Origin of the sequence: Bacillus sp. REN16 (assembly GCF_020731355.1) — a bacterium.
Classification (GTDB): domain Bacteria; phylum Bacillota; class Bacilli; order Bacillales; family Bacillaceae_L; genus Ferdinandcohnia.
Genome location: NZ_JAJFZK010000003.1, coordinates 57,672 through 173,014, shown reverse-complemented (window position 1 = coordinate 173,014; position 115,343 = coordinate 57,672). Strand labels below are relative to the sequence as shown.

General features: G+C 41.7%; 112 protein-coding genes (1 of these 112 only partly in view). 92 read left to right on the top strand and 20 right to left on the bottom strand.

The window, feature by feature from the left end; genetic code table 11:
* The 18 genes from atpD to spoIID all read left to right on the top strand — a co-directional run.
* A protein-coding gene (atpD, locus tag LKW28_RS04725) for a F0F1 ATP synthase subunit beta (RefSeq protein WP_229139200.1) crosses the window boundary here: on the top strand, nucleotides 1-574 show its end. The gene continues 848 nt to the left of window position 1, outside the view; 574 of the gene's 1,422 nt are visible here — the last part of the coding sequence; the start codon falls outside the window, past its left edge; its stop codon occupies nucleotides 572-574.
* A gap of 25 nt (nucleotides 575-599) precedes the next feature.
* Nucleotides 600-1,004, top strand: a complete 405-nt coding sequence (locus LKW28_RS04720; protein WP_229139199.1) for a F0F1 ATP synthase subunit epsilon — start codon at nucleotides 600-602, stop codon at nucleotides 1,002-1,004.
* Nucleotides 1,005-1,397: 393 nt separating this feature from the next.
* Nucleotides 1,398-1,937, top strand: coding sequence for an RNA polymerase sigma factor (locus LKW28_RS04715; protein WP_229139198.1), 540 nt, complete (start codon nucleotides 1,398-1,400; stop codon nucleotides 1,935-1,937).
* Nucleotides 1,913-3,217: a DUF4179 domain-containing protein gene (locus LKW28_RS04710; protein ID WP_229139197.1), complete on the top strand. Its 1,305-nt coding sequence runs from the start codon at nucleotides 1,913-1,915 to the stop codon at nucleotides 3,215-3,217. The genes LKW28_RS04715 and LKW28_RS04710 overlap by 25 nt, the downstream gene beginning before the upstream one ends.
* 396 nt (nucleotides 3,218-3,613) lie before the next feature.
* Nucleotides 3,614-3,991 carry an NADH-quinone oxidoreductase subunit A gene (locus tag LKW28_RS04705; protein ID WP_229139196.1) on the top strand — a complete coding sequence of 126 codons (378 nt, stop codon included), beginning with the start codon at nucleotides 3,614-3,616 and terminating at the stop codon, nucleotides 3,989-3,991.
* Nucleotides 3,982-4,494 carry a NuoB/complex I 20 kDa subunit family protein gene (locus tag LKW28_RS04700; RefSeq protein WP_229139195.1) on the top strand — a complete coding sequence of 171 codons (513 nt, stop codon included), beginning with the start codon at nucleotides 3,982-3,984 and terminating at the stop codon, nucleotides 4,492-4,494. The genes LKW28_RS04705 and LKW28_RS04700 overlap by 10 nt, the downstream gene beginning before the upstream one ends.
* A 1-nt stretch (nucleotide 4,495) precedes the next feature.
* A complete protein-coding gene (locus LKW28_RS04695; protein ID WP_229139194.1) occupies nucleotides 4,496-6,004 on the top strand; it encodes an NADH-quinone oxidoreductase subunit C in 1,509 nt (502 codons plus the stop codon).
* 3 nt (nucleotides 6,005-6,007) lie between these two features.
* The gene (locus LKW28_RS04690) at nucleotides 6,008-7,108 is read left to right on the top strand and encodes an NADH-quinone oxidoreductase subunit D (RefSeq protein ID WP_229139193.1); all 1,101 of its coding nucleotides are present in this window, start codon (nucleotides 6,008-6,010) and stop codon (nucleotides 7,106-7,108) included.
* Complete coding sequence (gene nuoH, locus LKW28_RS04685) at nucleotides 7,108-8,109, top strand: NADH-quinone oxidoreductase subunit NuoH (protein ID WP_229139192.1); 1,002 nt, start codon at nucleotides 7,108-7,110, stop codon at nucleotides 8,107-8,109. The genes LKW28_RS04690 and nuoH overlap by 1 nt, the downstream gene beginning before the upstream one ends.
* A gap of 30 nt (nucleotides 8,110-8,139) precedes the next feature.
* Nucleotides 8,140-8,559: an NADH-quinone oxidoreductase subunit NuoI gene (gene nuoI, locus LKW28_RS04680; protein WP_136380709.1), complete on the top strand. Its 420-nt coding sequence runs from the start codon at nucleotides 8,140-8,142 to the stop codon at nucleotides 8,557-8,559.
* Nucleotides 8,556-9,071 (top strand): NADH-quinone oxidoreductase subunit J, encoded by a 516-nt coding sequence (locus LKW28_RS04675; protein ID WP_229139191.1) that lies wholly within the window; start codon nucleotides 8,556-8,558, stop codon nucleotides 9,069-9,071. The genes nuoI and LKW28_RS04675 overlap by 4 nt, the downstream gene beginning before the upstream one ends.
* A complete protein-coding gene (gene nuoK, locus LKW28_RS04670; protein ID WP_229139190.1) occupies nucleotides 9,068-9,382 on the top strand; it encodes an NADH-quinone oxidoreductase subunit NuoK in 315 nt (104 codons plus the stop codon). Before LKW28_RS04675 ends, nuoK begins: the two co-directional genes overlap by 4 nt.
* A gap of 73 nt (nucleotides 9,383-9,455) precedes the next feature.
* On the top strand, nucleotides 9,456-11,324 hold the full coding sequence (gene nuoL / locus LKW28_RS04665; RefSeq protein WP_229139189.1) for an NADH-quinone oxidoreductase subunit L: 1,869 nt from the start codon (nucleotides 9,456-9,458) through the stop codon (nucleotides 11,322-11,324).
* Complete coding sequence (locus tag LKW28_RS04660; protein ID WP_229139188.1) at nucleotides 11,321-12,832, top strand: complex I subunit 4 family protein; 1,512 nt, start codon at nucleotides 11,321-11,323, stop codon at nucleotides 12,830-12,832. Before nuoL ends, LKW28_RS04660 begins: the two co-directional genes overlap by 4 nt.
* 4 nt (nucleotides 12,833-12,836) lie before the next feature.
* A complete protein-coding gene (gene nuoN / locus LKW28_RS04655; RefSeq protein ID WP_229139187.1) occupies nucleotides 12,837-14,348 on the top strand; it encodes an NADH-quinone oxidoreductase subunit NuoN in 1,512 nt (503 codons plus the stop codon).
* 170 nt (nucleotides 14,349-14,518) lie between these two features.
* Complete coding sequence (locus LKW28_RS04650) at nucleotides 14,519-14,755, top strand: DUF1146 family protein (protein ID WP_229139186.1); 237 nt, start codon at nucleotides 14,519-14,521, stop codon at nucleotides 14,753-14,755.
* Nucleotides 14,756-15,498: 743 nt separating this feature from the next.
* Nucleotides 15,499-16,797 (top strand): UDP-N-acetylglucosamine 1-carboxyvinyltransferase, encoded by a 1,299-nt coding sequence (gene murA, locus LKW28_RS04645; protein WP_229139185.1) that lies wholly within the window; start codon nucleotides 15,499-15,501, stop codon nucleotides 16,795-16,797.
* 169 nt (nucleotides 16,798-16,966) lie between these two features.
* Entirely contained in the window at nucleotides 16,967-17,986 is a 1,020-nt protein-coding gene (gene spoIID, locus LKW28_RS04640; RefSeq protein ID WP_229139184.1) for a stage II sporulation protein D, read from the top strand.
* An 11-nt stretch (nucleotides 17,987-17,997) separates the two neighbouring features.
* Here spoIID and LKW28_RS04635 read toward each other — a convergent pair whose 3' ends face one another.
* Nucleotides 17,998-18,444 (bottom strand): VanZ family protein, encoded by a 447-nt coding sequence (locus LKW28_RS04635; RefSeq protein ID WP_229139183.1) that lies wholly within the window; start codon nucleotides 18,442-18,444, stop codon nucleotides 17,998-18,000.
* Between the two features lie 1,091 nt (nucleotides 18,445-19,535).
* On the opposite strand from LKW28_RS04635, the gene LKW28_RS04630 reads away from it, so the two are divergent.
* The 5 genes from LKW28_RS04630 (at nucleotide 19,536) to LKW28_RS04610 (ending at nucleotide 23,041) form a co-directional block, all read left to right on the top strand.
* Complete coding sequence (locus LKW28_RS04630) at nucleotides 19,536-20,429, top strand: M23 family metallopeptidase (protein ID WP_229139182.1); 894 nt, start codon at nucleotides 19,536-19,538, stop codon at nucleotides 20,427-20,429.
* Between the two features lie 123 nt (nucleotides 20,430-20,552).
* A complete protein-coding gene (locus LKW28_RS04625) occupies nucleotides 20,553-20,984 on the top strand; it encodes a DMP19 family protein (RefSeq protein ID WP_229139181.1) in 432 nt (143 codons plus the stop codon).
* A gap of 170 nt (nucleotides 20,985-21,154) precedes the next feature.
* On the top strand, nucleotides 21,155-21,352 hold the full coding sequence (locus LKW28_RS04620; RefSeq protein WP_229139180.1) for a PLD nuclease N-terminal domain-containing protein: 198 nt from the start codon (nucleotides 21,155-21,157) through the stop codon (nucleotides 21,350-21,352).
* Nucleotide 21,353: 1 nt separating this feature from the next.
* Nucleotides 21,354-22,265 carry an ABC transporter ATP-binding protein gene (locus LKW28_RS04615; protein WP_229139179.1) on the top strand — a complete coding sequence of 304 codons (912 nt, stop codon included), beginning with the start codon at nucleotides 21,354-21,356 and terminating at the stop codon, nucleotides 22,263-22,265.
* The gene (locus tag LKW28_RS04610; protein ID WP_229139178.1) at nucleotides 22,262-23,041 is read left to right on the top strand and encodes an ABC transporter permease; all 780 of its coding nucleotides are present in this window, start codon (nucleotides 22,262-22,264) and stop codon (nucleotides 23,039-23,041) included. The genes LKW28_RS04615 and LKW28_RS04610 overlap by 4 nt, the downstream gene beginning before the upstream one ends.
* Before the next feature lie 33 nt (nucleotides 23,042-23,074).
* Here the strand turns inward: LKW28_RS04610 and LKW28_RS04605 are convergent, their stop codons facing one another.
* Nucleotides 23,075-23,440: a cupredoxin domain-containing protein gene (locus tag LKW28_RS04605; protein WP_229139177.1), complete on the bottom strand. Its 366-nt coding sequence runs from the start codon at nucleotides 23,438-23,440 to the stop codon at nucleotides 23,075-23,077.
* Nucleotides 23,441-23,530: 90 nt separating this feature from the next.
* Nucleotides 23,531-23,980 carry an Lrp/AsnC family transcriptional regulator gene (locus tag LKW28_RS04600; protein ID WP_229139176.1) on the bottom strand — a complete coding sequence of 150 codons (450 nt, stop codon included), beginning with the start codon at nucleotides 23,978-23,980 and terminating at the stop codon, nucleotides 23,531-23,533.
* Between the two features lie 255 nt (nucleotides 23,981-24,235).
* Here LKW28_RS04600 and ggt point away from each other — a divergent pair, with 255 nt between their 5' ends.
* The 4 genes from ggt to pcp are packed head-to-tail and all read left to right on the top strand — an operon-like array spanning nucleotide 24,236 to nucleotide 27,611.
* Entirely contained in the window at nucleotides 24,236-25,846 is a 1,611-nt protein-coding gene (ggt, locus tag LKW28_RS04595) for a gamma-glutamyltransferase (protein ID WP_229139175.1), read from the top strand.
* Between the two features lie 24 nt (nucleotides 25,847-25,870).
* Complete coding sequence (locus LKW28_RS04590) at nucleotides 25,871-26,446, top strand: chromate transporter (protein ID WP_229139174.1); 576 nt, start codon at nucleotides 25,871-25,873, stop codon at nucleotides 26,444-26,446.
* Nucleotides 26,443-26,973, top strand: coding sequence for a chromate transporter (locus LKW28_RS04585; RefSeq protein WP_229139173.1), 531 nt, complete (start codon nucleotides 26,443-26,445; stop codon nucleotides 26,971-26,973). Before LKW28_RS04590 ends, LKW28_RS04585 begins: the two co-directional genes overlap by 4 nt.
* Nucleotides 26,974-27,005: 32 nt before the next feature.
* Nucleotides 27,006-27,611 carry a pyroglutamyl-peptidase I gene (pcp, locus tag LKW28_RS04580; protein WP_229139172.1) on the top strand — a complete coding sequence of 202 codons (606 nt, stop codon included), beginning with the start codon at nucleotides 27,006-27,008 and terminating at the stop codon, nucleotides 27,609-27,611.
* 28 nt (nucleotides 27,612-27,639) lie between these two features.
* On the opposite strand, the gene LKW28_RS04575 is transcribed toward pcp, so the two are convergent.
* Entirely contained in the window at nucleotides 27,640-28,998 is a 1,359-nt protein-coding gene (locus LKW28_RS04575) for a uracil/xanthine transporter (RefSeq protein ID WP_229139171.1), read from the bottom strand.
* 178 nt (nucleotides 28,999-29,176) lie between these two features.
* On the opposite strand from LKW28_RS04575, the gene LKW28_RS04570 reads away from it, so the two are divergent.
* The 15 genes from LKW28_RS04570 to LKW28_RS04500 all read left to right on the top strand — a co-directional run bounded on the left by LKW28_RS04570 (nucleotide 29,177) and on the right by LKW28_RS04500 (nucleotide 41,034).
* Nucleotides 29,177-29,728 (top strand): chromate transporter, encoded by a 552-nt coding sequence (locus LKW28_RS04570; RefSeq protein ID WP_229139170.1) that lies wholly within the window; start codon nucleotides 29,177-29,179, stop codon nucleotides 29,726-29,728.
* On the top strand, nucleotides 29,725-30,252 hold the full coding sequence (locus LKW28_RS04565; RefSeq protein ID WP_229139169.1) for a chromate transporter: 528 nt from the start codon (nucleotides 29,725-29,727) through the stop codon (nucleotides 30,250-30,252). The genes LKW28_RS04570 and LKW28_RS04565 overlap by 4 nt, the downstream gene beginning before the upstream one ends.
* A 189-nt stretch (nucleotides 30,253-30,441) precedes the next feature.
* Complete coding sequence (locus tag LKW28_RS04560) at nucleotides 30,442-30,621, top strand: hypothetical protein (protein WP_229139168.1); 180 nt, start codon at nucleotides 30,442-30,444, stop codon at nucleotides 30,619-30,621.
* 102 nt (nucleotides 30,622-30,723) lie between these two features.
* Entirely contained in the window at nucleotides 30,724-31,026 is a 303-nt protein-coding gene (locus tag LKW28_RS04555) for a DUF4212 domain-containing protein (protein WP_229139167.1), read from the top strand.
* Between the two features lie 224 nt (nucleotides 31,027-31,250).
* Nucleotides 31,251-32,909, top strand: a complete 1,659-nt coding sequence (locus LKW28_RS04550) for a sodium:solute symporter family protein (protein WP_229139166.1) — start codon at nucleotides 31,251-31,253, stop codon at nucleotides 32,907-32,909.
* A gap of 81 nt (nucleotides 32,910-32,990) precedes the next feature.
* On the top strand, nucleotides 32,991-33,515 hold the full coding sequence (locus LKW28_RS04545) for a Crp/Fnr family transcriptional regulator (RefSeq protein WP_229139165.1): 525 nt from the start codon (nucleotides 32,991-32,993) through the stop codon (nucleotides 33,513-33,515).
* Nucleotides 33,516-33,549: 34 nt separating this feature from the next.
* Nucleotides 33,550-34,863, top strand: a complete 1,314-nt coding sequence (locus LKW28_RS04540) for a DUF294 nucleotidyltransferase-like domain-containing protein (protein WP_229139164.1) — start codon at nucleotides 33,550-33,552, stop codon at nucleotides 34,861-34,863.
* 14 nt (nucleotides 34,864-34,877) lie between these two features.
* Nucleotides 34,878-35,534: a PolC-type DNA polymerase III gene (locus LKW28_RS04535; protein ID WP_229139163.1), complete on the top strand. Its 657-nt coding sequence runs from the start codon at nucleotides 34,878-34,880 to the stop codon at nucleotides 35,532-35,534.
* 297 nt (nucleotides 35,535-35,831) lie between these two features.
* Nucleotides 35,832-36,107: a sporulation transcriptional regulator SpoIIID gene (gene spoIIID, locus LKW28_RS04530; protein WP_010677153.1), complete on the top strand. Its 276-nt coding sequence runs from the start codon at nucleotides 35,832-35,834 to the stop codon at nucleotides 36,105-36,107.
* 275 nt (nucleotides 36,108-36,382) lie between these two features.
* Complete coding sequence (locus tag LKW28_RS04525; RefSeq protein WP_229139162.1) at nucleotides 36,383-37,384, top strand: rod shape-determining protein; 1,002 nt, start codon at nucleotides 36,383-36,385, stop codon at nucleotides 37,382-37,384.
* A gap of 271 nt (nucleotides 37,385-37,655) precedes the next feature.
* On the top strand, nucleotides 37,656-38,492 hold the full coding sequence (locus LKW28_RS04520) for a flagellar hook-basal body protein (RefSeq protein WP_229139161.1): 837 nt from the start codon (nucleotides 37,656-37,658) through the stop codon (nucleotides 38,490-38,492).
* 100 nt (nucleotides 38,493-38,592) lie between these two features.
* On the top strand, nucleotides 38,593-39,426 hold the full coding sequence (locus LKW28_RS04515) for a flagellar hook-basal body protein (protein WP_229139375.1): 834 nt from the start codon (nucleotides 38,593-38,595) through the stop codon (nucleotides 39,424-39,426).
* 89 nt (nucleotides 39,427-39,515) lie between these two features.
* Entirely contained in the window at nucleotides 39,516-39,812 is a 297-nt protein-coding gene (locus LKW28_RS23115) for a DNA-directed RNA polymerase subunit beta (RefSeq protein ID WP_229139160.1), read from the top strand.
* Between the two features lie 319 nt (nucleotides 39,813-40,131).
* Complete coding sequence (gene fabZ / locus LKW28_RS04505; protein ID WP_229139159.1) at nucleotides 40,132-40,566, top strand: 3-hydroxyacyl-ACP dehydratase FabZ; 435 nt, start codon at nucleotides 40,132-40,134, stop codon at nucleotides 40,564-40,566.
* A gap of 162 nt (nucleotides 40,567-40,728) precedes the next feature.
* A complete protein-coding gene (locus LKW28_RS04500; protein WP_229139158.1) occupies nucleotides 40,729-41,034 on the top strand; it encodes a hypothetical protein in 306 nt (101 codons plus the stop codon).
* A gap of 147 nt (nucleotides 41,035-41,181) precedes the next feature.
* Here LKW28_RS04500 and LKW28_RS04495 read toward each other — a convergent pair whose 3' ends face one another.
* Nucleotides 41,182-41,619, bottom strand: a complete 438-nt coding sequence (locus LKW28_RS04495; protein ID WP_229139157.1) for a YwpF-like family protein — start codon at nucleotides 41,617-41,619, stop codon at nucleotides 41,182-41,184.
* Between the two features lie 299 nt (nucleotides 41,620-41,918).
* Between LKW28_RS04495 and ssb the strand changes: the two genes are divergently transcribed.
* The 8 genes from ssb to LKW28_RS04455 all read left to right on the top strand — a co-directional run bounded on the left by ssb (nucleotide 41,919) and on the right by LKW28_RS04455 (nucleotide 47,277).
* Complete coding sequence (gene ssb, locus LKW28_RS04490; protein ID WP_229139156.1) at nucleotides 41,919-42,260, top strand: single-stranded DNA-binding protein; 342 nt, start codon at nucleotides 41,919-41,921, stop codon at nucleotides 42,258-42,260.
* A gap of 32 nt (nucleotides 42,261-42,292) precedes the next feature.
* Nucleotides 42,293-42,469, top strand: coding sequence for a hypothetical protein (locus LKW28_RS04485; protein WP_229139155.1), 177 nt, complete (start codon nucleotides 42,293-42,295; stop codon nucleotides 42,467-42,469).
* 404 nt (nucleotides 42,470-42,873) lie between these two features.
* Nucleotides 42,874-43,239 carry a GntR family transcriptional regulator gene (locus tag LKW28_RS04480; protein ID WP_229139154.1) on the top strand — a complete coding sequence of 122 codons (366 nt, stop codon included), beginning with the start codon at nucleotides 42,874-42,876 and terminating at the stop codon, nucleotides 43,237-43,239.
* Between the two features lie 11 nt (nucleotides 43,240-43,250).
* Nucleotides 43,251-43,940, top strand: coding sequence for an ABC transporter ATP-binding protein (locus LKW28_RS04475; protein WP_229139153.1), 690 nt, complete (start codon nucleotides 43,251-43,253; stop codon nucleotides 43,938-43,940).
* On the top strand, nucleotides 43,937-44,767 hold the full coding sequence (locus tag LKW28_RS04470; protein ID WP_229139152.1) for a hypothetical protein: 831 nt from the start codon (nucleotides 43,937-43,939) through the stop codon (nucleotides 44,765-44,767). The genes LKW28_RS04475 and LKW28_RS04470 overlap by 4 nt, the downstream gene beginning before the upstream one ends.
* 15 nt (nucleotides 44,768-44,782) lie before the next feature.
* Complete coding sequence (locus LKW28_RS04465) at nucleotides 44,783-45,982, top strand: hypothetical protein (RefSeq protein WP_229139151.1); 1,200 nt, start codon at nucleotides 44,783-44,785, stop codon at nucleotides 45,980-45,982.
* Between the two features lie 36 nt (nucleotides 45,983-46,018).
* The gene (locus LKW28_RS04460; RefSeq protein ID WP_229139150.1) at nucleotides 46,019-46,555 is read left to right on the top strand and encodes an RNA polymerase sigma factor; all 537 of its coding nucleotides are present in this window, start codon (nucleotides 46,019-46,021) and stop codon (nucleotides 46,553-46,555) included.
* 98 nt (nucleotides 46,556-46,653) lie between these two features.
* The gene (locus LKW28_RS04455) at nucleotides 46,654-47,277 is read left to right on the top strand and encodes a hypothetical protein (protein WP_229139149.1); all 624 of its coding nucleotides are present in this window, start codon (nucleotides 46,654-46,656) and stop codon (nucleotides 47,275-47,277) included.
* A gap of 407 nt (nucleotides 47,278-47,684) precedes the next feature.
* Here LKW28_RS04455 and LKW28_RS22910 read toward each other — a convergent pair whose 3' ends face one another.
* From LKW28_RS22910 to LKW28_RS04445, 3 genes are all read right to left on the bottom strand, one after another.
* Nucleotides 47,685-47,810 (bottom strand): hypothetical protein, encoded by a 126-nt coding sequence (locus LKW28_RS22910; protein WP_267497874.1) that lies wholly within the window; start codon nucleotides 47,808-47,810, stop codon nucleotides 47,685-47,687.
* Nucleotides 47,811-48,120: 310 nt separating this feature from the next.
* Nucleotides 48,121-50,847 (bottom strand): DEAD/DEAH box helicase, encoded by a 2,727-nt coding sequence (locus LKW28_RS04450; protein ID WP_229139148.1) that lies wholly within the window; start codon nucleotides 50,845-50,847, stop codon nucleotides 48,121-48,123.
* A 12-nt stretch (nucleotides 50,848-50,859) separates the two neighbouring features.
* Nucleotides 50,860-52,458: an SWIM zinc finger family protein gene (locus tag LKW28_RS04445; RefSeq protein ID WP_229139147.1), complete on the bottom strand. Its 1,599-nt coding sequence runs from the start codon at nucleotides 52,456-52,458 to the stop codon at nucleotides 50,860-50,862.
* Between the two features lie 298 nt (nucleotides 52,459-52,756).
* Between LKW28_RS04445 and LKW28_RS04440 the strand changes: the two genes are divergently transcribed.
* The 3 genes from LKW28_RS04440 to LKW28_RS04430 all read left to right on the top strand — a co-directional run bounded on the left by LKW28_RS04440 (nucleotide 52,757) and on the right by LKW28_RS04430 (nucleotide 55,733).
* Nucleotides 52,757-52,918 (top strand): hypothetical protein, encoded by a 162-nt coding sequence (locus LKW28_RS04440; protein ID WP_229139146.1) that lies wholly within the window; start codon nucleotides 52,757-52,759, stop codon nucleotides 52,916-52,918.
* 347 nt (nucleotides 52,919-53,265) lie between these two features.
* Nucleotides 53,266-55,101, top strand: coding sequence for a GAF domain-containing sensor histidine kinase (locus tag LKW28_RS04435; RefSeq protein ID WP_229139145.1), 1,836 nt, complete (start codon nucleotides 53,266-53,268; stop codon nucleotides 55,099-55,101).
* Nucleotides 55,098-55,733, top strand: a complete 636-nt coding sequence (locus LKW28_RS04430; protein WP_229139144.1) for a response regulator — start codon at nucleotides 55,098-55,100, stop codon at nucleotides 55,731-55,733. Before LKW28_RS04435 ends, LKW28_RS04430 begins: the two co-directional genes overlap by 4 nt.
* Before the next feature lie 128 nt (nucleotides 55,734-55,861).
* Here LKW28_RS04430 and LKW28_RS04425 read toward each other — a convergent pair whose 3' ends face one another.
* The 3 genes from LKW28_RS04425 to LKW28_RS04415 all read right to left on the bottom strand — a co-directional run bounded on the left by LKW28_RS04425 (nucleotide 55,862) and on the right by LKW28_RS04415 (nucleotide 57,878).
* Nucleotides 55,862-56,578 (bottom strand): TIGR02206 family membrane protein, encoded by a 717-nt coding sequence (locus LKW28_RS04425; protein ID WP_229139143.1) that lies wholly within the window; start codon nucleotides 56,576-56,578, stop codon nucleotides 55,862-55,864.
* 386 nt (nucleotides 56,579-56,964) lie between these two features.
* Nucleotides 56,965-57,426: a hypothetical protein gene (locus LKW28_RS04420; protein WP_229139142.1), complete on the bottom strand. Its 462-nt coding sequence runs from the start codon at nucleotides 57,424-57,426 to the stop codon at nucleotides 56,965-56,967.
* A gap of 143 nt (nucleotides 57,427-57,569) precedes the next feature.
* The gene (locus LKW28_RS04415) at nucleotides 57,570-57,878 is read right to left on the bottom strand and encodes a hypothetical protein (protein WP_229139141.1); all 309 of its coding nucleotides are present in this window, start codon (nucleotides 57,876-57,878) and stop codon (nucleotides 57,570-57,572) included.
* 315 nt (nucleotides 57,879-58,193) lie between these two features.
* Here LKW28_RS04415 and LKW28_RS04410 point away from each other — a divergent pair, with 315 nt between their 5' ends.
* The gene (locus LKW28_RS04410) at nucleotides 58,194-58,730 is read left to right on the top strand and encodes a glycerol-3-phosphate responsive antiterminator (protein WP_420708811.1); all 537 of its coding nucleotides are present in this window, start codon (nucleotides 58,194-58,196) and stop codon (nucleotides 58,728-58,730) included.
* 395 nt (nucleotides 58,731-59,125) lie between these two features.
* Here the strand turns inward: LKW28_RS04410 and LKW28_RS04405 are convergent, their stop codons facing one another.
* Complete coding sequence (locus LKW28_RS04405) at nucleotides 59,126-60,946, bottom strand: putative bifunctional diguanylate cyclase/phosphodiesterase (RefSeq protein ID WP_229139139.1); 1,821 nt, start codon at nucleotides 60,944-60,946, stop codon at nucleotides 59,126-59,128.
* Between the two features lie 447 nt (nucleotides 60,947-61,393).
* On the opposite strand from LKW28_RS04405, the gene LKW28_RS04400 reads away from it, so the two are divergent.
* The 3 genes from LKW28_RS04400 (at nucleotide 61,394) to LKW28_RS04390 (ending at nucleotide 62,197) form a co-directional block, all read left to right on the top strand.
* A complete protein-coding gene (locus LKW28_RS04400) occupies nucleotides 61,394-61,624 on the top strand; it encodes a DUF1659 domain-containing protein (protein WP_229139138.1) in 231 nt (76 codons plus the stop codon).
* Between the two features lie 36 nt (nucleotides 61,625-61,660).
* A complete protein-coding gene (locus LKW28_RS04395) occupies nucleotides 61,661-61,876 on the top strand; it encodes a DUF2922 domain-containing protein (protein ID WP_229139137.1) in 216 nt (71 codons plus the stop codon).
* A gap of 150 nt (nucleotides 61,877-62,026) precedes the next feature.
* On the top strand, nucleotides 62,027-62,197 hold the full coding sequence (locus LKW28_RS04390; RefSeq protein ID WP_229139136.1) for a YvrJ family protein: 171 nt from the start codon (nucleotides 62,027-62,029) through the stop codon (nucleotides 62,195-62,197).
* A gap of 443 nt (nucleotides 62,198-62,640) precedes the next feature.
* Here LKW28_RS04390 and LKW28_RS04385 read toward each other — a convergent pair whose 3' ends face one another.
* Nucleotides 62,641-63,024: a VOC family protein gene (locus LKW28_RS04385; protein ID WP_229139135.1), complete on the bottom strand. Its 384-nt coding sequence runs from the start codon at nucleotides 63,022-63,024 to the stop codon at nucleotides 62,641-62,643.
* 96 nt (nucleotides 63,025-63,120) lie between these two features.
* Here LKW28_RS04385 and LKW28_RS04380 point away from each other — a divergent pair, with 96 nt between their 5' ends.
* From LKW28_RS04380 to yiaK, 3 genes are all read left to right on the top strand, one after another.
* The gene (locus tag LKW28_RS04380; RefSeq protein ID WP_229139134.1) at nucleotides 63,121-68,178 is read left to right on the top strand and encodes a LysM peptidoglycan-binding domain-containing protein; all 5,058 of its coding nucleotides are present in this window, start codon (nucleotides 63,121-63,123) and stop codon (nucleotides 68,176-68,178) included.
* A gap of 484 nt (nucleotides 68,179-68,662) precedes the next feature.
* The gene (locus LKW28_RS04375; protein WP_229139133.1) at nucleotides 68,663-69,757 is read left to right on the top strand and encodes a YecA family protein; all 1,095 of its coding nucleotides are present in this window, start codon (nucleotides 68,663-68,665) and stop codon (nucleotides 69,755-69,757) included.
* 262 nt (nucleotides 69,758-70,019) lie between these two features.
* On the top strand, nucleotides 70,020-71,024 hold the full coding sequence (gene yiaK / locus LKW28_RS04370; protein ID WP_229139132.1) for a 3-dehydro-L-gulonate 2-dehydrogenase: 1,005 nt from the start codon (nucleotides 70,020-70,022) through the stop codon (nucleotides 71,022-71,024).
* Nucleotides 71,025-71,071: 47 nt separating this feature from the next.
* Here the strand turns inward: yiaK and rpiA are convergent, their stop codons facing one another.
* Nucleotides 71,072-71,752, bottom strand: a complete 681-nt coding sequence (gene rpiA, locus LKW28_RS04365) for a ribose-5-phosphate isomerase RpiA (protein WP_229139131.1) — start codon at nucleotides 71,750-71,752, stop codon at nucleotides 71,072-71,074.
* Between the two features lie 165 nt (nucleotides 71,753-71,917).
* On the opposite strand from rpiA, the gene LKW28_RS04360 reads away from it, so the two are divergent.
* From LKW28_RS04360 to LKW28_RS04295, 15 genes are all read left to right on the top strand, one after another.
* The gene (locus tag LKW28_RS04360; protein ID WP_229139130.1) at nucleotides 71,918-72,892 is read left to right on the top strand and encodes a C-terminal binding protein; all 975 of its coding nucleotides are present in this window, start codon (nucleotides 71,918-71,920) and stop codon (nucleotides 72,890-72,892) included.
* A gap of 21 nt (nucleotides 72,893-72,913) precedes the next feature.
* Nucleotides 72,914-73,948 carry a TRAP transporter substrate-binding protein gene (dctP, locus tag LKW28_RS04355; protein ID WP_229139129.1) on the top strand — a complete coding sequence of 345 codons (1,035 nt, stop codon included), beginning with the start codon at nucleotides 72,914-72,916 and terminating at the stop codon, nucleotides 73,946-73,948.
* A gap of 75 nt (nucleotides 73,949-74,023) precedes the next feature.
* Entirely contained in the window at nucleotides 74,024-74,515 is a 492-nt protein-coding gene (locus LKW28_RS04350; RefSeq protein ID WP_229139128.1) for a TRAP transporter small permease, read from the top strand.
* 26 nt (nucleotides 74,516-74,541) lie between these two features.
* A complete protein-coding gene (locus LKW28_RS04345; protein WP_229139127.1) occupies nucleotides 74,542-75,846 on the top strand; it encodes a TRAP transporter large permease in 1,305 nt (434 codons plus the stop codon).
* A gap of 60 nt (nucleotides 75,847-75,906) precedes the next feature.
* Nucleotides 75,907-76,911: an alcohol dehydrogenase catalytic domain-containing protein gene (locus LKW28_RS04340; protein WP_267497872.1), complete on the top strand. Its 1,005-nt coding sequence runs from the start codon at nucleotides 75,907-75,909 to the stop codon at nucleotides 76,909-76,911.
* Between the two features lie 20 nt (nucleotides 76,912-76,931).
* On the top strand, nucleotides 76,932-77,687 hold the full coding sequence (locus LKW28_RS04335) for an SDR family oxidoreductase (RefSeq protein ID WP_229139125.1): 756 nt from the start codon (nucleotides 76,932-76,934) through the stop codon (nucleotides 77,685-77,687).
* Between the two features lie 103 nt (nucleotides 77,688-77,790).
* A complete protein-coding gene (locus LKW28_RS04330) occupies nucleotides 77,791-78,783 on the top strand; it encodes a Gfo/Idh/MocA family protein (protein ID WP_229139124.1) in 993 nt (330 codons plus the stop codon).
* Nucleotides 78,784-78,804: 21 nt separating this feature from the next.
* Nucleotides 78,805-79,260 carry a YhcH/YjgK/YiaL family protein gene (locus tag LKW28_RS04325; protein WP_229139123.1) on the top strand — a complete coding sequence of 152 codons (456 nt, stop codon included), beginning with the start codon at nucleotides 78,805-78,807 and terminating at the stop codon, nucleotides 79,258-79,260.
* A gap of 91 nt (nucleotides 79,261-79,351) precedes the next feature.
* Nucleotides 79,352-80,029, top strand: a complete 678-nt coding sequence (locus tag LKW28_RS04320; protein ID WP_229139122.1) for a GntR family transcriptional regulator — start codon at nucleotides 79,352-79,354, stop codon at nucleotides 80,027-80,029.
* Nucleotides 80,030-80,152: 123 nt separating this feature from the next.
* Nucleotides 80,153-81,172 (top strand): zinc-binding alcohol dehydrogenase family protein, encoded by a 1,020-nt coding sequence (locus LKW28_RS04315; RefSeq protein WP_229139121.1) that lies wholly within the window; start codon nucleotides 80,153-80,155, stop codon nucleotides 81,170-81,172.
* Nucleotides 81,173-81,298: 126 nt separating this feature from the next.
* Complete coding sequence (locus LKW28_RS04310) at nucleotides 81,299-81,664, top strand: hypothetical protein (RefSeq protein ID WP_229139120.1); 366 nt, start codon at nucleotides 81,299-81,301, stop codon at nucleotides 81,662-81,664.
* Nucleotides 81,665-81,794: 130 nt separating this feature from the next.
* Nucleotides 81,795-81,923, top strand: coding sequence for a hypothetical protein (locus LKW28_RS22905; RefSeq protein ID WP_267497871.1), 129 nt, complete (start codon nucleotides 81,795-81,797; stop codon nucleotides 81,921-81,923).
* A gap of 141 nt (nucleotides 81,924-82,064) precedes the next feature.
* Entirely contained in the window at nucleotides 82,065-83,036 is a 972-nt protein-coding gene (locus LKW28_RS04305; protein ID WP_229139119.1) for a Gfo/Idh/MocA family protein, read from the top strand.
* Between the two features lie 456 nt (nucleotides 83,037-83,492).
* On the top strand, nucleotides 83,493-85,172 hold the full coding sequence (locus LKW28_RS04300) for a methyl-accepting chemotaxis protein (RefSeq protein ID WP_229139118.1): 1,680 nt from the start codon (nucleotides 83,493-83,495) through the stop codon (nucleotides 85,170-85,172).
* A gap of 54 nt (nucleotides 85,173-85,226) precedes the next feature.
* Nucleotides 85,227-85,376 carry a hypothetical protein gene (locus LKW28_RS04295; RefSeq protein WP_229139117.1) on the top strand — a complete coding sequence of 50 codons (150 nt, stop codon included), beginning with the start codon at nucleotides 85,227-85,229 and terminating at the stop codon, nucleotides 85,374-85,376.
* A 33-nt stretch (nucleotides 85,377-85,409) separates the two neighbouring features.
* Here LKW28_RS04295 and LKW28_RS04290 read toward each other — a convergent pair whose 3' ends face one another.
* The 3 genes from LKW28_RS04290 to LKW28_RS04280 all read right to left on the bottom strand — a co-directional run bounded on the left by LKW28_RS04290 (nucleotide 85,410) and on the right by LKW28_RS04280 (nucleotide 87,477).
* Complete coding sequence (locus tag LKW28_RS04290; RefSeq protein ID WP_229139116.1) at nucleotides 85,410-85,793, bottom strand: hypothetical protein; 384 nt, start codon at nucleotides 85,791-85,793, stop codon at nucleotides 85,410-85,412.
* Between the two features lie 145 nt (nucleotides 85,794-85,938).
* A complete protein-coding gene (locus LKW28_RS04285) occupies nucleotides 85,939-86,388 on the bottom strand; it encodes a hypothetical protein (protein ID WP_229139115.1) in 450 nt (149 codons plus the stop codon).
* Between the two features lie 156 nt (nucleotides 86,389-86,544).
* A complete protein-coding gene (locus tag LKW28_RS04280) occupies nucleotides 86,545-87,477 on the bottom strand; it encodes a LytR family transcriptional regulator (protein WP_229139114.1) in 933 nt (310 codons plus the stop codon).
* Between the two features lie 746 nt (nucleotides 87,478-88,223).
* On the opposite strand from LKW28_RS04280, the gene LKW28_RS04275 reads away from it, so the two are divergent.
* The 13 genes from LKW28_RS04275 to manA all read left to right on the top strand — a co-directional run bounded on the left by LKW28_RS04275 (nucleotide 88,224) and on the right by manA (nucleotide 106,151).
* The gene (locus LKW28_RS04275) at nucleotides 88,224-89,201 is read left to right on the top strand and encodes a nuclease-related domain-containing protein (protein ID WP_229139113.1); all 978 of its coding nucleotides are present in this window, start codon (nucleotides 88,224-88,226) and stop codon (nucleotides 89,199-89,201) included.
* 525 nt (nucleotides 89,202-89,726) lie between these two features.
* A complete protein-coding gene (gene rbsK, locus LKW28_RS04270) occupies nucleotides 89,727-90,656 on the top strand; it encodes a ribokinase (RefSeq protein ID WP_229139112.1) in 930 nt (309 codons plus the stop codon).
* Nucleotides 90,657-90,689: 33 nt separating this feature from the next.
* Entirely contained in the window at nucleotides 90,690-91,607 is a 918-nt protein-coding gene (locus LKW28_RS04265) for a nucleoside hydrolase (protein ID WP_229139111.1), read from the top strand.
* A 197-nt stretch (nucleotides 91,608-91,804) separates the two neighbouring features.
* Entirely contained in the window at nucleotides 91,805-92,503 is a 699-nt protein-coding gene (locus tag LKW28_RS04260) for a hypothetical protein (RefSeq protein WP_229139110.1), read from the top strand.
* A gap of 94 nt (nucleotides 92,504-92,597) precedes the next feature.
* Nucleotides 92,598-94,016: a sodium:solute symporter family protein gene (locus LKW28_RS04255; protein ID WP_229139109.1), complete on the top strand. Its 1,419-nt coding sequence runs from the start codon at nucleotides 92,598-92,600 to the stop codon at nucleotides 94,014-94,016.
* A gap of 105 nt (nucleotides 94,017-94,121) precedes the next feature.
* Entirely contained in the window at nucleotides 94,122-95,267 is a 1,146-nt protein-coding gene (locus LKW28_RS04250) for a M20 family metallopeptidase (RefSeq protein WP_229139108.1), read from the top strand.
* 21 nt (nucleotides 95,268-95,288) lie between these two features.
* Nucleotides 95,289-97,028: a M28 family peptidase gene (locus tag LKW28_RS04245; protein ID WP_229139107.1), complete on the top strand. Its 1,740-nt coding sequence runs from the start codon at nucleotides 95,289-95,291 to the stop codon at nucleotides 97,026-97,028.
* A gap of 92 nt (nucleotides 97,029-97,120) precedes the next feature.
* On the top strand, nucleotides 97,121-98,779 hold the full coding sequence (locus tag LKW28_RS04240) for a sigma 54-interacting transcriptional regulator (protein ID WP_229139106.1): 1,659 nt from the start codon (nucleotides 97,121-97,123) through the stop codon (nucleotides 98,777-98,779).
* Nucleotides 98,780-98,911: 132 nt separating this feature from the next.
* Nucleotides 98,912-99,799, top strand: a complete 888-nt coding sequence (gene purU / locus LKW28_RS04235) for a formyltetrahydrofolate deformylase (RefSeq protein WP_229139105.1) — start codon at nucleotides 98,912-98,914, stop codon at nucleotides 99,797-99,799.
* A 140-nt stretch (nucleotides 99,800-99,939) separates the two neighbouring features.
* Nucleotides 99,940-100,890, top strand: coding sequence for a ribose-phosphate diphosphokinase (locus LKW28_RS04230; RefSeq protein WP_324255007.1), 951 nt, complete (start codon nucleotides 99,940-99,942; stop codon nucleotides 100,888-100,890).
* A 139-nt stretch (nucleotides 100,891-101,029) separates the two neighbouring features.
* Nucleotides 101,030-102,955 (top strand): BglG family transcription antiterminator, encoded by a 1,926-nt coding sequence (locus LKW28_RS04225; protein ID WP_229139104.1) that lies wholly within the window; start codon nucleotides 101,030-101,032, stop codon nucleotides 102,953-102,955.
* 182 nt (nucleotides 102,956-103,137) lie between these two features.
* Nucleotides 103,138-105,093: a PTS fructose transporter subunit IIABC gene (locus LKW28_RS04220; protein WP_229139103.1), complete on the top strand. Its 1,956-nt coding sequence runs from the start codon at nucleotides 103,138-103,140 to the stop codon at nucleotides 105,091-105,093.
* 98 nt (nucleotides 105,094-105,191) lie between these two features.
* The gene (manA, locus tag LKW28_RS04215; RefSeq protein WP_229139102.1) at nucleotides 105,192-106,151 is read left to right on the top strand and encodes a mannose-6-phosphate isomerase, class I; all 960 of its coding nucleotides are present in this window, start codon (nucleotides 105,192-105,194) and stop codon (nucleotides 106,149-106,151) included.
* A 223-nt stretch (nucleotides 106,152-106,374) separates the two neighbouring features.
* Here manA and LKW28_RS04210 read toward each other — a convergent pair whose 3' ends face one another.
* Nucleotides 106,375-107,892: a hypothetical protein gene (locus tag LKW28_RS04210; protein WP_229139101.1), complete on the bottom strand. Its 1,518-nt coding sequence runs from the start codon at nucleotides 107,890-107,892 to the stop codon at nucleotides 106,375-106,377.
* A 570-nt stretch (nucleotides 107,893-108,462) separates the two neighbouring features.
* Between LKW28_RS04210 and LKW28_RS04205 the strand changes: the two genes are divergently transcribed.
* The 4 genes from LKW28_RS04205 to LKW28_RS23110 all read left to right on the top strand — a co-directional run bounded on the left by LKW28_RS04205 (nucleotide 108,463) and on the right by LKW28_RS23110 (nucleotide 112,990).
* Complete coding sequence (locus LKW28_RS04205) at nucleotides 108,463-109,998, top strand: YifB family Mg chelatase-like AAA ATPase (protein ID WP_229139100.1); 1,536 nt, start codon at nucleotides 108,463-108,465, stop codon at nucleotides 109,996-109,998.
* A 61-nt stretch (nucleotides 109,999-110,059) separates the two neighbouring features.
* Nucleotides 110,060-110,938, top strand: a complete 879-nt coding sequence (locus tag LKW28_RS04200; RefSeq protein WP_229139099.1) for a HipA domain-containing protein — start codon at nucleotides 110,060-110,062, stop codon at nucleotides 110,936-110,938.
* A gap of 3 nt (nucleotides 110,939-110,941) precedes the next feature.
* On the top strand, nucleotides 110,942-111,703 hold the full coding sequence (locus LKW28_RS04195; RefSeq protein ID WP_229139098.1) for an HIRAN domain-containing protein: 762 nt from the start codon (nucleotides 110,942-110,944) through the stop codon (nucleotides 111,701-111,703).
* Nucleotides 111,704-111,829: 126 nt separating this feature from the next.
* Entirely contained in the window at nucleotides 111,830-112,990 is a 1,161-nt protein-coding gene (locus LKW28_RS23110) for an SEC-C metal-binding domain-containing protein (protein WP_324255006.1), read from the top strand.
* Nucleotides 112,991-113,217: 227 nt separating this feature from the next.
* Here the strand turns inward: LKW28_RS23110 and LKW28_RS04185 are convergent, their stop codons facing one another.
* Both LKW28_RS04185 and LKW28_RS04180 read right to left on the bottom strand, forming a co-directional pair.
* Nucleotides 113,218-114,528, bottom strand: coding sequence for a nucleobase:cation symporter-2 family protein (locus tag LKW28_RS04185; protein ID WP_229139097.1), 1,311 nt, complete (start codon nucleotides 114,526-114,528; stop codon nucleotides 113,218-113,220).
* On the bottom strand, nucleotides 114,528-115,118 hold the full coding sequence (locus LKW28_RS04180) for a xanthine phosphoribosyltransferase (RefSeq protein WP_229139096.1): 591 nt from the start codon (nucleotides 115,116-115,118) through the stop codon (nucleotides 114,528-114,530). The genes LKW28_RS04185 and LKW28_RS04180 overlap by 1 nt, the downstream gene beginning before the upstream one ends.
* Nucleotides 115,119-115,343: the final 225 nt, after the last annotated feature.

Here is a 115,343-nt window from a genome sequence, read left to right as displayed (position 1 = left end):
TGAGATGGGTAAATTACAAGAACGTATTACATCTACAAACGTTGGATCTGTTACGTCAATCCAAGCGATTTACGTTCCTGCCGATGACTATACTGACCCGGCTCCAGCTACAACGTTTGCTCACTTAGACGCAACAACTAACCTTGAGCGTAAGCTTTCTGAGATGGGTATTTACCCAGCGGTGGATCCATTGGCATCTACTTCTCGTGCATTATCTCCAGAGATTGTTGGAGATGAGCATTATGAAGTTGCGCGTCAAGTACAATCAACTTTACAACGTTACCGTGAACTACAAGATATCATTGCAATCTTAGGTATGGATGAGTTAGGTGATGAGGATAAGTTAGTCGTACACCGTGCGCGTCGTGTCCAATTCTTCTTATCTCAAAACTTCCACGTTGCTGAACAGTTCACTGGTCAACCTGGTTCTTATGTTCCAGTTAAAGAAACTGTTCGTGGATTCAAGGAAATCCTAGAAGGTAAATACGACTATCTTCCTGAAGATGCGTTCCGTCTAGTTGGTCGAATTGAAGAAGCAGTAGAAGCTGGAAAGCGCATGGGTATTGAAGCCTAATTAACGGGACCTAGGAGGGTGTAAAATGAAGACAGTAAAAGTCAATGTCGTGACTCCTGATGGCCCAGTTTATGAAGCTGATGTGGAAATGGTAAGTGCCAAAGCTCAGAGCGGTGAGCTTGGTATTTTACCCGGACACATTCCTATGGTTGCTCCTCTTCAAGTTGGGGCAGTTAGACTTAAGAAGGGAAGCAACACTGAACTTGTGGCTGTAAGTGGAGGCTTTCTCGAGGTTCGTCCAGACCAAGTAACAATCCTTGCTCAAGCTGCTGAAACACCTGAACATATCGATGTTCATCGTGCCGAAGAAGCAAAGCATCGTGCGGAACAACGTTTACAGGCGAAACAAGATCATGTTGATTTTAAACGAGCTGAGCTCGCTTTAAAACGTGCCATCAATCGATTAAATATAACACAAAAGAAATACTAATTTTAGTATTGGAAACCCCCAGGGCCTTTGGCTTTGGGGGCTTTTGTGTTTTCGGGTTTGGGATCAAGTAAATGCATTATACTTGATAAATAGAAGGAAAATTTCCTCTTAATCAGAATTTATTATCAAAAAGGGCTTAAATAGAGGAAGAATTTTCCGCTTATGGCCTTGAAAAGTATAAAAATGGGGGATTTTCTTTTGCATAACCGGAAAACCTACCCTTATTTATCCCGAAACGAGCTCTTTTCTGACTTTAACGGGAAAATCTCCGCTTAAATATGATATGAGTGCAGAAATTTAAATGAATGTTTTAAGTAGTTTTTTGTTTTGTTGAAACCTTTTGCCTTTTTCTTGTATCTAAGGATTAGGTCGACTCGGAAAGGAGAGCATACTTTGGATATCGCAAAAGAAGTGAAAAAGGCAAGGCGTGGGAGCAAATCTTCCTTTGAAAAATTGATTGTGGCCCATAAGCTTTTGATGTATCGTGTTGCGAAAACAATTTTAACCAATGACGAGGATTGCGCGGATGTGATGCAAGAGGCAATCATCAAAGCATACCAAAAGATTGATACGTTAAGAGAACCTGCCTATTTTAAAAGCTGGCTGTGCCGAATTGTTTTAAATGAGTGCTATCAGCTGTTAAGGCAGAAAAAGAATGTCATTCATATGGAGGAATGGCTAGAACCGCAAATAAATGAGCGCGGTTTTGAAGAGGTTGAAGTTAAAGAGATGTTAAACAAATTATCGGAGGAGGATTCTCAAATATTGAAGCTTTTTCATATTGAGGGGATTTCCATTATAGAACTATCCCAAATCTATGAGGCTCCGGAAAATACGATTAAAACTAGATTGCGTCGTGCCCGTGAAAAAATGCGTGAACTATGGGATGAAAAGGAGGAAGGATCATCATGGAAAAATGGGAAGAGCAAATAAAGCTGAAGGCGAACCTACAGGTTCCCGGAAGTGTGGAACAGCGTATGAATGAAACACTCCGCTCCCTTCCGAAAAAGAAGAGATTTCCACGCTTTTATTATCCAGTTGCTGCAGTATTATTGGTGGGGTTTCTTTTATTTGGGGTATCCTTTATGTCACCAACTTTGGCCGAAACGATGAGGTCTGTTCCAGTGATTGGTTCTATTTTTAAAATGGTCGGGGATATTGGTACAAAAAAGGGAGAAGAAGAAGGGCTGACTACATTGTTAGGGCAGCAAGTTGAAGTCGATGGGCAAGTGATTACTTTCACAGAGAGTCTTTATGATGGCTCACAGATTCATATAGGGTATCTTGTTGAATCTTATACTGACGAGCCGTCAAATACTGCTGATTTATTATCGCCACTTAAGATTACTGTAGATGGTAAACAAGTAGATTATGGCATGGGTGAGCGTGGAAAAGTTTTGGAAAATGGTGATTATGCTGGTGTTATCAGCATTAAAATTGATCGTGAACTTCCTAAAGAGTTTACGCTTGGACTCCAATCTCTTAATGAAAAATCGCTAAATGTAAAATTACCAATCACGAAACAAGGGGATAATCGCGCCTTTTTAGTCAATGAAACGGTAGAAACGAAGGATTTAACAATGCATGTGGATAAGGTAACATTTTTCCCAACCAGTACGGAAATCGCATTTCGACAGGTGATGGATATCAAAACCTTTGAAAATCAAAAGTATGAGTGGTTGGACTATCAGGTAGTGGATGACCAAGGGCGTATTCTGCAGCCTTTAAGTGGCGGTGGAGGAGGGAGTCCCTCAAAGGACGGAAGGTTGTTGCAGACAATGACCTATTATTTTGAACCTCTTGAAACTGTACCAAAGTCATTAACGCTTAAGCCTTATTTAATAGAAGCAAATGAGGAAATGCCAGTAGAAGTTAAAGGGAAGTGGGAAGGCGAAAAACTGACACTTTCACAAAGGGAAATCGGAGAAACGTCAATTTTGGAAATGAAGAATGAAAATGGTTTAGTCACGCTTACGGTCGAGACAAACGGAGATAATGCGTATATGCAGGCAAATGGCATCTGGATTGAAGACACAAATGGAAAAGCCTATTATTCAGAAAATGCTTCAAAAAGAGTGGATGGTACCATTAATCAATATGTAATTCAAATTAAAGCTGATTTGGCTGTGGAAGATATTATGGTGGTCACCTATAAACAGGACGCACCGAAGTTTTTGAAAGAGCTTGAGGTGAAGATTGAGTTTGAAGAGTAAATGTGAGTTATGGGCTACTTTGGAGTAGTCCTTTTTTCGTTTTTGGACAATAATTTTGATTTATGGCTGATAATTTTCGTTCTTGGACAATAGTCTATAAGTATAGATTGTATTAAAAACTTTTGGAAGAATGGGTTTGGGGGATTGAATAAGGTTGTGGATTCAAAGGAGTAATATAAGCCAAAATAAAGCTATGGATAATGAGGGAAATGTGGCAAAATCCTTTGGGGAAACGGGATTTTACCACCTGCTTTTCCCCAATTTGTCAAAAATGGTAATTTCATAGAATAAGTGGAAGGATTGGTCGACACTTGGTCAGGTAAAGTGATATAATGTATTCGGTTACATTCTTAATATTTTGGTAATAAAACAATGGGGGATATCGGAGGGGGCTGCATGGAAGATCTTTTGAATCAGTATTTGAACAGTTATATGATTGTGTTTGTCTTCTTGTTGTTGGGAATTTTACTCCCGATTGTGGCGTTGTTTCTGGGGAAATTACTTCGGCCGCATGCACCGAGTGTGGAGAAGGCTACTACATATGAGAGTGGAATTGAGCCATTCCATGATTCAAGAGTACAGTTTAATGTACGCTATTATATTTTTGCACTATTGTTTGTTATTTTTGATGTTGAGACAGTATTTTTATATCCATGGGCTGTTGCCTACGAAAAACTCGGAATTTTCGCATTAGTTGAGATGTTCATTTTCGTTGTAATGCTCGTTATCGGCTTAGTATATGCTTGGAAGAAGGGCGTGTTGAAATGGATTTAAAAATTGATGGTATTTCAGATTTAGAGATGGAAGAGTTAAAGAGAAGTGTATTTTTGACGACGCTGGAGCAGGTGAAAGGTTGGGCACGAAGTAATTCGTTGTGGCCACTTACATTTGGTCTGGCTTGTTGTGCGATTGAAATGATGGGGACAGGTTCTTCCCACTATGATTTAGACCGATTTGGTTCCTTTTTCCGTACATCCCCTCGTCAGTCCGATTGTATGATTGTTTCTGGTACGGTGACGAAGAAAATGGCGCCAGTTTTAAAGAGATTATATGACCAGATGCCTGAGCCAAAATGGGTAATTGCGATGGGTTCATGTGCAACAGCAGGGGGGCCATATGTGAAATCATATGCAGTTGTAAAAGGGGTAGATCAAATTGTGCCGGTTGATGTGTACATACCTGGCTGTCCTCCAAATCCAGCTGCATTAATTTACGGGATTAATAAATTAAGAGAAAAGATTCGCTATGAGGCTAAGACGGGGAAGAAGGTGATTTAGCGTGAGCGAAGAAAAGGACCTGGAACAACTTAAGCGGGAGGCTGCTGAGAAGGCAAAAGAAGCTGCAAGAAAGCGACTAGCTGAAAAACAGGCAGTAAAAGCGAAAAAAGAAGATGAATCCAAGGAAGAAAATATAGATATTGCAAAGGCGAAAGCAGCGGCAGCCGCGAAAGCCAAGGCGGCAGCGTTAGCGAAGCAAAAGGCGAAACAACAAGCTGAAGAGGAAGCAGCCTCTGATGAAGGTTCAGAACCATCAGAAGAGGCGGACTTGGATCTTGCAAAGCAAAAAGCGGCTGCTGCTGCAAAGGCAAAAGCCGCAGCGCTAGCGAAGCAAAAAGCGGCAGAATCCGCATTCGGGGACTCATCCGAAGCAGATGACAAAGCAACCGCGAAAGCGAAAGCAGCGGCTGCTGCAAAGGCAAAAGCCGCAGCGCTAGCAAAGCAAAAAGCCGCAGAATCCGCATCCGGAGACTCATCTGAATCAGAGAACAAAGCAACAGCGAAAGCGAAAGCAGCGGCAGCCGCAAAGGCGAAGGCTGCAGCGCTAGCGAAGCAAAAAGCGGCAGAAGCTGCATCCGGAGGCTCATCTGAAGCAGATGACAAAGCAACTGCGAAAGCGAAAGCAGCGGCTGCCGCCAAGGCGAAGGCTGCAGCACTTGCGAAGCAAAAAGCCGCAGAAGCGGGATCGGCTGGAGATGATGACTTAGCGAAAGCCAAAGCGAAAGCAGTTGCAGCGGCGAAAGCGAAGGCCGCAGCTCTGGCAAAACAAAAAGCGGCCGAAAAAGCTGGGGCAGCTTCGGATGATGATGACTTAGCGAAAGCGAAGGCCAAAGCAGTAGCAGCAGCAAAGGCCAAGGCGGCAGCAGCGGCGAAAGCAAAAGCAGCAGCCGGCGGTGGTGGATCAGATGATCTTGCCAAGGAAAAAGCCAAAGCCATTGCTGTGGCAAAAGCGAAGGCGGCAGCAGCAGCACGGGCGAAAGCTGCGGCGGGTGGAGCAGCACCAGAAGAGGAAGTTGAAGAGGCAACGCCGTCTCCTAACCAGAAATATTTGGATAAGTACGTGAAAGTCATCACGGAACACCTTGGGGGCGACGTTTTAGAAGATTCATATATTAATACACTATCAAAAGACGTACCAACACTTGTAGCAAAGGCAGATACATATTTTAAGGTTGCACAGTTTTTAAAGTTTAATGAACAGCTTGGCTTCGATTACCTCTCAGAGTTGCATGGTACGGACTTCCAAACACATATGGAAGTATATGTTCACCTATACTCTTATAAAAACCGTCAATCTGTTGCGTTAAAAGTAAAGCTTGACCGTGATGAGCCAATAACCTCATCCTTACAGCCATTATGGGAAGGGGCAAATTGGCCAGAGCGAGAAGCATATGACTTGCTCGGCATCATATTCACTGGGCATCCGAATTTAACACGAATCCTATTGCCGGACGACTGGGTGGGATATCCACTTAGAAAAGACTATGAGCCGTTTGATGTGGAGGTGTAGCATATGATTCGTACAGAAGAAATGCTCCTAAATGTAGGACCACAGCATCCAAGTACGCACGGGGTATTCCGTCTTGTTGTCAAAATAGACGGAGAAATTATCAAGGAAGCTACACCTGTAATTGGATATTTGCATCGTGGTACTGAAAAGCTTGCTGAGGATTTACAATACACTCAAATTATACCGTACACAGACCGGATGGATTATCTGTCGGCGATGACAAATAACTATGTGCTTTGTCATGCTGTTGAAACGATGATGGACATTGAGGTTCCAGAACGGGCTGAGTATTTACGCATTCTTGCGATGGAATTGGGGCGGATTGCAAGCCATCTTGTATGGTGGGGAACGTATTTGCTCGATATCGGGGCGACAACGCCATTCCTCTATGCGTTTCGAGAAAGAGAAATGATTATTAATCTGCTTAATGAGCTTTCTGGGGCAAGGCTTACCTTTAACTACATGCGTGTTGGCGGAGTTAAATGGGATGCACCTGAAGGCTGGATTGAAAAAGTAAAAGAATTTGTTCCTTATATGAGATCACAGCTGCCTGGATACCACCAGCTTGTTACAGGTAATGAAATTTTCCGGGATCGTGTTATTGGTGTAGGGAAATACACGAAGGAGGATGCATTGAATTACTCCTTGAGTGGTACGAACCTTCGTTGTACGGGAGTGAAATGGGATCTTCGGAAAGATGAGCCATATTCCATTTACGACCGTTTCGATTTTGATGTTCCTACAAGAGACGGCGGGGATGCATGGGCGCGCTATCACTGTCGAATGGCTGAGATTGAGGAATCTCTTAAAATAGTAGAACAGGCCGTTGAACAATTCCCTGAAGAAGGACCAATTATGGCTAAAGTTCCGAAAATCATTAAAGCGCCAAAGGGTGAAGCATACGTAAGAATTGAATCACCGCGTGGTGAAATTGGCTGTTATATCTCAAGTGACGGGAAAAAGGAACCGTATCGTTTGAAATTTAGACGTCCGTCTTTCTACAATCTTCAAATCCTTCCGAAGCTTTTAAAGGGTGAGAATATGGCAAACTTGATTGCAATCTTAGGTGCAATAGACATTGTACTCGGGGAGGTTGATGGGTAATGATCGAAAACCTGCTAAATTCACCTCCAAGTTGGCTGAATTTTGGTATTTTCTTTTTACTTGCAACTGTCTTGCTTTTTGTCATCTTAGGGTTCGTTACCTATGGAATCCTTGCGGAACGTAAAGTCATGGGATTTATGCAAGCACGGATGGGTCCCAACCAGGTTGGCGGACGCTGGGGACTTTTACAAACAGTGGCTGACGTCCTGAAGCTTCTTATAAAAGAAGACGTAATCCCTAAGTTAGCGGACCGACCGTTATTTATTCTTGCGCCAGCGCTTGCGTTTGCTCCAGCCTTCATGGTTGTGGCAGCACTTCCGTTTACGGATAGCTATAAATTTGCCGATATTGGTGTGGGCTTACTCTATTATATTGCCGTTTCCGGGATTACAACGGTTGGAATTGTAGCGGGCGGCTGGGCATCAAATAACAAATATGCCCTTATGGGAGGAATGCGTGCAGCTGCACAAATGATTTCCTATGAGATTCCACTTGTCATGTCAGTAATCGGAGTCATTTTATTATCCGGCAGCTTAAACCTCTCTGATATCGTCGAAGCCCAGGATAAAGTTTGGTTTATTTTTGCACAGCCGATTGCTTTTGTTGTCTTTTTTATCGCATCTGTTGCTGAACTCAACCGTGTGCCGTTTGACTTACCTGAGGCAGAATCAGAGATTGTCGCGGGTTTCCATATTGAGTACTCAGGATTCAGATGGGCATTCTTCATGCTCGCAGAATACGTGTATATGTTTGCGATGGCAGCATTAACGACTGTTCTTTTCCTTGGAGGTTGGAAACCAGTACTATTCTTAGGTTTTATTCCGGGAGCCGTTTGGTTTGCCTTGAAATTTAGCTTGGTAATCTTTGTCTTAATCTGGTTCCGTTCTACATTCCCTCGATTACGAGCGGACAGGTTGATGGAATTCGGCTGGAAAGTACTGCTTCCAATTGCATTAGCCAACATTTTCTTATCGGCTTTGATAAAAGAATTATTTTTCTAAAGTAACTACCTAATAAAGGGGTGACAAAATATGTTTGGCTTGCTGAAAGGGATGAAATATACCCTTAATCAATTAACCTATAAAAAAGTCACATATGATTATCCGAATGAGCCACTGCCACTACCTGATCGCTTTCGCGGTATTCAAAAGTTTTATCCGGAAAAATGTATCGTATGTAATCAATGCGCCAACATTTGTCCAACCGATTGTATTCAGTTAACGGGGAAAAAGCACCCTGATCCGACTAAAAAAGGGAAAATCATTGATACGTATGACATCAATTTTGAAATTTGTATTCTTTGTGATCTTTGTACCGAGGTATGTCCGACAGAAGCGATTGTCATGACAAATAACTTTGAACTCGCAGAATATAGTCGTGATGATTTATTTAAAAACCTTGAGTGGTTAGATGAAAATGATACGAATGTAAGAAAGGAGAATAAGGTGTGACCGGGGAATTTTTAGCATTCATAGTCCTAGCAATTAGTGCGATTGGCGGCGGTGTGTTGATGCTGAACCTCCAAAAGGTCATCCACATGGTTATTGCATTAGTATTCACCTTCATAAGTATCGCAGGTTTGTATGTGCTGCTTCATGCGGAATTCGTTGCAGCCGTGCAGGTCTTGATTTACTCGGGTGCAATCACGATTTTAATGCTCTTTGGGATCATGCTCACGAAACATAATGATACAAACGAGCCTAAGGTTAGTCGTCGTCGAACCCTCTTTGTTCTTGGTGGAATCCTAGCGTTTGGCATTGCCGTTTACCTTGGTATTTACGATTTGGATTTTGGCCAGCAGGCAACCGACCTTCATGTGAACAATACAGAGAAAATTGGGATTGAGCTTTTTGCAAAGTATGTCATTCCATTTGAATTAACATCTGTTGTGTTGCTTGTTGCATTGGTGGGGGCAATCATTTTAGCGAAAAAAGACAATGAAGGGGAGGCGAATGAGGAATGAGTTCAATTCCATTAGCAGCCTATCTTCTCCTCGCGTTAATTTTGTTTTGTATTGGTCTTTATGGAGCATTCACAAAAAGAAATACAGTGATCGTGTTGATCTCCGTTGAGTTAATGCTGAATGCTGTGAATATTAATTTTGTGGCTTTTAGTAAATATGGGGTGGCTCCTGGTATTACCGGGCAGGTTTTCGCACTGTTTACGATTGCCATTGCAGCAGCTGAATTTGCTGTTGGTCTGGCGATCCTAATGGCACTGTACCGAAATAAACGCACAGTTAACATTGATGAAATGAATTCCATGAAACATTAATCCGTTAAAGGCAGTGGTCTAAAAGGTTCCGCTTGTCTTTAGCGCTAAGATCGAAGAAGGGGATTGTGATACGATGATGGAAAACGCATGGATCATACCGCTTTTCCCGCTTATCTCTTTTTTGTTCCTTCTTATATTCGGTAAACGAATGAAAGAGTCAAGTGCCTATATTGGCATTCTGCTAACGTTAGTCTCATTCGTCTACTCGGTGTTGGTTCTCGTTGCGAGACTAGGGAATCCAACATACAAATATGAGAGCACGTGGTTATCAATTGGGGATGTTCACTTAACAGCGGGGTTTGAAGTCAATCAATTAAATGCACTTATGTTAGTGGTAGTATCGCTTGTCGCTCTTTTAGTACATATCTATTCAAAAGGATATATGCATGGAGACGAGCGCTTTCCGGTATTTTATGCGTACCTTGGGTTATTTACCTTCGCAATGCTGGGCTTGGTTCTCTCACCGAACCTTCTGCAAACGTATATTTTCTGGGAGCTCGTTGGACTCGGTTCATTCCTATTAATTGGGTTCTACTTTTATAAGGAAGAAGCAAAAGCCGCCGCGAAAAAGGCGTTTATCATGACGCGTATCGGGGATGTTGGCCTATTAATCGGGATGATTCTATTATTCTGGCAAGTGAACAGCTTTGAATATGATGAAATTTTTAGCGCTGTCAGTAACGGTGAAATTTCATCAACGATGATTACCTTAACCGCGATTCTAATTTTTGTGGGAGCTGTTGGTAAATCTGGTCAATTCCCACTTCATACCTGGTTGCCGGATGCGATGGAAGGTCCGACACCTGTTTCAGCATTAATCCACGCAGCGACGATGGTTGCGGCAGGGGTATATTTAGTGGCCACAACGTTCCCTTTATTTGCAGCAAGCAATGCAGCGATGATGACAGTTGCTGTGATTGGTGGAATTACCGCAATTTTTGCAGCATCAATTGGTTTGGCACAAAAGGATATTAAACGTGTTTTAGCCTATTCAACCGTGAGTCAGCTTGGCTACATGATGCTTGCGTTAGGATCGGCTGGATATGTGGCAGGGGTATTTCACTTAATGACACATGCTTTCTTTAAAGCATTGCTGTTCCTGGCAGCGGGCAGCGTGATTCACGCCGTCCATACACAGAACATCGAGGAAATGGGCGGATTATGGAAAAAGTTACGCATCACAGGTCCTTTGTTCCTAATAGGAACACTCGCAATTAGTGGTGTTCCGCTTTTTTCAGGATTTTTCAGTAAGGATGAAATCCTTATTGCAACTTGGGTACAAGGAAATTATGTGTTGTTCTGGCTCGCAGTGATTGCAGCATTCTTTACCGCATTTTATATGTTCCGCTTGTTCTTCATGGTCTTCACTGGTGAGTCAAGAGGAGAACAAACGAATGTAAAAGAATCACCAAGTTCAATGACAATTCCAATGATTGTTTTAGGTGTCCTTGCAGTCGTAGCAGGATATGTGAACACACCTTGGTTTGGAACCTTTTTAGGGGATTGGTTAACAGAAGGGACGAACCTTTACGGATCGGGACATATTGAAGGACCAGGCTGGATAATGGCAGTTGCTACATTTGCATCACTATTTGGTCTCTTGCTCGCATATGCAATGTATCAAAGAAAATCAATTTCAAGAGACTTTTTCAGTTCTCGAGCACCGACTTTGTACAGCATCGTCTACAACAAATATTTTATCGATGAATTTTACAATATGACTGTTGTCCACACGACAAAGGTATTTAGCTTATTCTTACGTTTTATCGATGAATTTTTAGTAGGCGGTATTGTAAAAGGCGTAGCTGCAACTGCACAGGGAATCGGAAAGCTTGGGGCTAGGCTTCAAAATGGTCAGGTCCAAATGTACACATCCGTCGCCTTTGTGGGATTAGCAATTTTACTTCTCGTTGTGGCGCTGACAGGGGGGTACTTAAGATGAGTTCATTGATTCTTACACTTTTAATATTCTTCCCGATTTTAGGTATTGCGGTACTTGCTTTTGTACCAAAAACTGAGGAAAAAACGATCAAGCTTGTTGGGGTGTTAGCAACGATCCCTTCCCTTGTTCTTGCCCTATATGCATACGGGTTTTATACAGGTGGCGGGGACCTTGAAAAGTTAAAAGAAACTGCCTACTGGTTTGGATTTTTACCGAAAGGAAATCCGTGGGAAGTTAACTATGAGATGGCACTTAACGGCCTAACCTTAGTGCTTGTTTTGTTAACAACAGTGATTTCAACACTTGCTGCGATTGCATCCATTCATATTAAAAAGGAGTGGAAGGGCTATTTTATGCTATTCCTTTTACTTGAACTTGGAATGCTTGGTGTGTTTACAGCAGGAAACTTGATTTTATTCTTTGTTTTCTTCGAGATGACTTTAATCTCAACGTTCTTCCTGATCGGAAAATGGGGCTATTTCGAAAAAGAAAAAGCAGCGTTTAGCTTCTTGATATATAACGGATTTGGTTCTGCGATTTTGCTGATTGTGATTATGATCATTTTTGCAAAGGCAGGAACAACGAATATTGCGGCACTTACAGCGATATTTGCAAGCCCGCAAGATAGTCTGCCGATTCCGGGTCAATTCTCTGAGGATTTACAGCTTGGCCTATTGATTGCAATTATCATCGGATTTGGAATCAAATTACCGATTTTTCCATTACATACGTGGATGCTTCGTGTACACGTACAAGCACCACCATCGATTGTTATGATTCACTCTGGAATCCTTTTGAAAATTGGTGCGTACGGGATTATCCGCTTCGGAATGGGATTCTTCCCGGATGAGTTCAGCACAATAGCACCGATTATTGCTGTGCTTGGGGTGATCAACCTTTTGTATGGAGCCTTTTTAGCCTTTGTTCAAAAAGATTTCAAAATGGTTCTTGCCTACTCGAGTATTTCCCATATGGGAATTGTGTTAATGGGGCTAGGAGCGATGAATGAAGCGGGAGTGCAAGGGGCAGTATTCCAAGTTGTGTCACACGGCTTGATTTCGGCATTATTCTTCTTCTTGATTGGGGTCATGTATGAGCGTGCCGGAACATCGCAGATTGACAAGATGGGTGGACTTGCAAAGGTAATGCCGCTAACAGCTGGATTTTTATTAGCAGCGGCAATGGCATCACTTGGATTACCTGGAATGTCCGGATTTGTCAGTGAATTTATGGCCTTCCTTGGACTGTTCAAGGAAATGCCAGTACTTGCCGCAGTTGGAGCAATCGGCATTATTATGACAGCTGTGTACTTGTTGCGTGCTGTTTTAAATGTGACATATGGAAAAGGAAATCATGCTTATGAGGGCGCTAGTGATTTACGTCCGATTGAAATGGTTCCGGTATTTGTATTACTTGCATTTATCGTATTAATTGGTGTTTATCCTAACGTGCTGACACAGCCACTTCAGGTTGCACTTGAAACAATCATGCTAGGGTTAGGAGGGTGAGCCGATGGATACAGAAACTTTGCTAAGTTTTGAATGGGGAGCGATGGCACCAGAATTTATCATCCTCGGTGTTGCAACCCTTCTATCGTTACTTGATTTATTTTTAGGAAAAGATAAGGACCGACGCCTGCTTGGCTGGATCGGGATTGCAGGAATCCTTGTTGCAATTGGGTTTACGGTGTCCTTAATTGGAAATGACGTAACATCGATTTTGTACGATACATTCCGACTTGATTCGTTTGCGATTGCGTTTAAGTTAATTTTATTAGTAGGAACTGGTCTTGTCATCTTGCTTGCGATGAGCTACGAACCTAAGGATGGCATTGGCGAGTACCGCGGTGAGTTTTACTACTTACTTTTAGCTGCGCTCTTAGGTACGATGATCATGACATCAAGTGCTGACTTGATTACATTATTCGTCGGATTGGAATTACTCTCAATTTCGTCCTATATTTTGGCCGGAATCCGAAAGCGCAATAAGCTGTCAAATGAATCCGCAATGAAATATGTGATTAATGGAACGGTTTCAACAGCAATCTTTTTATTCGGAGTCAGTTATGTGTATGGTCTAACAGGAACCTCGAATTTAAAAGAAATCTTTATGGTGTTTGGAAGCCTACAGGATTCACAGCATATTTACATTGTGGCACTGGCGCTGTTTATGATTGTAGTAGGGCTGTCCTTTAAAATAGCGGCTGCTCCGTTTCATATGTGGGCACCAGATGTATATCAAGGAGCACCAACACCTGTTACAGCCTTTTTAAGTGTTGTTTCAAAGACAGCAGGTTTTGTGATCATTTTAAGAATTGTGGTAACAGCCTTTCTTCAAGTACCATCTGGAAATGAAGAGACACCATCTTTATTGTTTCACCTTCAAGATCTGTTAGCGATTATCGCGGGCGCTACGATGATTATTGGAAACACAGTTGCACTGCGACAGCGAAATGTAAAACGGATGATGGCATATTCAAGTATTGCCCATGCAGGATATTTATTCGTAGCATTTGCAGCATTTTCTTATTTTATGATGGACGCGATTTGGTTCTATTTAGTGGCCTATCTTTTCATGAGCATCGGATTCTTTGCGATCCTTCAAGTGATTTCGCAAAAGTCGGACTCAGAGGATATTAGTCAATTTGCAGGACTTTATAAGCGCTCACCAGTTCTTGCTGTTGCGCTAGGTGTATTCATCCTTTCGTTAGCGGGTATTCCGGGAACAGCAGGCTTCATAGGAAAACTGGAAATTTTCATCGGGTTATTTGTTACAACTCCCGCGCATTATGTGTTAGCATCAATCATGATTGCAACAACGGTCGTGTCGTATTTCTATTACTTCGGAATACTGACACAAATGTTCTTTAGACCAGCAGCAGATGAAAGCAAAATTAAACTGCCACTAGGTGTGTTGATTGTTGTAATTATTGCCGTGGTTGGAACAATCGGATTCGGAATTTTCCCAGGCATTGCCTTCGAATTCATTCAACAGTTCGAAAGCTTTGCGGATTTTATCAGCTAACAATAAAAGTCCAAGGGGACAGTTCATGTGGTTCTTCATTTAATGGAGAACTCAGGGACTGTCCTTTTTTTTATTCTATGCTTGTTTTTGGGGACTTCTGCTATTGGAGATGTTAAAATGGAGTGGTGTGATTTCGGGAAGTTTCCTTCTTATATGAAAGGAGAGGTTTTATGTTAGCAGGTTTTGGGTATCAAGCACTTATCAGTATTATTTCACATTTGATTTTTATAACGATTACGTGGTGGGCACTGCAAAGCATTCGATATGAGCATTTGGTAAAGCCGAATCATGTTTTCCAGGTGCGCGTTCTTCTTGTTCTTGTGACAATTGCAATCGGATCAACGGTCAGCAACTTCTTCTTAGATTACCTCCTCTGGTCACAACAATTACCAAGTATTCTTGATTAAAACTAAGCACTTCTGTTTATGCAGGTAATTTACGGAAAAACGTCACAAAATGATGCTATTGCCTTTGTTCTCCACTACTTTCCACGTATTCACAAGACGGTTCTGGAAAAAATGTAAGTATGGAGAGGAAATAAAAACATTCCTTAGTATGCCAATGGCGAGGAAAAATACATTGGATAATGTTGGAATGACCCCGTAGAAGGTAAAGGTTGTTTATAGGAAGGACCTTATTTTACAGATTCGAATTTGAATGTCATCAATTCGACTTGTTTTTTTAGAATAATTTAAAAAATAGACAAACCCTTATAAACAAGAGGACCTTTTCGTATTACTTGTACTATGTGAACTATGTAAAGTTTTCACTAAAATACAATCTCTCGAAATAACCAATATTTGTCGACAATAATTGCGAAAATCCCACAAATTTCACTTGTGCCAAAGCATCCCTGAGTGATATGATGTAAATTGGTTTTGTGTAAAATTTGTACATGAAAATACTTTGGATATGCTTCGTTTTAGAGAGTGCTTACCAAAGTTTTTATGGATCGATGGAGGGTATGCATCTACATCCAAATGGAGACATTTGCCCGGTGGTTTGCATATACTACATCAGTGCGAATCAAATTTCCCACTAAATGTAATGAAAATGAAAAGATTGGGTTCTATAAACAACCGTTAGATGGAACACCAATTGTCATCAATGAATATGAATATATAGAAAATGGGACGCGGAGGGGAATACCTTGGAAAAAATCATCGTCCGCGGCGGTCATAGGTTAAACGGCACAGTTAAAGTAGAAGGCGCAAAAAATGCTGTTTTACCAGTTATCGCTGCATCCTTATTAGCAAGTAATGGTAAAAGTGTGATAAATGAAGTACCCACGCTCTCAGATGTGTATACGATTAATGAGGTATTGCGTCATTTAAACGCGAGAGTCGATTTTGCAAACAATCAAATCGTTGTCGATGCATCAAGAGAGCTAAAAACAGAAGCACCTTTTGAATATGTTCGAAAAATGCGCGCATCTGTACTTGTGATGGGGTCATTGCTTGCCCGTAATGGTCACGCGAGAGTTGCTCTTCCTGGCGGCTGTGCAATTGGTTCAAGACCGATAGACCAGCACTTAAAAGGATTCGAAGCAATGGGTGCAGTTGTAAAGGTAGGAAATGGATATATCGATGCCGAAGTCAATGGACGACTTCGTGGTGCAAAAGTATACATGGATTTCCCAAGCGTAGGAGCTACTGAAAATATCATGATGGCTGCTACACTTGCTGATGGGGTCTCCATCATTGAAAACTGCGCGAAAGAACCAGAAATTGTCGACCTTGCGAACTTCCTAAATGCAATGGGAGCAAAAGTCAGAGGCGCAGGCACTGGAACAATTCGCATTGAAGGTGTAAGGGAATTGCATGGAGCAAATCATAACATTATCCCTGACCGTATTGAAGCAGGCACTTTTATGGTGGCCTCTGCGATTACAGGCGGTAATGTCCTTGTTCGAGGCGCAGTGCCAGAACACCTTAGTTCACTAATTGCAAAAATGGAAGAAATGGGCGTTACGATCATTGAAGAACAAGATGGTCTGCGTGTAATTGGGCCTGAAAAACTAAAGGCTGTCGATATTAAAACAATGCCACACCCTGGTTTTCCAACAGATATGCAATCACAGATGATGGCATTATTACTTCGTGCGCAGGGCACAAGTATGATTACGGAAACTGTATTTGAAAATCGTTTCATGCACGTCGAAGAGTTCCGACGCATGAACGGTGAAATTAAAATTGAAGGCCGTTCTGTTATTATCAACGGAGAATCACAGCTTCAAGGAGCTGAAGTAGCCGCAACTGATTTACGCGCCGCTGCTGCACTTATTCTTTCCGGATTGGTTGCAGATGGCTACACTCGGGTAACAGAACTTAAGCACTTAGACCGTGGTTATGTGAACTTCCACAATAAGCTTGCGGCATTAGGTGCTGACATCGAACGTATAACTGAAGAAACAGAAAGCCTTGTGGAAGAAGCAAAGGTTAACTTTTGACTAACCACAAAAAGCTAGGGACATTACCCACATATGGTAATATCTCTAGCTTTTTTAAATTTATACATATAAGGTATTTTTTTAAGTCATAAATGCTTGTCCGCTTCCATAAATATTGATATATAGGTGCATATGAAATGCATTAATTTTAATGTGGAGGCTTGCATTCATGAAACAGATTAAACCAATCATTGTACTAGTTTCTGTCCTTTTTGTCTTGATTTTATTGATTCCATCAATGCTCGTCATTCCTTTCTCTGATAAGGAAACGGTAAAGCTGGCAGAAGAAAAACAATCAAATCCAGAACCGCCTCAAATTGCTTCTGGCCCAACGGTAGAGGTGGCTGTACACCGGGTCAGTGCACAGAAGATCGAGAATGTGCCGCTTGAGGAATATGTGGTAGGTGTCTTAGCGATGGAAATGCCTGCTAAGTTTGAAATAGAGGCATTAAAGGCACAGGCGCTGGCAGCAAGAACATATGTAGTGAGACAAATGCTAAGCGGTCAAAAGCTAAAGGTGCCAAATGGTGCAGATGTATCAGATACGGTTGATCACCAAGTATATAAAAACAATGAGGAATTAAAAGCCGAATGGAAAGGTGAGTATGATTGGAAAATCGAAAAGATTAGGCAAGCCGTACAGGAAACGCAAGGGCAAATTTTAACCTATAACGGGGAACCAATTGATGCTGTATTTTACTCGACAAGTAATGGATATACAGAAAGCTCGGAGAATGTTTGGAAGAATGCAGTACCATACTTAAAAAGTGTAGAAAGCCCATGGGATGTAAATACAGAGAAGTTCCATTCTGAAATAGAAATGCCTGTTGCTGAGTTTGAGCAAAAGTTGGGGATCAAGCTTGGTAACAGTATGGAAGTTGGCAAGATAACTTCTAGAACAGAATCAAAGCGTGTAGCAACTGTTGAAGTTGGGGGTAAGACATTCACAGGTGTGGATGTGCGTAATAAATTAAAACTTCGATCCAGTGATTTTTCATGGGAGCGTAAAGGCAACAACATCGTAATTCAAACCAAGGGTTACGGTCATGGAGTTGGGATGAGCCAATTTGGAGCGGACGGAATGGCGAAAGAAGGAAAGAACTACAAAGAGATTGTTGCGCATTATTACCAGGGTGTGGAAATTTCAACCACAGAGAGCTTCGTAAATAAATTAACGGTTAAAAAATAACGGCAGAGGGATTAGTTCCCCTCTGCTTTTTTGCCGTCCAAACCTTCTATCCATTGGAGAAGCTTTTTGAATTTGGGCAGCTTTTCTCCAAAATAACTTACTTTTACAATCCAAAAAAGAACGAGAACCCCAATAGTGTCTTTAACAAGATCGATGACGGTTGCAGACCGGTACGGGACAAAGTATTGGTGAAGCTCATCAGAGAAACCGTAAGCGATTGAGAGGGCCACAGCCAGGATGCTTGTTTTCGGGGTGAATTTTCCTTGTACAAGGAAAAACAATACCCACAGACCGTACAGAATGCCGAATTCGATGAGATGAAGTGATTCTTTAAACGCGTTGTCCCAGGAATATGGGGTGTTCACGATTGCATCTGAGGGCAAGCTAGATAAGATGAAAATAAAGATCATATATAAAAATGGCGCAAGTAATAGTAGAAGTCGTAAAAAAGCTTTCATGAGAATTCTCCTTTTTAAAATGTACTTACATAGTATAGCACTCATCGCGGGAGTGAGGGAGTGCTTTTTGAATTCATTGGGGATGAAGGGGAAAACGGGAGGGGTAGTGAGGTTAAATCCCGTTCATCGGGGTGATGAAGACCCGAACGTGGCCCCGGCACTGTCAAAAAGGAATTCATCGGGGTGATGAAGACCCGAACGTGGCCCCGGGGCTGTCGAAAAGGTCTTCATCGAGGTGATGAAGACCCGAACGTGGCCCCGGCGCTGTCAAAAAGGTCTTCATCGGGGTGATGAAGACCCGAACGTGGCCCCGGCGCTGTCAAAAAGGTCTTCATCGAGGTTATGAAGACCCGAACGTGGCCCCGGCACTGTCAAAAAGGAATTCATCGGGGTGATGAAGACCCGAACGTGGCCCCGGCACTGTCAAAAAGGAATTCCTCGGGGTGATGTAGACCCGAACGTGGCCCCGGGGCTGTCGAAAAGTTCTTCATCGAGGGGATGAAGACCCGAACGTGGCCCCGGCGCTGTCAAAAAGGTCTTCATCGTGGTTATGACGACCCGAACGTGGCCCCGGCACTGTCAAAAAGGAATTCATCGGGGTGATGAAGACCCGAACGTGGCCCCGGGGCTGTCGAAAAGGTCTTCATCGAGGTGATGAAGACCCGAACGTGGCCCCGGCGCTGTCAAAAAGGTCTTCATCGGGGTGATGAAGACCCGAACGTGGCCCCGGCGCTGTCAAAAAGGTCTTCATCGAGGTTATGAAGACCCGAACGTGGCCCCGGCACTGTCAAAAAGGAATTCATCGGGGTGATGAAGACCCGAACGTGGCCCCTGCGCTGTCAAAAAGGTCTTCATCGGAGTTATGAAGACCTAAACACCAACTCGTCACCGGTAAACGGTCTTCATCATCAGCGGAAATACGAAAACCACACCCAAACCACAAACAACACCTCCAATTGGACCCCTTTTTTGAAAAATTTTCGAATCTATGAATAATATTTTGGGCTTTGTCGAAAAATAATCGAAAAAAATTTTTTGAAAATGTATATAATTCCGCGAATGTGTTCAGAATGGTTGCTGAGGTGATAAACATGAGAGAGGAAGAAAAGAAACGTACTTCTCAAAAATCAAGTTTACAACGTTTATTTAGAAAGCGTTGGGTATTTCCAGCAATCTATTTGGTAAGTGCAGCACTTATTTTAACCGCGGTATTATGGTTCACAGGCAATAACGATGTAGCAGATGATGTGAAAAATGGCGCAAATCAGCCAGGCACAGCTACAGGTGAACAACCAAGTGTACCAGTAAACCAAGCGGCAGAAAACTTTAAGTATCCTGTCATTGACGAAAATGCAATCCAAGTGTTTAGGGAATTCTATGACGCAGAGGCTTCAGCAGAAAAGCAAGAAGCGGCTCTTGTAGTCTATAACAATATTTATTCCCCTAACAAAGGAATTGACATCGTCGCTAAAGACGGCAAATCTTTTGAAGTGGTTGCATCATTAGCTGGAACAGTAACACGTGCGGAAAAGGATCCACTACACGGAAATGTTGTGGAAATCGAGCACACTGACGGTGTAGTCACAATGTATCAATCTCTTGCAGACTTAAAAGTGGCAAAAGGTGACGTTGTAGAACAAGGTGAAGTCCTTGGAATGGCTGGCGAAAATCAATATGATACTGAGGCAGCAATTCACGTACACTTTGAAATCCGTAACAACGGGGTAGCTGTCAATCCACTTGAGTACTTTGGTCAATCTGTAACGAAACTCGAAGATAGTGAGAAAGGTACAGAAGACAAAGAGGCTTCAAGTAAGGAAGAAGACAAACAGCCTGCAGAAGATAAGCAACCTAAAGAAGAAGAGAAACCAGAAGACAGTAAGAAGCCAGCAGATGAAGAAGGCACTCCTGCTGACGATGAAGGATCAGAAGATGAGGAAAATGCAAACTCAACTGATGCTTCAATCGGAATGGCAAAAGCGTAAGACTTTGGAGAAACAGTAGTCTAGCCCTGTGGTGGCAACTTTAGCTAACATTCAAACCGATTACTCATACAGAGTAGTCGGTTTTTTTGGTATAATGAGGTAAAAAAGTAGAGGACAAACCAAATGAAAAGTACAGATGAAATCTGGAATGAAGTCATCCACAGTATCAGCAATATCGATTTTCCAACTGAAAATAAAGCCAAAAATGAAGCCTATCTTGTTTTCCAGTACTACTCAGAGCTTGAAAGCGGCGGACATGAGGCTTTGTTGAACTGGTGGCACGAGTATATTTTGGAAGTGGGGATCACAAGGTACATAACAGAGCTAACCCATAGTTTTGAAAAAATAGGTGCGCAGGATTACGCTATTATTTTAAAAAAACATGGTGAGGATATGTGGCGAAATTTCATAGCGTTAGAAAATGGGGAAATCGACGAAGCCCCTTTTTATCAAGTGATTGAAAAAGCTGACCAGGAATATTACAACCTGGAAGACAAGCTTCAGCTTCTGCTAGAATCTTATTTTATTAGCATTCATACCGATCTCGTTGAATAAATTCCGGGACAGCAACCATATTAGAAAAGGTTGCTGTTTTTTTTGGACGGAGGGACAGGTCCAGTAACTACTTTCCTCTCTCCGAAATCTTTTTAAATTCCTACTGAACTTTTTCCGAACCCTAAACGTATTATCTTCGGAAAAAACATTTGAAAGGGACGTGATCCATCATGGCAGGACTTGAAAGTATCAACTGGGCACTTATTGCACCGATTATTGTGATTCAATTAATTTTAATGGTAACAGCCTTAATCGACCTCGCAAGAAGCGAAGAAACGAATGGACCAAAGATTTTATGGGTGTTTGTCATTATTTTGGTCAGTATGATTGGTCCAATTCTCTATTTTGTCATTGGAAGGAAGAGATAGGATGACGGAAACTCTAGTTTCAATCGAAAATTTGGTAAAACGATTCGGGAAGGAAACGGCGGTAAATAATCTTTCCTTTGAGATTAAAAAAGGAAGCTGTACCGCACTGCTTGGTCCAAATGGAGCGGGAAAAACGACAACGCTAAGGATGCTTGCGGGACTTCTTCACCCAACCTCAGGAAAAATTGCATTTGATGGCATGGAAAATGGCGATAATCGTAAATACATTGGCTATCTGCCGCAGCATCCGGTCTTTTATAACTGGATGTCAGCAAATGAATTTTTAATCTATGTCGGTCAGCTTGCACATTTATCAAAAAAGGAATCCCAGCAAAAAGCGGATGAATTACTAGAATTAGTCGGGCTTGCTGATGCGAAGAAAAAGAAGATTGGCGGTTTTTCGGGTGGAATGAAGCAGCGATTGGGGATTGCGCAGGCGATGATTCATGAACCAAAGCTTGTCATGCTTGATGAACCAGTATCCGCGCTTGATCCCGTTGGTCGCCGTGAGGTCATTGAGATGATGCGGGAGTTGAAAAAGAAAACCACAATCCTGTTCTCTACGCATGTGTTGCATGACGCAGAAGAGGTTTGTGATGATATCGTGATTATACGTAAAGGTGAATTGGCGTTAAGTGATTCGCTTACGGGTCTGCGAAAAAAGCACCAGCATGATGTGATCGTAATTGAAGCAGAAAAGGATATAACAGACTGGGCTAACGGCTTAACTTCAATAGAATCGGTTCATGAAGTGACTGTGGAGCGCACGTCGGCCACAATCGTTGTAAATCAGCTTGATGCAGCAAGAAATGCTATTTTACAAGATATCTTGATTAAAAAAATACCAGTTTCAACGTTTAAAATTGGGCAATCGTCCCTCGAAGATGTATTCATGAAGGTGGTGAAATCATGAGGCAATGGTCAATATTGTTTAAGAAAGAATGGGTGGAGATGACCCGGAATTATAAAATTCTTTGGATTCCGCTTGTCTTCATTTTATTAGGAATTATGCAGCCGGTTACCTCGTATTATTTGCCGGAGATTATTAAAGCAGCGGGTGAACTGCCAGAAGGCGCGGTCTTTGATATACCAGTACCCACGCCACAAGAGGTGATCGTGGGAACCTTTGGCCAGTACAGTCAAATTGGAGTACTTGTACTAGTACTAGCGTTCATGGGAATTGTGGCAGCTGAGAAAAACAGTGGCGTGTCCGATATCATCCTCGTAAAACCTGTTTCGTTTGCAAATTATATCACGGCAAAATGGGTCAGTATCGTGTTGATGACAGTTGGTTCATTTTTACTGGGAATTCTAGCTTCTTGGTATTATACCGGCGTGTTAATTGGAGATATTGGGTTTGGGGAATTAATAAAGAGCTCACTGGTGTACGTGACCTGGTTGGTTTTCCTTGTGACGGTCACACTTCTGTTAAGCTCATTATATAGAGCCAATATTTTTGTGGCACTTATGACGTTGTTAGTAGCAATTGGGCTTTCTGGACTCACTTCTTTATTATCAAAATGGATGATGTGGAGCCCGGCAAGACTTTCAACACATGCAGGCAAACTACTTTTAACAGGGAGCCCGGACAAACATTTTGCTCTATCATTGACCGTTTCCCTTCTATTCATTTTTGTTATGCTGATAGGTTCAATCTATCTTTTTTCGAAAAAAGAAAGAGCGGCGTAAAGAAACAAGACGAGGTCAATTGACCTCGTCTTGTTATTTAACGATTACTTCTCCTACCATTCCTTCCTTGGCATGGTAGCGGCATATCAGTTCATATGTACCGGTCGCCTTTGGTTCCACAGTAACAATTTTTACTTGTTTTGGTTTAACGACATAGTCCACACCAAGCTTTTCTACTGTGAAGGTGTGTTCCTTAACACCGTTGTTTTTCAAGACCAATACCAATGGTTTTCCACTAGGAAACGTAATGGCTTTCGGGTTAAAGTAATCATCGTTTAGTTCGACTTCAACTTTTTTGATCGGATCCAAAGGCTGAGTTTCGGCAAATACACCAAGCGAGCCAACCACTAACAACGCAAGCACAATGCTCAATCCTGTTAACCACTTAATTTTAGTCAATTGCAATCCCTCCTTTCCTACTTCTATTTTCTTCTATAACCCCAAATATTATCAGCATTAAAAAGAGGTGCCGGGAAACTCCCGGCACCATTATAATTTAAGACCTGTCCGACTTTTAAATCGTCTTAATAATATATGACTTTCTACTCTCGTGATTCCGTCCAAACTGTAGAGTTCTTCATTAATAAATTTTTCGAGCTTAGCGAAGTCCTCCACAAGGACGTGCATATGCAGAGTGCTTGGACCTGTCATTTGGTAGCAGCTGGCGACACTTGGATTGTTCGCCAATGTCTCCGCAACCCTCACAAGTGAAGCGGGTTCACAGTCCACTTCGAAAAAGGCAGAAACATCTTTTCCGACTTTTTCGGAATTAATCACAACTGAAAATTTTTCGATTACACCTTTTTCAATCAATTGATTGACTCGTTCACGAATCGAGACCCTTGAAAGACCAAGTTCTTTTCCGATATCCACGTAGGACATTCTCCCGTTTATTGTTAACAGCTCAAGAATTTTTTTATCCGTTTCATCGATTTTCATTCCGCCACCACTTTTACTTTTCATTTATTTTACCATTGGTCTGAATTACATACATCAAAAAATGGACATGCTTACGTTTTGATATTCGCCAAAAGCTAAACATCCCGCCGTTTTACTTATTTTACAAAATGATAGAATATATTCTCAATTTCAACTATAATCATAATTATAAATGAAATATTCCGTTTGTTAATCAATATTTAAAAAATAACTAACATTTGTCAAAAATAGATACATAAAAAGGGGATTTGAAAAATGAATTTGGATTATTTGAATTATCCGTATGCTTCACAACGGATGGCGACTTTTGCGAAAAATGGGATGGTCGCGACATCTCAGCCGTTAGCGGCACAAGCGGGTTTAGATATTTTAAAAAAAGGGGGAAATGCGATTGATGCAGCGATCGCAACGGCGGCAACCTTGACTGTTGTTGAGCCCACTTCAAACGGGATTGGCGGAGATGCTTTTGCTCTTGTATGGGTGAAGGGCGAGCTGTATGGTCTAAATGCAAGCGGACCGGCGCCAAAAAGCATTTCAATAGATGCTGTAAAAGCAAAAGGCCATGATGGTATGCCGACATTTGGCTTACTGCCAGTTACGGTTCCTGGAGTTCCTTCTGCATGGGCAGAACTATCCCGACGTTTCGGTAAGCTTCCATTAACAGAGGTCCTGGAGCCGGCTATTAAGTATGCCGAAGAGGGATTTCCGCTTTCTCCTGTTCTAGCAAAATATTGGAAGGGTGCCCATAAAAAGTATAAGGCAATTTTTACAGCGCCAGAATACAAAGGCTGGTTTGACACGTTTGCTCCTGAAGGCCGTGCACCGGAAATTGGCGAGGTTTGGAGCTCTAAAGGGCATGCGAATACACTGCGCTCGATCGCGGAAACCAATGCGGAAAGCTTTTACAAAGGCGAACTAGCGGATAAAATTGATGCCTTTTTCAAGGAACATGGTGGCTTCCTTTCGAAAGAGGATCTAGCTGACTATAAACCAGAATGGGTGCAGCCTATTTCAGTGAACTACCGTGGTTATGATGTATGGGAGATTCCGCCAAATGGTCAAGGAATCATTGCATTGATGGCACTGAACATCCTGAACGGCTTTGACCTGATGGAAAAGGAATCCGTTGAAACCTACCACAAGCAAATTGAAGCAATGAAACTAGCCTTTTCGGACGGTAAAAAATATGTGACAGATCCTGAGAAAATGTCCGTAGCGGCGGCACAGCTTTTATCTGAAGAATATGCTGCCCAAAGAAGAGGCTTAATTGGTGATGAGGCATTAACACCAGAACCAGGTACACCTCCTAGTGGCGGGACTGTGTACCTTGCAACGGCTGATGGGGAAGGAAATATGGTGTCATTCATCCAAAGTAATTACATGGGCTTTGGCTCAGGGATTGTCATACCGGGAACAGGGATTGCGCTTCAAAATCGCGGCCATGACTTTTCAATGGATCCGGCACATGAAAACGCGTTAGAACCTGGTAAAAAGACGTACCATACGATCATTCCTGGATTTTTAACAAAGGATGGAGATGCAGTTGGGCCATTCGGTGTCATGGGTGGATATATGCAGCCTCAGGGGCATGCGCAAGTAATTATGAATACGATTGACTTTCATTTGAACCCGCAGGCGGCACTTGACTCGCCAAGATGGCAATGGATTGAGGATAAAAAGGTGTTGGTGGAACCGACCTTTCCAACACATGTTGCTCAGGCGCTTGCACGGCGTGGTCACCAAATTCAGGTTGCTCTTGATGGCGGTGGTTTTGGCCGCGGCCAAATCATTTGGAGAGACCCTAAGACAGGCGTTCTTGCAGGCGGTACGGAGGCTAGAACAGACGGTGGAATTGCATCTTGGTAAAACAAAATGAAATGAGATGAGAATATGAAACAGCTTGATATCTTTATCGCCTTTTTTCGTTCGAGTATTTTGGGTTATGGAGGTGGACCCTCTACGATCCCTCTCGTTCATAAAGAGGTCGTTGAAAAGTATAAATGGATGAATGATGATGAATTTTCCGATGTGCTCGCCCTTGCGAATACATTACCAGGGCCGATCAATACGAAAATGTCCGGCTATATTGGCTACCGGGTAGGTGGAATTATAGGGATGTTAAATGCAGTATTGGCATCCATAGTTCCTACCATTCTACTTATGATTATATTGCTAACCTTTTTATCCTCACTAAAGGATCAGCCTTGGGTCCATGGGATGACAAAGGCGGTTATTCCGGTCGTTTGTGTGATGATGGCGACATTAACATGGGACTTTTTAAAAAAGTCAAAGGACTCCTTAGGCTGGAAAGCGGCCGGGGGCATTATTATTTCTAGTTTTCTATTAATGGAGTTCCTCGGAGTTCATCCGGGAATTGTCATTGTTGTGCTGTTAATCGCAGCACTCGTGAAAAAAGACAAAGCCCCAGAAATTAAGCAAGAGAAGGAAAAGGGGGTGGGCATGTGATTTATTTGCAACTTTTTTTAGCCTTTTTTATCCCTGGAATTGTTGGGTATGGAGGCGGTCCGTCATCCATTCCTCTTGTTGAAAATGAGGTGGTGGGACGTTACGGTTGGTTAACGGTTTCGGAATTTAGTGAGGTGCTCGCACTAGGGAATTCGCTGCCGGGACCGATTGCAACAAAAATGGCTGGTTATATTGGATATGATGTAGCTGGAATTCCAGGTTCCATATTCGCAATCTTTGCCACTGTCGCACCATCCTTAATTCTGATGATTGTTTTACTGGGTTTTTTATATCGACACAAAGATTCACCAAAGGTAAAACGCTTGTCCAATTATGTACGCCCAGCAATTGCAGTATTGTTAGGAACTTTGACGATTAGCTTTTTCACAACATCTTACGTGGATGCTGGTTGGTTACAAACGATTATCCTAATTGTAGTGAGCTTTATTTTAATGGAAAAACTGAAGGTTCACCCAGCTTATGTGATTATTGGAGCACTAGGATATGGAGCACTTTTCTTGGCGTAATAAGCGAGGCAAAACGAAAAATGGAGGTCATTATGAAAAAATTATTAGTAACAGGGTTTGAACCTTTTTTAGACTTTCCGATAAATCCAACGGAAGAGGTTGTAAATGCCCTGAATGGTAAAACGATTGCTGGATATGAAGTGATCGGAAAAATCCTGCCTGTTGATTTTCAAGAATCAGCCAAACAATGTCTAATGCATTTAGACGAATATCAACCCGATGTCGTGATTTCCCTTGGGCTTGCTGGAGGGAGAAATAAAATGACGCCGGAACGGATTGCGATTAACTGCCGGGATGGTGCGGTTGATAATCGTGGTGTGAAGCTGCAGGATTCACCAATTGAAGAAGATGGTCCAGCGGGCTATTTTTCAGCTTTGCCAATCCGAGAGTTTGTCAATGCAGCGATCGAAAAAGGTTTTCCAGCGGCCATTTCAAATACAGCGGGAACATATCTATGCAACAATGTAATGTATTCCGTTTTACACAAAATTAACGAGGAAAGTCTGCCTACTCTAGCCGGCTTTATCCACATTCCAGCATCACATGAACTTGCGATTAAAAATCCAAATCTGCCAAGCTGGTCACAAAGAGATCTAAATGAAGCAATTGTTACAATGATTGAAGTTTTAGGTAGATAAACGAATAAAAGAAATAGCGCATGTGTAATCATGCGCTATTCGTAGTTTTATCTAATTTTTCATCTGTATCCTCTTCAGTTACTCCGATCCGATCCCACTTTATCAAGTTTTCTAATAGCAAGGCTAAGAGAATTCCCATTAATAATCCGCTGCTTAATAACGGACGCACAACTGCTGGAATGGATTCGAAATAAGATGCAGGAAGCGACATAATCACAACCCCGACAAACAATGGGATTGCTGAACGATATGCATTCATCGTGTTAAATTCAATTTGCTTGAAAAAGGTGAACGACGAATTAAACAGCAATAAATAAGATGCAAACAATGCCGCACTTCCAACGCTCAATGGTAATTGAGAAAAAAAGTGTCCAATCGGCGGTATCAGCCCCATCACTACAAACATGAACCCACCAAGAATGAACGGCAATCTTTTTAAAATTCCTGTTTGACTTAGAAAACCGATAGACGATACATAAGGTGAATAAGGTACTAGCCCAAGTACCCCGCCGATAAAGGTGAAAATACCTGTGATGGCAAAGGTTCCCCTGTATTCAGACTTTGTCGTTTGCACCTGATACAAGCCCTCAGTTCCTTTTAAAGCCCCAAACGTATTAGCGACATTTAGCAATCCTGCTAGAACAGTAGTAATAATAATGCCTAGATTCCAAGCGGGTTCCCCTAACGGAAATAAATCGATACTTAGTGATGAAACTCCGCTAACGGGATTCTGGGGGTTAAAAATAAGGGAATACGTAATCCAACCAATGATGATCCCAATCAATAAACTATAACGTCTGATCGCGGGGGGTGCCTTTACACTCAGAATAATGACTAGAATCGCGATGAGAATCGCCAACAATGAAATGGATAGATCAATTTGTGCATCTTGCGCTTGATCACCAAATGGGATTCCAAGCATTCCCTTCAAGAAGATACCAATTAATTGACATCCTAATAAAAACATAAACACACCCATCACAGCAGGGCTAAAAAATTTTGCAAGATGCGGTCCTAATCCGGAAATACCAATAAGGAATGTGATGCTAGCAGAAATCATAATCCCCACAGTCAAGCTGCCGCCCAATTCCTCCAAAGACATCCCTTGGCCAGATGCGGTCGCACAAAGAGCTAAAGTTATCCCCCACCAAAGACCAGATTGTCCCTCCATAATGGCACGTTTATGGCCAAAAATAGCCTGCGTCATACATGCAAGACCGGTCACGATAAATGAAAGCTGGAGCAGGTTCACAACTTTTTCCGGAGGAAGCTCAAAAGCAGCCCCGACTGTAATCGGAATAACCACAATATTCGTGAAAATAAAAAAGAGCCATTGTAAGCCCGAAATCCAATTACTTGTTTTAAGCAATTCCTTAATGCCAGCCACCTCATTTACTCTATTTTCATAAAAAAAGCGCAGATAGGTATTCTAATACAAGATTGACAAACTTTCCAATCATTACTTTTCCTATTATAAAGGGTTTCCTGTAAGAAAATGAAGGAATTAATATTTTCATCTTTTCAACGTTGTAAATTTTGATTCGATTACTAAAGGGGAATACCGTATGAAACAATTCCATCTTTTTTTAGCATTTTTAAAAGTTGGCTTGCTCGGGTATGGGGGCGGTCCGTCATCGATTCCACTTGTCCATAAGGAGGCTGTGGAGCGCTACAAATGGCTCAATGATGATGATTTTGGCGATATTCTGGCATTAGGAAACACACTGCCTGGACCTATTGCGACAAAAATGGCCGGCTATATCGGTTATCGCGTTGGCGGCTGGCTTGGAATGATCAATGCGGTTTTGGCAACCGCGGTCCCGACCATCCTATTAATGATTGTTTTGCTTACCTCATTGACCTCGTTTAAAAATCTTGATTGGGTGCAGGGGATGACGAAGGCAGTGCTGGCAGTAGTTGGGGTTATGCTTGCTCAATTAACATGGGAGTTTTTTATGAATGCTAAAAAAGGGCTTGGTTGGACGAAAGCCATTTTGCTAGGGATACTCAGTATTTTCGTGTTAGATGTACTCGGTGTACATCCAGGCATTTTAGTTGGCGTCCTGCTAGTGATGGCACTAATCAAGAAAGACAAGCAGGAGGAGAGGCAACCATGATTTTTGTGCAGCTTTTTATCGCTTTTTTAATCCCGGGAATCCTTGGCTATGGCGGCGGTCCCGCATCAATTCCACTTGTTGAAAATGAGGTCGTTCATCGTTATCATTGGCTATCGGTTCATGATTTCAGTGAAGTCATTGCAATTGGAAATGCTTTGCCGGGTCCGATTGCTACCAAAATGGCTGGGTATATAGGTTACCAGCAAGCAGGGATATTGGGTGCGGTGGTTGCTACTTTTGCGACAGTTGCTCCCTCCTTGATTTTAATGATTGGTTTGCTTAGCATTTTGAAAAAATTCAAGCATTCCCCAAAAGTAAAGCGGATGACGAACTATATCCGACCAACGATCGCGGTACTGTTGGGTGCAATGGCGTACCGCTTTTTTGAGGAGTCCTATGCAGATGCCGGATGGATGCATTCGCTTATTTTAATTGTGCTTAGTTTTTTGCTGCTTGAAAAATGGAAGGTTCATCCTGCATATGTGATTGTTGGCTCGCTTTTGTATGGAGCGGTATTGTTATAGCAAGATCTAACTCCAAGATATATCCCCTAAATTCGCCAAAATCTTTTCTTGACGAGCTCTAGAAAAAAATTCATAATATAAATATTAATAATTTTCGTAATATTATAAAATGTAACTCGTAATATAGTAAATGTATTCATTTGATTTATTGAGTAGTGATAACGCTTACACAGTAAGGAGTGTTTCGTCATGATCCTATTTTTGATGCTAATTATTGTTGGGTTCAGCCTATTTATGGCGTTTAAACGTAAGCGCCCCCTCTTTTTAATTCTGCCGTTTGCATCTATCTTTGCGTATTTTGTCATCGAAGTCATCCGGTTTCCAGCACCACTTGGGGAGACACTGCGTTTCATTTTTAACCTTGGTTAACTCAGATAGTACATAAGTGCTGACCCGAAAAGGAGGTGATGTGAAAGAAAAAAGTGGAACCGGAAGGCCAAAACAATTCTATTTCTATGGAGGTGCCAGCAGTTGAAAAAAGTTGATAAGAAGATTGCCGAAAGTTACTTTAGGGAGAAAACGAGAAATATTATTATCTACCTCATTATCGGTTTTATTGTTTCGTTTGGAGTGGTCCTGTTTGCAAAACCGCTTTCTGCCTTTTCGGTAAACGGATTGCCGTTCCATTATTTCATGGGGGCACAGGGTGCGGTTGCAACCTTCATCATTATTCTTTTTGTGAATGCAAAGGTTAGCGATAAAATTGATCAAAAATACGGCATCGATGAAGAGAAAAATAAGCAAATCAGCTCTGGAAAAGTACTTGATCATTAAAATTCTATCCTACCAAACAATCATATTCTCATTCTTGGAACCTACGTAACAGGAATAACCCCTACTTCTAGACGTTTCTTGATGAAAAAACCAGTCTCAAGTTTCGTAACAATCATTCCATACTTCATTCTTAAAATATACACAAGCCCTACAAAATGATAAAAAAGAGGCTGTCTTTCCAACCAAATCGTAAGCCTATATTTGAACCCAAAGGGGGAGGAAATTTGGATACACAATTTCTGGTCTCATTAATCATTATTTTAGCGTCGTTTGGACTTTATATTGGGATCGCCATTTTTAACCGTGCAAAGGCGACGTCGGACTTTTATGTAGCAGGACGTGGAGTGCCTCCAATTTATAACGGAATGGCTATCGGAGCAGACTGGATGAGTGCTGCGTCGTTTATCGGGATGGCCGGAACAATCATGGCTCTTGGATATGGCGGTCTAGCTTATATCATGGGATGGACAGGTGGATATTTACTTTTAACCTTCCTCCTGGCGCCACAGCTTCGTAAATATGGGCGTTATACTGTTCCTGAGTTTATCGGGGACCGCTTCGATAGCCATACAGCGCGTATCGTTGCGGCAATCTGTACCATCATTATTTCGTTTACGTACTCGATTGGCCAGTTATCTGGTTCTGGAGTTGTAATTGGGCGTCTTTTTGAAATTGATGCTGGAATTGGAACGATGATTGGGGTTGTATTAATTGCCTTCTACGCCGCGATGGGTGGTATGAAGGGGATTACCTGGACACAGGTTGCCCAATACATCGTCTTAATTGTTGCATACTTGATTCCGGTAATTTTTATCTCCTTGCAATTAACAAGCAATCCACTTCCATGGTTATCATATGGAAAAGTAGTTGCGGAGATTGGAGAGCTTGATCGCCAACTTGGCTTCACAGAATACTTTGCACCGTTTGCAACAGGTTCTGAGTGGCAGTTCTTGGCCTTAATGTTCACGTTAATGTGCGGTACGGCGGGATTGCCACACGTTATTGTGCGCTTCTATACGGTTTCAACGATGAAGGCAGCCCGTTGGTCAGGAGCTTGGGCACTATTATTCATCGGCCTATTATACTTGTCCGCACCTGCTTATGCAGCATTCTCACGTTTCATCCTGATGACGAAGGTTGCAGGTCAAAAAATGACAGAACTTCCTCATTGGACCCAAAGCTGGATTGACACAGGTTTATTAAAGCTTGCAGATGCGAACGCCGATGGAATTTTACAGTGGCAGGAAATGACAATCGCGAATGATATCGTCGTTATGGCGACACCTGAAATTGCGAATCTGGGTGTATTCGTTATCGGGTTAATGGCAGCAGGTGCGATGGCAGCAGCCTTATCGACTGCTGGTGGGCTAATGATTGCCCTATCTTCTGCATTTGCACACGATGTTTATTATCGAGTTCTAAAGCCGGAGGCATCAGAAAAAAATCGCTTGAATGTAGCGCGTTGGTCAATAGTCGTTGCGACATTGGTTGCAGGATTAGTTGCATTAAACCCTCCTGGAGCCATCACGCAAATCGTGGCATGGGCATTTGCGATTGCATCTAGTACGTTCTTCCCGGCGCTTGTACTCGGTGTATGGTGGAAGCGTTCGAATGCGAAGGGTGTTATTTCGGGAATGCTGATCGGATTAGTCGTCGTATTATCATATATTTTTGCAGCAAAATATGGTGGCTTCACAATTCTTGGAATTATTGACACAGGTGCAGGAATCTTTGGAGCAGCAGCAGGTTTCTTAGGAAACATCATTGTTTCTCTAATGACCGAAGCGCCTTCACAGGCCAAACAAGACGAGGTTGTCGATATGCGCTATCCAGAACAAATGGTTTACAAGGACGGCGAAGTTTGGCTAAAGGACGAAGCATAAAAGCAAACCTGGTCAATAATAAAAATGTTAAACGGTTCTATGCGTATGCATAGGGCCGTTTTAAAAGAGAGGGAAAAAAACATGGAACAGCTTTATGAACTGGTGAAGGATCACCCATTTTTTCTGGGCTTGTCACAGGAAGAGGCACTTGAATGTCTCTCCTTCTGTCGACAAAAAATATTTCATCAATCAGATCTATTGTTTCATGCCAATGAGCAGCGGGAGGGAATACTTCTGCTGCTTTCTGGCGTTGCGGAAGTGTTTGTGGGACCAAAAGAAAATCGAGAGGTACTCGAAATTTTAAAACCAGGAGAATTAATCGGACTGTCAAGCATTGCGGATTTAATCGGGGGCAAAAAATCTGAATTGGAATACCGTGTCGGAGTTGTGGCAACAGAGGCAGGACAATGCTTGTTAATTCCCAGAAGTTTGATCGAAAATCGCCTCCATGATCCCAACTTCCACCACTATCTTTTCACACAGCTCGCATTTCGTCTCAAAGAAATATACAGCTCATTAGCTGAACAGGTCATGATTACAAGAAAAGCGAAGGATAGCGGTTCCCTCGTCCGAAGGGTCCAGGATATCAACGCTTATCACAGTTGATCCGCATACGATCTGCAGTAAGGTTGCACAACAAATGACAGTGTACCAAACAAGCTCTGTTCTTGTAGTTGAAAATAAAAGACTTCTCGGAATTATTACAGAACGAGACCTCGTTTCACGTGTGATTTATGAAAGGAAAAATGGAAACACAAAGGCTTCCGTGTTCATGACGAAAAACCCGATATCGATTTCGAAATATGCCTATTGTTATGAGGCTCTATCCACTTTTATTTTACACGGTGTAAAGCATTTGCCAGTCATTGAAGAAAATGAAGTCATCGGAATCATTACCTTATCGGATGTCCTTAGGCAAAATACGGACAGTATGATGAGGACGATTAAAACGACCGAAATGGCAACATTAGATTCCTTGCCATCTGTAAAGTCGGCCATTTACGATGTCGTCGATACGCTTCTAAAGGACGATGTGCCAATTTTTAAAGTATTGGATAGTGTGACAAAACTATATGATCGTCTCGTTAAACGATGTATTGAGATGGCAATTGAAGAACTTTCAATAAGAGAAGGTCAGCTCCCGCCGACAAAGTTTTGCTTTTATCAAATGGGCAGCGCAGGACGAGAAGAACAGACTTTACTAACAGACCAGGACCATTTTCTTGTCTACGAAAATAGTAATCCAGAGACCGATGCCTATTTTGCAAAATTAGGCAAAGGGATCGTTCAGTTGCTTGAAAAAGCAGGGTATGCCCGTTGCCTAGGTGATATGATGGCAAGTAATCCAAATTGGCGCGGATCGCTGAAAACATGGATGGGGCGGGTTCAAACCTGGATGGCTCAAGCGACCAATCAAAATATGCTGCTTGCACAGAATTTCTTTTCCTACCGTTTTTTATGTGGAGATAAGGAACTTCACCATCGGTTTGAAAGAGGGCTTCTTGAAAAAATGAAGAATGCCAAAATCTTTTTGTATCGCCTTCATGAACAGGAGCACCAAATTCCTTCATTAGATCAACCCATTCGGGCCCTTTTTAAATTAGATCGAAAGCAATTGAATATTAAAAAGGAAATCTTGTTTCCTTATCATCATTGTTTGCAAATCTTATCCCTGGAATATGGAATCATCTCAGGAACCCCTTTCGAACGGATTGATAGATTAGTAGAGAAAAAAGCATTCAGTGAGAGTTTTGGGAAAGATCTAAAGGCTGCTGCTTCGGATGTGATGCGATTTTACGTGAAGCAAAGGTGGGGTCAATATAAAAACAAGGAAAAGCTCACATCTGTCCTTCATTTTACGCATTTAACAACGAAAGAAAAGGAAGAACTTATCTTAAGTGTAAAAATATTAAAGGAGATTCAAACTCTAGTAAATGCCCATTTTCAATTATGAGAGGAGCGGATTCTGTGATATTTGGTAGAAAACCGCTTTGCGGGCAAATTCATAAGGAAATCCCATTATCGACTCCAATTGATGAGATTTCATTTACGGTTTTTGATACAGAGACGACCGGCTTTAAGGTGGCAACAGTAGATCGTTTAATTGAAATGGCAGCTGTTCAGGTTGAAGGTTTGAAGGTCTGTGAAGAAATACAATTTCATACATTTATTAACCCAAGCCGACAAATTTCTCAGGAAATAATCGAATTGACGGGAATAACAGTTGATAAGGTCGAAACTGCTCCAAGCGCCATACAAGGAATTACTAATCTTTTTGATTTTATAAAAGAGCAGAACAGTAACTGCTTAATTGGTCATTATGTATCATTTGATCTTGTTGCCTTAAAATGTGAACTGAAGCGTGAAAAATATAGCCTCGGTCGGATGCCAACGATTGATACGTTGGATTTAATTGGGTATCTTTCACCGTCATATGATATGCGAGATTTACACAGATACGCTCAAAACTTCGGGACACGAATGTATGAACGGCATACGGCGACAGGTGATGCCTTAACAACTGCCTATCTTTTTGTGGAACTGCTGCATCATTTTAAAGATCGAGGGAAACGGACCTGGGGTGATCTTCTTCAAGCAACTGAAAATCAGAGCAGGATTTTCTAAGGAAGATAACTTGTCTAAGGTGAAAAAAGCCTGTCCAAGATAGAAAAACAAGCCATTTTTAAAAATATTTTGATAAAAGCCTTGTCCCTCTTGACATTTATAGCATAATCCCTCATCCAAGCTAATAAAATGTTACAAACCTAACAAAGAGAGTGTTTGAGGTGAGGGGGCGTAGACCGTCTTCAAAGATCCAGCAATCCATTTGACGAATATAATCCAAACTAAACAACTTCTTCGTTGAAGCAATAACGCGTCTCATTTCACACTTCTCACATCCACATAGGGAGGGCGAGTAGTGTGCACGATTACATCAAAGAACGAACCATCAAGATTGGAAAGTATATCGTGGAGACAAGAAAAACAGTTCGCGTCATTGCGAAGGAATTTGGAGTTTCCAAAAGTACTGTCCATAAAGATTTAACTGAAAGGCTACCTGAAATCAATCCCGAACTAGCAAATGAAGTAAAAGAAATCCTTGATTATCATAAATCAATAAGGCATTTACGGGGTGGAGAAGCGACAAAACTCAAGTATAAAAAAGAAGAGGAATTACAAGAAGAACCTGTAAAATAACATGCATGTGACTTTCCTCCTACTATTGTCTAGCTCCAGGCGCCATCGGCTCGAGGTCATAAGCCAATCGCTTCGGAAGGTAAAAGGCACCTTCTGTCAGCGCTCGTCTTATGCTTGTCACCGATAGGCCGGCGCCTTGCGCTTTTCTTATATTACGACATTTTCCTACAAAAAAATTACAAAATAACTATTTAAAATGACAATTTGTGATACAATATATAATTAGGAAAATAATGTGCATTTGTGTATCAAATGCAAGGAGGAAAGTTACCCAAATGTTAGCTAGGGATATCGGAATTGATCTAGGAACTGCGAACGTACTTATACATGTAAAAGGTAAAGGAATAGTATTGAACGAGCCATCTGTTGTGGCATTAGATAAAAACACGGGCAAGGTTTTAGCAGTTGGTGAAGAAGCTAGACGCATGGTGGGGCGCACACCTGGAAATATTGTAGCGATTCGACCATTAAAAGACGGCGTTATTGCTGATTTTGATGTAACAGAAGCAATGCTCAAGCATTTTATCAATAAGTTAAATGTAAAAGGATTTCTTTCAAAACCAAGAATTTTGATTTGCTGTCCAACAAACATTACCTCAGTTGAGCAAAAGGCAATCAAGGAAGCTGCTGAAAAAAGCGGCGGGAAGAAAATCTATCTTGAGGAAGAACCGAAAGTGGCTGCGATTGGAGCAGGAATGGACATCTTCCAACCAAGCGGAAACATGGTAGTTGATATTGGCGGTGGTACTACAGATGTTGCTGTATTATCAATGGGCGATATAGTCACCGCCTCTTCCATTAAAATGGCTGGGGACACATTTGACGCGGAAATCTTAAGCTATATTAAGCGTGAGTACAAGCTATTAATTGGAGAAAGAACGGCTGAAAACATTAAAATTCAGGTGGCAACTGTATTCCCTAATTCACGTCATGAAGAAATCGACATTCGCGGACGTGACATGGTAACAGGTCTGCCACGCACACTAACAATTAAATCCGAAGAAATCGAAAAAGCACTGCGTGAGCCGGTTTCTGCCATTGTACAAGCGGCGAAAAGTGTTCTTGAAAGAACACCACCTGAGCTTTCTGCGGACATCATCGACCGTGGCGTTATTTTAACGGGTGGTGGTGCATTGCTTCACGGTGTGGATCAGCTTTTAGCAGAAGAACTGCGCGTTCCAGTGTTAATTGCCGAAAACCCAATGGAGTGTGTGGCAATCGGAACAGGCGTTATGCTTGAAAACCTGGACAAGCTTCCACGAAGAAAATTAGTTTGAGATCATTCAGCATTTGCTGAATGATCTCGTAGCCTCCGGCGGATGCCACAGATTTTCAAAGGTAGTTTTTCGAGCTTGCTCGAAAAAATCTGGGCAGCAAATATGCCAAGGCATATTTGATTAAGTATGTAGGACCTTTCCGAAATGGCAGGTCCTTTCCCACTTTTCTAAGAAATTTTTATGTTCCTAAATTTTACAGATGAAGTGATGGGCATTTCCTACTATAATAAAACTAGGTATATGTTCGGATATCGGATTAGGAGATGAGTTCATGTTACGTGGATTTTATTCTGCTGCAGCTGGAATGCTTGCTCAGCAGCGGCGCACGGAAATGCTGACAAACAATATTGCAAACGCCAATACACCTGGCTACAAAGTGGACCAAGGCTCTTTGCGTGCCTTTCCAGAAATGCTCATGCAGCGTCTTGAAGGTGTACAAAGCCCAGCCAAAAATGGCGGCAATCTTCGGACAGCAAGCAGCATCGGTGGTCTTAATACAGGTGTATACATGCAGGAAATGATTCCGCTGTTTAAGCAAGGTGATCTCCGCGAAACAGGACTCCTGACAGATGTAGCGCTAGTCAATGGCAACCTGCCAATCAATGCAGAAACAAATAAACCGGGTTCGTTGTTTTTTACCGTTCAAAATACAAACGGTGATGTACGATATACAAGAAACGGAAATTTTACAGTTGACCCAGCCGGTTTTTTAACAACGAATGAAGGTTTTTATGTGCTCAATGAAAATGGAAATCGAATTGCACTTGAAAATGATCAGTTTGACGTGTCTGCTGATGGCAGCATACTTGTCAACGGACAAGCTCAGTCCCGTCTGGGCATTGCTTTTTCAGAAGATCCATTGAACTTGATTAAAGAAGGAAATGGATTGTATCGGTCAAATGACGGTGCAGATTTACCAAATGCAGCGGCAAATCCCGAAGTCTCTTATTCGTTAAAACAAGGATTCCTTGAGGGTTCAAATGTGGATGTCACACAGGCAATGACAGAAATGATGACTGCATATCGTACATTCGAGGCCAACCAAAAGGTGCTTCAGGCATATGATAAAAGCATGGACAAAGCTGTAAACGAGATTGGAAGATTATAAGAAAAGTGAAAGGCGGCTGTCCATCGCTAAAGACCTTAGGCCAGGCTGATGCGCCAGGAGCTAGACATTAAAGAAAGTGTGGGGATTTTAAGTGCGCTCAATGATTACAGCAACAAATACGATGAGTCAGCTGCAAAAACAGCTCGATACAATTGGACATAATCTTGCAAATATTGATACGAACGGTTATAAAAAACGCCAGGTCAACTTTAGTGAACTTTTATCCCAACAATTCAATAATCAGCCCGTTAACGCGCAAGAGGATGGCCGTGTAACCCCAAATGGTATTCGCATTGGCGTTGGTGCCCGACTTGGCCATACAAATATGATGATGACCCAAGGTGCCATCAAAACAACGGATCGTGAACTTGATATCGCCTTTACAAAGGAAAATCAGTTTTTACAAGTGCTAGTGGATGAAGATGGTGTCCAGGTCCCTCGATTTACAAGGGATGGTGCCCTCTATTTGTCTCCTGCAAATGATGGAACAAATCGTGTGTCCCTTGTGACAAGTGGTGGTAACCCTGTTTTAGATCAAGATGGGGAGAAGATCGTGTTTGTTGACAATTTTAAGGAAATCAAAATTTCAGCAACCGGAGAGTTATCTGTGGTTCCTGAGGCTGGTATGCCTCAAGTATTTAATCTATCCGTTGTGCAAATAAATAAGCCACAGCTTCTTCAGGCGGTGGGACAGAATCAATTTGCATTACCTGACCTGGCTGGGCTTGGAATCGAAGCTAATGAAGTATTTGTTTCTCTTCAAGGTGTTTTGCGCGAGCAGGTTAGTATGCAACAAGGTGCACTTGAACAATCGAACGCGGATTTAACAACTGAAATGTCGGACTTGATGCTCACCCAACGCTCATACCAATTCTACGCAAAATCAATCTCTGTCTCAGACCAGATGATGGGACTTGTAAACGGTATTAGATAAGTGATAAAAATAAAATCTACGCAGATACTATAAGTTAAGGCAGACAAACGGCGAAACTCGGAACAACCTAAAGATAAGGGGTAATCTAAGTGACAAGTGAACTTAACAATACACAAGTAAAATCACGCGAAGAATTTCGAAAAGCCCGTGATGAAGAAAAGAATACGGAAAAAGAGCCAAAGAAGAAGCGTGAACGGAAAATTCGGATTCGCTTAATACCGATTTGGATACGACTTTTGCTCGTCGTCGTTCTTTTTGCAGCCAGCGTCATAATTGGTGTGGTTGTAGGTTACGGAGTCATTGGAAATGGTGATCCGGGTGATGCCTTGAAAAAAGAAACATGGCAGCATATCGTCGACCTTGTCAACAAAGATGCGAAAAAGTAAGAGGGCATAGGCCTTCTTTTTTTTATGGTTTTACATGTGCGCCGATGAGGTTTACAACTTTTCGCAATACTTGTATTATAATAGGCATTACATGCAAACTTTATACAGCAGAAGACTTTAACTTCTGCTGTATAAAGTTAGCCTCCGGCGGATGCCACAGATTTTCAAAGGAAGTTTTTCGATCTAGGATCAAAGACTAAGTACGCCACGTCCTGATGTCTTCGTCTTTGTGACCCACATCGTGTGGGCCTAAAAAATCTGAGCGCAAATACGCCAAGGCGCATTTGATTAGGATACATAGAGGAGGAATTTGAAAATTATGTACGATATCAATCAAATTAAGGAAATTATCCCGCACCGCTACCCGTTTTTATTAGTCGATCGCATTCTTGAAATGGAAGAGGGGAAACGCGCACTTGGGATTAAAAATGTAACGGCAAATGAAGAGTTTTTCAATGGCCATTTCCCTGGCTACCCAGTTATGCCTGGTGTATTAATTGTCGAAGCATTAGCGCAGGTCGGGGCTGTGGCAATGCTGAGTAAGGAAGAGAACAAGGGCAGACTTGCCTTCTTTGCAGGAATCGACAATTGCCGTTTTAAAAAGCAAGTAGTTCCTGGAGATCAACTCCGCCTTGAAGTGGAAATCACTCGCCTTCGTGGATCAATCGGTAAAGGAAAAGGTACCGCAACAGTAGATGGAGAGCTTGTTTGCGAAACAGAAATCATGTTTGCACTGGGTGAAAAAACAAAATAAGGTCAGTTGGTTAAAACCGGATGGGATTCACCATCTGGTTTTTATTATGCATTTTTTACGAAATTGTACTTTCTTTGATACATTTTTTAACTTCTGGGAAAGCTAAGCGAAGACCAAGTAGGTCAACCAATACTTAGAAGAAAGCAGAAAGGAGAATGTGCAATGAATAAGAAATGGTTCTTAAAGCTAATGGGGTCACTCCTTGCCGTATTTTTAATAACCGGTTGTAACGCAGATGACCAAAATCCGCCTCCAGAGGATGATGGACTAGAGACGCCGGGTGAGGATTTAAATAATGACTTGGATAACAATGACCTGGACAATAATGTGACTCCAGAGGAAGACGTTGTTCCTGGTGATAATGGCTTGAACAATGGAGATCAAGACGTCGTTGAAGACGAAAATAATGACGGAGATTTGGATATCAACAAAGACGATGATGACCATAATGGTAACAATGATCAGTAAATCCTAGCTGTACAGGAGCCGGTGGTACAGGCACTGGAGGAAAATAAACATGAAAGGCGCACTTTGCCTTCAGAAACGAATGGCTTGTGACCTCGAGAGGCTTGGCACTGGAGCTAGACAAATGAAAGGCGGGACATCCCGCCTTTTTTAATTTTCTACGGGTTTTTTCTTTTCATGGAGTCGGTTTTTGAATTCGGCCAGTAGTCCCTCACCCTGTAAGCCCTGCTGGATTAGGTCTGTCAGAAGAATCTCGGCCATGTTGTGGCGGCTAGGAACTAAGTTCCCATCTAGGAGGACACTCGCACTATTCTCCATTTCCTTGATGATCTTAACATCCCCCATTAACGAGGCGGGATCATTTGATTTTTTTGAAATTGTTACTTGGAGATTAAGCTTTTCTCCTTCTTGTTTTGCCTTTTCGAAAATATCTTTAAACGATTTTTCAATAAAGGCTTCCACAATCCAACGGTTTTCCCCGTCCTCCCGATTGATAATTAAACCATCAATCAACGGTATATCCAATGTACGATTCGGCTGTTCGTTCTGTTTCAGAACCTTTAGTGACACCAATTTAAACGTTTTCAAACCCTGACCTCCTTATAAATCGTCCGTACTATATCAGATAGTTAAATTATAACATATTTGCCTGTTTATTATATGGAGTTGAAGTGGAAATGAACCGAATTTTCTAACGGAAAAAATTTGTAGAATTTTAGATAATTGTTGGTTTAGATGAGTATTCTGTAAGAAAATATAAAAATTATCTATGAATTTTCCATTTTTATAGAAAAAACACCACTGATAATCATAGTTTCCTAATTTTACCTATGTCGAATCGTGAAGTATGATAGCCTTGTTAGATTTAACCAAGGAGGTAAAAGGACATGATTAATCAAGTAATTTTGGTTGGAAGACTTACCCGTGATCCTGATTTGCGTTATACCCAGGAAGGAAAGGCCGTAGCCCATGTGACACTTGCGGTTAGCCGAAATTTTAAAAGCGCAGGTGGAGCAATCGAAACTGATTTTGTTAACTGCACACTGTGGCAAAAGACTGCTGAAAATACCGCAAACTTTTGTAAAAAGGGATCCATTCTAGGTGTAACGGGTAGAATCCAAACACGTAATTACCAAAACAATGAAGGAAAAAGAGTGTATGTGACTGAAGTGTTAGCAGACTCTGTGAAATTTCTTGGCGGTAAGCCAAGGGAGCTTGTGGAAAATTAGGTTTTGATGATTGAACTTGGGAGGAAGCAATGATGAACAATGATGAAATCAAGACGATTAACGAAAAGCTAAATAAACTTGCAATGGGAATTGCGTTACATTTGGAAACGTTACAAGGCCAAATTGGCGAACGTATCGATCAAATAGATCGTAGCTATAATGAACGACTGTTGCAGGTCAATCAACTATTGGAAGGGAAGCAGCTATGATATGAAATCTGTTAAAAAGAGATTTAGAATATGATTAAGCCCACTGTCCATGTACCTCGCAACAAGAAGCCCCAGTCGCCTTTTCAAAAATGGTTCCTCTAGAGATAGATGGATACTCCGGTCATTCCTCAAATTTTCGCCAATCATGGTTACGACATGGTTGGCCTTTTTCTTATTTTTAATATAGAACATTTGTTCCTTGTTGTCAATATATTGGATAAATTTTTATTTTAAGTTGACATCTTAAGTGTATTAAGCATATAATACATTGTGTATTAACCTATTGGTACACGACGTATTTTTTTATTATAACTGTATGGTCATCATAATACAGTTTTGTGTTTTTTTATAAATGGTGTATTAACCCCTTGATACAGGGAGATGAATTTTTAGGAGTTGGGTCTATGGATGTCAAGTTTAATAATCGGGATCCTGTGTACGTGCAAGTCATTCAGTATTTCAAGGAACAAATTGCGAAAGGTTTTTTTGAACCAGGGCAGGAGATTCCTTCAAGAAGAGAGTTAGCAAATCGGTTGAAGATTAATCCGAATACGGCTCAGCGCGCGTATAAAGAAATGGAGGAGCAAGGGTTGATTTTTACAGAAGGAAATTTACCAAGTCGCATTACGAAGGATGAAGAAGTGTTGAAAATGGTTCGCGAGGAATTAATTTTGGATGCAGTTTCTGCATTTATACAATCAGTTCGGTCGATTAACGTGCCTTTAAATGAAGTGTTGAATTTAGTTGAAAAAGAGTACGAAAAGGAATAGGGGGGATTTTTGTGATTGAAGTAAAGAATGTCACGAAGAAATTTGGCAGGAAGACGGTACTTAAAGGAGCCTCGTTTACTGCTGAAAAAGGAAAAATTACTTGTTTAATCGGGATTAACGGTGTTGGGAAAACAACCATCATGAAGGCAATTATGGCATTAACCCCTATTAATAGTGGTGAAATTCGTATTGATGGTGAAAAAATTCATAAAAGAAGCTATGAAAAAATAACGTTTATCCCAGATACCATTACGATGCTGCCACAAATGAAAATAAAAGAGGCATTTACGTTTATGGCTGATTTTTATGACAGCTGGAATCCAAAACGCGCGAATGAATTGCTTGAGTTTTTTAGACTGCAAGAAACGGATCGAATCTCTGAATTATCAAAGGGAAATACAGCAAAGGTGAACCTGATCCTTGGACTTGCTTTGGATGTTGACTATGTTTTAATGGACGAACCTTTTTCGGGTATTGATATTTTTAGTAGGGAGCAGATTGCCGAAGTGTTCACAAGTCATCTAATCGAAGACCGTGGCGTGATCATTACAACCCATGAAATCAATGATATTGAACATTTAATTGATAAGGTTGTTTTGCTGGATAATGGCGTCGTGTTAAGAGAATTCGATACCGAGGAAGTTAGGGAAAATGAGGGGAAATCGGTAATCGATGTGATGAGAGAGGTGTATAAGGGATGAACCGTTATTTGAAACTAGTAAATTTCGAGTTTTCTCGGTTTAATAAGTTATTTCTTGTTTTAGTTGGGATCACAGCCCTGATTCAATTGGTTGGAGTTATTTTTGAATCGCGAAGATATGTAGGGCGTGCGAACAAAGCGATTTATGAGGATTTATTATCGCAAAACGACTTTATCGAGATGTACGGAAAAATGTCCTTTTTCAATTTTTCTCAGACAGGTTGGTTTTTGCTGCCGATTATGCTTTGTGGTGCTACATTGCTGATTTATGTGTTTTTTATTTGGTATCGTGATTGGTTTGGAAAAAATACATTTAGTTACCGGTTGCTCGTGTTGCCGACAGCTCGGTTAAATATTTATTTGGCAAAGGCGACAACCATTTTTCTTTTTGTGTTGGGGATGGTTGCAGTGCAATTAGTATTAATTCTTGTTGAAACAAAGATGCTGCAATGGATGGTTCCTGCTGAGTTTTATACTACATTCTCTGTGAACAAAATTACGAATCTCTATATTTTGAATATCCTGTTCCCTGCAACGTTTATTGACTTTGTTCTTCTGTATGGGGCTGGTTTAGCGGGAGTGTGTATTGTGTTTACTGGGATTTTGTTTGAACGCTCTTACCGTTTGAAAGGGATTTTCTTTGGAATTCTTTATTGTGGGGTTTCTCTTTTAGTATTTTTCGCGCCAGTGTTAGTGAATGAATTACTAATAGGTAAATATTTTTATTCTTATGAGCTGTTTTACATGGAAGTTGTGGCAGGATTACTTGTTTGGGCTGCTGCGATTTGGACGGGCCATTATCTTTTAAATAAAAAAATCAGGGTTTGATCGGAGGTTACATGAATGAAACGATATTGGAAAATCCTCACGGTTAGTTTAGTTACGATTATCGTGCTTGGAGCGTTTTATATACAATCAAGTTTGGCCGCCGAAACGGTCGAAATTGAATTTGAAAAAGTAAGCGGTGATGAGAGTTTAGTGGATAATCTTGTGATGAATGCCGATTATGTTGTGGAAGATATTCATCTAACCTTATTGATTTCTAATGAGGAAACTGTCAATTTAAGTAATCAATCTCTTTTTCAACAATTGACCCGCCTGAATTTGGAGGCATCTTCACAGCGATTAATCGGGGAATATAAACATTTTATGCGGGGAAAAAACCGTTTTCCAAATAGCTTTTATGAAGATGAAGACCTTCTTGTCTATGCCGATATCGATGACAGGGGAATAAATGGTTCTTTTAAGAATGCTTCTTTTACTATCGACGTTTTAGATAAAAAATCGGAAGAATCGACTGCGATGGAGTTAGATCTACCGAAAAAAGGATCATATGCTTGGGTTAATATTGCTGATATTCAAATTGTAGATACTAAATTGAAAGTATCCGCTTGGGCTTCACCTATCGACGGCGGTGAGGATTTGGTTGTCTACACAATCGACTTGCCGGGGAAGAAAATCACTAATGAAGAAGTGGTTTACTCTGCTCCAAAAATCAAGAATGGATGGTCAGAGTTTAGGATTTTAACTGACTATTATTCAAGTCAAGCTGAAAAATATCTATTAATTAAAGCGGCGGCATATGAACATTCGAACGACAGTGGCGATGGGGCGGAAATCGGTGAACCAAAGGAGCTCGCAAATGATTTCATAGTATACGATATCGGAACGAATAAGAAGGAAAAAATAGATGTTCCAGATGAAGTCATCGGTTTTATAGATAATTCGTCGATTGTCGATTCAACGGTTTATATTCCGGTTCAGACGGAAAATGAAATAGAGATTATTCAATATGATATTGAGACTCAGAAATGGGATAAGAAACAAACCTTTGCAGTTGAACAATCTAAAGATGCTGAGGATGCACCTTTTGTTAAATTACAAGATGGCAAAATCTATATCGTTAGCGCTACGGACGAGGGGCACACCCTTCTAATCGGAGATCTGCAAACAGGCGAAACCTTATACGAAGGAAACCTTAAAGTAAAAAATCAAAAAACCGAACAAAAAGACTATCAGCTATACATCTTTGAAATTGAATAAATAATGGGACTAGAGTGGATCAGGGGGGCAGCTCCCTTGTCCCAAAATAAGGTGAGAAACATGAAGGAACCTCAAATTGAACAAATAATAAGTGATTATGAACCGGAATTGCGATATGCAGCCTTTCGATATGTGCGAAATTGGGTTGTGGTGGATGATATTATGCAAGAGGTCTTTTTGAAGGTTTTTTTGAAATTAGAATTCTTAGGGGAACCTTCCAAGTTGAAGGCGTGGTTGTACCAAATTACCCGAAATCAATGCATTGACTATCTTCGCAGCAAGGTTGTGAAAGCTACGGTTTTAATGGATGATGTAGAGGAATTAAGATATTCAGCAAATGAAACGGTCGAAAAAACAATCGTGGAAAAGTATGATCGGGAAATGCTCTATGAACATATTGACGCTTTGCCGAAGGATTACAAGCAGACCTTATCCCTTTATTATTTTGGTGATTATACTTATTCCGAAATAAGTCAATTATTGAGTAAAGATATTTCTTTTGTGAAAAATAAGCTTTTTCGAGGTCGGCGACTGTTGAAGAAAGTATATGAAGATAATAAAGCAATCGTCTAATAGATGGCCAATCATGTGATATAGCATGATTGGTCTTTTTTAATAGGGTTCTAGTAAGGTATAATGATTCAATAATATGATGTGTGAGGTTGATTGTGATGAGATTCGTAGTTTTGTTTGGAGTAGCCTTGTTGTTAGGGGTAGGGATGGCCTTTTTAGATGTAAGTGAGCCGCTCGGCTTTATTATTAGCATGCTGGTAATTGTTTGTCTCACAACTTATTTATTCATTTATCCTATTTATTGGGAGAAAAATGTAAAAAAGATAGAGTCCTATCTTGAGAAGCGAAGAAAAAACCCGGCGTTTAAGCTCTATTACGGGATGGGCAATCGGATTGATGAGGATGTGAAGGAAGCGACAGAGATATTGCTTCGAAAATATAAGCATCCCGCAAGACAAGCGTTGTTCAAGACCTTGCATGCATTATACGAGGATGATATTTTGCGAGTGAAGAAGGATATTGAGGATATTCGACCTCCTCAATATAAAGCGTACTATCAGGCAATTGTCGCTGTTGAGGAGGGTGAGCTGGAGCAAGCGGCTGAGCTTGGGAAACAGATCAAGTCGGAGTGGATGAAACACGCCTTGGCCGCTGGGATTGCAAAAAAGAAGGGAAATCACGACAAGTTCGTCGCTGAAATCCAAAAGGCATTTGAGAAGACACGCGGATTGCAGCGTTATGTCATTTATAAGCAATATGAAGAGGATTTAAAGGCGGGGTGAGTGGGGATTTGCTTCTTCATTCGGCTTATTTGCATCTTAAATTGAGGATATGCACCCTCGCGCGGCTAATTGCATCTTAAACTGAAGATATGCATCCTCGCGCGGCTATTTGCATCTTAAACTGGAGATATGCATCATCGCGCGGCTATTTGCATCTTAAGCTGAAGATATGCATCATCACGCGGCTATTTGCATCTTAAGCTGAAGATATGCATCATCGCGCGGCTATTTGCATCTTAAATTGAGGATATGCATCCTCGCGCGGCTATTTGCATCTTAAGCTGAAGATATGCATCATCGTGAGGCTATTTGCATCTTAAATTGAGGATATGCGTGTTCGCGCGGCTATTTGCACGCATGGGGTTTTACTATAAATAAGGGTGGTGACAACAGTCACCACCCTTAGATCATTTCTTTAGTTTTTCTTCGACGAGATGGTAGAACCTTTGCCATGGTTCGGTTTTGTCTTTGTGCTTTTCACTGGGCACAAACTTTTTCGCCTTTTTCTTTGGTTTGGTTGGTTTTTCAGCCAAACGAATCAGCTCCTTTGTGGTTGCGGTATACCGCTATGTCCTATTTTTGCGTCTGATATACCGATAGGGCGGTTTGCGGTATATCACAGGGTGCAAATTACGCATTTGGTATATCGCAAAGCCTGTTTCCGGCATACCACGACATGAAAATTCAGTATCTGGTATACCGCAAAGCTCGTTTTCGAAAAAAACACATAGTGAAACCCGAAACCCGAAGCGGGACCGGGACCGGGACAGGAAAGCTGTCCTTTTGTCCATTTGGAAAAATATAGGTAAACAGCGGAACCGTCCCCATGTTTGCATGTTTGCGCTAAAACGCCCCGAGTAACTCCTTGAGTTCGTTGGTGGAGAGTTCGGTGATCCAGTTTTCGCTGGTGATGATTTCGTCGTTGAGCGATTGCTTTTTCTCGAGCATTTCGTCGATTTTTTCTTCGAGTGTGCCGGTGGCGATGAGCTTGTGCACGTGGACGAAGCGCTTTTGGCCGATGCGGTAGGCACGGTCGGTTGCTTGGTTTTCGACGGCCGGGTTCCACCAGCGATCATAGTGGATGACGTGGTTCGCCTCCGTTAAGTTCAAACCGGTTCCGCCTGCTTTCAGAGACAGGATTAATATATTGAACTCGCGGTTTTGGAAGCCATCGATCATCTTGTCACGCTGTACTTTCGGCACGCTGCCATTCAAAAATTGCACTGTTTCTCCAAGGCGTTTTTGAAGCACATCCTGAATCATCTCACCCATTTGAATATACTGGGTAAAAATCAAACAGCTTTCGTCCTGGTCACGAACGTGATCAACTAACTCAAGCAGCTTCTCCATTTTCACAGAGCGTTCATCCACATTCGCAGGAGCTTGCTCCTTCAAATAAAGCGCGGGATGGTCACAAACCTGCTTTAATTGCCCGAGCATTTTTAAAATCAGACCTTTACGCTGCATGCCCGCAAGCTGTTCAACTTGGTCCAGCGTATCCTTCACAAGCTGCTCATAAATCGATGCCTGTTCCACTGTTAGCGGGCAATATTCCTTCTGCTCAAGCTTATCCGGCAGATTCAAAGCAACAGCTTCGTCATTTTTCGTGCGTCTTAGTAAAAATGGTTTGATCAAGCGTTGCAGCTCAGCAATTGTTTCCTGATCATGGTCCTTTTCGATTGGGGACACAAACCGTTTCTGGAAACCGCCTAGGCTGCCCAAATAACCGCGATTGATAAAGTCAAAAATCGACCAAAGCTCTGTCAGACGATTTTCCATCGGAGTTCCGGTTAAGGCAATATTATGGTCGCCTCGCAGTTTACGAATCGCGCGCGACTGTTTTGTTTGTGCATTCTTTATGTTCTGCGCCTCGTCAAGACAAACTGTTCCCCAGTCAAAATTGGAAATTTCCTCTTCATCCATATGGGACAAGCCGTAGGAGGTGAGGACGATGTCGGCCTCTTTAGCACTCTCGGCAAACTCTTCACCCTTCAAACGGTTGGATCCGTAATGAAGGTGGACACGTAAATCCGGTCCAAATTTTTCAAGCTCCTTTTGCCAGTTTCCAAGGACGGATGTTGGGCAAATAATGAGCGCGGGCTTGGCATCATTTTCTTTGACCGCTAAAAAGTAGGCAATCATTTGGATCGTTTTTCCGAGCCCCATATCGTCGGCTAGGCAAGCCCCAAATCCAAATTTCCTTAAAAATAAGAGCCAGTCGACACCCTGCTGCTGGTAAGGACGAAGCTCACCTCTGAACGTGTCCGGAATGTCTGCTTTCGGAATCTCCTGGATATCCGTTAACTGGGTAATCATTTGCGACAGGTGGCGATTGAGTTCAATCTGTATACCTGCAAATGCGCTTGCCGCTTCTTGTTCCTCACGCTCTGCTTTTTCCGATAGTGAAAGGAGCTCCTGCTCGAGAACATCACGCACATGAAGTCCCTCTTTATTCGCACGCTCAAGGATCGATTGAACCTGTTTGATAAACGCCGGGTCAAGCTTAATCCATTTGCCGCGAATTTTAATTAAGCGTCTTTTTTCATTCACCAGCGACATAAATTCCTCTTCAGAAAGCTCTACACCATTTGTTGAAAAGCGCCAGTCAAAATTAATGATGGACTGCAACCCGACAAAGGATTGGCGGCCGCCACCAGCGGATGTTTTGACCTTGGCCTTAATTGCAAGCTGCGCGTCCTTGATGGCTTGCCACCAGGCTGGCAATAGGATGCCGACTCCAGCTTCCATAAGCCTAGTGCTCGCTTCCGTTAAAAAGTCCCACGCTTGGCGTTCGTTTAACTCGTGAAGAATGCCGCCTTCATCTTGAAGCCATGGGATTAGCTTGCACCACATTGCTTGGTCGTTTTCAATTTTGTCCGCAAAATCTGTCCATTCTCGTGGCATAGTGGTATACAGTGTATGAGGCTTTGCTTTCTTGCGAAGCACTGTGTGGAGCGTCCAAGCCCCATTATCCACCTCTGGTTCTTCAATTTGAAGCATGACGTCAAATGGTGTATGGTCTTCCTTCCACCCAATCCGTTCAAGCCAATTGTTTTCATCGACGACAGACTCGGCGCCGGCGCTACTTTTTACAAGAGGGAAGGTTTCTGAAATCTCTTCCCAGGCGTCGGACAATGTAGAGTCAGATTGGATCCAGTCGGTGATGGCTTCCGAAAACCACTCTGCCGCAAAGCCAGTTAGCTCCGTATCAACCGGTTTCCAGCCAAAGCGCTCATACTCGTGCCAGTATTCAAAATCAGGCATAAATTGGCCGTCCTCAATGAGCGGAAACAGGTCCTGAGACATCGTATGATAGTGCTCGGCACTTTCACTAAGCTCGATTTGGATCAGTGAATTAACGGGCAATTCCGCGAAAAAGGTGAAGGCCTGCCAGGGTGAAAGGTGGACCGCATTCTCATTTTCTTCAAGAAAAGTTCCGTAAAAGGAGGCTTCGTGCCAGATAAAGAGATTTTGCTTCCAATTATGAACACTAAGCTCGTAGCCGTCTTCTGTTGTACACCAAATAGTGAATCCTTTTTCTGAAATCCATTCTGCATGAACTAAAAGCATTGTCTCACCTCTTTACTCTGAAATCATTGAAGCCCGCATTAGCTCCTGTTGGAAGGCACGTAATCGTTTATTCACTGTGGCAAGCTTTGTAATATAGTCGTCCCATCGGTCTTCTTGTTTTAACTTTTTGTAATGAGTCCGGATTTTTCGCAAATATTTAACGGCCCTTTTATAGCTTGGCCGGTTTTTACCTTCAATGGCCTTGGCGACGGCCTGGTGGTAAAGAGGAAGCAAAGCCCCCCGGTCAAGAGATTCGATTTCTTTTAAAATTGAACGGTCCATATCATCGACCTCATAGCCGACCATGATTTGCAGTTCGACCCATTTCCGGTATTGGTCGGTTTCAAGCAAAAAGTCGTTGTATTCCACATAGCTGTACGGCAAAAGCTGTTTCAGTGCGTGAAGATAAACGGCTGAATCGCGTTCATCAGAATACGTCATGATGTTCTGTAAAAACAGCATCGTCATGTGCCGGCGCCCTTCATAGCTCTGAATTCCAAAAATGTAGTCGCGGATTCCTTCTAGCGCATAGTCAATCCAAAGGCGAGCCCTGTCCCAACTTTTTGCTTCAGATAGATAGGAAATCCACCAAAAGCTGTACGGTGTCGCCTGATGCCCAAGTTGTTTCATTGTATCAATTGCGGTCGCGTCGTCCTTTTGTAAAAAGCGATTATGGGCAAAGGCAATCTTATGCACGTGATTTTCAGTGTCCAGCGCATTTTCCTCGATTTCGAGCCATTTTTTTCGATTAAAAAAGGTTGCCCAAAGCAGACGGTACATTTGCATGCGCTCATATTGGAACAAGGTTTCGGATAGCAGCGTTTCACGGATGATCGGAATGCTTTCCTCTAGTAGCTGGTCCAGTGAAAATGGGAGAGACACCTTCCGCATTTCAAGTGAGTTATCGAGCACAATATCGGTGAAATTATGAAAATAAGGCTTGATATAGGTGTCCACCTGGTAATTTCGGACTTCAATTTGTTCGAGCGATTCAACCGTTTTTCGGATACAAAATAGAGCCGCATGGATGTGATACAAGCGTTTTAGTTCCTCAGAGCGAGGTGCTTTCCTTTTTATATTTTGAAAAAGGGAATGGTATAGTGTCGCGAAAAAATAAACATTTTTATCTCCTCGAGCTGATTCAAAGCGTGCATATTCACTGTTGAAAAGGGTTAACCAGCTCTCGAGTGAATTCTCCTTGTATTCCACACGCTGTAAAACGTTTCCTTTTTTCACGGGAATTGATGCCAGCGTTGGCTTTGGTTTATTGCCTTCTTTCCACTGGTCAAGCAGGGATCCGACACGGTCAACGCTTGCGTACATATAGAAAAACAACGCCATCCGATGCCGGCAAAAGATAGGATCAGGGCATGAACAGCTGCTCATTTCTAAAAAATCAAGATCAAGGGTGACATCAACAGCTGTGACGTCCTGGACGCGGCCTTCAAGTGTTTGTCCGTTGTATTGTACATTATAAACACTCCCCTGACGGTAGAGGTTCAGTCCTTTTTTAATTAAATTGCGGTCATCTTCATTTTCAAATGTGATCATGTCGCGAAGCTTTTCGGAAAAATGCATGACCGTATCCTTTGGAATATCATTTTGAAGCAAAGTGGTCTCACTCCCCACAGAATTCGATATCATTATATTATACCGCAAAAAAACATAAATTGGGATTGCGGTACTTGAATGGTATGATGTTTTCCTCAATTTTGAGAAATTATAGGGTAAGACAGTCGCAAAGAAGAACCCTCTGGCGTACATGTATAGTAATTACTTGGCGGAGCTGGTTTCTCCATCCAGCCTCCCCAAGCTAACTTTTTCTCCTTAAAGTGCTTGGTGGAGGCGTCTCCATCCTTCACCAAGCCATTGTTTAGTAAGGTACTTATCAACTAGGAGTGAACATAAATTGGAACATAAATCCTCAGGCAAGGTCATTTCGATTGATGAAAACAGGGTGAGAAGAGCATTAATACGCGCCTATATGAAGGGAGAAAGAAGTGCAGAAATTGATATGAAGCAATTTATTCAAGAGCTGGCAAATGATATTAAAGGCTCCGCGACTACGTAATGACCTCGCATTTTTCTACACCTTTCAATCCGCTCAATTGGGGACAAGGGACCTGTCCCCCTGACCCTGTACTACTTTTGTAGTATAGAAATAATAAGTTTGGGTCATAGAAATTTTCTCGTATTTTTGTCATAATTATTACCACAAACATTAACCGGTGTTTGTGGTTACCCAGCATTGGTCAGTGGTTTTCACGCCATTCGACTAGTCTGGGTTTTTGTTCGGTTTGTATGATTTTTTTGGAGAATGAATCCGGTTTCAAAGGCTTGTTTGTGATTTTTTAATGTTACATATATTATGATACTAATAAATACAATTAAGAGAATGTTACGATAAGGGGGAGCGATGTGAAGCTGCCAGTGGTGTCATCCCATAAGCGGGAGAATTATGCGAAAGTCTATATGATTATGATAGCGATTCTTGGTTGGGCTGCAGTGGTGTACGCGATTTTTCATCTTGAACCAACGGACGACATCACCATCCTTCTATTGCTTACAGCATTTTTAGTAATAACAGAGTATTATCCAATTCCGCTTTTGAGAGGGTCAACGTCGATAACATTCCCGTTTATCTTCGTCATGTATGAGCTTTTTGGAGTTTCGTATCCAATCATGATTTATGCGGTGATTGCGATCGTGATTAACATCCTCCATCAACGTCCTTTGAGGATTGTTTTATTTAACCCAGCCCAGCTGGCTGCAAGTGTTTTTTTATCGGAATACATCTTATCCCATACAAATGTGGTGCAAGTTCTTTCATCGAGTAGCGATTTTCTTTCCGGATTAAGTACATATATTCTGTTTCTTGCCTTATTTTTTATCATTAATAATTTCATTGTTGATATTGTATTGTTGATTCGTCCACAACCTTACACATTTTATTTATTTAAAATGAAAACGCTGATCGAATTGGGCAATGTGGGGGTATCGTTGCTTTATGGAGCGATGATGTTTTATCTCGGTGGTCGGAAGGTTGACGAGTTCTCGCTGTTCTTCTTCTTCTCGCCATTGGTGGCGATTTCGTTATTGTATTCGGTCATTTCAACTCTTAAAAATGAAAAGAAACGGCTAAATGCGCTTTTTGCGATCACAACTGGGGTTAATAAGAAGATTCATTCAGCAGAATGGATTGATACGTTTAAGAATACGTTCTCGCAAATCGTTGATGTACAGGCGCTCATGCTGTGGGTCAAGGAAAACGATGTGTGGAAGATTTTATATTATGATGGGCGTGTGACACCGAAAGACGAACTAACAGGTGAGGCGCTCGCTCGTTTCGATGGAAAAAAACAACCGATTGTCTATCAGGACCGGGTGAAAAAGCTCGGTCCAATTGATGAGTTTTTTAAAAAGGATATGAAGGCTTTTGTGTACTCACCGATGGTTGTTGAAGATGAGACAATTGGGATGCTGGTTGTTGCAAAAAGTCGGGCGCGAAGCTTTGAGGAGGATGAAATCCATTCCATCGCCACCCTTTCGAACCAGCTTGCGGTTGCAGTAAAGACAAGGATGTTAATTGAGGAAAAGGAAAAGCGGATTATTCTTGAGGAGCGCAACCGGATTGCGAGAGGGATCCATGATGGGGTGGCCCAAACCTTGGCTGGTGCGGTCATGAAGCTTGAGACAGCGGAGCGTAAATTCGATCGTTATCCTGATGAAACGAGAAAGCTGATTCGGGAAAGCATGGATAAGTTAAGGTTAAGTTTACGCGAAGTCCGTGAATCGATTTATGAGCTTCGTCCATATCCAACAGAGCGGGTTTCGTTGTCAGTCGCAATCGGAAAACGAATTGATATGGTAAAAAGCGAGTATGATATTAAGTTTTCGTTTGATATTCGAGGCCAGGAGGTTCCGCTTAGCCCAATGGTCGAAAAGGAACTATTTGATATTTTTCAAGAGAGCCTGCAAAACACGATCAAGCACGCGCAAGCCACAAAAATAGAAGTTCTGTTAAGCTATCAGAAGGAGCATATCATTTTAAAAATAAAGGATAATGGTGTAGGTTTTTCATTGTTCCAGGCAATGGTTAAGGCGCAAAACAACCCTCATTTTGGAATTTTGAATATGAATGACGCAGCAGAAAAAATTAATGCAACGCTTCAAATTGACACAAAAGAAGAACATGGTACGGATATTACATTAACTGTTCCGAAAATGGGACTTGAAGGGGGTAATTTAAGTTGATCAAGCTTATGTTGGTGGATGATCATGCTGTGTTGCGTGACGGACTTAGGAATATTCTAGAGCTGGAGGATGATATTCGCGTTGTTGGCGAGGCGGTTTCAGGGGATGATGCGCTTGAAAAGGTGCCGATGTGTGAGCCTGATGTAATTTTAATGGACATCAATATGCCCCATAAAAATGGCGTTGAGGTAACGGGCATTTTGAAGAAAAAATACCCTTCGATTAAGATACTGGTGCTGACGATGCACAATCATGATGAGTACTTCATGGCTGCAATTCGCGAGGGAGCTGACGGATATTTGTTAAAAGATGCCCCATCTGAACAGGTGGTCGAAGCGATTCGTACCGTAGCTCGCGGTGAGTCTGTGATTCATCCGTCGATGACGAAAAAGCTCCTTAACTTCCATCAGCAACAGCAGGAGCAACCAAGGGATAATGCGCTAACAGAGCGGGAAACGGAAGTCCTTCAATGCCTTGTGGAAGGATTAAGCAACAAAGAAATTGCCGAGCGCCTATTCATCAGCGACAAAACCGTAAAAATTCACGTCAGCAAAATCTTCAAAAAATTCGACGTCAAAAGCCGCTCCCAAGTCGTCATCTACGCCGTCCAAAACAAGCTGGTGCCGATGTAGGTGGGGAAACAAGGGAAAACAAGGGGACGGTTCTGGTGTTCGCCTATTTTTTTCCAAAAACAAGGTGCGGTTCTACTGTTTCCTTTGGGTCGCGGGGACAGTTCCTTTATCTTAAAACAGCCGTTAAGTCAGTTAAGCGACTTAACGGCCTTTTCTTTTTTCATCAGGAGTGCCATCGGAAAGTAGGTAATCAAAAAGACGATGACACCGGCAAGTTCAAGGGTCACATAATACATGATGCCTGAGCCGAAGTAGGACAGAATAGTGGTTGATTCGGTTGGATTTGCTAGGTAAAAGTAATTGGTATCGAGGAGAAGGTTGATGAAAAAAATCGGAACAGCGATTATATTGAGCAGCAAAAAAGCGGTCCCAACCGCTTTTATCGGGACACGGTAGCCCTCAAAAAGAATGAAATAGAGTACTGACCAAGCAATTGTGGCATGATGAAGGAAGTATTTGAGAAATCGGTAGTGCGGAAATTGATGGAACAATTCAGGAGTCACCATGCTTAAGATGGGTGGGAGGAGCCCTGTAAAGAAGACAAGGTAGAATGCTTTATTACTAGGCTTTAAGAATAGGAAGATACAGATAAAAGTGCTGACGGAACAAAGATGCAGCGGGAGATCGCCAACTTCCCATTGGTTGGTTGCGATTAGCCAAATTTGGTGAGACACTTCGCTTGCAACTAAGATGCCAAAGAAGGTCCATTTGATGATGGAACGATATGGTCTGAGAATCTTTCTGAAGGCAATGAGTAAGAAGGTGATGAGGATAAAAATGATGAGCGTCACAATATGCGAGGCGGAAAACAATTCAAATGTCTGCATTCCCTCGGCAGAAAACATGCTGCCACCCCATTTCTAAAAGAAATTTGTGGTTTCTATTAGTCTATTCAAGCGAGGGAGCGGTTTAGACGTAGGGACTAACTAATGAATTGGATTTTTAGGGGCGGGAGGGGCAGTTCTCGCATTCTGTGGTAGATGGTGGAATTTTGGCTTTGTCCGATATATTTCGGTTTTGGGTCGATATATTTAAAATATGATCCGATATCTTGCCAATTTTGTCCGATATCTTGCCAATTTTGTCCGATATATTCGAAAATTGGTCCGATATCCGCTGGGGAAGGGGAATTTGCGTATGCGTGGACCCTAATCCCCGTGCGAAAATGTACACCCCATTAGTTACTCCGCCTTCCGGCTGCACCCGAAAGGCTTTTATCGTGGAGTAAACCCTATTGATACGACCACAAAATCGTCCAGTCACCGGATTCTTGGACAGCGAAGACATCCTGGTGGATGGTGAAGGTGCCGTATGTGCTTTTATAGGTTTGAGTGATGTGCACTTTGTAGACGTCGTGGAAGGTGGTCGTGTTCTTCGTCATCTGCCAGGATTTGAGTTTTTCCGCGTCATCCACTGTGTACTTGAACGAATCGGTCCCGAAATGGCCGACAAATACGTGATTGCGCTGCTGGATGTAGTCGGCTTTTTCAAACCGCTCCTGCATCAGGGGATGGAACAATTCCCATGAGCTACCGAAATCCGCGTCCTGCTCGTATTTATAAAAGGAGTCGACAAGCTCCTTCGCTTCCTCCTCCGGTGACGTGCGAAACAACGTGAGAAACAGAATAAAAAGAAGAATGACCCCAGCTATTAGTAGAATGAACGGAATGGGTATGCCGCGTCTTCGTCTCATATGTAAACAAAAGCCCCCTTAAGCTTGTTTACTACTATGGATATGCGTCCCGAAAGTTGTCCTAGTACAAGATTTGATTCTTGATTTTATTTGGTACAAGGGACCTGTCCCTTTCGATCCGCGGCAAAAAAATACGCCAGAGCCTATGCTCTAGCGCTAAATTTACTGAATCGAGTTAAAACCGGACGACGTGGCCCTTTACCAAGTCTCACAAAATAAAGCCGATCTTCCAGTCTTTTATAAAAACGAATTCCTACAATTCTTAAAGGCGTCCAAATTTCTTTAAACGTATAATATGGCAAACTAGCTCTCCCCCCCCAATCGAAAAACAAGAATTCCGTTTTATTGTTTGAATTTTTAGAAACTGTCAAAAGAATGATAGCATGTCCAAAATGATAAAAATGGAGAAACGTGTAGAAAAAAATTAAATTTTTTTGGGCATTTTCAGACAAAAATCGCTAAAAAACCCCCTTTTTAGGAAAGTTGCCTCAAAAAAACCCCAATAATCGCTATAAATTTACATCGATTTTCCCAATATACAATTCTTTAATACATTGGTACTATATAAGTATAGTAATTTTTTAGATTGGTTGTATGGCCAATTGAACTAGTGCTAGTTAGTGTAGAGAATGGGGGTTTTCTACATTTGACTATATATTTTACCTGTAGACTTTTTTCTCTATTGCCCTGCTCAAGTATGAGTAGGGTCTTTTTTTGCATTCAACCGTCGTAAGTGTATACTACATATAAAGATGGAGGGGAATCGGGTGAACCAACAAATATTGCCTGCATCGACGACGATGAAGGAATTCGAGTATTTTTTAAAAAGTAAATATGAAATTGGGATTTTTACGGAAATTCACATTGCACAATTGAAACATATTAAGAGGATGGCAGAGCAGAACGGGAAAAAGATGATCTATCATGTGGATATGGTACAAGGGATTAAAAATGATGAATATGCGACAGAATTTATTTGCCAGGAGTTCCAGCCATTTGGGTTAATTTCGACAAAATCGAGTGTGATTCAAAGAGCGAAGCAAAAGGGAGTTTTTGCAATTCAGCGGATGTTTTTGATTGATACACATGCTCTTGAAAAGAGCTGCAAGCTAATTGAAAAAAATAAACCCGATTATATTGAGGTGCTGCCTGGGGCGATGCCGTGGATGATTCATGAGGTGAAAGATAGATTGAATATCCCTGTGCTTGCAGGTGGGCTGATTCGGACAAAAGAGGACGTGCAAAAGGCACTAGAAGCGGGTGCGACTGCCATTACGACGTCAAAAAGGGAGCTGTGGGTGTAACTTTATGTAACGAAATTAGTTGCAGCCTCCGACAGATGCCCGATTTTTTGCTGCAATTTGGCATAATTTGTTGGTGAGATTTTCTGTAAGCGTTGTCATTATTACGTTATAATATAAGTAAGACAAGATGAGGAGGCGAAGTGATGGAAGAGAATACGAATCAATTGGCGGTTGGTATGGTGTGGGGAACGACATTGAGTATACCCCTTTGGATTGCATTTTTTGGTTGGTTGAAGCTTCTGTCACATCTCATCTTCTAAACGTTTCATTCACTCCCCTAAAGATTAATAATCGAAGGGGAGTTATTTTTTGCCGCGGTGATTTGGGACCTCCCTGTTTCCAAAAAATAGGGAAACGGCGGAACCGTCCCCTTGTTTACTCCTTGTTTACTCTGTTTACTTCTTCAGCCATTTTTCCTCGAATTCGGCTTTTGGGAGAGGGGTGCTGAAGTAGTAGCCTTGGCCGTAGGTGCAGCCTTCGTTTATGAGAAAAGTGAGTTGCTCGTTTGTTTCGATGCCTTCGGCGACGACTTTGACGTTCAGGTTATTGGACATTTGGATGATCATTTGGATTAAAATTTTTGAATCTGTATTAAAGTTTTGGATAAAGGAGCGGTCGATTTTTAAATAGTCGATTGGCAGCTGATGAAGAACGCTTAACGAACTATATCCGGTGCCGAAGTCATCCAGGCTGATGCTGATACCGAGCTTCTTTAATTGGTACACGGAATCAATTGATTTTTCCATATTGAACAGAGCGCTTTCGGTAATCTCAATGTCTAAGCGTTCTAAGCAAGCGGCGTCACCTTCATTTACTTCCTGGATAAAATGATACAAGCTTTGTTTTTCAAAATGTTTTGCAGATATGTTCACTGAAATTTTTCCGAAGTCATAGCCCGCCTCTGTCCAGGAACAAATCAATCCCAATGCCTCTGTAATCACCCATTCCCCGACATCCACGATTAGTCCCGTTTCCTCCAGTACATGGATAAAAACATCGGGACTAAGTATGCCTTTTTCAGGGTGGTTCCAGCGTAATAAAGCTTCGGCTCCACGGAGTCTGCCCGTCTGGATCTCGAATTGTGGCTGAAAATACATTTCAAATTCATGTTTCTCAAGAGCTTCCTTCAAGTCCTGCTCAAGCTTAAATCGTTCCTCGACCTTTTGTAAAAGGGTTTCATGATAAAAAACAAGTTCGCTCCCGCCATGTTCCTTGGAGGCATACATCGCAAGGTCTGCCTTCCTTAGTAGTTCCTCAATCGATTCGGCATCAAACGGGAATCGCGCAATTCCAATGCTAGCAAAAACCTCTAAGACAAATTCTTGATAGGTAATGGGAAGGCGTATTTCATCTGCAATGGCTGTTGCAATTTTTTCAATCGCCTCGAACTGAACCTCAGGAAGGGTAATGGCAAATTCATCTCCACCGATATGATACGCCACACCCTGATCGTCTTTTTCTCTAAGCCGATTTGCAACCGTGGTTAAAACGAAGTCCCCAGCTAAATGTCCATAACGATCATTTGTCTTTTTAAATTCATTCAGATCGAGATAAATAAGGCTAAAAGGAATTCGTTTCGCTAACATTTCAGCCACATCCTCACTGAGCTTCCGTTTATTCGGCAGATTGGTGATGGGGGCATGGTAGGCCATGAATTGGATCTTTTCCAGGTTTCTTTTTTGCTCGGTGATATCATTAATCATCCCATATATTCCATGGATTTTATCTTCTACTGTAATTGGGATATTTCGAATAAACACGTCAATCATTTCACCCGCAGAATTATAGATTTGCACCTCATATTCAACAACTTCTCCTGCCAATACTCGTTCAAATCGTTGTTTTGTCGCTTCTTGCTCGTGTTCAGGTAAAAAATGATTAAAATGTAAACCGAGGATTTCATTCCGATTCATTTCTGCTAGTTTTTCTGATGCTCGATTTAAATCAATAATCACTCCGGTCGGATCCGTCATGATAATCGCGACCGTGTTTAACTCATAGAGGGGTCGAAAATAACGTTCTTGCTTGTTGAATTTTCGCTGTTCCGTAAGTAACTTTCGATTGTATCGATTAACGAGTAACACGATGACCAATAGTAATAGACATTGGAAAATGAAACCACTTGTAAATAAACGATCATTATAAAGGGTTACTTCGCTCAGGATGGGCTGGAGCACAGTGAGGAAGAAAGTTTCTGTCATTATAAAAAAGTCCATATGTACACCTCGAAATACATCTGTACGGATAGTATGAACTATAATAGTGTAATTATTGGAACAACAGATATTTTTTTCTTTTTAATGTATAAGATGGTTTACATCGGGCAATGATGAATAGTGTATTCCCCCCCTTTGTTTATATATTTTTGTTGAACCTCCTTTTTGGAGGTATTTTTTTTGCCATTTTTTTCACTTAATACAGCAGAAGTTTACTACTTCTGCTGAATTAAGTGAAAGCCTCCGGCGGATGCCACAGATTTTTAAAGGAAGTTTTCGATCATAGGATCAAAGACTAAGTACACCACTTCCTGTGGCAACGTCTTTGTGACCCACATCGTGTGTGCCTAAAAATCTGGGCGCAAATTCTTCGAGAAGAATTTGATTATGGATGCCCCTTTTTGCCCCCTACCTCTCTATAACATAGGTGTAAAGGAGGTGAGGGACATGGCAGCAACACAGGATATTCTACGTACACAGTTACGCTTTGTGTTTGAAAATGGGATTGATGGCAAGGGAAGAATGATCTTAAAAAACAAAAACTACAACAACATCAACCCAGAAGCATCAGCTGACGCTTTGCATTCAGTAGCCGTTGCAATCGATAATCTTCAAAGCTTAGAGCTTGTTGGCATTGAACGCAATAACAGCTACGCATTAACTGGAGTTGGACAGTAAGGTTGAAGAAATTTAATAGAAAGGGGGAGCTAGAAAATGGCAAAAACACTTGAAATGCAATTTATTAATGAGGATGGAAAAACAGCTACTGTTTCCATTGAAAATCCAATTGAACCTGTTGATACAGTGGCATTGGCTGCCGCAATGGATCTCATCGTAGCAAATGACGTGTTCGTAACATCAGGTGGTTCGATTGTAGAGAAAAAAGGCGCACGTCTTGTCGAGCGCAATGTTGAAACAGTGGAACTTTAATTGGATCGGGCCAGCTCTCTATTAGGGAGTTGGCTTTTTTAAACAGGTGAACATGGGAACGGTTCCGTTGTTCGCCTATTTTTTTCCACCTGAGTGAAGCGGAGGTGGGTCCCTTGCCCTAAATTCAATTCTAGGAAAGGAGGAGGTTTGGTGGAACAGTTATTGCCTTTTATTCAAGAGGTGGGCTTTCCCGTTGTCGTGACATTCTATCTATTGCATCGGATCGAAACGAAGCTTGATAGTGTCATAGACTCAATCCAAATGCTGCCGCAAAGCATGAAGGCCGACCAAACATATGAAACCAGGAAAAGTATATCGTAGAAAATGAGGCACCTGACACGGATTGTAAACACCTTCAGTGGGGCTGGGGAGGTTCCGCAGATGGATGGCCCCCGCAGCGTATCATTATGAGGTTCACTGTTTTTTTTTGTAACATAAGAAGTTTTTTTCTTAAATGAGTAACTAGTGATATTAAGCGGAGATTTTCCGGTAGACTAGAGAATTGAGCTCGATTCGTGGGATATAGGCGGAGGTTTTCCGATTAAGCAAAGAAAAATGACCCATTTTCACGTTTTTCGGGTCAATAGCCGGAATCTGTCCGTCTATTAAAGCTATTTTTAGTTATATTTCCAGATTAAGAGAAATTTCTCCGCTAATTTCTCAAACTCGCTTTAACGTCTAATTGGTCAAAAGGCTTAGAGATGTGAACTCTAAGCCTTTTTGACGTTTAAGTGAATTACCATCTTTCACCTCACAAAATACAGTCAGGGTGCCACCAACTCAACCTTAATCCGGTCGGGATCCTCAAAATAGAGAGCGTAATGGTCTTCTCCGCCAGCATAAGGTGTTCGATCAGCATACAGAATGGGAATCCCTTTCTCCTGTATTAACTTTCGCACCTTGTCCACATGTCCTTTTGACTGCGCATGAAACGCCAAATGATTTAACCCAACTCGACAACGATGATACGGAACATCCGAAAACCGCTCCTCCACCTGCACAAACACAAGATAGGTCTCGCCATATTTCCAGCTAATTCCGGAATCCCACTCCTGATATTTTTTGTATCCGAGCTCTTTTAAAAACCAGCCCCAAAATTCCTTGGACTTTTCCAGATTAGACACATATATTTCAACATGATGCAGCATAGCAATCCCCCCTGCGTCAATCTTAACTAAAAAAGGAATGAATTAAAAGGAAGTTGAGAAACTAAAAAGTAATGATTGGATAAGGGGGTGTTCCGTTTGGAAATTCAAGGGTATAAGCTTATGAAAAATGATGATGATTATACACTAGTTGTCTTTGTGGAGACTGGATTGACAGAATTTGCATCAGAGTTTGGCGGTCATTTTCAACAGGAAAAAAAGGACCTGAATACACAAATCCGCGTACTTGTAAAAGAAAAATTCCCGCACCTGCCGATTAAGGTCGCAAAGGTGCTAGCGGGCTCGATGCTGATTACAACCTTCTATTTAGGAACGAATGCGCCAAATGTCGGGGCGCAAACGATCAGCGGTCAAACTCAAACCGTCAACGACATGTACACAGTAAAAGCGGGCGATACATTATACTCGATCGCAATGCGCTACAATGTGTCGGTGGATTCGATTAAAAAAATCAATGGGCTTGCGTCGAATATGCTGTTTGTTGGCCAACAACTGAGATTGCCGTTTTTTACATATACTGTGACCTCAGGCGACACACTTTACAGTATTGCAAAGCGTTATAACACAACGGTTGATCAAATCCGCACAACGAACTCCTTAAAATCGGACATGCTGATGATTGGACAAAAATTGCGGATTCCACAGCTTCAGTCTGTAAGTGCGCCAAAACCGGCGGAGGAAACCGTGACACAACCAGCGCCTACGCCAAAACCGGTGGAGGAAACCGTAACACCACCTCCGCCAACAACAAAACCGGTAGAAGAAACGGTGACAACTCCTGCACCGACTCCTGTTACGGCGACCTATACTGTTGTTGCGGGTGATACGCTGTATGGAATTTCTACACGATTTGGGACGACAGTTGATGAGTTAAAGTCGCTCAACAATCTGACATCAAACGTGCTGAGTATTGGGCAGGTGCTGAAGGTTTCAGGAAATGAACCCGAGACAATTGTGACAACTCCCGCACCGACACCTGTCACGTCTACTTATACCGTAGTCGCGGGCGACACATTATATAGCATTTCAGTAAGGTTTGGAACGACAATTGGTGCGATTCAAGCTGCGAATAATTTAACAACAACGAATTTATCAATCGGTCAGGTGCTGACGATTCCTGGGGAGACGACTGTAACTAAGGAACCTGTGCCAACGGAAAAACCTGCACCGGATGTTCCAACAGTAACCCTTGATGCACCAACCTTGGTTCATACACAAATCATCAATAGCCAGTCGGCTGCGGCCTATCCGGTGAAAGGAACGGCCGAGCCTGCATCACGGGTGCAAATTACCTTTTTTGATGGAGTGAATGCACCGATCACAACGGAAGTTCTCGCGAATGAAAAAGGAGAATTTAGTGCGTTTGTAAGTCTGGGTGCATTGCGCGACGGTCCGGTTTCGATTACAACGAAAGCTGTTGATTCGTCTGGAAACGAAAGTGGCTTGACGAAGCTGACGGTGAAAAAGGATACCACGGTCGAGGCGCCCATTTTTCAGGAATTACGAGACATTACCGGTCAAAATGCAGCTAATTATACGTTTGCAGGAACGGCTGAGCCAAATGCGACCATTACGATTCGTGCCACAGATGGTGTTAATCCAGCAGCGGAAACAACAGTTACAACGGACGTAAGCGGCGCATTCCAAACGGCACTCAATCTTACCGGATTGAATGATGGAGCGATCACAATTACGGCAACCACAACAGATGAAGCCCAAAATAGTTCATCACCAGCACAGGTTTCCGTGACGAAGGATTCCTTTGTAGGCGAGCCTGTACTTGATCCGAAGCAGACGGTCAACACACAAAACGCCAACAGCTACACACTACTTGGGATGGCAGATCCAGGTGCGACTGTACAAATTGTGTTATCTGACGGAGTGAATCTAGAGATTACGGTGGAAGCCGTTGCGAATGAAAACGGCGAGTTTCGGACATCAATTGATCTTCGTACCCTGAATGACGGCGAAATTTTTGTCACAGCAAGTGCAATCGACGAGCACGCAAACCGAAGTAGGATCGAGCAGGCGACTCTCATCAAGGAAACTGCCCTAGCGCCACCAGTCATCAATAATACGGAGATGATCAACGGTCAAACAGCAACTAGCTATCACATTTTCGGAATGGCACAGCCAGGTACAACCGTTGATATCACAGTGTCAGATGGGGTGAATCCGGATATTATCGCATCGACAACAGCTAACGAAAATGGGGAATACAATGCCGAAGTTGATGTAAGTGCCTTGCTCGATACGAGCCTGACAATCTCTGCGTTTCAAACGAGTGCGGCAGGCGTCACAAGTAATGTCAGTGATGTGACGGTTGAAAAAGACACCAAGGCGCCTATCGCACCGATTTTTACTAATAATCATTTTATTACAGGTGAAAATCAAACAACTTACGAACTAATTGGTAAAGCCGAGGCAAACACAGATGTTCAGATTCGCATTTTTAACGGAAATGGCCAAGTGCAGGTCGTGAACGCAACCACGAATGAGAACGGCGAATACCGTGTTCCGGTTGACCTAACTGCATTTTCGGACGGAGATCTGTCGTTTGAATTAACCCAGGTCGACCGAGCGGGTAATGTAAGCCCTGCTGTAACAAAAACATTGGTCAAGGATACGGTGGGACCAAAAGAGATTCAGTTGGAAACGCCACTGCCTATTTTTTCAGATAATGTGTTGGTCTATCCGATTCGCGGTGTCGTCGAACCACATAGTACAGTTGTGGTCGAAATTTCGGATGGTGTCAATGTTGTTTCTAAAACAGTTGGAACGAGTGACGACGGCAGGTTTGAGAAGATTTTTGACCTAAGCACGTTGAAAGATGGTGAGCTGACGGCCACATTCCGTGCGACCGATAACGCTGGAAACGCTGGCGAAACACGAACCTTAACATTTGAAAAAGATACAACGGCACCGGGTGGGGTGGTGACGACTCAACCGAATTATGTGAACCAAGCGAACCAGTCCAATTTTACAATTACGGGCTCAAGCGTGGAGGAAGGTGCGACCGTTGAGATGGTCGTCAGTGATGGAACGACAACGGTGAGACAGACCGCTAAGGTTGTAAACGGTGCGTTCAGTGCCAATCTGAATCTGTCGGGACTGAAGGATGGACCTTTGACCTTTGAAGCGCGGCAAACAGACCGGGCTGGAAATCGAAGCATTGTGGAGGCACTAACGCTTGTGAAGGATACAGTCGTTGAAAATGCGGCCGCAACGAAAAACGGCTTCCGCTATGAAAACATGCAGTACATTTATACTGTAATTGGAACGGCTGAGGCGAACGCCAAGGTTGAAGTTTCCCTTTTTGATGCTGATAAAAATGTTATCGTAACGCGAATCGCAAATGCGGATGAGAATGGATTTTATTCGGTGGATGTGTATGTAGACAAGGCTTCTAAGGTTGCATCAGCTTCTGTTACGCAAACGGATCAGGCAGGAAATACAAGCGGGGCAACCAATGTTTCACTGAGCTCGTATACAGTTACCCAGGGAGACACCCTGTATTCTGTGGCGAAGCGTTACAACACGACGGTTGATTCATTGATGACGCTGAACAATTTGACGAGTGACGTGCTTCAGCCGAACCAAACCTTACGGCTGCCGATTACAGCAAGCGAGGTGGTGAACCTTGGCTATATGTATTTCGGCAATACAAAGGAATATGTGAATACGGTGAATTCAACGGGACATGCCGTGAACATCGTCTCACCCAGCTATTTTGATATCAATCCGGACGGGACGCTGAAGCTTACCTACCAGGTTGACCCGAATTTTATCGAGACCATGCATAGACAAGGTATTCGCGTTGTTCCATTTTTAAGCAACCATTGGAACCGCGATGTGGGTCGGGCGATGCTTGCGAACAAGGAGCTCGCAGCCCAGCAAATTGCGGATGCAATCGCGCGTTATAACCTTGATGGAGTCAATGTCGATATTGAAAATGTAACCGATGCGGATCGCACAAACTATACCGAATTTGTCCGGCTGCTGCGTGAAAAAATTCCGCCGACAAAGGAAGTTTCCGTTGCGGTTGCGGCTAATCCGAATGGCTGGACGTCGGGCTGGCATGGGTCGTATGACTACGCGAATCTTGCGAAATACGCAGATTATCTGATGATCATGGCATACGACGAGAGCTATCAGGGTGGCAATCCTGGCTCGGTCGCAAGCTATTCGTGGGTTGAAAAATCAATTCAGTATGCGCTGGCGCAAGATGTCGCGCCAGATAAAGTCGTCCTTGGAATCGCACATTTTGGGCGCTATTGGATGGAAGGTCAAAGCTATGGCGGCTATGGAATTTCAAATACGCAGGTTCAAACCTTGATTGACCGCTATAACGGCACCGTTGTGTTTGATGAGGTGAGCAAAACACCAAAGGCGACGATCACGATAAAAGCTGGCGACCCAGTAACATTTGTAAATGGAACCGCGCTTTCACCGGGAACCTACACGATATGGTTTGAAAATGATGAGTCGATTCAGGAAAAGCTCGAACTTGTTGGCAAGTACAATATTCGCGGTGTTGGAAACTGGAGCATCGGCCAGGAAAACAAAAGCGTCTGGAACAGCTACACAACCACATTGCCTAACACCGTTCCGGTGGTATCACCGGTGTACACGGGACCCATTCAGAACTACAAAACGTACACCGTCGTGGCGGGAGATACGCTTTGGGGAGTCGCAAATCGGAATGATACAACGGTGAGTGAGCTGAAGGAAGCAAACGGATTAACATCAGATTCGTTGTATGTCGGACAAGTATTGCGGATTCCGACGGATGTCGCGGAAAGTGTGGTCATACCTCCGCCAGCACCTTCTTTGTCTACACCTGCATATACTGTGAATTATACAGTCGCAGCGGGCGACACACTATCTCGGATTGCTTCGATAAATGGGACAACCGTGACCGCCATAAAAAATGCCAACAACTTAACATCAGACATGATCTACGTCGGGCAAGTGTTAAAGGTACCAACAAACGTTGTCGTCTATACAGTCGCGTCCGGTGATACCTTATACGGAATTGCCAATCGGTATAATACCACCGTTGCCAACATAAAAACGGTGAATAACCTAACGAGTGACATATTGAGTGTTGGACAGACGTTGAAAATACAGGTTTAAGTAGTGGGGACCCGAGTGCCTTTCGTGGGCGTTCGGGTTTTAATTTTGGGCTAGTGACAGTAAATCGGGATTAGTGACAGTATTTTTAAAATAGTGACAGTAAATCGGGATTAGTGACAGTATTTCTTGGATAGTGACAGTATTTTTTGTGAAAAATGTGTGTTGACGCAAAACTGAGCGGAACGACGCAAATCCTGTCTTGGCTGACGCAAAAAAATGAGATTTGACGCAAATATCAGTAGATCGACGCAAAAAAATGAAAGCCAACGCAAATATTTGTGAATTGACGTAAATCCTGTCCCAGCTGAAGCAAATAATTGAAATTTGACGCAAATATCTGTGAACCGACGCAAATATGTGACCAGCACCGCAAATCCACAAGTGAACCGCTCCCCCCTCCTGAAAAATATATCCATTCACATTTTTTTACATGCAATTATGATATGATAGAGTCATAGTTAAATGAGAAGGGTGAATGATTTTCATGAAGGTTATTGGACGGAACAACCTTTGTACGTGCGGGAGTGGGAAGAAGTATAAAAAATGCTGCGGCCGGTCTGCGGTTGTTTCAATAGATCAAGTTGTGGAAAACGAGCTGAACGATATCCAGCATGATCTGTTTCAGTATGCGCTTCACTTGTATGATGAGTTTTTTGATGACGTTTTGGATGAGTATGCGGACATTTTCGATGAGCTTCCAGAGGATGTGTACGAATTATTTTCATTCTTTTCACGGGTTTGGGTGATTAGCTCAATTCCGGCGGATGACAAAACCATTTTGGAAGAGTATGTCGATATTTATGGTCCAAAATGCAGCCGCCCGCGTACCCGTGACCTTTTACAAAAATGGAAGGCAGCACGACCGTCTGCCTACACGGTGACTGAAGTTGATGAGCAGAGAACCTATATGACGGTACGCAATATTTTTACGGAGATTGAGCACCGCGTGCGGATTTATGAAACAGAAACTGGAGTGGAAGCAGGTTATTTTGTGTTCGGCACGCTGTTGCCTGCCGGGACGAACTCCATCTTTTTCCCGACATTTCTTGAATTGCCAACGCAATTTGCGGGAGATATGCGAAACTTGATTTTTGACCTCTTTGAAAAAAGTCCGGAAACCAATCCAGTTGATTTTATGTCGCATGAATTTATCAATGTATTCATGGTTTTTATGTTCGGAAAAGATGCTGTATCCGTAGAGGATTTCGATTGGAAAACGACAAAACAGCAAGAGGTTGCCGAAATGTTCCAGGTTCGGATGAAGGAGTACAATTACGAAGAGGAAATTATCGGGATTGGTCTTTCATTGTGGCATCAATATTGTGAGCAAAAAAATCCAAGGATTATCAAGACTGGGATTTATGAAGCGGCATTGGTGTATATGGTTGAACAAATATATCCATACGAGGGCCATTCCACTCAGGAAGAGCTCGCGAAGGAGTATGATGTGTCACCAAGCAGCATTTCTGCAAAATTTAAGGAACTTGAGAAAGTCCTTCAGGAGGAAATCAGAAAATACGAGGCTCTTGTTGATGCAGCTGAATTTGATGATGACATCCTATGGAATGATGAAGAATAGTAAAACAACCCACTTTGTTGGGTTGTTTTTTTATTAAAAAACCGAATAAATAAAATTTTCTACAAAAGGGTTGTATTATGTGACAATCCTGTGATAGCATACTTGTATACAAGTACTCATGTATCCAAAAAATAAGTCCGTTCAAAAATTTTTTATAGGAAATGAAAGGGCTTACCATGGGTAGAATAACCATTTTCATGCAGTACAGCACTAGCAATATCCAAGAGCAAATATGAATCGTAAGTAATGGAGGAGGATAAATATGCAGGTTACTTTTGAAGAAATGAAGCATGAAATTAAACAGGCATTTTTACGAAATGGACTTAGCGAAGAGCAAGCAGAGCTTTGTTCACAGGTGCATACGGAAACAAGCAGAGACGGGATTGAGTCTCATGGTTTGAACCGTGTTCCTCGCTTTCTGAACTATGTTAAGAAAGGCTGGGTCAATCTTGACGCAGAGCCTGAATTGGTGAATAGCTTCGGTGTTGTTGAAACCTATGAGGGACATCGCGGTATTGGAATCATCAATGCAAAGAAAGCGTCACAGCGCGCGATTGCATTAGCGAAGGAAAATGGTGTTGGAATTGTGGCTTTACGAAATACAACCCACTGGATGCGCGGTGGTACATATATCCTAGATATGATTGAAGAAGGACTAATGGGAATTAGCTGGACGAATACAGAATCTTGTATGCCAGCATGGGGGTCTGCGAATCAAAACATTGGAAACAACCCAATCTGTATGGGGATTCCGAGAGAAGAAGGTCCATTCCTGCTCGATATGGCAGCAAGTCAATTTTCTTGGGGAAAAATCCAAGTCACACGCCTTGCCGAAAATCAACTGCCATTTGCAGGGGGATTTGACTCCGAAGGAAATGTAACAACAGATCCAGGCAGTATTGAGGATTCGGGAAGAATTATGCCAATGGGCTACTGGAAGGGTTCAAGCTTTGCGATTTTGCTGGATTTATTTGGTTCCGTTCTTGCAAACGGTAATACAACAGCGATGATGGATGAAATCGATCAGGGAAGCTGCACAGGATGTTCTCAAATTTTTATGGCATTTGATCCGAAACGTTTTATTTCCGAAGAGCAAATGGAAGCCATTATTCAAGGTACAGTTGACCAACTAAGAAATAGCACACCAATACAAGAGGGTGCAACGGTTCGTTATCCTGGTGAAGGTCAAGCTGCTTATCGTGAAAGAAGTAAAACAGAAGGCATTCATGCGGATGAGTCTGTTTGGGAAAAGGTTAAAAGTCTATAAGAATAGTAAACGGGGCCCGCAAAAGCCCCGATGGTGGAAAAAGTGACTTATCTCGTAAGGGTCCGTATTTCGGATGTTCCACTAACGATGACAATGTCGGCCATATCAATAAAAAGGCCTGTTTCGACAACACCTGTTAAAAGCTTCAGTTCATTATGAAGAAGGCTTGGGTCCGGTATCGAGTCAAACTTGCAGTCGAGAATATAGTTCCCATTATCTGAAACGAAGGTCTGCTGGTGATTCATTCGGAGCTTTGGAGTACCTCCAAGCCGGGAGATATGCCTTGCAGTGACTTCCCAACCAAATGGAAGGACCTCAACAGGGAGCGGGAAATTACCAAGTTCAGATACGAGCTTTGATTCATCGGCGACGATAATTAATTGATCGGAATGGATGTTGACCATTTTTTCACGAACGAGGGAACCGCCCCCACCTTTAATTAAGTTGAGGTGCTGGTCTACCTCATTGGCACCATCGATTGCCAGATCAAGTCTCTGGACGTCTGCCCATGAGGTTAAGGGAATGTTGAAATCACGAGCCCACGCTTCAGTACGTGTGGAAGAGGGGATTCCTTTTACATTCATACCTTCCCTGATGAGTTCACCAAGCTTTTTCAGGGTCCAATAGATAGTTGAACCAGAGCCTAGACCTATTGTCATGCCATCTTTAATAAATTGTGTGGCCTTTTCACCAGCCATTTTTTTACTAAGTTCTTGTTGATTGACCATTTGAATTACCTCCAATCGGGGGTCACTCATCATCTGATGGGTGGGATTTTTCTCCAATCTTACCATACCTTTGTGGAATTGGAATAGAGATTGTTTGAAAAACCACTTGCTTGACAGCGTTTGCGATTAGGTTGTTATGAAATTTGCGGAGGTGTTAATGTCAACATGATTGAAAAAAAAGTGATAATCACAGATTGCGATCATGATAATTTCGATGCTGAACAATCAGTATTTTCAAAGGGTGGTTATTCCTTCGAATTGCTTCAGTGTAAGACGGAGGACGATGTGATCAACCAATGTCAGGGTGCTGCCGCATTTATTAACCAATATGCACCAATAACAGAAAAAGTTTTTGCTAGTTTACCAGAGTTGAAGTTTGTCGTTCGCTACGGAGTTGGTGTTGATAACATTGATTTGGAAGCGGCAACAAAATATGGTGTGCAGGTTTGTAATGTGCCTGATTACGGAACGAATGAAGTGGCCGATCATGCACTAGCCTTAATGTTAGCCTTAACAAGGAAAATTCCATTCATGAACAAGCTTGTGAAATCCGGCACCTGGGATTATTCAAAGAGTATTCCTGTCTACCGGCACAGCGTTCAAACCGTTGGAATCATTGGCCTTGGTCGCATTGGTACAGCCTTTGCACAGAAGGTCCATGCACTTGGTTTTAGAGTCATTGTTCATGATATTAATGAAAAGAAAACATATCCGGATTTTGTAGAATTCGTTTCACTTGAAGAATTGCTTCAACAGTCAGATGTGGTATCCATTCACTGTGGCCTGGACACGTCTAGAAATCTAATTAGTGAAAAAGAACTTCAACTTATGAAGCCTTCTGCTTATATTGTGAATGTTTCCCGCGGAGGCATCATTGATGAGGTTGCACTAGATCTTGCACTTCAGGAAAACTGGATTGCTGGGGCAGCCATTGATGTGGCAAAGTCTGAGCCAATGAGCGCAGATGCCAATTTAATGAGACATGAAAACTTCCTGATTACCCCGCATATGGCTTGGTATTCTGAGGAAGCAGCGGTTGAACTCAAACGCAAAGTAGCAGAGGAAACCGTTAGATTTTTAAATGGAGAACAGGTTCATTATCCTGTTAACCAGCTAGTTGTAGGTAGTAACCAAATTTAAATATATAGGAGTGAAGGGAAAATGAAAAAGGGGTTAAAATTATTTTCAATACTTGCAGTAGCGATCCTTATGATGTCAATCTTGGCAGCGTGTGGCGGTGGAGGCTCTGAGTCAGCTTCCAATGGAGATTCAGGGAACAAAAAAACAAAGGAATTAAAATTAGGATTTAACCAGCCTGAAAATCATCCGCAATATAAAGCAATGGAAGAATTCAGTGAGAAATTTTACGAAGAAACAGACGGTGCTTATAGGATTAAGATTTATCCAAACGAATTACTGGGCGCACAGCGTGAAGTTCTTGAATTAGTTCAATCTGGTACAGTTTCAATGTCAATCACACCAGGAAGCTTATTAGAAAACATTAATAAAGATTTCGTTGTATTTAATCTGCCATATGTATTTGATTCAGTAGATCACCAACAGGCAGTACTTAATGACCCCGAAGTAACAGGCGAATTGTTCTCTTCTTTAGAAGACCAAGGCCTAACTGTGCTTGGAGGGTTCCACGGCGGGGTACGTAACGTATATAACAGTGAGAAGCCAGTTAATACACCCGAAGATTTAGCAGGGATGAAAATTCGTGTTATGGAATCTGATACAAACATTCAAATGATGGAATACATGGGTGGCGTAGGTACACCGATGGGTCAAGGTGAAGTATATACAGCCATTCAATCCGGTGTTATTGAAGGCGGAGAAAACAACGAGTTAATCTATAACAACTTAAAGCATGTTGAAATTGCACCATATTATACGTACACACAACACTTAATGGTTCCTGACTATTTAATGATTAATGCGGATGTATTAAAAGGTATGTCCGAAGAGCATCAAAAACTGCTGCGTGAAGGAATAGTTTCTGCATTCGACCGTGAGTTTGAATTATTTGCTGAGTTCGTAGCAGAGGCAAAAGCATCGGCAGAAGAACAGGGTGCTAAGTTTAATGAAGTTGATATCAAAGTCTTCCAAGACGCGGTTGCGCCATTATTAGAAGAAAAATTAGAAAATGATTTCCAAAAAGGTTTATATGAGAAGGTACGTGAATTAGCTCAATAAAGTGAAACTTCATTCAGGGGGGCGTTTATCCTCCCTGAATGTTAGTTAAAGCGGGATAAGTAATGGAGTGATTATATGAAACTCATTAAAAGCATTTTAGACAAAATATTAAGCGTAATCTGCATTATTTTGTTCGCGGCCATGGTAGTACTCGTAACTTGGCAAGTTATCACTCGATTCATTTTTAATGATCCGAGTGCTTTTTCAGAGGAGCTTGCAAAGTACTGCTTTGTATGGCTTGGACTATTTGGTGCAGCATTTTTGTTTGGAGAAAATGGACATATGGCGATGGATTTTGTTAAAGATAAGTTTCCAAAGCCACTAAGACTAGGTGTCGAGTTATTTATTCAGCTTGTCATCATCGCCTTTGCTGCTATTGTGTTCGTCAAAGGTGGCGGAAATGCCGCAGCACTCGCATGGTCTCAAGTTAACCCAAGCTTACATGTACCAATGGGCTATTTATATTTAGGGATACCTGTTAGTGGTGCCTTTATTATTTTCTATGCAGTGAATTGTATGTATTTAATTTTAGTCAAAAAGCAAACTTTAGAAGAGCAGCAGCAATAACTTCTTTTGTAGGAAGGAGATAGTATATGGATCCGGTCGTCATTCAAGCCGCACTGATTATGTTAATAGGACTAGTAATACTATTAATAATTGGTGCTCCTATTAGTATCGCAGTTGGGATACCATCCGTATTGGCAATGTTTTTAATTGTTGATTTTGATAACGGAATGCTAACCTCTGCACAACGTCTTTTTACAGGAATTAATTCCTTCCCGCTACTTGCCATCCCGTTCTTTGTCCTAGCCGGGGTGATCATGAATAATGGAGGAATTGCTAAAAAATTAGTAGACTGTGCGAAGGTTCTAAGTGGTCGTATGCCAGGATCTCTTGCACAGACAAACGTACTGGCTAACGCTATGTTTGGTTCGATTAGTGGATCTGCTGTTGCAGCTGTTGCAGCGGTAGGAACTTCGTTAACACCGGAAATGGAAAAGGACGGTTATAAGCGTGAGTTCTCAGCAGCGGTTAACGTTGCATCTGCTCCATCAGGAATGCTTATTCCTCCAAGTAATACATTGATTGTGTTCTCCTTAGTAAGTGGCGGTACATCGATTGCAGCTTTGTTCATGGGCGGATATATCCCTGGTATTCTTTGGGCACTTAGCTGTATGATTGTTGCATTTTTCATTGCAAAAAAACATGGTTACAGAAGCTCAGAAAAAGTTACTTTAAAGGTAGCAGTCAAGACCATTCTAGACGCAATCCCAAGCTTGTTGCTGATTGTCATTGTTATTGGCGGGATTATCGGAGGAATTTTTACAGCTACCGAAGGAGCAGCAATTGCGGTTGTATATTCGTTGTTATTATCATTCATCTATCGTGCAATAAAAATCAAGGATTTACCAAGAATCTTTTTGGAATCAACAAGAACGACTGCTATGGTTACATTGTTGATTGGTGTTTCTTCCATCATGTCTTGGGTTATGGCTTTTACAAATATTCCAGGCTTAATTGCCGATACTCTATTAGGGCTAACTAGTAGTCCAATTATGATTCTTCTTATTATGAATATTGTGTTATTAATTGTTGGGACATTTATGGATCCAACCCCTGCGATTCTTATTTTTACACCAATCTTTTTACCAATTGTCATGGACTTTGGAATGGATCCTGTCCATTTCGGAATTATGATTGTTATGAACCTATGTATTGGAACCATTACACCTCCTGTTGGAAATGTTTTATTTGTTGGTGCGAAGGTTGCTAACTTGAAAATCGAAAATGTCATTAAGCCATTACTGCCATTCTTTGGGGTGCTGATTATCGCCTTAATGCTCGTTACATATATACCGGAGCTTTCCCTATGGCTACCAAGATTGTTCGGCTTGTAATTCTATGAATCTTGCAAAATAAGAATCATCTAAGTTAAAACTGAAAAAGGAGTGCTAGATTTGAAGGCAATTGTATACGAAGGACCTCAAGCAGTAAGTGTTCAAGAAAAAGAAATGCCTGCAACAAAGGAAGGGTGGGCTCTCATTAAAGCTTCACATGCTGGCATTTGCGGTACAGATTTAATCATTTATGGTGGTACGCATCCGCGTGCCGCTTCCCCCCTTATTCCGGGACATGAGTTTTCTGGGACGATTGTAAGTGGTCATCCGACTCTACAACCAGGAACCCAAGTGACTGTGAATCCTTTACTAAGCTGCGGTACATGTCCACCATGCAGGTCTGGTCAATCCCATGTATGTGAAACCTTACAATTAATTGGTATCGACTGTGACGGAGGAATGGGCGAATATGTCCAAGCACCAATTGATAAAATTATTCCACTGCCAGAAGGTGTTTCCCTCAAGCTTGGTGCATTGATGGAGCCGATTGCAGTAGGTGTCCACGCAGTGAGACAGGCCGGATTTGTACCTGGGGATGAAGCTCTTGTCTATGGCGCGGGAACAATCGGTTTATGTGTCGCTTTAAGCTTGAAAAATCTTGGTGCACGCAAAGTTGTAATTGTTGAAACAAACCCTGACCGTATCAAAAAAGCGGAGGAGCTCGGTTTTACAGCAATTAATTCACTCACCCAAGATGTGAAAGAAGTCGTGTTAGCTGAAACAAATGGCAGTGGCTTTGACTTTGTCTTTGATTGTGCAGGTCACCCAGCTGTAGCGGCTCAGCTAACTGAAGTTGTGAAAGTAAAAGGCACGGTTGTGATCGTTGCTTCTTATAAAAATCCAGCCGCCCTTCAATTGCAGCAAGGAATGTTCAAGGAGCTTTCGATTCGATTCGTTCGCGTCTATACACATAAGGACTTTGAAATCGCAGCTGAACTAGTGGCAAAGGAACCAAGCTTTGAAAAAATCATTACACATGTCCTCCCGCCTGAAGAAGCACAGGATGGATTTAAGCTGTTAACAACTCCATCTGATGCTGTCAAGGTCATGTATCATTTTGAATGAGGTAAGGTGAGGTGAGGAAAATGAATAAATTATTTGATTTAACAGGAAAAGTAGCTGTTGTAACAGGTGGTACACGCGGTCTTGGTAAGGATATTGCCGTCGGGCTTGCAAGTGCAGGAGCAGATGTGGTCGTTGTCGCCCGCACCATAAATGAAGAAGGTCTTGAAGAAATCCGCAGTCAAGGTGTGAAGGCGGTTGGGATTTCGTATGATCTCGGTGATGTAGACGGGTTAGATGGGCTAGTTGACCAAATCATCGGGGAAATGGGCAAAATTGATATTTTAGTTAATAACGCGGGTGTTCAAAGAAGACATCCTTCTGTGGAATTTCCAAAAGAGGATTGGGATCTCGTCATGGATGTCAACGCGAACGCTGTCTTTTTCCTGTGCCAGAAGGTTGGTAAGCATATGATTGAACAAGGCAAGGGGAAGATTATCAATCTAGCTTCCATGCTTTCATTCTTTGGCGGCTTTACGGTCCCAGCCTATGCCGCAAGTAAAGGTGCGGTCATGCAATTTTCAAAGGCTTTAGCAAATGAGTGGGCAAAGCACCGTGTGAACGTCAACTGTATCGCGCCAGGCTATATGGCAACGGAAATGAATTCAGCCCTGATTGCGGACGAATCACGCAATAAGGAAATCTTAGCTCGTATTCCTGCTGGACGTTGGGGGACGGGTGAAGATTTACAAGGAGCAGCTATTTTCTTAGCCTCAGACGCTTCTGATTATCTACACGGATTCACAATCGCAGTCGACGGCGGCTACTTAGGCAGATAATGGGACACAGGAATGGGACACGAAGGACAGGTCCCTCGTCCCAGGTGAAAATGGGTGGGACTAAAAGTCTGCGCCAAATCGCATTTGAAAAGGAGGACTAATGATGGCATTACAAAAAGTTCGTTGGGGAATTATTGGCTGTGGGGATGTCACCGAAGTGAAAAGTGGACCAGCATTTCAGAAGGTTGAGAATTCGGAATTGGTCGCAGTCATGCGAAGAACAGGTGCACTTGCGAAAGATTATGCAGAGCGTCATAACGTTCCAAAATGGTACGACGATGCAGATGCCCTCATTACTGATCCAGAAGTTGATGCGGTCTATATTGCGACACCACCGGCATCACATAAGGAATATACGATAAAGGTTGCACGTGAAGGCAAGCCAGTATATGTAGAAAAACCAATGGCGCTAAATAGTGCAGAATGTGAAGAAATGATTGCAGTATGTCAGGAGGCAGGAGTGCCATTATATGTTTCCTTTTATCGCCGTGCAATGCCAAGGTTTTTGAAAATCAAGGAATTGCTTGAATCAAATGCAATCGGTGAGGTTCGTCTTGTTAAAACGACTCAGTATCAAAAGGTAGCTGAAGATGTTTTAGACAAGGATAATTTACCATGGCGTGTTCAACCAGACCTGGCTGGCGGAGGATTATTTTTCGATTTAGCGAGCCATACCATTGACATATTGGACTTTTTACTTGGACCGATTGCAGATGTACGGGGCTTTGCGTCTAATCAAGCTGGACATTATATGGCAGAGGACATCGTAACTGGAACCTATTTATTTGAATCAGGTGTTCATGGGGTAGGCAGCTGGTGTTTTTCAGCCTTTGAAAATGTGGACATAAACGAAATCATAGGAAGTAAGGGAAAGATTTCTTTTTCCACTTTTAGCAATGATCCGATTGTGTTGACAACTGCTGAAGGTACGCAGGAATGGAATTTTGAACAGCCAATGCACGTACATCAACCACTAATTGAAACGATTATTGCGGATTTAACAGGGGTAGATGAGAATTGCTCATGCACCGGTATGGATGCTTTACGAACAAGTAAGGTGATGGAGGAAATGGTGAGAAATCACTATCTAGATTGATTTTGTATTGGAGGAATTGTTGTGATTATTGATAAATTATCAAATGCACATTTATATGAAGGTATACGCCCTCGTTTGAAAATGGCTCTCGACTATTTACGTGAGCATGACCTTGCTGAACTTCCAGTAGGTGAGTATGAGATTGATGGAAATAAGGTTTTTATCCAAATTCATGAATATGAAACAAAAGCCAGTGAGGAAGCAAGGTTTGAATGCCATTCACGCTATGCGGATGTACAATACATCATTCGCGGTGAGGAAAAAATGGGCTATACAAATATAAAGAATACAAAAGTAGTGGAAGAACATAAGGAAAGAGATCTTTTTTTCTTGGAGACAGAGGCAGAGGACCGTGTTCTTGTTAAGGAAGGAATGTTCGCGCTTTTTACACCAGAGGATGCTCATATGCCAAGCATGTATGCAACCTCGCCAAAACCGGTAAAAAAGGCTGTTGTTAAAGTACTGTGGAATGAATGATTGAAGGAATTTCAATGAAATTCACCTTGACCAAAGGTGGCGCTTTCATTATTCTTAAAATAGAACGAATGATTGAAAGGCGGGAGGTTATTTGGAACTAATTACAGATTTACAAGGTACTTCGTTGGGAGAAAAAATTGCATACGACCTTCGCTTGGAAATCATAAATGGCGCTATTAAAAATGGTGAGACTTTGTCAGAAAATCAAATAGCTTCGAAATTCGGAACAAGTCGGTCTCCTGTAAGGGAAGCACTCAAAATTCTGCAACATGAAGGGTTGATACGACTTGAAAGAATGGGCGCCGTGGTGCACGGTTTAACCCCTAAAAGTATGAGTGAGCTATATGATGTACGGATCTTAATTGAAAACTTTGCCATCGCCAAACTTTTAGCAGGCAATTGCCAAGCGACTGTACAAAAACTTAATGTCATCATAGATAAAATGGAAATGGCAACTAAGCATGGAAACTATGAGGAATTTGCCTATTATGATTTACAATTTCATGAGACGATAATCGTTGATACAGGTCATGAGCGTATTTTACATTTGTGGAATAGTATCCGACAAATTGTGTATGCGGCGATGTTAGTTGCAACTGAAAAAAGATTCTCCATGAATGCACATGAAGTTGAGCCGTTGCTTAACCAACACCGAGAACTTGTACAATATCTAAGCTCAAAAGACAAGCAACACATCGAAAAAATATTAAATGAACACTTTGAAGATATGATTGATAGTGTTGAAAAAAGTATTTCAAAGGGACAGTAATGATCTGATAGGGGAATTGACCTTTTCATTCAGAACAATACTGTTCAGTTAAGATACTTTTTTTTACAAGTAACCTGTCGACAAGTATACCAAAGTGCAATTTGAGTGAAGGAGGAGAATGGGTTGAAAGCAATCCTCGTTAATAATCCATTTGAAGTGGAAATAAAGGAAGTCCCGAAACCCGAAATCAATGATGAAAAAGACGTCATTATTAAGGTTATCGCGGGAGGAATTTGTGGATCCGATGTAGGAATCTATAATGGTACGAACTCCCTTGCGACCTATCCACGTATAATTGGTCATGAATTTGGTGGCATCGTTGAAGCGGTCGGGGATATGGTAACAAAGGTTAAAGTGGGTGACTTGGTTGCCGTTGACAATGTCAATAGCTGTGGAACCTGTTATGCTTGCCGTACAGGCCATCATAATGTGTGCTCCACTGTTGAGGTAACGGGTGTGCATCGTGATGGGGGATTTGCAGAGTATGTAAAAACAACTGAAGCAAATGCATACAAGGTGACTGGGGACAAGATTAATCCTTTACATATTGCACTTGTGGAACCGTATTCAATTGGCGTTGAAGTGAATGAACGGGGCCGAATTACCAAAGGTGATAAAGTGTTAGTGATGGGCTCTGGCCCGATCGGAATTGCAGTTATGCAAGTGGCCAAGTCTCGTGGTGCAGAAGTCATGATGACGGATCTTGTGAACAACCGTTTGGAACTTGCAACGTCCATGGGAGCAGATAGGGTCGTGAATGTTGGCCAAGAAAACTTGGCAGATGCTGTTCGAGAGTTTACAGATGGGGAAGGAATCCCAGTGGTAGTCGACTCAGTATGTATACCAAAAAGCTTGGAAGAAGCATTGGAATTAGTTTCTCCAGCGGGCCGAATTGTCGTATTGGGCACTGGAAACAAACCGTCCGAAATAGCTCAAGTAGCCATTACAAAAAAAGGTGCAGATGTTGTGGGGTCCCGGTTAAATAATTACCGATTCCCAGAAGTTATAGAACTACTGGAATCGGGTGTCCTTACACCGGAAAAAATGCATACCCACACCTTTGAATTTACGGATGTCAAAGCTGCATTAGAAGAAGTAATGAATAATAAGGATGAAGTATGTAAGGCTGTATTAACATTTTAATTATGAGCCAAAAGAACCATTTCCATTAAAAACTACGCCCTTCGACTCATTTTTACAGAAAATAAAGGTATTTGTCGGATTCCTGTGTAATTTGTAGAAATGAAGCTACGAAAGGGAGGATATGAAATGAAGACAATGGTTAAGGTTTTGGGAATTGTGCTAGTGCTGTTGATGCTTGCCTTGCCTGGAAACACCGCCTTTGCACATGGGGATGATTGCGAATGTGGTGTAACCTATTTACAAGGTGCTGAGCGTAACAAGACTGTTGCGAACATATTGAAGCTGGATGCGTATAAAAAAGTAAAATCAGACCTGGGTAAGGACGGCTACAAGTTTGCCGGAGCTGATCAGGTGATGGTAGTGAAAATGCCTGTTGAGGGACTGATTTTTACAATCGTTGGTGTTCCATTTGTTCATGAGAATGGCGATGTGAAGTTTGCAGGCTTTGCGAATGGGATGTTTACTGAAATTCAAGGCGGACCAATGGAATAAAACAATTTTTTCAACCCCTGACAATTAGTTGGGGGTTTTGTCGTAAATCTGTCACAATTTTCCTTTGCAAAATTTGCTGAATAGTGTAAAATGGTTTTTAATTGGAAAATAAGATTGGTAGGTAAAAGGTATGAGTTCCGAACAACTTTTAAAAATAATGATGGACATCCAGAAAAAAGTAGAAGACACAACTTCTATTACAACAGAAGAGGTCATGCAGGACCTCATTGGTAGGTTGAAAGAATGTCAATCCGCTTAAACTGAATAATACCGCAAAACGAAGTCAGAGGAGAAACTCTGGCTTTTTCATGTTGCTATAAAATTAATGCCCTTTCGAAATCTGTAAAAATATGAGAATATTGATTTGTTAATCATCTAAATAAATGGAGGAGGAACTCCGATGACAAAGGTTCGTTTTGGTGTTTTATCTACGGCAAAAATTGCAAGAAATACATTGATTCCAGCGATGGAACGCGCACATAATGCGGAGGTCGTGGCTGTTGCGAGTGAAAGCGGCAAGGCAAAGGATTTTGCAGCCGATCTTGGCATTCCCAAACATTATGAATCCTACACAGATTTATTGAATGATCCTGAAATTGATGCAGTATACATTCCACTACCAAATCAGCTACATAAACAGTGGGCAATTGAAGCGGCAAAGCACGGCAAGCATGTTCTTTGTGAAAAGCCAGCTGCTTTGACATCACAAGACGTTGAAGAAATAGCGGCTGCTTTTAAAGAAAATAATGTCACTTTTATGGAAGCATTTATGTATCAATTCCATCCACAGCATAACCGCGTAAAGGAAATCATCGCTGCAGGTGAAATTGGCGATGTGAAGCTGATTCGTTCGACGTTCTCTTTCCTTCATGATTTAAATTCTGGAAGCATAAAGATGCAAAAGGATCTTGGAGGCGGGGTCCTGTACGATGTGGGCTGCTACTGCATCCATGCGAGTCGCTTACTTACGGGCGAAGAGCCAGTTGAAGTAAAAGCATCAGCAACTTTTCATCAAACACATGATGTCGATATAACCGCAGCAGGTGCATTGAAGTTCGAAAGTGGGGTCATTGCGAATTTTGATGTGAGCTTTGAGCAAGCTTTCAAGGCGTCCTATGAGGTTGTTGGCACGAAGGGTTCGATTTTAGCAAAGCATGCTTTCCGTCCGGATAATGAAGGCGGAAACGGAGTGCTTGTTGTGAACTCGGAGGCTGGCGGGCGTGAGGAAACGGTTCAAGGTGACCAGTACAAGCTGCAAGTGGAACATTTCGCGGATTGTGTCCTTTCCAATAAACAGCCAATGTACAGTGTGGAAGAAACATTGAAAAATATACGTGTCATCGAGCAGGCGCTTGCGTCAGCACGTCATTAAAAGTCAGCCCCCGGGCTGGCTTTTTCAGTTACTTCCTCTTTTTTAACAAAACCCACCTCGAATCTACCAAAACTTTTTCTATTAAAAATGTATATCTATCAAAAATCTGGCAATACTAGATTACTAGAGAAGCGGGACGGAGGGACAGGTTCCTCGTACCATTTGGGACAATGGACCTGTCCCCGTGACCCAAAAATGGAGGGATTCTAGGATGATGAAAACAAGTGTTGAGTTGCCAGAGGTGCTGCCGGCGAGCAAGGATGATTTTTTGAAATTATTACTGGATTTAGTAGTCAAAAAGTAATAGGAAAATTGGTGTCGAGTATTGTTGAAAGCGTAAAAAACTTATATACTAATAGGTAGAAAATCACATATGTAGCGTTTAGCCAATCAAGTCGATTTGGCTTTATTTTTTGCCTTATTTTTTCAATATTCAACAAGAAAGAGGTACTTTAGATGAAAAGTATTCGCACACGCTTATTTGTTAGCTTTTTCACCATTATCATCCTTTGCATAGGCTTGGCGGCCTATAATTTTCTGGCTGTGTCCAGCATGAATCAGAAGACGGACAATATGGTGTCCGAGGAACTTACAGTTTTACTAGAATACAATAATTTGAAGTACAATATTGCCCAAAGCATTGCGTTGACGCGCGGGTATGTGCTGTACGGGGAATCTGACTATAAAAATAATTACGACATCTATTCGGTCGAGTTTGATTTAACGAATCGAAAGTTAAGCGGAATGAAGATTAAAGAGGTTGAGGGCCTTTTACGCGAGACGAAAAAATGGCGTGACATGATCAATGAATTTGTATTCATTCCTTATGAAAACGGCGATACCGAGCTTGCGAAGCACAATCTGCAGACCCATGTTCAGCCGGCAGCAAGGGGCTTGATGGACAAAATCGAGCAGCTTTCAAAAGACCGCGAAAGACAGATTGTCTCAACCGGAGAGAGTGTTGTGAAATATGGTGACTCTGCGAACATCGTTGGACTTGCAGTAGCCGTATTTGCGCTTATTTTAGGAACGATTATTTCGGTTTATACGTCTGAAGTGATTGCAAGACCCGTGAAAAATGTCGCAAATCGCATGAAGGCAATTTCGAATGGTGAGCTTCAGGCTGAGCCTATTAAAACAAAGCTAAAGGACGAAATCGGCCAGCTTGTAACGGCGGTTAATGATATGAATGAAAACGTAAGGAGCATGGTCAAGCAAATGGCTGTCGTTTCCGACAATGTGACCGGCCAAAGTGAGGAATTGACCCAGTATGCGGATGAGGTCATGGCTGGCAGTCAGCAAATCGCTGTCACAATGGAAGAACTCTCACGTGGTGCTGAGGACCAGGCAAATTCATCAACCATTTTAATCGAAAAAATGTCTCATTTCTCACAGGAAATCATGCAGGTTGCGGTGAAGGGTGACGACATTAAGGATCAGTCACAAGCTATGCTGACACTGACCAATGATGGCAGCGCCTATATGGAAACATCGATTCAGCAGATGAATAGCATCCATGAAAAAATGAAACAATCCCACTCGATGGTGATTGGGTTAGATCATAAAACAAATGAAATTACAAAGCTTGTGAATGTGATTCAGGAAATTGCGGGACAAACGAATCTTTTAGCATTGAATGCAGCGATTGAGGCTGCTCGCGCAGGTGAACATGGAAGAGGCTTCGCGGTAGTTGCAGATGAGGTACGCAAGCTCGCGGAACAGGTTGGAAAATCAGTCGCCGAAATCACTGTGATTGTAAAAGACATTCAAAATGAATCGAAGAAAGTTGTTGGGTCCTTGGATGACGGCTATCAATCGGTTGAAGAGGGGACAGCCCAAATTCAAACGACTGGAAAAACATTTAATCTGTTGAAGCAGAAAATCGAAGAAATCGGCACCCAATTCTCGGCAGTGTCGAGTTCGCTCTATGGTGTGCTAGACGACACAAGAGAAATCAGCGGGGCCATCGAAGGAATCGCGGCTGTGGCAGAAGAATCCGCAGCAGGCGTCGAAGAAGTATCCGCAACGGCTCAACAATCAAGCAGTTCAATGGAAGAAGTCGCAAAAAGCGCGAAACAACTCGAAGAAAACGCAGGCGAACTAAACACACTCATCCAGCAATTCAAGCTGAAATAACGGGTCAGAGGGACAGGTCCACTGTCCCTGCACCTTAAGAGGAGGAAAACCAAAGTGTTAAATATCGGAGACATTCTTTTTCAATTATTTGCACTTCTAGCTCCACTTAGTTTCATTGCGGTTCTCGTCTATGTGGTGCGTTTTGCAAAGCGTGTGAAACGGATGGAAGCAAAGCTAGATGAAATTTCGAAAAAGGTAGAGTAAGACTTGGGAGACGATCTCAAGTCTTTTTTGTTTTTATGACAATGCAATAATTAAACAAAGTGAAAAGGTAATACCTGATAATGGCGTCATAACCATTCTTTCCTTTTTACTGCGGGATATCAGATTTGCGATTGTGTTTATACCGAGAAAAATGGTAATAATCCATACCAATAGATTGGTTGGCAAAGAATGAAAAACGTTAATTACGCCAGTATGCTGCAGAAACACGGTGCCCATTAATAAAAGGATGATAGCATTTACCACACTTGCAATCCGAAGATGTTTGGGAAAAACCTTGTAATACCCGCCCATCGCAAATTCACCAAAAGGATAACCCAATGAAAGTAATACCTGAAAAACGGCAATAGACCCAAACATAATTGCAACTACAATTGATAAAATGTAGACAACGTCCATAGTTACCTCCTTACACTTTTTAATAAAATATACGTCCAAACACAAAATAGTAGTACTTTTCTGGGGCTGTTCCACAAAAAGAAGCAGCCCAATTCAGATGCGAAATGGACTGCCTCTTTGTGTATTTTTTATGCTTGCGTACCCTTTACTTTTTTACACTCATTTTTACGTTCCGGAACATGAATGTGGTTATTTCTTGCTTATTCGTAAGCACCATTGCATCAATTTGGGAAGTGGTATCCTGAAGCTCAACCTCAAGCTGAATCGTGCGCCACGGGTCATGCAGGCCAATCACAGGCGAAACGGTCTCAGCTAAAAAAGTTCCGCGCGCATCCGTCTCGTCGACAAGCAAATAGACGGCACCCTCACCCTTCACCTGTACCTTAAACACAATCGTTTCGCCGCCCTTAACCCCTTTTGGCGAAAAAACAAAGCCCTCGTTTTCCTCGGCACCCTTCGTTATGACCTCATATGTACCATCCTCCACCTTTACTACCGTTGCACTTACCCCAAAAAATGGTGACTTCTCCGCAGCACTGACAGGTGAAACGGATATAAACAATACCGCTATACAAAGTAAAATTTTTATTTTCATCATGGGAACCTCCTTTGGGACACAGGTCCGTCGTTCCTTTTAGTATGTGGAAAAAGGAGGAAAAACATGTAAGGAGTAAAAAAGCAACCGGCACGTGACCGGTTGCTTCTGTGATTTTGTTCATAGTGGGAAAGTGAACCTGTCCCCATGTCCCAGTTATTCGATTTCCAAATGTGTTTTCAAGCGTGATGAAACGGCTTGGCGCTCCTCTTCGGAAACGATCCAGTACCAGCTGTCCAGGGTTTGACCGACACCGTCGATGCTGTATTGCTCGATATTATGGCGAGCACCCTTATATTTCGATTGGATGGTTTTCATTTCATCAAAGGAAATATCGGTTTTTACGTTCGTGCCAAGTGCACCCAGGATGTCATCAATTTTTGTGACAGAAGTAAAGCTGGCCCCTTTATCGATAATCCCTTGGATTACCTGCTTTTGACGGTCCTGTCGACCAAAGTCACCACGAGGATCGTCATATCGCATCCGCGCATAACTAAGGGCCTGTTTTCCGTTTAAGGTCTGTGGACCTTCACTGAATGATGCACCCTCATATGAGAACGCGAATGTGCTATTCACCTCAACACCGCCAAGCGCATCAACGATTTGCTGAAGACCTTCCATGTTCACCCTCACATAGTAGTCGATTGGTACATCTAGAAATTGCTCAACCGTATCAATCGTCATATCGACACCGCCAAACGCATAAGCGTGGTTGATTTTATCCTGAGTGCCTTTGCCGACGATTTCAACGCGTGTATCACGCGGAATACTCAGCATTTGCATGGAATTCGTGTGCGGATTAACGGTAACCACAATTAATGTATCGGTTCGGCCCTTGTCGCCTGCACGTTCATCAACACCCATAAGCAGGATCGAAATCGGATCCGCCTCCGAAATATCAATTTCCTCCGTCCGCATGTCAGATGGACCGCGGTCGCTATGCATTTTTCCGACCGTACTTGCAACAGATTGATATAAATAAACGGCGTATCCACCGATGGCTAACAATAAAACAAGAGCGATAATCCCAACAACCTTTGGCCATTTCCGTTTCGTCTTCTTCTTCGAATGGCGATCAACTCGACTCATATTTATCAACACCTTTTTCATAGTTTACTAGCTGAATAAAATAGTACACATGTATTAGACGTTTGGGAAGGAGAAAAGTTACATAAATGTTGAAAAAAGTGTCACATTGCGGTCGAAAGTTGTCGAATTAGGGTGAAGGGCTTGTGAAGCAACGCAAATATGGGAGAAACGGCGCAAATATCGGAGAAACGACGCAAATATCGTGAAAGAGACGCGAATATTGATGTGGCGATGCAAATCTGTGGTTGAGGATGCAAATCCTGAAGCGAAGAAGCAAAACTGTGGTTGAGGATGCAAATCCCGGAGCGAAGAAGCAAATCCTTAGTTGAAAATGCAAATCCTAGTGCGAAGAAGCAAAACTGTGGTTGAGGATGCAAATCCTGTTGCGAGGAAGCAAAACTGTGGTTGAGGATGCAAATCCTGGTGCGAGGAAGCAAAACTGTGGTTGAGGATTCATATCCTAGTGCGAGGAAGCAAATCTGTTGTTGAAGATGCAAATCCTGTTGCAAAGAAGCAAATTTGTTGTTGAGGAAGCAAATCTTTTGCCTTAGACGCAGCATATCCTCACTCAATTACGTAAATATCAACAACTAAAAAGCGGAGTAATAGACCCCCATTAATTGCAATGTACACATACATACATAATTTTTTTAAAAAAGATGTCAAATATAGGAGGATTTTGCCGGAAAACATAGAAATTATCTAGTATTAAATTAAGGAGTTGAAAAAAAATAAAGAAACGAGAAATGTCACTAAATAATAGAAAAAACAAAGCATTAAGGAGGAGAATATCGGCAAAGCATCCTATATACGAGGCTGTTGATGAAAAATATCGGCTTCTAAACAGCGGCTATAATGGAGAAAAATCCTTGGATTATTATTTGAAGTTTTTCCCCGAAAAGAAATATTACATCCTAAATGGTCTTCGCTTACCAGACTACTCTACTAACACCTATTTTGAAATTGATTCTTTTATTCTTTCCCCAAACTTTATCCTTGACGTGGATGCAAAAAATCACAAGGGAGAACTGCACTTCGATCATCACTTCGAACAAATGCACCAAACCTATGAAGGCAGGAAAAAAACTTATACATGTCCACTAACCCAATTGTATCGACACAGGCTTCAGCTTAAAAGATTATTAGAGGCAAATAAAATGGCGGTACCTTCGATAGAATCGCTCGTTGTAATTACAAACCCTTCGACAAGTATCACTGTTTCTGATTACCATCCCGGTGCAAAGAATATTATTCGTGCTCCCAGCCTTATTTCCAAAATGGAACAATTTGAAAAAATGCATAAGAAGGTAGTGTTGGACAACAAACAAGTGCAGAGGTTAGTAAAACTTTTAAAGAAGCTTCATACCCCCTTGAATAAGGACATTTTACAATCATTTGGTATTCAAGGAAGTGAGTTATTAAAAGGTGTTTTTTGCCCGGTATGTGATGCCCTGCCTATGAAGCGGTCAAAGCGAAAATGGTGCTGCACTAATTGTGGTCATACTTCGACTGATGCCCACTTAAAAGCGATACTTGATTACTTTTTATTAATTGATAACACGATAACAAACAAAAAGCTAAGGGAATTCTTGTTGTTGCCATCTAGAATAACAGCAACCAACATTCTACTTTCGCTGGGGCTTGAAAAAACCGGGGAAAAGAAAGGGGCTAAATACCACATTTCGGTGGAACGATTATTGGAAATGTGCAATGATCTGGATTAGATAAGGTACAGCCTGCATGGGGAAGCTGGCTGTATTTTTTTGCTAAAATCAAAAACGTACAATTTGCAAATTTAAGACGCAAATCCGTGTGAGAAGAAGCAAATCAGTATGCGAAGAAGCAAATCCATATGTGAAGAAGCAAATCCGTGTGCGAAGAAGCAAATCCAGGTGTGAAGAAGCAAATCCATGTGCGAAGAAGCAAATCCATGTGTGAAGAAGCAAATCAGTATGTGAAAAAGCAAATCCATGTGCGAAGAAGCAAATCCGTGTGAGAAGAAGCAAATCTTGGTGAGAAGAAGCAAATCAGTATGTGAAAAAGCAAATCCGTGTGAGAAAAAGCAAATCCATGTGCGAAGAAGCAAATCCGCAAGAGCCGACGCATCCAATACCCGCGAGTTTTGCCACCGCTTGCTAGTTTGTCTATAATAATCTATAGCATTGGACAGGGTTTTGTGGGACACGGGGACAGGTTCATTGTCCCAGGGACGCAAAACCTCTGTCCCAGCAAAGATCGGGGGAAATCAGATGGCAGCGGATATTGTGGTTGTTGGAAGCTTGAATGTGGATATGGTGGTGAATGTGAAACAGCGGCCGGAGTGGGGAGAAACGGTCCTGGGCCACGGCTTTTTTACAGGTAATGGCGGAAAAGGCGGTAACCAAGCGTATGCGGCTGCAAAACTTGGGGCGTCTGTTGCGATGCTTGGCTGTGTCGGAGAGGACATTTTCGGTCAGCAGCTTTTAAAAGGCTTAAACGAAGTCGGTATGGACACTACTCATATTGAAAAAATTCACGGAGTCTCAACCGGTGTGGCTATTATCAGCATAAACAAAGATGGGGAAAACAGCATAATTGTGTCACCGGGTGCGAATGACCACGTAACACCTGAATATGTGAGGAAACACGAGCGGGTTATTCGTGACGCAAAGCTTGTCATGCTCCAGCTTGAGATTCCTTTGGAAACGGTTATTGAAGTTGCGAACATCGCTCATACATATAATGTTCCAGTTATGCTCGATCCTGCGCCAGCGCAAAAGCTTCCGGACGGGCTTTATAAAAAAGTAACCTATCTCGTCCCAAATGAGAGTGAGTTAGGAATTGTGGCCGATGCGAAAATTTCGGACGCGGAATCTGCGAAAATAGCTGGCGCACAGCTATTGAAAAATGGCGTCGATACCGTATTTGCAAAGCTTGGCGGGAAAGGTGTCGTTGTCTTAAGGGAGACTGAATCATTCTTTGTCGACCCACGCACTGTGAATGTGGTTGACACGACGGCAGCGGGCGATGCATTCGCGGGTGCGCTTGCAACAGCACTCGTTGGCGGAAAAAGTTTGCAAGAAGCAACGGAATTTGCAAATGCTGTCGGGGCTTTAGCCGTTACAAAAAAAGGCGCACAAGCCTCAATGCCAACTCTTGAAGATGTTGGGACACAGGGACAGGTCCATCGTCCCAAGTGAAAACCAGTTTGATATGGAAATAGGAGGTACAACATGAAGAAAGTTATTTTTGATGTGGATACAGGTATAGATGATGCGATGGCGATTGCGTATGCGGTGAATTCACCAGAGCTTGATATCCTTGGATTAACGACGAGCTATGGGAATGTTGCAGTAGAAGAGGCGACTCGAAACACACTTGCTGTTATAGAGAAGCTTGGAAAAAGGATTCCAGTGTTTGCGGGTTCGGCAAAGCCATTAGCTCGTGGGAACCGTGAAGGCTTTGCGAAACATGTTCACGGGGAAGATGGGTTGGGAAATGTGTTGGATTTTGAACCCGTGAATGCAGCCGAACACAAGTCGGCGGTCGATTTTATCATTGATCAGGTAAAAATGCTTCCACATGAGGTGACCATAATCGCAGTGGGGCCGTTGACAAACCTGGCTCTTGCGCTTCAAACAGCGCCGGAGATTGTCGGGCTGGTTAAGGAAGTGGTGATTATGGGTGGAGCGGCCTTTGTACCAGGAAACGTAACACCACATGCTGAGGCAAATATTTTCACAGACCCTGAGGCTGCAAGAATCGTGTTATCTTCAGGGTTACCGATAAAATTGGTTGGGCTGGATGTGACGATGCAAACCTTGTTGCCGAGAGATAAAGTAGATGCGTGGCGGGGTACTGAGGTCGGCGACTTCTTTGCAGATATGGTCGGCTATTACCATGATTTCTATGAATCCGGCAACCCTGGAATTGGTGGCTGCGGCCTTCATGATCCATTAGCAGTCGGCGTCGCGATTGACCCAAGCCTCGTCAAAACGAAGTACATAGGGGTCGATGTGATTACTGAAGGCGAAGAAGACGGCAGAACAGTACCGGTACTGGAAGGGAATCCAAAAATAAACGTATGCACTGAAGTCGATGCGCAAAAATTCTTGGATCACTTTTTAAAAAGAGTACCAACTACTAAATAGAATTTTCGAACCCATGCTACAAAAATAGTGGCATGGGTTTAATTATTGTAAAATATATAAATTTTGTAGGGACACCACCCAAATGATGTATGAATTCATGTGGTGTTTTTGATATGGAAAATAAATAGGTTGTAATAGGGTGTTTTGTGTTATATAATCATTTTATTATTCAAACAATTCAAATAAGGGGGAACAGTATGAAAAGCCTTAGGGTCATTTTTTTATTGGTCATAATGTTGAGTTTTATTGGATTATCAATTCAGCAAGTGTATGCGGAAGATGTTGAACCGACGGTTGATAAGGCAACAATTGATATTCAAACAAATGACGAAAATTACCATGTAAATGAAACAATTACTCTCAAAGGTCTAGAGGGGGTTACGGATGGGAGGGTCGAGCATTTTGTTAGAAAAACAGGCTTGATAAAAAATATAAAAATTACATCTGAAAATCAGGAAATCCCATTAGAAGTGACTGAGGGTGATGAATTAGACCGTTATTTTGTACAAATTCCTGCCTCAAACTCAGAGATGATGGAATATACCATCGAGTACGAGGTGGTAAGGGTTGAAAATGAATTTGAAGTGCCATTATTTGTTCCGGCTTATAAAAGTCAAAATGATCGTGCAGTTCATGTAACATTCACAGCACCTGAGGGAAATGTGGTTCAAAAGAATTCGTTCCCGGTCGTACTTGAATCAGGACATAATCAAATTGAGAAGGACATGACAAACATACCTGTTTATGCAAAGTATGTATTCTATGAGAAAAACAACTCATGGAACTCCTTTACAATTATTTCAGTAATATCCATTTTGAGTATCCTTCTGCTTTTGGCGGTATGGGCAATATCTGAGAAAAGAAAAAGTAAAGGTGGCGCGAATTATGGGGTTTAGTTTTTGGGGAATTGTGATTTATTCAGTAGTATTTGTAACTTTATATTTCGTATGGGCTATTAAGAAAAATGCGAAGGACTAAGGAGGGGAATTTATGTTTGATGTAAGTCCAGTATTTTTATTAGTTGTAATCGGTTATTTTGCCATAACAGTCGCAATCGGTCTTTTAGCTGGACGCGGCAATAAAACAAGTGAAGACCACCTTGTCGCGGGACGGTCTATTGGCCCTGTTATCGGGGGAGCAGCACTAGCAGCTACACAGCTAAGTGCGGGAACATTCGTTGGAACAATCGGTGTACTTTATTTAACAGGAGCCAGTTATTTATGGTATTGGCCGGGATTATGGGCTGGTTGGATTGTAAGTGCATTGTTCGTTGCACCAAAGTTTCAAAAGTTCAAGGGTGTGACGGTTCCTGAATATATTGAAAAGCGCTACAACAGTAAATTTGCAAAAATGCTTGCAGCGATTCTAATTGTAATTGCGTACAGCGTATATTTAATTGCACAATATGTAGCAGGCGGAATATTAATTAACACGCTATTTGGCATTCCAATGATTTGGGGTGCGACCATTACGATTGGAATTACATTGATTTATACAATGAAGGGCGGTATGAAAGCAACGGCATACAGTGACTTCTTCCAAGCGATTATTATGGCTGGATGTTTCCTAGTAGCCGTACCAATTTTGATGCAACAGTCTGGTGGATTTTCAAGTGTGGGTGCGTTCCTCTCTGAATTAGACCCAGGCTTAACCGGTTGGCATTGGAGCTTTAAAGACCTGCTTGGATTTGGGTTAGCTTTTGGTCTATCGATGGCAATTGCACCGTATGAATTAGCACGTATGTATTCGATGAAAAGTGAAAAAACAGTACGTCTAGCAATTGGCTATTCGTTTATTTTCCAAGCGGTTATTGCAGTTTCCATCGGTTTAGTTGGGCTAGCTATCCGTTCTGTATATCCTGTATTAAGTAATCCGGACTCAGCTTCATCCATTATGGCCCTAGATATTTTACCACCGGTTATAGGTGCTTTGTTTATGGTTGCGATTTTGGCATCCATCATGAGTACGGTATCAGGGATCATGATTGTTTCGGCTTCTGCGGTATCACATGATATCTATGGGACAATCAAAAAAGATGCAACAGACAAGCAGAAAATGTTTGTTAACCGTATTGCAGTTCTTGTACTTGCTATCATTCCGTTGATTTTTGCGGTAAAACCATTTGACATGGTTCAATTTATTGTACTGGTTCAAGCATCGCTAGTTGCAAGTTTCTTCTTTGCAATTGTCGTTATAGGCCTGAATTGGAAAAGGGCAACGGGTACCGCCGCGATTATTTCGATGATAGGCGGTGTTGTAACTGTATTAATTTGGTTCCTTTTGGACAAGCCATTTGGACTAAATGAAGTAATCCCAGGTGTTACGGTTTCAACGATTTTATTGATCGTCTTCAGTTATTTCACAAAACCGGTTCCAAAAGAATCATTACAACCATTTTTTAATGATTGAATAAACTGAAGGAATTGAACACCTATGTTGCGAATAAGGTAACATAGGTGTTTGTAGTTTAGGAACATTTCAGAAATATGATTTTAAAAATAAGGTGGCATAAGCATGGAACAACAAGTTGTTGAGTTTTTAAAGGGAAAACAATCCGAGATGGTTGGGGTCCTTAAAAGTTTAGTTGAAATTGAATCACCTTCCCTTGAAAAAGTAATGGTCGACCAAGTTGGGGAGCAGTTGAAAATGCTATACGCAAAGTATGTCGGCGGCACAATTGAAGCCTTTGAAAATGAGAAACGAGGAAATCATCTTCGCTGTGTAATAGGAGATGGGGAGGACCAAATTTTAATATTGGCGCATATGGACACGGTTTGGCCCAGAGGCACACTTAAAAAACTTCCATTCCGAATTGAAGGGGATAAGCTTTATGGACCCGGTTCATTCGACATGAAGGGTGGAATTGTGCAAGGACTGTTCGCCTTGCATGCCTTACAAACTATACAGGTTCCGTTAAAATCAAAGGTTGTGATGCTGTTTACCTCTGATGAGGAAATCGGAAGTGAATGCTCACGTGATTTAATCGAAGCCGAAGCGAAAAAAAGTAAATATGTACTTGTATTAGAATCTGCAAGCTCAACAACCGGAAAACTAAAAACCTCACGTAAAGGTGTCGGTATTTTCACCATTAAAGTGAATGGACGTGCAGCACATTCAGGGATTGAACCTGAAAAAGGAGTAAGTGCCATTGAAGAGTTAGCGCGTCAAACCTTGTATTTGCACGGCTTAACAGACTTTGAAAAAGGAACGACATTAAATGTGGGTCTTATTAAAGGTGGGAGTGCATCGAATGTGGTTGCTGCTGAAGCAGAAGCAGAATTAGATTTGCGTGTCTTAAATAATGAAGAATTTGATAAAATTATTCCATTAATTCGAGGTATCACCCCTTCTAAGGAAGGGCTATCGATAGAAGTGACAGGCGGAATTAACCGACCACCAATGGAAAAAACGGCTGCAATTAGCAAAATGTTTGAAACAGCAAAGGATATTGCAAAGGACTATCTTAATTTTGATCTCGAAGAGCAAGCCAGTGGTGGCGGGAGTGATGGAAGCTTTGCCTCTCAATTTGCCCCAACTTTAGATGGTTTAGGACCGGTTGGAGATGGTGCCCACGCGCCAAATGAGCATCTTCTCATCTCACAAATGCCAGTCCGTAGTGCACTAGTTGCCATACTAATTTCAAGATTAGCAAACGAATAAAGGGATGGAAGTGAACAAAAAATGGAAAGTGGAGTAAAACCCCTATTTGAAGAAGTAAATGCAGAGCTTTTAATGGAATATACAAAAAATATCGCACAAGAAGTTCGTTTATCAGGTTCTGAAGAAGAGCTTCGCGCGTTTTATTATGTAAAAGGTAAGCTAGAGGAATTCGGAATTGAACCTGTGCTAGAGTTTTGTGATGCCTATATTAGCCTCCCTGTAAGTGGAGACATAGAAGTTGAAGGAGTTCCATTTACATGTATTACTCATTCAATGGGAGCGACAACTCCTGAAGGTGGGGTAGAAGGACCAATTGTGTATGTTGGAAAAGGTCTGGAAGTCGATTTTTTAAACCAAAATGTACAGGGGAAAATCGTACTTATCGATGGTCTTGCAACAGGTCCTTCTGTTGAAAGAGCAGAAGCATCAGGTGCAATCGCAGCCATTTTTATTAATGCGGAGTACACACATGAAATGATTGTTTCATCAGTATGGGGAAGTCCGACAACGAAAACATTCCCATTATTACCAAATCTTCCAGTTGTGTCTTTAACGGCAAAGCGTGGGAATGAGATTAAGAGCATCCTCAGTGAAAACGTGCGTGCAAATGCCCGTGTCCAAACAAAAGTTGACACCGGATGGAGGAAGATACCCTTTTTAACAGGTGAAATCAAAGGGAATGTAGAACCAGAAAAATTTGTGTTGTTCAGTGGCCATATTGATTCATGGCATTATGGGGCTATGGATAATGGAACGGCGAATGCAACAATGGTCGAGGTTGCACGCATCATCGCAAGTCATAAAAGTGAATTAAGGCGATCGGTTCGTTTTGCATTTTGGTCTGGCCATTCTCACGGAAGATATGCAGCTTCAACGTGGTACTGTGACCAGAATTGGGAGGAGCTTCATGAAAATGGGGTAGCCCATGTCAATATTGATTCTGTAGGAGCAAAAGGTGCGAGCATTTTGTCAGAAAATAACTGTATGGCGGAAACGAAAGAAATTGTCAAACGATCTGTTCTAAAAATTGCGAATCAGCACTTTAATGGGTCACGGTATAGCCGCGCTGGAGACCAAAGCTTCTGGGGAACAGGAATGCCATCCTTATTAATGGGTCTTTCCGAGCAGCCGGCTTCAGAAGAACCTGCGGCACAGGCCTTTGGACAATTATTTGGCGGTGGAAAAACAGGAGGATACGGATGGTGGTGGCATACAACTGAGGACATGATAGACAAAATTGATCTTAAGAATTTAAGACGAGATTGCCAAGTTTATTTGGATATCGTTTATGATCTTGCGACTGCACCCATTATTCCTGTAAACCATCGCCTTTCGGTTGCCGAGATGAAAGATGCGCTGAATCAATATGCAGACCAAGCAAAGGGTGCCATTGATTTTGGGGTAGCGCTCGAACGCGTTATCGAATTAGAAAACAAACTTAACAAAATGTACGGGCTTATTGAAAATGGTGAAAATCTTTCCGAATATGAATATTTGTTTAACGAAGGAATTATACAACTTTCACAAGAATTGGTTCCTTTGAATTATGTGAAGGGTAACCGATTTGATCAGGATTTAGCTGTAAACCCAGTTGTGATTCCATCCCTGTCTGATATTTCAAAGCTTGAACAAGTTGAGCCACAAACACATGAATTTTTTTTACTTAGAACAGAATTGACAAGAAGTATAAACAAGGTAAACTATGCACTTTTACAAGCGAATCGAATTGTTGACAAGGTTTTAGATATTGAAAATAATTGATAAACATGGACTACCCATTATAGAATAGAAGAAATGAGGCTGTTGCATATCCAACAGCCTTTTCTAATATATGAAAATCAGGACGGGATTTTATGAATAGAAGACTCATTCTAATTGGAATACAAGAGGAGAATTTGCAACACTTATTTAAGCAGGTTGATCATATTTTTAATGGGTCGATAAATGTAAGTTGGATCAGTGTAAAAGAACTCAACTATGGCATGGTGAAGGAACAGGATATCGTGCTACTTACTGGAACGGCAATTTCCGAAATCGTAAAACCTTTTCTCCCTGAAAAATGTGTGTGCATCCCTGCATCAAGAACGGTGAACATCGTCAATACGAAAGAATTACTTCATCTCGCACATGGAAAACATATATTGGTAGTCAATGATAATGAAAAAGATGCGATTCAAACAGCAAATGCTTTAAAGCAAATCGTACCGGAACACGTGTATTTTCCTTTCGGCACTAATGGAACCATTATGGAAAATATTGATGTAGTTGTTACACCTGGTGAGGTAAATCTTGTGCCTAAAGGCTTTCCAATGGTGATTGATCTTGGCCCTCGTGTGATTTCATTTGATACAATAAAAGAAGTATGCGAATATTTTAGTTTGGAATTCGAGGAAACTTTATTATTCAATGGATATATTCGTTCATTGGTTTTCTTGTTTGAAAATAAGGTGGCAAATCGTCCGTCTATTCTAGAGGATCAAAATCAACAAAAAACCTTTGATCAATTTAGGACACGTTCTCCAATCATGTTACAAACGAAAAACATTGCCCAAAAACTTGCCGTTACACATCAGATTATTCATATTGAGGGAGAAACCGGGACAGGTAAACGAATGATGGCAGAAATGATTCATAATGAATCGTTGAACAGGTCTCTACCGTTTTACATTTATAATTGTGCGGACAAGGATGCCAAACAAATGGAAAAGGAGCTTTTCGGAGATAAGGAATCCAAGTTACCTGGTGTTTTGGAGGCGGCTAGAAGTTGCACCTTGTACATGAAAAATATAGACCACATCCCTAATCGACTACAGGGTAAGCTGCTAGAGTGGATTAAAATAAATGAAAGATTTGATGAAAAGGCTTTACAAAAGATTCGACTTATTTTTTCGACAATTGATAGTTTGCAAGAATTGGCAAATAAAAACGTGATTCGTAGGGATTTTTATTCGTATCTCTCCTCGTATCGTATTCGAATGCCTTCATTAACGGAAAGAATTGAAGACCTAGAAATGCTAATTGATGCATTTAAAGCTCACTTAAAAAAAGGTACTGTCACATTTTCCGGGGAAGTGATTGATGCATTTCTTCGTTATGAATGGTCAGGAAACGTAAGGGAACTGTATAATGTGGTTTCTTATTGTGTCTGTCTAAATATTTTTGACATTGAAATTGATTCACTACCGCTATTTTTTAAAGGGATTGAGAAAAAAACAGCCTCTAATAATGATGAAATTGATCTCAAAGAAGTCATTGATGAAATCGAAAAGCATGGGTTTTTGGAAGAAAGTATTAATCTGTTGAAAATCTTGAAAAAGGGAAAAGAACAGAATAAATCCTATGGTAGAAAGGGTTTACAAAAACAAATGAATGATAAGGAAAACTCACTCACGGACCAGCAATTACGCCTGCGCCTTGAAGTACTGAAAAAAATGGGACTTCTAAACGTCCGAAAAGGTCGTGCTGGTACCACTATATCCTCAAAAGGGGAACAATTCTTGAATATGATGTGACATGGGGACAGGTTTACTGTCCCAGGGAAAAAGTGGTGGGACACAGAACCTGTCCCTCTGACCCGGAATTTTTAGACAACCCTCCAAGATACTGTTATAATATTTCTCATTAATTAATGTGAGGTAATGAACATGTATTTTAACAAGGAAGAGTTTCAAAGCAAGAATCAGAATCATGGAAGGCTATTGGTGAGTTGTCCCGACCAACCGGGAATCGTGATGGCAATCTCCCAATTACTATATTCATTCGATGCGAATATCATTGAATCCAGCCAATATTCCACCCATCATCAAGAAGGGACATTTTATCTTCGCATTGAATTTGACTGCCCATCCTTATCTGAGAAAAAGCCAGAAATGGAATCTGCTTTTTTAGAGGTTGCAGAAAAATTTTCAATGAAGTGGAAGCTAATCGATGTCCAAAATGTGAAAAGAACAGCCATCTTTGTTTCCAAGCAACTGCACTGTTTGCATGAGCTTCTATGGGAATGGCAAAGCGGCGACTTGATGACGGATATTTCGCTTGTCGTGAGCAATCATGAGGATGCGCGACCTGTTGTTGAAAATCTCGGTATTCCGTTCATTTATATTCCTGCAAACAAGGACATCCGAAAGCAGGTTGAGGAACAGCAATTACAAATTTTAAAAGAGTATGAAATTGATTTAATCGTGCTCGCACGTTACATGCAGGTGTTAACACCGGACTTTGTCGCGGCATATCCAAATCAAATTATCAACATTCACCACTCATTCCTGCCGGCGTTTGTCGGAGCAAGACCGTATGAGCGTGCATATACTCGCGGGGTAAAATTAATTGGTGCGACCTCCCATTATGTCACAAACGACTTGGACGAGGGCCCGATTATTGAACAAGATATTGCACGCGTTGATCACCGTGACGATGTGGCAAGACTGAAAAAAATCGGTCAAAACATCGAAAGAAACGTGCTCGCCCGTGGAGTAAAATGGCATCTGGAAGACCGAATTATTGTCGATCATAATAAGACGATTGTGTTTTGATATGGAGGGCATCACGTGCGTGGTGTCCTTTTTTATGGATTATACTAAGATTTGTCGAAATTTGTGACCTGGCCCTATGTAAATGCCCGCAAAATTAGGTTATATTATATATAGACTATTTTTTGCTTGGAGGACGAACAGTGGCTTACCAATTAAACAATTGTTTTAAAATGTTTAGTTTAAATTCAAATTCAAAATTAGCCGAGGAAATGGCAACGTTACTTGGCTGTGAGTTAGGGAAAAGTTCAGTATCTCGTTTTAGTGACGGAGAAATACATATTAACATAGAAGAAAGTGTGCGCGGAAGTGAGGTATACTTGGTACAATCGACCTCACAGCCAGCAAACGAGCACGTGATGGAACTGTTAATCATGATTGATGCGCTAAAAAGGGCATCTGCTAAAAACATCAATGTTGTAATTCCTTACTACGGGTATGCACGCCAGGACCGAAAAGCCCGCTCACGTGAACCAATCACAGCGAAGCTTATCGCAAATCTACTTGAAAAAGCGGGTGCAACAAGGGTTGTTACTATGGATCTGCACGCACCGCAAATTCAAGGATTTTTCGATATTCCTGTGGATCAATTGCTTGGTGTACCGCTTCTTGCGGAATATTTTGCTGGAAAAGGGCTTGAAGATGTCGTCATAGTTGCACCTGACCAAGGCGGTGTTGTTCGGGCTAGAAAATTGGCAAGCCAGTTAAATGCACCAATTGCCTTTATCGATAAACGACGTCCGAAGCCAAATGTGGCGCAAATCATGAATATCGTTGGTAATATCGAAGGGAAAAATGCCATCATTATCGACGACTTAATTGACACAGCCGGAACGATTACCATTGCTGCGAAAGCCTTAAAAGAAATGGGAGCAAAGGGAGTGTACGCATGCTGTACGCACCCAGTCTTATCAGGCCCAGCAATTGAACGAATTGAGTCTTCACCAATTCAAGAACTGGTCATCACAAATACCATTCAATTACCAGAAGAAAAACGAATCGATAAAATCACAACCATTTCCGTTGCACCATTGCTAGTCAACGCAATCGACCGCATCCACAACGAAAAAGCTGTGAGTCCTTTATTTGAATAGAACTTTTTAACGGGCTGCTCCACTCGGTGGGGTGGCTCTTTATTGTGGGATAGTGAATTTTTCCCAGTGGCACTTACATTGATTTGGCCAGTAAATCACGTTACACTTTGTATATTGAAAGTTTAAGCAGGTGCTTCGAATGAATCATAGACAGAAGGAATTATTAAGATTGTTGCTTCTTAACGAGGATGGGACATTACAAATAAACGATTTAGCAGAAAAATTGGATTGTGCGGAGAAAACGGTGCGGAATGATTTGGACCGCTTGGAGGAGTTTCTGCAGGATTATGATAGCGCTAGTATGGTTCGTAAGCCGGGCATCGGGATTTCCATCATAATTGATGAGTACGACCGGTCGGAGATTTTACGCGATATGCTATCAAGTGAACTGAAAACGTTTGAAGAACGATTGTTTGAGATGGCTTTTCAGTTGTTAACAAGCCGGGAGGGAATTACATTAAAATATTGGGCAGATCGTTATTATGTCCCAAAGGCTACAATCAAAAAAGATTTGGAAACGATTATGAATTGGCTTCAATATTTTGAGCTAGAATTAGTTTCAAAACAGCGAATTGGGAATATCGTACAAGGTACAGAATTAAAGAAGCGGAATGCATTGGCGCATTTATCCGACCTAGTCCAGACTGAAAATAATGCTGTCTTGGATTTATTTTTACCCTATGAGATCTCAACTGTGAGAAGAGTGTTAAAAGATATGCAAAATAAGTGTTCGATTTCGTTTACGGATGAGGCTGTCGAAAGTTTGCTTGTTCATGCATTGGTTATGATTAAGCGGACACGTCAAAAATCACCTGTGTTTGTTAAAGATACTGAAATAGAGGATGCCATAAAGCGGAAGGAATATCAGTATGCGACTTGGTTCTTCATCCAACTCGAATCGGCGTTTCGATTAAAATTTCCGCAGGTAGAACAGGTTTATTTTACCTGGCATTTGATTAGTGGAAAACGGATGGTGGAAGGCTCACAGCAGATACTTCAATATAATGAGGAAACAGTTGCGATTGTCCAAGCCCTCCTTGAAAAAATGACCCAACTTACCCTTTTCCGATTTGAAGATGACCCGATTTTAACAAATGGACTTACCGTACATATGCACTCGGTCTTAAACCGAATCCGTTACGGTTTTCCAATTACCAACCCACTTCTTTCGAAGATTAAACAAATGTATCCGTATATGATTAGTATGGTGATTTTGTCACTTGAAGAAATAAATCACATTTTTAATTTGGAGATTCCAGAGGATGAGGCGGCTTATATCGTCCTTCATTTTCAAGCTTCGATTGAAAGGCTTGAAACAAAACGCCAGGTAGAGAAAAAGAAGGCTTTGATTGTTTGCCATATGGGAATCGGCATGTCGCATTTACTTCGGGCGAAAATTGAGCAAAAATATCAGGAAATCGAGATTTTAGACTGTATCGGGAAAGCAGAGATCACGCATTATTTAAGTCAGAAGCAGGTTGATTTTATTATCTCCACCATTGCGCTTGAAAACATAGAGGTGGAAACGATTGTCATTTCCCCGTTATTTAGTCAGGAGGATAAGAAGAAATTAAATCAGTTTGTCGAAGAACTTCAGGTTAAAAAGAAACGTCAATCGCAGGATGCCCATGTTTTCTCTCCGTTACTAAGGGAAGAGCTCACTTTTTTCGATGTCCAAAAGGAACACCGGTATGAGGTTGTTGAAATGCTTGCAATGTCGCTTTATGAAAAAGGCTTTGTGACCCGAGAGTATATACATAGCTCTGTTAACCGGGAACGGAAATCCTCAACAGCGATTGGCGGGGGGATTGCGATTCCGCATGGAGACCCATCCCTCATTCAAAAGCCTGTACTAGCAGTGGCATTATTACAAGAGCCTCTGGAGTGGGGAGATGAGTTCGTTTCGCTTGTTTTCATGCTTTCAATCTCAAAAGAGTCTCAAACAGAGCTCCGTGAAATTATTGGAAACATTGCCTCGCTTAGTGAAACGCCACTTGTTGTGAAAAAATTAATGGAAGCACAGGATTTTAAAAGATTTGTTCGGGTGCTTGAGGAAAGTTTATAAAAAATTTGTAAGCAGTGTGGGTACGAGTTGCTCCACTGCTTATTATTTTTATTAAACGTTTTCAAATAAAAATTCATTTTACCGCAAGTTCCGGTAAAAATATAAGAAATTAGCAGGACAAGAAGGGGGTACTATAAAGGTAGGCGTTTACAAAAATTATTTTTTAGGTAGGAGGAACTAGCATGGCAAAAATAGTAGCGGTTACAGCTTGTCCTGTTGGTATTGCTCATACGTACATGGCCGCTGAGAACTTACAAAAAGCAGGCAAAGCGTTGGGCGTTGATATAAAAGTTGAGACACAAGGTTCAATTGGTGTCGAAAATGCATTAACAGATCAAGATATTGCTGAAGCAGATGGCATTATCATTGCGGCAGATAAAGAAGTACCGAAAGAGCGTTTCGCTGGAAAAAAGGTAGTCATTACCGGTGTTAAAGATGGTGTGCATAAGCCAGAAGAACTGATCAAACAGGTTCTAAGTGAGGATGCCTCTATTTACAAACCGGACATGGCAACAGCCAGCAAAGCAAACAGCCCTAAGAAAAAAGAAAACCCTATCTATAAGCACTTAATGAGCGGTGTTTCCTACATGGTTCCATTCATTGTGGTAGGGGGATTGTTGATTGCGCTTGCGTTAACACTTGGCGGTGAGCAAACACCCGGCGGGATTGTGATTCCGGAGGATTCAATTTGGAAGCAGGTTGAAAGCCTTGGCGGAACAGCATTCATGTTCATGGTTCCGATTTTGGCAGGCTTTATTGCTGTAAGTATCGCGGACCGTCCAGGACTTGTTCCCGGGATGATTGGCGGCTACATTGCCGCAAATGGCAGTTTTTATGGAAGTGAAGCGGGTGCCGGATTTATTGGCGGTATCATTGCCGGTTTCTTAGCAGGTTATGTGGCCCTTGCAATTAAAAAAATTAAAGTGCCAAAAGCCGTTCAACCAGTTATGCCAATTATCTTTATTCCAATTTTTGCATCGGTCATTGTTGGGTTACTATTCATTTATGTCATCGGGGCACCAGTTGCCCAAGTGTTTGAATCCTTGACAGAATTATTAGCCGGTATGCAAGGTGGAAGTTCAATTCTATTAGCTATGATTCTTGGGGCAATGATTGCCTTTGATATGGGTGGTCCATTCAACAAGGTTGCATTTTTATTCGGTTCAGCGATGATTGCAGAAGGAAACTATGAAATCATGGGACCAATTGCGGTTGCGATCTGTATTCCGCCAATTGGTTTAGGACTTGCAACATTTATCAATAAGCGTAAATTCCGTCCAACGGAAAGAGAAGCAGGGAAAGCATCATTCACAATGGGCTTATTCGGAATAACTGAAGGAGCGATTCCATTCGCTGCACAAGATCCATTACGCGTAATTCCAAGTATTGTCGTCGGTTCTATGGTTGGTTCTGTCATTGCAATGATGGCGAATGTTGGCGACAGAGTCGCACACGGCGGTCCAATTGTAGCAGTATTAGGTGCGGTTGACAATGTGATTATGTTCTTTGTTGCAGCGATTATTGGTGCCGTGGTTACAGCCTTTATGGTTATTGCACTGAAAAAGAATGTTGAAGGCGAGCCAGCGGTTGCAGTTGCTGATGGATCTGGAGTGGTAGCGGCTGAACCGGTTCGCGAAGAAAAAGTTGAACAGACAGGAGCTCCTGCATCGAACGTAGAAATTAAGAAATTAACGGATATTTCAAGTGAGTATTTAATTGAGCCAGATTTAGTTGGTGCCACTCGCGATGATGTAATCGATGAATTAATCGCAAAGTTAGATGCTAGTGGTGTATTAAATTCAAAAGAAGAGTTTAAACAAGCGATATTAAATCGTGAAGAACAAAGCTCCACCGGACTAGGAATGAATATTGCCATTCCGCATGGAAAATCAAATACCGTGAAACATCCAGCTGTTGCCTTCGGGATTAAGCGTGACGGTGTTGACTGGAATAGCCTAGACGGAACGGATGCAAAGCTCATCTTTATGATTGCTGTTCCTGAACACGCAGCAGGTGACGCACATCTGAAAATTTTACAAATGCTTTCTCGTAAATTAATGGACGAAGACTTCAGGGAGCAATTACTAAAAACAACAACGAAAGAACAGGCTTATCAATTGCTTGAGGATATTCAGTAAAATATAGTAAGGTTGGAAAGAGGGCAGAGAAATGATATGCTCTCTTTTCGGCTATACATAGATCAATTATTGGAAATCAAATACATGGAGGCTAAAGAATGTATAATAACGAACCTATTTTTCTGCAACCCGTTTTTCAAGAAAGAATTTGGGGCGGGAAGAAATTACAGTCGGAATTTCAATATGAAATCCCCTCTGAGCAAACTGGGGAAGCATGGGTGATTTCTGCCCATTCGAATGGTCCCAGCATGATAAAAAATGGCCCACTGAAGGGAAAAACATTAGCAGATGCTTGGAATGAACAAGGGGAGCTTTTTAACAAACAGCCTGATAATGACGAAGAATATCCATTGCTTGTAAAAATTTTAGACGCAGCAGATGACCTTTCCGTTCAGGTGCATCCAAACGATCAGTTCGCGCGAAAGGTGGAAGGCGTGCCATTTGGGAAAACAGAATGTTGGTACGTTGTGAGTGCAGAAGATGGGGCCGAATTGGTACTTGGACACCATGCGAAAACACAGGAAGAACTTGCACAAATGATTGAGCAGGGTGAGTGGGATAAGCTATTAAGACGCATTAAAGTAAAAGCTGGGGACTTTGTTTACGTTCCAAGCGGCACGATTCATGCAATTGGAAAAGGTATTGTCATTCTCGAAACCCAGCAAAGCTCTGATATCACTTACCGTGTTTATGACTATGATCGAACAGACAACGCGGGTAACAAGCGAGAACTCCATCTGAAACGTTCGATTCAAGTAACAACCGTTCCTCATCAGGATGCAGCAGTCGAGCAAACAGAAAATATGTATGACGGTTTAATCGAAAAAAGACTCGTTGAGGAGCAATATTTTACGGTTTATCACTGGAATTTGAACGGTAAGGCATCTCGTGAATTGAACCATGATTTTTTACAAGTAAGTGTTTTAGAAGGTCAAGCCATCCTAACGATCGAAGGCCAAACATTTGAAATCCAAAAAGGCACACATTTTATCATTCCAAATGGAATTCGTGAATATAGCCTTGACGGTCAAGCAGAGTTTATCGTATCGCATGTTTAGGTGGGGCAGAGGGACAGGTACACTCAGTTTGGAAAAATGTGGTTGGGCAAAGAACCTGTCCCTGTATCCCTTATGAAAAAAGAAAAACCCAAGAATGCTGTTATATCAACATTCTTGGGTTTATGGTTTGGAGAAAACTTTTTAGGCAGTAACTTCTACTTTTTACTCAGTTCAAAGCTATTAAACTCATATTACGCCAAATGATTATGTTACTAAGTTTTTATTATTTTAAGAAGCTCATAAAGTTATGGAATGAAGCAACTAGATCTTGATAGTATCCAATCATTTTATCCTTTAAAGAGATTTTTTCTGCTTCCTTTACTTCTTCATTTTGATTCGTTTGTTCTGTTTCAGTAGTTGAAATGACTTCTACGCCAGTTTCGGTTTGTATGGGTTCTGCAATCTCGACCTCTGCATTTTCTACTGTTTCCAGCTCTATTGTTTCTGAATCAGAAGATTGATCTTCATTTTCAACATTAACATCTGTATCAATTGTTGATTCAGTATTTGAATTGTCAACCGTTGTGTCTAGAGCTGTGTCAGCCTCTAATGTTGTTGTATCTGTTGTTTCATCAGCATTCGCAGATGCTTCGGTTGCTGCATTAACCTCTGCTGTGTTTTTTGATACTTCATTTGTTTGTTCGGAAATTGTTTGGTCTAAATTTTGATCAATAACGGATTGATAGTATCCAATAATACTTTTGTAGCTATCTTCGATAAATTGATAAGATTCATCTACCCATGTACTCGGGTCATCAACAGCAATTGGAGTATCAGTACTTTCCTCAGTTAATTCATCATCAGCATTTGTAGTGTCATTGCTTACTTGATCATCTTCCGTAGGTGTATTGATACCTTCCTCTGTTCCTGGTTCTTCACCTGTTGTAGGATTGTCCGTGATTTCGCCTTCTTGTTGCTCATCAAGGGTCGTTTCATCTGCATCATCAGCAGCTTGGTCATCCTCAGTTGGAATTTCAGCCTTGTCACCTGTTTGTTCATCAACCGTATTTGCAATGTCATCGCTAGCTTGTCCATCTTCAGCCGAAGTTTCAGTATCTTCATCAGCATCTGCCATATCATCACTTACTTGAACATCTTCAGTTGGTGCATCAGCCCCTTCCTCTGTTCCTGGTTCTTCACCTATTGCAGGATTATCCGTGATTTCGTCTTCTTGTTGCTCATCCTGAATGGTTTCGTCTGCATCATCAGCCGTTTGGTCAACTTCAGTTGGTAGGTCAGTCCCGTCTCCAGTTTCCTCATCAACCGTATTTGAAGCGTCGTCTTCGGCTTCCCCTTTATCATCCTCAGTTGCCTCTTCATCAGCAGTATCATCAGCTATTACTTCATCTTCAGTTGGTGCATCAGTACCGTCCACTGTTCCTAGTTCTTCAGCTGTTGCAGGATTTTCCGTGATTTCGCCTTCTTGTTGCTCATCTTGAATTGTTTCGTCAGTATCATCGTTCGTTGTACCGGATTTAGATTTAGCAAGTTCGCTAATTAATTTCCCTTTTTCAGGGGAACCTTCTAGACTTTTAGCTAATGAAGATACTTCCTGACCGTGATTTTTCACTTGCTGGACAGCTGCCTGATCAACGACCTTGTTTTCAAGCTCTGCCGCAGAAATAGGAGCACCAGCCGCTAAAAGGCCTGCAGTCACCATTGATGTTGACATTACTAGTGGAGCTACTTTTTTTGATAGGGTTTTGTTTGCTTTTTTAGATTCGATCTGTTTTTTATTCATTGCTTCGTCTCTCCCAACTCGTAATTTTTTTAATAGGTGGATTGTTTATAATCCGTTACTTGCCGTGTCACCTCCTATAAGTTTGAGGGTGGGTATTGGATGGGATTACCTGTGATACCAATACCTTCCCCTTTATCCTACAGAAAGTTTGTTATCATTCGGTGTTACTCAGATTAAAAAAAATGACTGTTTATTAACGAATTTGTTGAATTTTGCAATAAATGAAATGTATAAAATAATGCTGTGAAACTCATATCCTGAAAGAAGAAAGACACATTTGCACCTGTTCTGCTCAATCTTTCCAATCCTTTTTGAAACAGCACTTTTTGAAAAAATATGTCCAAAATTTAGTTACAAATTGTTTAAAGTTATGAAGACTATTAAAGGAGTGTCATCTCTTTGTAATAGATTGAAAGAAAACCTGGTCGAGGTAAGGTACAGAGTATTACTTTATGGGATGGGACAGGTAAAGCGTCCTAAAATAAATTAATAATTGACAAAAGTTGATAAAGTAGTGTATATTACAAATACGAACATATATTCTACTTATTTGAGCTAAGGAGGACGAAAATGACCACTGTTGTCACGAGTATCGGATTGCGTGGACTGGAAGGATATAAAGTAAATGTTGAGGTTCAAATAATTCCCGGTAGAGAGTCTGTCAGTTTAGTTGGTCTACCTGATGCCAGTGTTAAGGAGTCAAAGGACCGTGTGATGGCCACATTGTATGCAAATAATTGTAGTTTTCCAGGCAAGAAGATCATTATTAATCTCTCACCTTCTGAGCAAAAGAAAAATATCCCTATTTTTGATCTGGCAATGGCAATAGGGTTAATGAAAGAAATGCATTATATTCAACGTGAGATACCGGAAAACACCGCTTTTCTTGGAGCATTATCTCTTACCGGAGAAATTAAGTCAGTAAAGGGTATGCTACCAGCAATTCTAGCAGCCAAAAGGCAAAATATTAAAATTCTGTACCTACCATTCATTGAAGATTTGCCATTTGCAAATCTTGAAGGAATAGATCTGCGATTTGTTCATTCACTTGATGACGTAGTACAATCTTTATCAGGCAAAGCAAAATCAATGTTTCAAGCCTCTACTAAGAATCTACAAAAATCCCCACCACAGAATACCCAAGATGAAAAAGATTTCAAATACATAATCGGCCATCAACGTGCAAAGCGTGCACTAGAAATAGCAGCAGCCGGAGCCCATAATGTTTTACTAATTGGCCCACCGGGAAGTGGAAAAAGTCTATTGTCGGAGTCGTTACCTTCGATTCTGCCACCATTAACGAAGGATAGTCAATTTGATGTAATGAGCATTTATCAGTTAGCGGAAGTATCACAACTTAACCCAACTCAAGCGCCATTTCGTTCTCCACACCATTCTTCATCCTCTGTTTCCCTAATTGGAGGAAGCTCCAATCCAAAGCCAGGTGAAGTTTCCCTTGCACATCATGGTGTACTGTTTTTGGATGAAATGGCAGAATTTCCGAGGCGGAGTTTGGATATGCTGAGACAACCAATTGAAACGGGAAAGGTAACGATAAGTCGAGCGGCCACAACAGTTATCTACCCTTCCAGGTTTATTTTGATTGGCGCTATGAACCCTTGTCCATGTGGTTATTTGGGTGATCGAAGTCATTATTGTACGTGTACACCAAAACAAATAAACGCCTATCAAAATCGGATTTCTGGCCCAATTTTAGACCGCATTGATATTATTCTAGAATTAGAATCAGTTCCTTTGCAACGCGATTTACAAGAAAAAAATGAATCTTCTCAAGTAATACGGAGGCGAGTCATTGAAGCAAGGAATAGACAGCATAAACGATACCAAGGTGAATTTTTAAATTCAATTGCAGAAAATGAAATGTTTAGAATCGGAAAATCCCTTCAATACGAACAAAAACAGTTGATTCAAAAATGGTCTGCCAGTTGTCAATGGAGCAGTCGTGTACAAATGAAAATACTACGTTTGGCTAGAACCATATCCGATTTGAGTGGAGATGAGTCCATCACGAATGAAGCACTGTGGGAAGCAATGTCTTTAAGAAGGACGAAAGCTGTTAGTTCGAAGGTTTTGGGAGCGCGGTAGGAAAAGTTAAGATCAAGATAAAATTTCAAAACTAGGGCTTTAATAAATGTGAGGTAATAAGATGAGGGACGTTACTAATTGGACTTTTATAAGTCACGGTGAAAAAAGTACTCTAGAAAAGGTTGAATTGTTATCACCAGATGAAAATGAATATATTATGAAATATCCGAGGGAATTATCTGGGGATCGTGTTAATTGGGAAGATGTAAATGAAGTAATTGGAGCAAAGATTGCTCAGTTACTAAATTTAAAGACTGTGGAAGCAGAAATAGCGTATAGAAACGGCAAGAGAGGGTGTTTAATGCTTCATTTTCTACGGCAATATGACGCAGACCAAGGTGAACCTGGAGCAGGTCTACTTTCGGCATTTTTTGGAGAAGAATATGAAGGTATACAAAATAGTGATTTAAACAGTTTTGAGCTATTAATTCAGGCATTTAATTTAATTGAACGGTATCCTGTTTTTAATTTGGTAAAGTATGAGTATATTTCAATGAATGTCTTTGATATTCTAATCGGTAATCAAGACCGTCATCCATTTAATTGGCAATTGCTTTTTAAAGGTAATGATGTATTTTTTGGTCCATTATATGATAATGGTGCATCACTTGGCTGGCAACTACCTGAGCAAAGACTTGAAAAGATCATTCAAAAAGAAGAGGAAATGCTAAAATTATATAAAAAAATGAAAGTTAAAATTGGACTTATCGAAAACACACAACCTCCTATTAAAGCGCAGGATGTACTAGAATATTGCAAAATGCATTTTCCTAATGAAATAAGACAAGTACTAATTAACCTTGAGGAGTTTAACCTAGAAGCTTATAATGATTTTATTGATACATTTCCACTTATTTCTACTGTTAGAAAACATTTTTTAAAGGAATTTATTAGGCAAAGAATAAATAAAATTATATTTGATTTGAGGAAAGGAGGATGAGACATGCATTCAATAAAGTCATTATTGGTTGTTTGGAAGAGTAAAGAAAAAAATTTATACTTTCATATTGGAACGTTGAGTTACGATGGTGAAAAATATATTTTTGAATATACCCACCATAGTAATTCGCACAGAAAGGTCCTTGATGCTGTAAGAAATGGATACCGTATACATCCGGCATTCCCAGATGTTCATAAGAAGTATATTGCTGCGTCCTTATTTCCTGCATTTGACCGGCGCATACCGTCATCGGATAGGGTAGATTATAAGAAAGTTTTAAAGGATTTAAACCTTCCTTTTGGAGCCGATCGAATGGACATACTTCGTGAAACAAGAGGAATTTTATCTGGTGATGCATACTCATTTGAAGAACCATTAAGGGTATATGAAAATAATCAGTTTGAAACAAATTTTTATATAAATGGTATGCGGCATCAGGATCTTCCGGAAAATTGGGTATCGCGATTAAGTGTCGGAAGTTCTTTACAGGCAATCCCGGATTATGACAATGAATTTGATCCTTATGCTGTTAAAATGGAAACAGTAGAGGGGATACAGCTAGGCTATGTTCCGGGTGTATCTGCTCAGGCTGTAAAGGCTCTGGTTGAACGGGGAGTGCAATTGTCATTTTATGTAAAAGAAATAAAATCAACCCTAGCACCCCAGTGGTGGGTTCGGGTAAATTTAATTGGCAATTTGGAAACTGCCTCAGATGGAATTTTCAATGAAAAGGATTTTGAAGGCTTAATTTTTAAAGTTGCATAGATTATTATCATTTATAAACAAGAAAAATAATTAGCCGACTGAAAAAGTTGGCTAATTATTTTTCTTCCGTTATATGAAAAGGTATTCTTTGTGAGTAAAATAGTTATTCGGGAAAGGAATGTACCAATGACATTTTTAGAAAAAATCAAACCACACTTATTGTCGAATGATCTCTTGATCCAAAAAACAGTCTTACGTGCGCTACATGACTATCCTTCTGTTCCTGAGGAATGGACGGTCGAGTTATTGAAGGAAGCGTTTAGCAACGAAGAGAAACAATCCTATATATTAATGTATCTTGATAACCAAACCATAAATGAAGAAGCACTAAATATTTTAATCGATAATATTCCTGTCATGACTCCAAAAAACAGCCACCACGCAAAAAACTTATTGAGTAGGGTTGATGCTGCGCTTGCTCTTAAATATAAAGAGAAGCTTAAAAAGTATATACCTGAACAAACCTGGTCAGTCTATGAAGTGATCGAGCAAGGTACAGAGGAAGAAGTTTATTCGATGTATGGAGAGGTGTTGAATAAACTTGATCGATCGCCATTCCGAACATATGACCTTTATCCAATTGTGAAAAAACTTTCGGAGTGTATTGTAAAAAAAGGATGGATAACCGAGGAAGAAATTGATATTACTCTTTCCGAGGAGGTTCATGATGAATGGTTCTCCGACAATGGTATTATAAATGTCTATATGGCTGGGTTACTAAACCTTGAAAAATACATCCCACTTTTTGCAAGTTTGTTAACAAGGGATGACGATTTTTTATTGGAGGAGGTTTCGGCTGCATTAGTACGTTTTCAATCGGACCATGTTGTAAAAGAGGTTGCCCCTTATGTAAGAGAGCCGGAATCAGTCATATATGCTGCTTCAATCTTGGGGAATATTAAAACGGATCTTGCACTTCAGGAGTTAAGAAAGGCTTATCGGGAAACGGATGAACTGGATGTGCAAGAGCCAATTATTGAAGCGCTCAGCTTCCATTTTTCAACTGATGCCCTCCCTGAATTCAACGCTCATATGGAGTATGAATACGCATATTCTCTAATTGAAGTTGAGCATGTCGCCTACAGCTTCTATACGATTGTGGGAGAAAAACATCCAGATATACAGGAATGGAAGAGAGTATCTATGAAAAGAGAAATGCAATTCAATAAGGAAATGAAAAAACCTGTACTTCAAACAGCCCCAGTTAAAAATGAAACTAAAATTGGAAGAAACGATCCATGTCCATGCGGCAGTGGAAAGAAATATAAGAAGTGTTGTGGAAAGTGACGATAGGACAGTTGAACTATTTTGGGGGTTCGCCTTTTTTGATTATTTACGGAAATGAAAATTGATGAAGCACTCCCATCTAATTAGTTTTGGATGGTAGTAAAATACAGAAAAAAGTAGCCACCTGCCAACCGAAGGATGGATAGCTACTTTTTTCAATAGTACTTAAAAATGCTTTGATCAACGGATCTATTTGCAGCAAATTGCATGCCTGTATTTCTATTTAATTACGAAGCCTGTTGACCATGCTCCTTCAGCACCTGCACCTTTTTCTCACGCGGTGATTTCATGAAAATGAGGTTCATGAGAATAGCGGTTAGGCTTCCTATGACGATTCCGTTACTGGTGATGATTTGGATGCCTTCGGGCAGGTTTGCGAATAGGGTAGGGACGGTTGTGATGCCAAGTCCCATTCCGATTGAGCATGCCATGATTAATAGATTTTCCTGTGATGAAAAGTCAACCTTGCTTAGCATTTTAATTCCGGCAGAGATGACCATTCCGAACATGGCGAGCATGGCGCCGCCGAGAACTGGCGTTGGGATGACAGTTGTGAACGCGCCGACTTTTGGAAGGAATCCAAGTATAATTAAAAATGCCCCAGCTGCGTAGATGACAGTGTTCTTTTTGACACCCGAGAGTTGGATCAGTCCAACGTTTTGTGAATACGTTGTGTAGGGGAACGCGTTGAATATTCCGCCTAAAATGGTCGCAATTCCTTCTGCTCGGTAACCTTTGGATATCTCTTTTTCTGTTAGCTTTTTGCCGGTGATATCACTGAGTGCAAAGTAAACGCCTGATGCTTCGACAAGACCCACGATTAACACTAAAATCATCATGATAATCGCTGATGGCTCAAACGTTGGCATACCGAAGTAGAACGGTTTAGGCATGTGCATCCAAGACGCATCTGCTACTGCTGAGAACTCAACCTTGCCTAAGAAATAAGCAACAACTGTACCAATGATTAACCCAAGTAGAATGGCAATTTGCCGCATAAAACCTTTTGCGAAACGATACAAGACTAAGATAAAAAATAGTGTTCCGAATGAAAGGGCAAGGTTTTGAACCGAACCGAAATCGGCGCTTCCGACTCCGCCGGCCATGTCGTTCATTGCAACTGGAATCAGCGTAATCCCAATAATGGTAACAACTGATCCGGTCACGACCGGAGGGAAGTATTTTACGAGCTTACCAAAGATAGTAGAGACGAGAACAAGGAATACACCGCCAACTAAAATCGAACCGTAAATTGCGGATACCCCGTATTGCCCGCCGATTGCGATCATGGGTCCGACAGCGGTAAACGTACAACCGAGCATAACGGGCAGCCCGATCCCGAAATATTTATTTTTCCACACCTGCAAAAGCGTTGCGATTCCACACATTAATAAGTCAATTGAAACGAGATATGTGAGCTGCTCACCTGATAAGCCGATGGCACCGCCAACAATGAGCGGCACAATCACGGCACCTGCGTACATCGCGAGTACGTGTTGAATTCCTAAAGAAGCAGTTTTTAAAAGATCTTTTTGCATTAGCGACCAACCCCCACTTCTTCTAAAAATGTCACTTTTCCACCTTGTAAAGATTGGATGCGTGCTAGGGATTCAACCTTGAAACCTTTATTGCGAAGCAATTGTCCACCGTCTTGGAATGATTTCTCGATTACAATGCCAATTCCGGCGGTTTTAGCGCCAGCTAACTCTACGATTTCAGCAAGACCTAGTGCAGCCTGCCCGTTTGCTAGAAAGTCATCAATGATTAGTACGTTATCAGTTGGTTCAAGAAATTTCCTGGAGACGGAGATTTCATTGGTTTCATTTTTCGTAAAAGAATGAACGGACGCTGAAAGAAGGTCATTCACTAGAGTTAGAGATTTTCTTTTTCGAGCAAAAATCACCGGGACACCAAGTTCGAGCGCAGTCATCATACTAGGCGCAATCCCTGAGGATTCGAGTGTCAATACTTTTGTGATTTGGTCATTTTTGAATAGGCGCGCAAATTCTTTGCCGACTTCGACCATTAGCTCGGGATCTATTTGATGATTTAAAAAGGTGTCGACCTTTAGGACATGGTCGGAAAGGACACGACCTTCGTTGATAATTTTTTGTTGTAAAAGTTCCATGTGAATTTCCCCCTTAAAATACGTGTTTAAAAAGAGGATGAAAAGGACCGAGAAGTTCGAGGCAGCGAAGCTTTGAGCACCGGAACGTATGCTATTAATACGTGAGGAGCGGAAAAGCAAGCCAACGAAGAAATTCGATGTGTCATTTTCACCGGACTTTTTGAACATCCTTAAAAATGAAAAAGCCTGAACATCATTGCACTCCTCATTACGAGTGAGTCAATG

Excerpts from the sequence above, each read along its gene's own strand:
- LKW28_RS04720 (WP_229139199.1), top strand. The coding sequence starts at position 600 with ATGAAGACAGTAAAAGTCAATGTCGTGACTCCTGATGGCCCAGTTTAT.
- LKW28_RS04710 (WP_229139197.1), top strand. The coding sequence starts at position 1,913 with ATGGAAAAATGGGAAGAGCAAATAAAGCTGAAGGCGAACCTACAGGTT.
- LKW28_RS04705 (WP_229139196.1), top strand. The coding sequence starts at position 3,614 with ATGGAAGATCTTTTGAATCAGTATTTGAACAGTTATATGATTGTGTTT.
- LKW28_RS04700 (WP_229139195.1), top strand. The coding sequence starts at position 3,982 with ATGGATTTAAAAATTGATGGTATTTCAGATTTAGAGATGGAAGAGTTA.
- LKW28_RS04690 (WP_229139193.1), top strand. The coding sequence starts at position 6,008 with ATGATTCGTACAGAAGAAATGCTCCTAAATGTAGGACCACAGCATCCA.
- nuoH (WP_229139192.1), top strand. The coding sequence starts at position 7,108 with ATGATCGAAAACCTGCTAAATTCACCTCCAAGTTGGCTGAATTTTGGT.
- nuoI (WP_136380709.1), top strand. The coding sequence starts at position 8,140 with ATGTTTGGCTTGCTGAAAGGGATGAAATATACCCTTAATCAATTAACC.
- nuoK (WP_229139190.1), top strand. The coding sequence starts at position 9,068 with ATGAGTTCAATTCCATTAGCAGCCTATCTTCTCCTCGCGTTAATTTTG.
- nuoL (WP_229139189.1), top strand. The coding sequence starts at position 9,456 with ATGATGGAAAACGCATGGATCATACCGCTTTTCCCGCTTATCTCTTTT.
- LKW28_RS04660 (WP_229139188.1), top strand. The coding sequence starts at position 11,321 with ATGAGTTCATTGATTCTTACACTTTTAATATTCTTCCCGATTTTAGGT.
- nuoN (WP_229139187.1), top strand. The coding sequence starts at position 12,837 with ATGGATACAGAAACTTTGCTAAGTTTTGAATGGGGAGCGATGGCACCA.
- LKW28_RS04650 (WP_229139186.1), top strand. The coding sequence starts at position 14,519 with ATGTTAGCAGGTTTTGGGTATCAAGCACTTATCAGTATTATTTCACAT.
- spoIID (WP_229139184.1), top strand. The coding sequence starts at position 16,967 with ATGAAACAGATTAAACCAATCATTGTACTAGTTTCTGTCCTTTTTGTC.
- LKW28_RS04635 (WP_229139183.1), bottom strand. The coding sequence starts at position 18,444 with ATGAAAGCTTTTTTACGACTTCTACTATTACTTGCGCCATTTTTATAT.
- LKW28_RS04630 (WP_229139182.1), top strand. The coding sequence starts at position 19,536 with ATGAGAGAGGAAGAAAAGAAACGTACTTCTCAAAAATCAAGTTTACAA.
- LKW28_RS04625 (WP_229139181.1), top strand. The coding sequence starts at position 20,553 with ATGAAAAGTACAGATGAAATCTGGAATGAAGTCATCCACAGTATCAGC.
- LKW28_RS04620 (WP_229139180.1), top strand. The coding sequence starts at position 21,155 with ATGGCAGGACTTGAAAGTATCAACTGGGCACTTATTGCACCGATTATT.
- LKW28_RS04615 (WP_229139179.1), top strand. The coding sequence starts at position 21,354 with ATGACGGAAACTCTAGTTTCAATCGAAAATTTGGTAAAACGATTCGGG.
- LKW28_RS04610 (WP_229139178.1), top strand. The coding sequence starts at position 22,262 with ATGAGGCAATGGTCAATATTGTTTAAGAAAGAATGGGTGGAGATGACC.
- LKW28_RS04600 (WP_229139176.1), bottom strand. The coding sequence starts at position 23,980 with ATGAAAATCGATGAAACGGATAAAAAAATTCTTGAGCTGTTAACAATA.
- ggt (WP_229139175.1), top strand. The coding sequence starts at position 24,236 with ATGAATTTGGATTATTTGAATTATCCGTATGCTTCACAACGGATGGCG.
- LKW28_RS04590 (WP_229139174.1), top strand. The coding sequence starts at position 25,871 with ATGAAACAGCTTGATATCTTTATCGCCTTTTTTCGTTCGAGTATTTTG.
- pcp (WP_229139172.1), top strand. The coding sequence starts at position 27,006 with ATGAAAAAATTATTAGTAACAGGGTTTGAACCTTTTTTAGACTTTCCG.
- LKW28_RS04570 (WP_229139170.1), top strand. The coding sequence starts at position 29,177 with ATGAAACAATTCCATCTTTTTTTAGCATTTTTAAAAGTTGGCTTGCTC.
- LKW28_RS04565 (WP_229139169.1), top strand. The coding sequence starts at position 29,725 with ATGATTTTTGTGCAGCTTTTTATCGCTTTTTTAATCCCGGGAATCCTT.
- LKW28_RS04560 (WP_229139168.1), top strand. The coding sequence starts at position 30,442 with ATGATCCTATTTTTGATGCTAATTATTGTTGGGTTCAGCCTATTTATG.
- LKW28_RS04545 (WP_229139165.1), top strand. The coding sequence starts at position 32,991 with ATGGAACAGCTTTATGAACTGGTGAAGGATCACCCATTTTTTCTGGGC.
- LKW28_RS04540 (WP_229139164.1), top strand. The coding sequence starts at position 33,550 with ATGACAGTGTACCAAACAAGCTCTGTTCTTGTAGTTGAAAATAAAAGA.
- LKW28_RS04525 (WP_229139162.1), top strand. The coding sequence starts at position 36,383 with ATGTTAGCTAGGGATATCGGAATTGATCTAGGAACTGCGAACGTACTT.
- LKW28_RS04520 (WP_229139161.1), top strand. The coding sequence starts at position 37,656 with ATGTTACGTGGATTTTATTCTGCTGCAGCTGGAATGCTTGCTCAGCAG.
- LKW28_RS04515 (WP_229139375.1), top strand. The coding sequence starts at position 38,593 with ATGATTACAGCAACAAATACGATGAGTCAGCTGCAAAAACAGCTCGAT.
- fabZ (WP_229139159.1), top strand. The coding sequence starts at position 40,132 with ATGTACGATATCAATCAAATTAAGGAAATTATCCCGCACCGCTACCCG.
- LKW28_RS04500 (WP_229139158.1), top strand. The coding sequence starts at position 40,729 with ATGAATAAGAAATGGTTCTTAAAGCTAATGGGGTCACTCCTTGCCGTA.
- ssb (WP_229139156.1), top strand. The coding sequence starts at position 41,919 with ATGATTAATCAAGTAATTTTGGTTGGAAGACTTACCCGTGATCCTGAT.
- LKW28_RS04485 (WP_229139155.1), top strand. The coding sequence starts at position 42,293 with ATGAACAATGATGAAATCAAGACGATTAACGAAAAGCTAAATAAACTT.
- LKW28_RS04480 (WP_229139154.1), top strand. The coding sequence starts at position 42,874 with ATGGATGTCAAGTTTAATAATCGGGATCCTGTGTACGTGCAAGTCATT.
- LKW28_RS04470 (WP_229139152.1), top strand. The coding sequence starts at position 43,937 with ATGAACCGTTATTTGAAACTAGTAAATTTCGAGTTTTCTCGGTTTAAT.
- LKW28_RS04465 (WP_229139151.1), top strand. The coding sequence starts at position 44,783 with ATGAAACGATATTGGAAAATCCTCACGGTTAGTTTAGTTACGATTATC.
- LKW28_RS04455 (WP_229139149.1), top strand. The coding sequence starts at position 46,654 with ATGAGATTCGTAGTTTTGTTTGGAGTAGCCTTGTTGTTAGGGGTAGGG.
- LKW28_RS04450 (WP_229139148.1), bottom strand. The coding sequence starts at position 50,847 with ATGCTTTTAGTTCATGCAGAATGGATTTCAGAAAAAGGATTCACTATT.
- LKW28_RS04425 (WP_229139143.1), bottom strand. The coding sequence starts at position 56,578 with ATGTTTTCTGCCGAGGGAATGCAGACATTTGAATTGTTTTCCGCCTCG.
- LKW28_RS04420 (WP_229139142.1), bottom strand. The coding sequence starts at position 57,426 with ATGAGACGAAGACGCGGCATACCCATTCCGTTCATTCTACTAATAGCT.
- LKW28_RS04405 (WP_229139139.1), bottom strand. The coding sequence starts at position 60,946 with ATGGACTTTTTTATAATGACAGAAACTTTCTTCCTCACTGTGCTCCAG.
- LKW28_RS04400 (WP_229139138.1), top strand. The coding sequence starts at position 61,394 with ATGGCAGCAACACAGGATATTCTACGTACACAGTTACGCTTTGTGTTT.
- LKW28_RS04395 (WP_229139137.1), top strand. The coding sequence starts at position 61,661 with ATGGCAAAAACACTTGAAATGCAATTTATTAATGAGGATGGAAAAACA.
- LKW28_RS04385 (WP_229139135.1), bottom strand. The coding sequence starts at position 63,024 with ATGCTGCATCATGTTGAAATATATGTGTCTAATCTGGAAAAGTCCAAG.
- LKW28_RS04375 (WP_229139133.1), top strand. The coding sequence starts at position 68,663 with ATGAAGGTTATTGGACGGAACAACCTTTGTACGTGCGGGAGTGGGAAG.
- yiaK (WP_229139132.1), top strand. The coding sequence starts at position 70,020 with ATGCAGGTTACTTTTGAAGAAATGAAGCATGAAATTAAACAGGCATTT.
- rpiA (WP_229139131.1), bottom strand. The coding sequence starts at position 71,752 with ATGGTCAATCAACAAGAACTTAGTAAAAAAATGGCTGGTGAAAAGGCC.
- LKW28_RS04360 (WP_229139130.1), top strand. The coding sequence starts at position 71,918 with ATGATTGAAAAAAAAGTGATAATCACAGATTGCGATCATGATAATTTC.
- dctP (WP_229139129.1), top strand. The coding sequence starts at position 72,914 with ATGAAAAAGGGGTTAAAATTATTTTCAATACTTGCAGTAGCGATCCTT.
- LKW28_RS04350 (WP_229139128.1), top strand. The coding sequence starts at position 74,024 with ATGAAACTCATTAAAAGCATTTTAGACAAAATATTAAGCGTAATCTGC.
- LKW28_RS04345 (WP_229139127.1), top strand. The coding sequence starts at position 74,542 with ATGGATCCGGTCGTCATTCAAGCCGCACTGATTATGTTAATAGGACTA.
- LKW28_RS04335 (WP_229139125.1), top strand. The coding sequence starts at position 76,932 with ATGAATAAATTATTTGATTTAACAGGAAAAGTAGCTGTTGTAACAGGT.
- LKW28_RS04330 (WP_229139124.1), top strand. The coding sequence starts at position 77,791 with ATGGCATTACAAAAAGTTCGTTGGGGAATTATTGGCTGTGGGGATGTC.
- LKW28_RS04310 (WP_229139120.1), top strand. The coding sequence starts at position 81,299 with ATGAAGACAATGGTTAAGGTTTTGGGAATTGTGCTAGTGCTGTTGATG.
- LKW28_RS22905 (WP_267497871.1), top strand. The coding sequence starts at position 81,795 with ATGAGTTCCGAACAACTTTTAAAAATAATGATGGACATCCAGAAAAAA.
- LKW28_RS04305 (WP_229139119.1), top strand. The coding sequence starts at position 82,065 with ATGACAAAGGTTCGTTTTGGTGTTTTATCTACGGCAAAAATTGCAAGA.
- LKW28_RS04300 (WP_229139118.1), top strand. The coding sequence starts at position 83,493 with ATGAAAAGTATTCGCACACGCTTATTTGTTAGCTTTTTCACCATTATC.
- LKW28_RS04290 (WP_229139116.1), bottom strand. The coding sequence starts at position 85,793 with ATGGACGTTGTCTACATTTTATCAATTGTAGTTGCAATTATGTTTGGG.
- LKW28_RS04285 (WP_229139115.1), bottom strand. The coding sequence starts at position 86,388 with ATGAAAATAAAAATTTTACTTTGTATAGCGGTATTGTTTATATCCGTT.
- LKW28_RS04280 (WP_229139114.1), bottom strand. The coding sequence starts at position 87,477 with ATGAGTCGAGTTGATCGCCATTCGAAGAAGAAGACGAAACGGAAATGG.
- LKW28_RS04275 (WP_229139113.1), top strand. The coding sequence starts at position 88,224 with ATGTCACTAAATAATAGAAAAAACAAAGCATTAAGGAGGAGAATATCG.
- rbsK (WP_229139112.1), top strand. The coding sequence starts at position 89,727 with ATGGCAGCGGATATTGTGGTTGTTGGAAGCTTGAATGTGGATATGGTG.
- LKW28_RS04265 (WP_229139111.1), top strand. The coding sequence starts at position 90,690 with ATGAAGAAAGTTATTTTTGATGTGGATACAGGTATAGATGATGCGATG.
- LKW28_RS04260 (WP_229139110.1), top strand. The coding sequence starts at position 91,805 with ATGAAAAGCCTTAGGGTCATTTTTTTATTGGTCATAATGTTGAGTTTT.
- LKW28_RS04255 (WP_229139109.1), top strand. The coding sequence starts at position 92,598 with ATGTTTGATGTAAGTCCAGTATTTTTATTAGTTGTAATCGGTTATTTT.
- LKW28_RS04250 (WP_229139108.1), top strand. The coding sequence starts at position 94,122 with ATGGAACAACAAGTTGTTGAGTTTTTAAAGGGAAAACAATCCGAGATG.
- LKW28_RS04245 (WP_229139107.1), top strand. The coding sequence starts at position 95,289 with ATGGAAAGTGGAGTAAAACCCCTATTTGAAGAAGTAAATGCAGAGCTT.
- LKW28_RS04240 (WP_229139106.1), top strand. The coding sequence starts at position 97,121 with ATGAATAGAAGACTCATTCTAATTGGAATACAAGAGGAGAATTTGCAA.
- purU (WP_229139105.1), top strand. The coding sequence starts at position 98,912 with ATGTATTTTAACAAGGAAGAGTTTCAAAGCAAGAATCAGAATCATGGA.
- LKW28_RS04225 (WP_229139104.1), top strand. The coding sequence starts at position 101,030 with ATGAATCATAGACAGAAGGAATTATTAAGATTGTTGCTTCTTAACGAG.
- LKW28_RS04220 (WP_229139103.1), top strand. The coding sequence starts at position 103,138 with ATGGCAAAAATAGTAGCGGTTACAGCTTGTCCTGTTGGTATTGCTCAT.
- manA (WP_229139102.1), top strand. The coding sequence starts at position 105,192 with ATGTATAATAACGAACCTATTTTTCTGCAACCCGTTTTTCAAGAAAGA.
- LKW28_RS04210 (WP_229139101.1), bottom strand. The coding sequence starts at position 107,892 with ATGAATAAAAAACAGATCGAATCTAAAAAAGCAAACAAAACCCTATCA.
- LKW28_RS04205 (WP_229139100.1), top strand. The coding sequence starts at position 108,463 with ATGACCACTGTTGTCACGAGTATCGGATTGCGTGGACTGGAAGGATAT.
- LKW28_RS04200 (WP_229139099.1), top strand. The coding sequence starts at position 110,060 with ATGAGGGACGTTACTAATTGGACTTTTATAAGTCACGGTGAAAAAAGT.
- LKW28_RS04195 (WP_229139098.1), top strand. The coding sequence starts at position 110,942 with ATGCATTCAATAAAGTCATTATTGGTTGTTTGGAAGAGTAAAGAAAAA.
- LKW28_RS23110 (WP_324255006.1), top strand. The coding sequence starts at position 111,830 with ATGACATTTTTAGAAAAAATCAAACCACACTTATTGTCGAATGATCTC.
- LKW28_RS04185 (WP_229139097.1), bottom strand. The coding sequence starts at position 114,528 with ATGCAAAAAGATCTTTTAAAAACTGCTTCTTTAGGAATTCAACACGTA.
- LKW28_RS04180 (WP_229139096.1), bottom strand. The coding sequence starts at position 115,118 with ATGGAACTTTTACAACAAAAAATTATCAACGAAGGTCGTGTCCTTTCC.